Genomic DNA, 112,622 nt, shown 5'->3' with positions numbered 1-112,622 from the left:
CCCGGCGCGGTGGTCAGGGAGAAGTTGCCATGCGTCATCACGCTGGGCACGGGGCAAGGGGCGATCACTTTGGCAGGCAGGCGCTTCGGGGGGTGAGGGCAGCCTCGGCAGGCTCCCGGGGTCAATCCCCAGCACTCCCCGGCCGGCGACCGCGACGACGAAGGCGACGACGGCCTCGCGGCCGACAGGTGCACGACACCAGACTGGCATGGTTCGTTTTCTTGAATCGTTCGTGTTTATGAGGGTAGGTTCGGTGCCATGACCGCATCCCGGAATCCGTCCACCGCCCAGGAGCTGCGCGGTGCCGGCCTGCGGGTGACGGCGGCCCGCGTGGCACTGCTGGAGACCGTCCGCGACGGTGACCACCTCGGTGTCGAGGCGATCGCCTCCGGTGTGCGCGACCGCGTGGGTCACATATCACTTCAAGCCGTGTACGACGCCCTCCACGCGCTCACCGCGGCGGGACTCATACGCCGCATCGAGCCGGCCGGGAGTCCGGCCCGCTTCGAGGGACGTGTGGGGGACAACCACCACCACGTCGTGTGCCGCTCGTGCGGTGCGGTCGCCGACGTCGACTGCGCGGTCCGTGAGGCTCCGTGCCTCACCGCGTCCGAAGACCACGGCTTCGCGATCGACGAGGCCGAGGTCATCTACTGGGGCCTGTGCTCCGCCTGTTCTGCCGCTGCCTAGTAACCGATTAGTTCCTGAACAACGTGATCCGCCCAGCCCGGAAGGATTCCCATGTCTGAGAACCATGACGCAATCGTCACTGACGCGAAATCGGAGGGCGAGGGCGGCTGCCCGGTCGCGCACGGCCGTGCCGCGCACCCGACCCAGGGCGGCGGGAACCGCCAGTGGTGGCCGGATCGGCTCAACCTGAAGATTCTTGCCAAGAACCCCGCCGTGGCCAACCCGCTCGGCGAGGAGTTCGACTACGCCGAGGCGTTCAACGGCCTCGACCTCGCCGCCGTGAAGCAGGACATCGCCGAGGTCCTCACCGATTCCCAGGACTGGTGGCCCGCCGACTTCGGCAACTACGGCCCGCTGATGATCCGTATGGCCTGGCACAGCGCGGGCACCTACCGCATCAGCGACGGCCGCGGCGGCGCCGGCGCCGGCCAGCAGCGCTTCGCCCCGCTCAACAGCTGGCCGGACAACGGCAACCTGGACAAGGCCCGCCGCCTGCTGTGGCCGGTCAAGAAGAAGTACGGCAAGAGCCTGTCCTGGGCCGACCTGATGGTCCTCACGGGCAATGTCGCGCTGGAGACGATGGGCTTCACGACCTTCGGCTTCGGCGGCGGCCGCGCCGACGTGTGGGAGGCCGAGGAGGACGTCTACTGGGGTCCCGAGACCACCTGGCTCGACGACCAGCGCTACACCGGCGACCGCGAGCTGGAGAACCCGCTCGGCGCGGTCCAGATGGGCCTGATCTACGTCAACCCGGAGGGCCCGAACGGCAACCCGGACCCGATCGCCGCGGCCCGCGACATCCGTGAGACGTTCCGCCGGATGGCGATGAACGACGAGGAGACCGTCGCCCTCATCGCCGGTGGTCACACCTTCGGCAAGACCCACGGCGCCGGCCCGGCGGACAACGTCGGCGCCGACCCCGAGGCCGCCCCGATCGAGGCGCAGGGCCTCGGCTGGGCCAGCACCTACGGCACCGGCAAGGGCGGCGACGCGATCACGTCCGGCCTGGAGGTCACCTGGACCACCACGCCGACCCAGTGGAGCAACGGGTTCTTCAAGAACCTGTTCGAGTACGAGTACGAGCTCAGCCAGAGCCCGGCCGGTGCCCACCAGTGGGTGGCGAAGGACGCCGCGGAGATCATCCCCGACGCGCACGACTCGTCGAAGAAGCACCTCCCGACGATGCTCACCACCGACCTGTCGCTGCGCCTCGACCCGATCTACGAGCCGATCTCGCGCCGGTTCTACGAGAACCCGGAGGAGTTCGCGGACGCCTTCGCCCGCGCCTGGTACAAGCTGACCCACCGCGACATGGGCCCGAAGTCGCTGTACCTCGGCCCGGAGGTCCCCGAGGAGACCCTGCTGTGGCAGGACCCGCTGCCGCAGGCCGAGGGCGAGGCCATCGACGCCGCCGACATCGCGGCCCTGAAGGCCAAGCTCCTCGACTCGGGCCTGACCGTCTCGCAGCTGGTCTCGACCGCGTGGGCGTCGGCCTCCACCTTCCGCGGCAGCGACAAGCGCGGCGGTGCCAACGGCGCGCGCATCCGCCTGGAGCCGCAGCGCGGCTGGGAGGCCAACGACCCCGACCAGCTCGCCTCGGTGCTGCGCACCCTGGAGGGCATCCAGCGCGAGTTCAACTCCGGTGCCAAGAAGGTCTCCCTGGCCGACCTGATCGTGCTCGGCGGCTCCGCCGCCGTGGAGAAGGCCGCCAAGGACGCCGGCATCACCATCGAGGTCCCGTTCGCCGCGGGCCGTGTCGACGCGACCGACGAGCACACCGACGCGGAGTCCTTCGCCGCGCTGGAGCCGACCTCCGACGGGTTCCGCAACTACCTCGGCAAGGGCAACCGCCTGCCGGCCGAGTACCTGCTGCTGGACCGCGCGAACCTGCTCACCCTCAGCGCCCCCGAGCTGACGGTCCTGGTCGGTGGCCTGCGTGTCCTGGGCGCCAACCACCAGCAGTCGAAGCACGGTGTCCTCACCGAGACGCCGGGCGTCCTGACCAACGACTTCTTCGTCAACCTGCTCGACCTGGGCACGACGTGGAAGTCGACCTCCGAGGACCAGACCACGTTCGAGGGCCGTGACGCCTCCGGCGCGGTCAAGTGGACCGGCACCCGTGCCGACCTCGTGTTCGGCTCGAACTCCGAGCTGCGCGCGCTCGCCGAGGTCTACGCGAGTGACGACGCGAAGGAGAAGTTCGTGAACGACTTCGTCGCCGCGTGGGCGAAGGTCATGGACCTGGACCGGTTCGACCTGGTCTGACGGCACCAGGTGTCCGGGCCGGCCCACGGGCCGGCCCGGACACCCCCGTCCCGCAGGTCTCGGCACCGTCCTTTCGGCGCGATGTCTCCAGGACGCGATGTCTCCAGGAGAAGGAGCCATGACCGCACTGCGCACCGCCGAGTCCGTCCGCACCACCCCGGAGGGCCTGCTCTGGGAGCCCAGCGAACGCTGGGTGCGCGGCCGCACGGGCGACGTCACCGTCGTCGACAGCCGCCACCCCGTCCTCGTCTGGGAACCAGGAGTGCCCGTACCGCTGTACGCCTTCCCGCGCGCGGAGGTCCGCGAGGACCTGCTCCGCCCGGCCCAGAACCCGCGGACCGGCACCCACACCGGATCGCGGATCTTCTACGACCTGGAGACCGACGGCGCCCTGCTGGAGAACGCCGCCTGGACCTTCCCCGCCGACGATCTGGCCGGTCACATCGCCTTCGAGTGGTCCCGGCGCACGGGCCGCGGCCTCGACCACTGGTACGAGGAGGAGGAAGAGATCTTCATCCATCCCCGTGACCCGCACAAACGGGTCGACGCCCTGCCCAGCAGCCGCCACGTCCAGGTCGAGATCGACGGCACCCTCGTCGCCGACACCCGACGCCCGGTCCTGCTCTTCGAGACCGGCCTGCCGACCCGCTACTACATCCCCCGCGAGGACGTCCGCCTCGACCTGCTCACGCCCACGGACCACAGCAGCGGCTGCCCCTACAAGGGAACGGCCGAGTACTGGTCGTGGCGCGGCGCGGCCGACGTGCCGCCCGACGTCGTCTGGAGCTACCCGGAGCCGCTGCCCGCGGTGGGCGCCGTCAAGGGACTCCTGGCGTTCTACAACGAAGTCGTCGACATCGTCGTGGACGGTGAACGCCTCGAGCGGCCGTCGACGCCCTTCACACAGACGTTGTCCCGACGGCCGACCGCCTGACCCCCCCGGTTCTGCCCGTCAGCTGTGCGCCCGGGGGCCCTCGATCCTGCGCACGGGATGCTTGCTCATGATCGAGACGCGGTTGAAGGCGTTGATGGTGATCGCCACCCAGATCACCGCGGAGACCTGATCGTCGGTGAGCGCCCGGTGGGCCGCGTCGAGGGCGGATTCCTGCGCCGCCGCGTCCGTGGGATCGGTGGTGGCCTCGGCGAGGGCGAGAGCGGCGCGCTCCTCAGGCGTGAAGAGTTCGGTGTCCCGCCAGGCCGCCAGCACGCCCAGCCGCTGCGTCGACTCGCCCAGGCGCAGGGCCGCCTTGGTGTGCGTGTCGAGGCAGTAGGCGCAGCCGTTGATCTGCGACACCCGGAGGTTGACCAGCTCCACGAGCGTGCGGTCGAGTCCCGCGTCGGCGGCGACCGCGCGCACCGCCTCGGACGTCTGGACCATGGCGTGGTACGCCTTGGGGCTCTGCTTGTCGATGAAGATCCGCCGGGTCGCGGAGTCCGTCGTGGTGCTGGTCAATGTGGCGCTCCTTCGGGGCCGCTCCCCGGCTCCCTTGTCCGTCGTGTACGCGAAGGTGTCGTGGTTCTATGATCAGGCATAGTTGTTGAATGTGAAATCATCATGTGGGTGAAAGGCGGTCCGCGATGAGCAATGTCGAGGCCAAACCCGTGGAAGTGCGCTGTGGGACGACGACGGACGGCGCCCGGCCGACGGATGCGCCGCAGGTCGACGTACTGGCGCCGCGCGACGTGCCGCTGGGCGGCCCGCGGGCGATGACCGTACGCAGGACGCTGCCGCAGCGCGCCAGGACGCTGATCGGAGCCTGGTGCTTCGCCGACCATTACGGCCCCGACGACGTGTCCGCGACCGGCGGCATGGACGTGCCACCGCACCCGCACACCGGGCTCCAGACGGTGAGCTGGCTGTTCAGCGGCGAGATCGAGCACCGCGACAGCCTCGGCAGCCACGCCTTCGTGCGCCCCGGCGAACTGAACCTGATGACCGGCGGGCACGGGATCAGCCACTCCGAGGTGTCCACCGCGCGGACGGCCGTCCTGCACGGCGTCCAGCTCTGGGTGGCGCTGCCCGCCGAGCACCGCGACGCCGAGCGGGACTTCCAGCACCACGCACCCGCCCCCGTACACGTCGCCGGAGCGGAGATCAGGGTCTTCCTCGGCTCCCTCGCCGGCGACGACTCCCCGGTGCGGACCTTCACGCCGCTGCTCGGTGCCGAGATCCTCCTCGAACCCCGGGCGACGCTCACACTCGCCGTGGACCCCGGCTTCGAGCACGGCCTCCTCGTCGACCAGGGCGACGTCCGCATGGCCGACACCCTGCTGCGGCCCGCGGAACTGGGCTACGTCCCCACCGGAACGGACGCCCTCACGCTGACGAACGAGTCGGACGACACAGCCCGCGCGGTCCTGCTCGGCGGAACGCCGTTCGAGGAGGAGATCGTCATGTGGTGGAACTTCATCGGCCGCAGCCACGAGGACATCGTCCGGGCGCGCGAGGAGTGGGAGGCGGCCTCGGACCGCTTCGGCACCGTCGACGGCCACGGCGGGTTCCGGCTGCCCGCGCCCGCGCTGCCGAACGGAGTCCTCTCGCCCCGCGGCAATCCGCCTCGTCACTGACGACCCGTCACTGTTCGCTCCCTCGAAATCGCACCCTCGCTGGGGGCCCGCGTGCTCGTCGGCAGGGCTCTTCCGCGGTGCCCCAGCTTAGTGATCAACGGGGGACGCGGGGGCGGCGACCGGACTGGTCACCGCCCCCGCGGTCATCGCACTCCCTGAGGCATCGCCGGGAGGGGCGGAAGACGGGGCATCAGGCGTCCGCGGGCGCCGCCGTGAGCGGTGCCGAGGCGGACGAGCCGCTCCGGCCGGCCCGCCGGGCGAGCGGTACGAGGACGATCGCCACCGCGCCGAGCAGTCCCGCCAGCGCGAAGGTGGTGAAGCCCCAGCCCTCGTTGCCGTTGCCCGCGAGCGTGCCGATCAGCCACGGGCCGACGACGGCGCCGGTACGGCCGATCCCGGTGACCCAGCCCAGGCCCGCGGCGCGCTCGCTGTCGCGGTACACGGTGTTGGCGGCGGCGTACACCATGACCTGCGCGCTGAACAGCCACACGCCGGTGACGGCCACCACCGCGTACGTGACGCCCAGCGAGAGGTGGGACTGGAGCAGCAGCGCCCCGGCGGCGGTGAGCACGAACCAGATCGCCGAGATCCGTACTGGCCCGAACCGGTCGGCGGTGCGGCCGGCGATCAGCAGGCCCACGATGCCGCCCGCATTGATCACGAGCAGGAAGCTGACGGACGAGCTCAGGCCGTAACCCGAGGCCCGCATCATCTGCGGCAGCCAGGTGCTCACGCCGTACACGAGCAGCAGTCCGCAGAACGAGGCCAGCCACAGCAGCGGAGTCGCCCAGCGCGCTTCGGGGCGGAACAGCCCCTGCACCGCCGCCAGTCGGCCCTTGGCGCCGGCGGCCGGGGCGGCGACGGCCGTCGGCCGTGGCAGCCCGTAGCGGTCGGCGACGGCGTCGGCCCGGTCGCGCAGGCCGCGGGCCAGCAGCACGCCGGGCGATTCCGGCAGGAGCGTCAGCAGCAGCGGTACGGCGACGAGGGCCGGCAGTACGCCCGCCCAGAACACCCAGCGCCAGCCCGCGGCCGGTGCGAGGGACAGCCCGAGCCCCGTCGCCGCCATGCCGCCCGCGTGGTACGAGGTCATCAGCAGACCGGTGGTCAGGGCGGCCCTGCGGGGCGGGGCGAACTCCATCACCATGGCCAGGCACAGCGGCATCAGGCCGCCCAGGCCGAGGCCCGAGACGAACCGGCCGGTGCCGAACAGGCCGATGCCCCCGGCCAGCGCACAGATGGCCGAGCCGATGGAGAACAGGGTCACGCTGGACACCAGCATCAGCCGGCGCCCGAGCCAGTCGGTGAGATTTCCGGCGGTGAGCGCGCCGATGAGCATGCCGAAGGTGGTCCAACTGCCGATGGTGCCCGCTGTGGACGGGGTCAGCCCCAGTCCCGGGTCGTCGAGCATGTGGGGCATGACGGCGCCGTAGATGTTGACGTCCATGCCGTCGAAGAAGACGGCCAGCCAGCACAGGGCCAGGACCGGGAACACGGTGCGGAAGGTGTGCGGGGGACGGGGTGCGGCGGGGGAGCGGTTCATCTTCGTCCTTGGAGATGAGGGAGGCCCAGGAACAGGAGCGGTCCGTTCGCGATGGGTCGGTTGTTCACTTGTTCGTCTAGTGAAAAACAGTTCACAATTGGCTGGGCATGAGTCTCGGGTCGGGGCGCGCGGGTGTCAATGGGTTGCGTTTGGCGATTCCGCGGCGTCGGGGCGTCGTGGCTCCGCCCCGGGGTGAGCGGTGCTCACACCGGGTGGTCGGAGTCCGGGCTCACCTGGGGCCGTCGTGGGCCTGGCTCAGTTGTTCCAGCTCTCGTCGTACGGGTCCCGCGGCGTCTGGACCGGCTTCGCACTGCTGACGTCGAGGAACGGGATGACGCCCCCGTCGGGCGCGCGAGGAGTGGGAGGCGGCCTCGGACCGCTTCGGCACCGTCGACGGACACGGAGGGCTCCGACTGCCCGCGCCGGTCCTGCCGAACGGAGTCCTCTCGCCCCGCGGCAATCCGCCCTGTCACTGTCAGCCCGTCGCTGTTCGCTCCCCGAAATCGCACCCACGCCGGGAGCTCGCGTGCTCACCGGCAGGACCCCTCCGCGGTGACCCAGCTTGGTGATCAACAGAAGGTGCGGGGGCGGCGACCGGCATGGTCACCGCCCCCGCGGTCATCGCACCCTCTGCGGCATCGCCGGGAGGGGCGGAAGACGGGGCGCGTCAGGGCGGCGGCCGAGGCGTCATGCCGTCAGGAATCGGCAGTGTCGCGGAATCTGATGGTTGCCGGATCCCAGACGTAGTACCGACTGAAGGAGATGAGGGCTTGCCACTCAGGTTCGTAGAACCGTGGTTGCACCCAGGCGACGGACCGACCGCCCGGACCGTTGAAGTGAGCCCGTAGTCCGCCCTCGTGCCAGCGGCCACCCACGCGCACCTCGACCGCGCGGTGCGGCCAGTAGGAGACGGGCCTGTCGTTGAAGCAGTCGAGCATGTCGTCGCCCGCGAGCGCCACGTCGCCGTCCTGCCGTTCGGCCTCGGCCGCCGCGGGGACATGGTGTTCGGCGTACAGCAGGGTCATGCGGTGAGGGTCCCAGAGGACCCAGGTCATACGGATGGTGGGCCGGGGCCAGTCGAGAACGACGAGCAGGGCACGACGGCCGTCGGGCTGGTCGCGGTAGGCCAGTACCTGCGTCTTCTGCCGTCGGCCGGCCCTGTGGAGCGTGAGCGTGAGTCCCGTTCGGGCAAATTCGGTGTCCCGCCAGTCCGGCACCTGGTCCGGCACCGGGAGGGCAGCCTCTTCCGCATCACGCCATTCGGTCATACGTTCGAATGTAGCGGGATGTGTGTGACGGCACGAGACCTCATACGGGTGAAGGCGCCGCCGAGTCGACCCGGCAGTGGCCCTTGGTGCTGTGAGAGGGGTCCTCTGCGTTGCCTGGGGAGCTGCGGGAAGTGGTGGATCGGGGAGCGTGAGCGCTGATGCAGCTCGCTTTCGGCTGTGGGGGTGACGCCGATCGCCCGGTAAAGCGCGCGCCCGGGAGGGGGCAGCATGTCGGAGAACGCAAGTCGTCGGCGCACACCGCAGCTCTGGATCGGGCTGGGCGGAATTGCTCTGTTGTCCGCCGTAGTTCTCAAGGGCGTGATCGAGGGAAACAGGAACGCTCAGGTTGAAGGCGTCGTACTCCTGGTGATCTGGTCATTCCTTGCCGGCCTGGTGGTCGGTCATCGCTCGGGCGCGCGGCACAAGCTCCAGAGTGCGCCGCCAGTCAAGGAGAACCCCGAGCTCGCACGCTGAGTTTCCGTTGGCTTCTCACCAGGCACCTTGCCGGCCGCCAAGGAGGTGTGGCGAGCCCTGGACAGGCGTGGGCGGTCGGTGTTGGGTGCGCTTCGTGAAGACTGAGGGTGAAGGTGCCAGGGCCGGAGCACCGCTTGTACGGATCGTCCCTGCTGAGCTGGGAGAGGGCTGGGCTGGACTCCTGGCGGGGATCGCCGCCGACGTGCTGATTTTTCTGACCATGGACGACCTGAGGCTCTCGGGCACCGCTGGACGCCTTCAAATCTCCGGAGTCGTCGTACTGACGCTGCTCTGGGCGGCCAATCTCTTGATGTACCGGCCGCGTCAACTGCGTGCCTTCGGCTCCGCCGTGGCGATCGAACAGTCGCCTGCGCGGGGACAGCGCGGGGAGCAGACTCGCCACCTCCAGCTCGGTCGCCTTCGTGTGGCAGCGTTTGTCCTCCTGGTGACGCTGGGAGGCGCGTATGTCGCCCATGCGCCGCTTGTCGGCCTGGGCTTTCAGCTGATTCTGGTCCTCGGTCTCGTGCACACCTGGCGGACTGCGATCTGGTGGGAGCGTCGACACGGCGTCCATCTATGGAAGCCGGCGCTGTCGGCCGTGGGCCGTGAGCACTGGCGTCGCTCCCCGTATTACGCGACATCAGCAAAGGCGGTCGACTCCCTTACACACAAAGGTCGATCGGAGTAAGCGCGCCGACACAGAGCGCCGCGCCTGGCTGCGACGGCCAGGTGGTCGCTCCACTCGCCGCGGTGATCGACGCGGGGCAGCGTCCCGTCATCAGGTGGAATGCGTGCCCCACACACCGACTGCCCTTCGCCGCGTGCTATGCCTGCTTCAGCTCATGAAAAACGGGTGGAGGGGGCGGCGACGGCAGAGCGGGCGTGGGCCACGGCGGGCAAGAGGGACAGTCCGGACCGGAAGGCGGCGGGCCGGGCGCGGCTCACGGGCGTGGCGCTGATCGTGCTGTCTCTGATGGGGACGGTGCTGAGCTACCTGGCGTTCACGGTGTGGGTGCCAGGTCAACAGGACCGCTACGAGCACTACCGGGCAGCCGAGCCGTGCCCGACGCGGGCGACCCCGCGGGAGGTGGCTGCGAGGGACTGCCTCATCACCTGGCACTTCACCGTCACGAAGGCTGAGTCCACGTTCACTGGAAAGGTCACGGCCTACAAGGCGACGCTCAAGGACAGGGGCGACGACTCCTGGCAGAGGGTCGTGCGGTTCAGCGACTCCGGGCCGCTCTTCGACAAACTGCATCGGGGCGACGAGGTCACCGCGACCGGTTGGCGCCACGACATCGTCGCCCTCAGCAAGGACGGCGTCCGCCAGAACACCTCCGACGCCCCCCGCGACGAGCACCAGGGGAACGCCGCCATGGGCGTCCTGCTCGTCCTCCTCGCGGCCCAGTCGCTGGTATTCGGCATGGCCCGTCTGGCCAGGCCGACCGCCTACGCGCCCTTCGTCTGGGAGCCGTACGGCAGGTGGCTGGCCTTCAGCAACATCTGCGTCGGCGTGGGTGTGGGGGCCGCATCTGTGTGGCTCGGCATCCCGTGGTGGACCGTGCTCGTGACCGTCCCGGTCGTAGTGAGCACAGTGATGGTGCTACTTCTGCGCCGGGAGCGGCGCGCGGCGGCGGGCGGGGCGAAGGTGAGGCGGCAACAGGGCTCGCGAGTGAGTTCGCGATAGTTCAGAAATACCCTCATGCCCCAACCACGCCAGATCCGGCGGGGACGGTCGGGGGACGCGGCTGCTGGCGCTGGCCGAACTGACGAGTCGCCCCGCCATTCTTCCGCATGTCCTGTGCCAGTGAACCTTGAACGCGGACCTGCGACGCTTGATCATCCCTGGACTCCTACCAGCCCATGTCCTTGGCCACCTCTTCCTGAGCTGCAGCGATCTCGTCCTCGGTGGACTCGATGACATCCACCTCTTCCAAGCGCGCCAGCAGGTCTGCGAGAGCTTGCTTCTGAGCCGGATGCGTGATCGGTACGGCGTTCAGGTCGGTGCTCATCAGCCAGTCGAACAGCACGATGGCATCGGAGCGCCACAGGCGGAGATCGACGGTTGGTGTGGACCCCCATGGAAAACCAATGTCCATGGAGGCATCTTGCCAGGTCATCGGCATGCGCCAGAGGCACCCCTCGCGGCGCCGTCCGTCATGCACGCACGCGCGCAAGGAGATCGCCCCGAGGGCGCGTCAGGCGAGGCTGTAGGTGACCACGGCGCGGGCCGGGAAGCGGAAGTCGTCGGGAAGCGTGGGAGAGACCTCGACCATCACGTCGACGCTCGAACCGGTGGCGCTTGTGGAGTGGTAGATCCAGACGGGGCCCCGCAGAGGCGACCCGCACAGACCCTGGGGGAGCTCGATCTCGTCATCGGCGACCCCCTTGCTGCCGTACTTCTCGTCGAACAGGGGCTTGCCTTCCGGGAGGATGCCCGCGCGGTGGAGGTAGTCCGGTATCTGGTTGCTCTCGAAGGTGACTTGAGCGCTGCCGTTCCTGGTGAAGTAGTGGATGTCGGAGGCACCGGTGGGAATCGGTGCACCCCCGGCGCGGATCACGCCTGGCAATTGCATGTCGCTGCCCTCACAAGCTCGGGCGTCCCCGAACGGATGGAACAACTCGTCCCGGAACAGCCAGACCAGGCCGCCCGCCACCAGGGCGAGGACCGCCACCACGACCCCCAGACAGGACAGACGCCGCCGCCATGCGGAGCCGCCGCGCTCCGTATCGTCCACGTCATCCAGGTACGAAGCCTCGTTCGCCCCGTCCGAAACGGCTCGACCGCTCGTCGCTCGTTCAGCACCCATGACACGCCCCCTCAGGTTTCCCGCCCATGATCGGCGGCAGCATATGCCCGATCGACGGTATGGGTACGGTCCCCGTTGTGCCTGGCCCGGTCGGGAGTGGGCTCGACATGTCACAGCCCTCCACCAACAGCTCTTCTCCGGTGGGATGTCACGGAGGAAGTCAGCTCGGCCTGCTCGATGACAATCAACTCGCCGCGGTCCAGGGCGCCGTAGCTCTGCCCCGGGGTGAGCGGTGCTCACCCCGGGGGGGCGGGGCCGGACGAGGGCGGCCGGGGCTCTGCCCCTTCCGGGTGGCCGCGGGCAGGACCAAGGGAGGTCGTGGGCCGGGCTCACCCGGGGCCTTCGTGAGCCCGGCTCAGTTGTTCCAGCTCTCGTCGTACGGGTCCCGCGGCGACTGGACCGGCTTCGCGCTGCTGACGTCGAGGAACGGGATGACGCCGCCGTTGACGGGGTCCTTGCTCCGCCTGCCGGTGTACGTGCCGGTCACTTCGAGCCAGCCGTCCGGCCGCAGCACCGGCGGGATCCGGCCGGTGAGGCCGATCTTGACGGGCTGGGCGTCGGCGGCGCAGCAGTTGAGAGCCATGCGTACCAGGTACGGCGTCCCGGCGTGGTCCAGGGCGACGAAGCCCGTGATCCTGATGTGCCGGCCGGTGAGGGAACGGCCGTGGTCGTAGGCGGCGCGGCCCGCGTAGTCGACCAGGCTCATCGGGAGCGGGTCGCGATGGCCCAGCGGCGGGTAGGCGAGCGGCTTCTGCAGGGCCGTACCGGTGCGCAGGGCGCTGTAGGAGCCGAGGGCGGGCGGGGCGACCAGGATCAGGGCGAGCAAGGGGAGGACGAGAAGCCAGGAGACGAGCGGCTCGCGGTGGGAATGGCCGTGTCCGTCCGCGTGCCCGTTCGAGTCCTGGGCTGTCTGCCCGTTCCCGTTCCCGTGCCCGTGGCCGTCCGCGTCCGCGTCGATGGCGGTGCGCTCGTGCCGGCTCCCGCCCCCGTCCGCGTCGGCGGCGGTGCGCCCGTGCCGGCTCCCGTCCCGGTCCGCGTCGGCGGCGGCGCGCTCCTGCCCGCTCTCGGCGTGCCCCGCCTCGTGGACGTACCCCGCCCCGTGGGCGGCCCGCGCGCCCTTCCGCCACGGGGCGCCCCGCCCGCGCATCTCGTACCAGACCGTGGCGACCGCCGCCGCGATCAGTACGACGCCGGCCCCCAGCAGCATGGGGCGCAACCCGGCCTTGACGTACCGGAGATAGAGGTCGGTGGCGCCCGCGTGGAGGACCGCCGCGCCGACGAGGAAGAGGACGGCCGCCTGTGCCTGACGGTTCACAGCAGCACCGTCCCGACCAGGACCGACACGGTGATCGCCAGGGCGAACGTGGCCGGGGCGAACCGTAGGGCGAACCCGCGGCCGAACGTGCCGACCTGCATGGCGAACAGCTTGAGGTCGATCATCGGCCCGACGACCAGGAACGCCAGCCGCGCGGTGAGCGAGAACTGCGACAGCGACGCGACCACGAACGCGTCGGCCTCGGAACAGATCGACAGCAGCACGGCGAGCACCGCTAGGGCGAGGACCGACACCACGGGGTTGCCGGCCGCCGCCTGCAGCCAGCTCGCCGGGACGACGGCCTTGAGCGTGGCCGCCGCCATCGCGCCGACCACCAGGAAGCCTCCCGCGTGCATCACGTCGTGCCGCACCGAACCCCAGAACGCGGCCCCCTTGCCGAGGCCTTCGTGCGCCGGACGGGACGGCGGGCGCAGCCAATCGGTGCGGCCGAGCCGCTGCCACAGCCAGCCCATCGCGCACGCCACGAGCAGACTCGCCACGAACCGGGCGACCACCATCCGCGGATCGTTCGGAAAGGCCACCGCGGTCGCGGTCAGCACGATCGGGTTGATCGCGGGAGCGGACAGCAGGAACGCAAGCGCCGCCGCCGGAGTGACACCGCGTCGCACCAGCGCCCCGGCCACCGGCACCGAGGCGCACTCGCAGCCGGGCAGCACGGCACCGGCCATCCCCGCGACGGGCACCGCGAGGGCGGGCCGCTTCGGCAGCGCGCGGGCGAAGAACGTCGGCGGCACGAACACCGCGATCACCGCCGAGAGCAGCACACCGAGCACGAGGAAGGGCAGCGCCTGGACCACCACCGCGACGAACACGGTCATCCAGCTCTGCATCACCGGCGCGGACAACGCCTGCCGCACCGGTCCCTGCGCCGCCACCACGAGGAGCAGCACCATCGTCAGGACGAGGGGAGAGTTGAACTGCCAGCCCCGCGCGCCCTGTCGGTCGTCCGCGTCGCCGCGGTCGACCGGAGGCGGGGCTGCCTTCGTGATGGTCACGGGTGAGGTACCTCCGGTAGGGAAGGGCTCGGTGGCTCGCTGCCCCTCGACCTTCAGTACGCCGGTTCGGGCACAGCTTCTCATCGTGGGGCACGGAGATTACCGGCCGGTCCGGGCCACCGGCTCGTTCATCAGGCTCTCTTGACGGTCCGGGAGCGTCGACCTAGCCTCGCGCCGACACGTCCAGAGGGGGAGGTCCACGATGGCCGGCTTCACGGACGCCGCCGGCGGCAGGTCCGCGGGCGGGCCGCTCCAGGTGGAGGCGCACGGTCTCGACGTGATCCGCGACAGCGAGCGCAAGGGCACTCCGCGCACACTGTTCTGGCCTTGGTTCGGTGCCAATGTGTCGATTCTGGGCCTCAGTTACGGTGCTTTCGCGCTCGGCTTCGGCATTTCCTTCTGGCAGGCGCTGGTCGCCGGAATGATCGGTATCGTCTTCTCCTTCCTGCTGTGCGGTTTCGTCGCGGTCGCGGGGAAGCGGGGTTCCGCGCCGACCATGGTGCTCGGCCGGGCCGCGTACGGAGTGCGGGGCAGCCGCCTGCCGGCGGTGATCTCGTGGATGCTCACCGTCGGCTGGGAGACCGTGCTCACGGCGCTCGCGACCATGGCCACCGCGACCGTCTTCGAGCGGCTCGGGCACGGCGGCGGCACCGGGACCCAGGTGGTCGCGCTGATCGTCGTCGGCGCGCTGACGGTCGTCGGCGGTGTGATGGGCTTCGACCTGATCATGCGTCTGCAGACCGTGATCACCGTCGTCACCGGCGTGCTGACCGTCGTCTACATCGGGCTGGTCGCCGACCACATCCACTGGCGCACGGTGAGCGCCGTACCGGCCGGGTCCGCGCAGGAGTTCATCGGCGCGCTGGTGTTCATGATGACCGGGTTCGGCCTGGGCTGGGTCAACGCCGCCGCCGACTACTCGCGCTATCTGCCGCGTTCCTCGTCCGGCCGGGGCGTGATCGGCTGGACCACTTTCGGAGCCTCGGTGGCGCCGCTGCTCCTGCTCGTCTTCGGCCTCCTCCTCGCGGGCTCCTCCGACGACCTGAGCAAGGCCGTGGCCCTCGACCCGATCGGCGCGCTCACCACGATCCTGCCCACCTGGTTCCTGGTTCCCTTCGCGGTCGTCGCCGTGCTCGGCCTGGTCGGCGGCGCCGTCCTGGACATCTACTCCTCCGGGCTCGCGCTGCTGTCCGCGGGGCTGCGCGTACCGCGCTATCTGGCGGCGCTCGTCGACGGCGTGCTGATGATGGCGGGCTCCGTGTACATCGTGTTCTTCGCGGACGACTTCCTGGGCCAGTTCATCGGGTTCCTCACCACCCTGGGCGTCCCGGTGGCCGCCTGGTGCGGGGTCATGCTGGCCGACCTGGCGATGCGCCGCCGCGACTACGACGAGGGCGACCTGTTCCGCAGAAGGGGCCGGTACGGCGACGTGCCGCTCCAGCCACTGCTGCTCACCCTCGTCGCCACCGCACTGGGCTGGGGTCTGGTCACCAACTCCGCGGCCGGCTGGCTGGAATGGCAGGGCTACTTCCTCGGCCCGTTCGGCCTGGGCGGCAGGAACGGCGACTGGGCCTACGCCAATCTGGGCGTTCTGGTCGCGCTGACCCTGGGCTTCCTCGGCACCCTGGCCTTCGGGGTCGGCCGCGTGAAGGCCCAGGAACGACTGGACCCGAGCCCGGCCGCCGGAGCGGAGGCCGTCCGCGCGTGAACAGCGGTCCGCGGGGACGGGACGGTCACCGCGTGGGCGACGGTCGCACCGGGGGAGAGGTGACGGGCGGCGCGCGGCGCGGGCTGCTCGCCGTCATCGACATGCAGCGTGTCTTCGCCGAGCCCGACAGCCCGTGGGCCACGCCCCGCTTCGACGAGGCCGCCGACGGCGTACGCCGCCTGCTGCCGGCCTTCGGCGACCGGGTCGTCTTCACCCGCTTCGTCGCGCCCGAGGAGCCGGCCGGTGCCTGGCGGGCGTACTACGACCAGTGGCCTTTCGCGCTCCAGCCACCGCAGTCCCCGCTGTGGGACCTGGTGGACGGGCTCATGGTGCGGGCCGCGCCGCAGGTGGATGCCGCGACCTTCGGCAAGTGGACGCCGGAACTGGCCGGGTACCTCGGCATCGGGGGACCGCTGGTCCTGGCCGGTGTCAGCACGGACTGCTGCGTCCTGTCCACCGCGCTCGCGGCCGCCGACGCGGGAGTCGAGGTCCTCGTGGTGGCCGACGCCTGCGCGGGTGCCGACGACACCGCGCACGCCAGGGCACTGCAGGTGATGGACCTGTACCGGCCGTTGATCCAGGTCGTCACCGTTGCCGAGGTGCTCGCCGCCGATCAGTTGTGACCATGGTGCTCACCGCCGAACCGCCGGTGACCGCGGTGCTCTGCGGAGACCTGCCGTGACCGCGGCGTTCGCCGCCGATCTGTCCTGACCGAGTCGCTCCCCGCCCACCCGCCGTGACCGTGGGTGGGGCCTGGGTGCCGGCGTCGGCACCCGAGCCCGCGGATCACCGGCCCGCCTTCGACCCGGCGACGCCCTCGGCCGAGCCCACGTCAGCTCTCGCGCCTGGCCACTCGCCATTGGCTCCCCCAACGGGCGGGGCAAGACGGTCTCACTCAACATGCCCATTCCAGTGGCTGACATCTGATGCTCACAAGTCCGGCGGCCAGATCGCCGGTACGGATGTCCGCAACCAGTCATCTCAATACGACTCCAGATAGGTGGCTCTGGAGGACCTCCCCGAGTCCGCTCCGACCACCGCCCCAATAACGCTCCGCGCATCGTCGAGCAGAGGCACCGGATCGAAGCAGAGGTCCACGGTGGAAGGTTGGCCACGTCCGAACGATGCACCGGTCACGGCCTAGTTCGGACGAGTCACCAGACCGAAGCTGATGGCTCCTGACCAGATCGCTCGGGGCATGGGGAACCTCCGCGAAAGCCCCGAGCACCATCAGCTGTGGGATCTCAAATGCCGTGGCCGAATCTCAGGGGGAAATGGCCAGTCGGTGGCCGAACGGCCACGGATGTGAGACTCCCTGGTCAGCCTGTTCACTCTTTGGGAGTGCGTCAGACGTGACCGAGACCTTCTATGGACAGTCTGCTAGCAGCACGGTCGAACAGCATCCGGCCCGCGCTGGGGACGCGATGGACAATGTTGCAGTCCCTCTCAGCATTCGCCGTCGTGAGTGCGACTTCCGCTCCTGAACGGCATCCCCCGTCGTCCGGCCGTTTCGCCGCCGGGCCGTCCGCGGAGAAGAGTCCGCAGGTGATCTGCCGGGCCCAACCCGACAGAGAGCAGCACGGGCACCTCCCCGGGGGCTGAGGCGGTTTGGCATTCACTGGTGACCTGACGTGGTGAGCTCCTCGGTCTGTCCAGTGGCGGCGGGGATGTGCTGCGCGACGATGTGCGAGCTGCGCGGCCTCGTGTGCACGGCGAGGGCGGCGAGCGGCAGCACCGTGCATGCTGCGATGACGGCGCCGACCACCGGAGGGCCGGCCGGTCCTGCAGAGTCGAGGGCCATGCCGGCGACGGCGGATCCGACGGCTATGCCGACATTGAAGGCGGAGGTGGTCAGGCCGGACGTGAGGGTGGGTGCGTCGCCGGCGAAGCGGACGGCGAGCGCAGTGACAACGGGGTTGACGGTGAATCCGGTCCAGCCCATGAGCAGGACGAGTGCGGTGGCCGTGACCGCGTTGGTGGACAGCGGGATCATCAGCAGCAGTACGAGTGCGGTGAGCGCGGCGGCGGTGATGGTGGTGCCCATCGGGCGGCGTTCGCCGAGTCGGCCGCCAGTGGCGGTGCCGGCCAGCGCACCGACACCGAAGGCGATAAGGACGAAGGGCACGGCGCCCCCTGGGATCCCGGCGCGCTCGGTGAGCAGAGGAGTGATGTAGGTGTAGGTGGCCATGACGCCGCCCATGATCAGCATGGCGGAGCTCAGCGCGAGCCACAGGCGGCCCTGGCGCAGGGCGTTGAACTCGGCGCGCAGGGAGACGGTCGCGCGCTGTTCCTGGGAGGGGATGAAGCGGCCGATGAAGACGGCGGCGAGGGCCGACAGGATCGCGAGGGCCCAGATGGGGCCGCGCCAGCCGATGTACTGGCCGACGAAGGATCCGACGGGGACGCCGATGACGTTGGCGAGGGTCAGTCCACCGATCATGAGTCCGGTGGCGCGGGTGGCCGCGGAGGGTCCGGCGGCGGCGTTGGCGATGACCATGCCGATGGCCCAGAAGGCGCCGGTGGCCAGCGCGGTGACGACGCGGGCGACGAGAACGATCGTGAAGGAGGTGCTGAGGGCGGCGGCGACGTGCCCGAGGCTGAAGACCGCGAGCGCCAGGACCAGGGTCTGGCGCTGAGGCAGACGGAGGGTGGCCATCGCCATCGTCGGAGAACCGATGATCATACCGAGGGCGAACGCGGTGATCAGGAGTCCGGCGTGGGAGACGCTGACGTCGAAGTCGCCGGCGATCTCGGGCAGCAGCCCGGCAACGACAAACTCGGTCGTCCCCATCAGGAACGTGCCGACGGCGAGTACCCAGACGACGAACGGGAGCGTGCCGGTCCGCGAGGCGGACGAGGTGTAAGGCATGGAGCGGGATCTTTTCCTTGCAGCAGGTGTGAGGCGGTGGGGCGCGCTTGGGCAGCCCGGGTGTTTCAGAGCTGGGCGGGGGCGTCCTGCGGGACGATCTCGTCCTCACGGTCCGGGGGGCCCTGCTGGGCGACGTCGCGTGCGTCGGTGCGGGTGCCGCGTAGGGCGAGCGCGATCAGGGGCAGGAGGGTGAGGGCGGCGAAGACGGCGCCGACCAGGGCGGGTCCGGTCAGGCCGACGGAGGTGCTGAGGGCCATGCCGGCGAGGGCCGAGCCGGCTGCGACGCCGGTCTCGTAGGCGGAGGTGGTCAGCGCGGCGGTGAGGGTGGGGGCGTCGCCGGCGAAGCGGACGGCCAGGGAGGTGACGATGGGGTTCAGGGTGAAGCCGGTCATCGCGATGAGGGCCACCAGGACGATGGTGGGCGCCGCGCTGGTGGACAGGGGGATCAGCAGGGCGAGGGCCAGGGCGGTGGTGGCGGCGCCGGTGATCGTGGTGGTCATGGGGCGCCGGTCGCCCATGCGTCCGCCAATGGTCGTGCCGGCCACGGCGCCGAGTCCGTAGGCGACCAGGACCAGCGGGACTGCGTTCGCCGGGATGCCGGCGCGGTCGGTCAGCAGCGGGGTGATGTAGGTGTAGGCGGCCAGGACACCGCCCATGATCATGACGGCTGCGGTGAGCGCGAGCCAGAGTCGGGTGTTGCGCAGGGCGCGTATCTCCGCCCGCATCGAGACCTGGGGGCCGTGTGCGGTGGCGGGCAGGAAGCGGCCGATGACCGCGGCGGCGAGGGCGGCCAGGGCGGCCAGGGCCCAGAAGGGGCCGCGCCAGCCGATGAGCTGGCCTGCGAACGAGCCGATCGGCACACCGATCACGTTGGACAGGGTCAGGCCGCCCATGATCATGCCGACGGCTCGGGTGGAGCGCTCGGGGCCTGCGGCGGCGGTGGCGAGGACGAAGCCGACCGCGTAGAACGCGCCCGTGGCCAGTGCGGTCACGAAGCGGGCGGCGAGGATGACGGTGAAGGAGCTGCTGGCGGCTTCGACGACGTGCCCGGCCGCGAAGGCCCCGAGGGACAGGATCACGGTCATGCGCTGCGGCAGGCGCAGCGTGGCCAGCGCCATGAGGGGCCCGCCGATGATCATGCCGATCGCGAAGACGGTGATCATGAGTCCGGTGCGGGAGGTGCTGACGTCGAGGTCGGCGGCCATGTCCGGCAGCAGACCGGCGATGACGAACTCGGTGGTTCCCATCAGGAACGCAGCGGCGGCGAGCACCCAGACGACGACGGGCATCCTGCCCCGAGCGGTCGTGGAGGCGGAGGGCATGCGGGGAGATCTCTTTCGGACGTGACGTGCAGGGCGCGGGACTTGAGGAGGCGGGGGTCAGGCGGAGGCTTCGATGCGGATGCGCTCCGCTGTGGCGAGCCGGTCGGTGTCGCCGGGGTCGGTGAGGCGGCCGAGGATGACCAGGTCCGGGGAGTGATCGCCGTCGCGGTAGAAGAAGGCCAGGTTGCCCCAGGGCGCGTAGTAAGCGAGGTCGCCTGCCTTCGGGTTCGAGGCCGCGGGGGCGCCCGTGGTGTCGAGTTTGCGGGGCGGGTAGGCGATCCGCTCGGTCCGGTGGAAGTCCTCCATGTCCAGGGTGAGCGGCAGGAGTTCGGCCAGGTCATGGGCGGCTGCGCTGTCGTTGAGGGTGGCGTCGGACTGGTGGCCGTCGAGCGTCAGGCGGAGGTTCATGGGGGTGCTCCCGTCGGAAGGTTCGGACGTTGCCTCACTGGCCGGTGCCGGGTGGCGCGCGGTGGAGGCGGGCGGAAGGGAGGGCTCGGACGGCGTCGCGGGCCGGCTCGTGGTGCACGCGGACGCAGCCAGAGCCAGGATCAGGGCGGGGGCCATGCGGGCGACGGCGCGGAACACTGTCTGTCTCCTCGGAGCGGTGGGGTCGGCGGTCACGGCGGGTACTGCGGATGCCGCTTCATCCAGGAAACCGGCCCGGCGCGGAGAGAACGAGTCACGGATGAGGGGTGTACTGGCAGTGCATCCCTGACGCGCCCGCACGGCCGTAGCGTCGGACTCAATGGGAAGCGCGGATCGCGTGCTCCTGACGTCGACGTGGAGGACGGCGCGGTCATGAGACGGATCCTGGTGACGGGTTCCGCCGACGGGCTCGGACGTGCGGCAGCAGATGCCCTGCTGTCCCGCGGCCACCAGGTGGTGGTGCACGCCCGCAACCGTCAACGGGCAGAAGAACTGGACGGATTGGTGGCTCGCGGGGCTGAGCTGGTGGTGGCCGACTTCACCGACCGCGATGCCGTACGGCGCATGGCCGCCGAACTCAGCGAGGCCGCACCGCTCGATGCGGTCATCCACAACGCCGGCGTGTGGAGCGGGCCGGCTGTCATGCCCGTCAACGTCATCGCCCCGTACCTGCTCACGGCCCTGATGCCCACGCCTGGTCGGCTGGTGTACCTGAGCAGCAGCTCGCACTTCAGCGGACGGCCTGTCCTCGACGGAGTCGACTGGCAGGGGCGCAGCCGGGGCTCGTACGCGGACAGCAAGCTGTTCGTGACCGCCCTCGCGGCCGGGGTGGCGCGGCTGCGGCCCGGCACGCCGAGCAATGCCGTGGACCCGGGCTGGGTGCCGACGAAGATGGGCGGCCCGAGCGCGCCCGACGATCTGGAACTCGGTCATCAGACCCAGGAATGGCTCGCGGCCAGCGATTCCCTGGAGGCCCTGACGACGGGTGGCTACTGGTATCACCGCCAGCGGCAACAGCCCCATGCGGCAGTGCACGACGAGGCGTTCGAGAACCGCCTCCTGCAGGTGCTCGCCGAGGAAACCGGCGCCGAGATCCGCTGAACCGGGCCGGCGCGCACGCCGACACAGGGACAGTCGTTCCCACCGGCCTGCGGACCAGCGGGAGCGACTGTCCGCGCGGTCTACCAGGCGTACGCCTCGGGGGCTTCGCCGCCGGGGCCGGGCCAGATCTGGTCCAGCCGCTTGAGAGTGTCGTCCGACAGGTGCACGTCGAGTGCCTTCAGGCCGGCCGTGAGCTGTTCGGGGGTGCGCGGGCCGGTGATCACGGACGTGAGGACCGGGTTGTGCAGCAGCCAGGCCAGCGCCACGTCGGCGGGCTCTTCGCCGATCTCGGCGCACAGTGCCTCGTACGCCTCCAGCTGGGGCCGGTAGCGCTCGATGGTCTGCTGCATCTGCGCGGAGGCGCGGCGGCCGTTCTCGATCTTCTTCAGGACGCCGCCGAGCAGGCCGCCGCCCAGCGGGCTCCAGGGGATGAGTCCGACGCCGTAGTGGCGCAGGGCCGGGATGACCTCGAGTTCGATGGTGCGGGCGGTGAGGTTGTACAGGGACTGCTCACTGACCAGGCCCATGAAGTGGCGGGCGCGGGCCTCGCTCTGGGCGGTGGCGATCTGCCAGCCGGCGAAGTTGCTGCTGCCCACATAGGTGATTTTGCCCTCGCGGACCAGCTGCTCCATCGCCTGCCAGATCTCCTCCCACGGAGTCGACCGGTCGATGTGGTGCATCTGGTACAGGTCGATGTGGTCGGTCTGCAGGCGCCGCAGGCTCGCCTCGGCGGCGCGGCGGATCTTGTGCGCGGACAGGTACTTGTCGTTCGGGCCGAGCCCCATCGGCTGGTACAGCTTCGTGGCGAGCACGACCTTGTCGCGGCGTCCGGCGCCCTGGGCGAGCCAGCGGCCGATGATCTCCTCGGACAGGCCGTAGCCCTGCGGCATGTCGGGCCACTGCGGGCCGCCGTAGACGTCCGCGGTGTCGAACAGGTTGATGCCCGCGTCCACCGCTGCATCCATGATCGTGAAGCTGGTGGCCTCGTCGGTGGCGTCGCCGAAGTTCATGGTGCCCAGCGCGAGCCGGCTGACCCGCAGACCGCTGCGGCCGAGATGGGTGTACTGCATGGGATGTGTCCTTCGTTGGCGGCGCCGAACCCGTACTGACAGGTGCGGCGCAGCAGGGGGGAGTCAGGAGGATGTCGCCGAACGCGAAACTTGCCGCCTCGGGCGGACACCACCCCGTGCCGGCGAGGCCGGGGTGGTGTGGCGGGTCAGGCGAGGGTGGCGGTGTCGATGACGAAGCGGTAGCGGACGTCGGAGGCCAGCACCCGCTCGTACGCCTCGTTGATCTGGTCGGCGGAGATCACTTCGATGTCGGAGCCGATGTTGTGTTCGGCGCAGAAGTCGAGCATTTCCTGGGTCTGGGCGATGCCGCCGATCATCGAGCCGGTGAGGACGCGCCGGGAGCTGAGGAGGAAACCGTTGGCGGACAGGGGGCTGGGGGCGGCGCCGACGTTGACCATGGCACCGTCGACCGTCAGCAGGCCGAGGTAGGCGTTGATGTCGAGGTCGGCGCTGACGGTGTTGATGATGAGGTCGAAGCGTCCGGCGAGGGCTGTGAAGGTGTCCGGGTCGGAGGTGGCGTGGTAGTGGTCGGCACCGAGGCGCAGGCCGTCCTCCTGCTTCTTCAGCGACTGCGACAGCACGGTGACCTCGGCGCCCATGGCGTGGGCAAGCTTGACGGCCATGTGGCCGAGGCCACCTAGGCCGACGACCGCGACCTTCTTGCCAGGACCGGCACCCCAGCGGCGCAGCGGGGCGTAGGTGGTGATGCCCGCGCAGAGCAGTGGTGCCGCGGCGGCCGGGTCGAGGGATTCGGGCACGGAGAGGACGAAGCCGGCGTCGACGACGACGTGGGTGGAGTAGCCACCCTGGGTGTGGGTGCCGTCGCGGTCGGGGCTGGCATAGGTGAAGACGGTGCCGTCGAGGCAGTGCTGCTCGTCGCCGTTTCGGCAGTTGGCGCACTCGCCGCAGGAGTTGACCATGCAGCCGACGCCGACGCGATCGCCCACGCGATGCGTGGTGACCTCGCTGCCTATCTCGGCGACGGTGCCGATGATCTCGTGGCCGGGGACGACGGGGAAGGGCTGGGGGCCCCAGTCGCCGTTGACGGTGTGGATGTCGGAGTGGCAGACGCCGGCGTACTCGATGGCGATGAGGACGTCGTCCGGGCCGACGTTTCGGCGCTCGATCGTGGTGGGAGCGAGCGGCTGGCCTGCGGCGGGGGCTGCGTAGGCGTTGACGCGCATGATGCGTGTTCCTTGTTCACAGGGAGTGGCGGGGCGGGTCAGTCGGTGGCGGGGGCGGCCGCGTACTCCTCGTCGGTGACGGGGGTCAGCCAGTGCACGACGTCGTGGTCGGCGTCCGCTTCGTTGATGGCCAGGTGGACCATGAGGCGGTTCGGTGCGGCGCCGTGCCAGTGCTCCTCGTCGGCTTCGAACAGGACGCGGTCGCCGGGCCGGATGACCTCGATCGGTCCGCCGCGGCGCTGGCACAGGCCGACGCCCTCAGTGACGAAGACGGTCTGGCTCAGCGGGTGGCGGTGCCAGTGTGTCCGGGCGCCGGGCATGAAGTGCACGAGGTTGGCGCTGACGCGGGAGGGCTCCGGGGCCGCGGCGACGGCGTCGATGTAGACGTCGCCGGTGAACCGGTCCGCGGGGCCCTTGACGGTGTTGATCGAGCTTCGGGTGATCTGCACGGTCGGTTTCTCTTCTTCCGTGGATTCGGGGGTTCTGCGGGCGGGGGCCGGACGGGGCTGGTGGCTTGCCTCTGAAATGTGCGGGTGGGTGTGTGTCAGGGCGTGAGGAGGGTCTTGATGGCGCGGCGTTCGTCCATGGCCTTGTAGCCCTCGGCGACCTGATCGAGGGGGAGGGTGAGGTCGAAGACTTTGCCGGGGTCGATGGCGCCGGTCAGAACGCGGTCGACGAGGTCGGGCAGGTAGCGGCGCACGGGGGCGGGGCCGCCGCGCAGTCCGACGTGGGAGAAGAACAGTTCCTGCCCGTCGACGGCGACCTCGTGCGGCACGCCGACGAAGCCGACATTGCCGCCGGGCCGGGCCGAGTGCAGCGCCTGGCTCATGGCCTGCGCCGTGCCGACACACTCCAGGACGGAGTCGGCGCCGATTCCGCCGGTCAGCTCCCTGACCCGGGCCACACCCTCCTCGCCACGCTCCGTGACGACGTCCGTCGCGCCGAACTCGCGCGCCAGCTTCTGCCGGGATTCATGACGGGACATGGCGATGATTCGCTCGGCGCCCATCGCCTTGGCCGCGATCACCGCACACAGGCCGACCGCGCCGTCGCCGACGACGACCGCGGTCGAGCCTGCCTTTACCTCGGCGGCGTCCGCCGCCCACCAGCCCGTGCCCATGACGTCCGAGACGGCCAGCAGTCCGGGCCAGAACTTCTCGTCCGGCACGCCGTCCGTGGCGACCAGGGTGCCCTGCGCGTTGGGGATGCGGACGTAGTCGGCCTGGCAGGTCGACATGAACTCACGGTTCAGGCAGCTGGACTGGAAACCATTGCGGCAGTTGGCACAGGTGTTGTCCGAGGTGGCGAACGATCCGACGACGAACTGCCCCGGCTTCATCGAGGTCACCTCGGACCCGACCTCCTCGACGAATCCGACGTACTCGTGTCCCATCGGGTGGGCCTGCTCGGTCGGCTCCGCGCCCCGGTAGGGCCACAGATCCGAACCGCACACACAGGTAACAGCGGTCCGGATGACCGCGTCAGTGGGCTTGAGGATCTTCGGATCGTCGAGGGTCTCGAAGCGGATGTCACCGGGGGCGTGGATCACTGCGCCGCGCATCAGAGTGGCTCCTTACATGCCGTACTCACAGACAGGGGGGTGTGGCCCGCGCGGCCGTCCGGTCGCCGCAGGCCAGGGCATACAGCCGCCGGGACAGGCGGTGCGGTCCCCAGGTGGCGTGTCCGCCGCCCCCGGGGATTGCCTGATGTCCAGGAAACCGCCCTTCCCCGTGCGCAGCGAGTTACCAGTGAGGGGTGTACTGGCAGTGCATCCCTTTCACGTCGGTCGGGCCGTACCGTCGAAGGCATGGACAACCGTGAGGAGGTCCGCGAGTTCCTCACCTCGCGGCGAGCGAAGATCAGCCCCGAGCAGGCCGGCCTGCCCTCGGGCTCCCGACGGCGCGTGCCCGGGTTGCGCCGCAGTGAGGTCGCCGCCCTGGCCGACATGAGCGTCGAGTACTACGCCAAGCTGGAGCGCGGCAATCTTGCCGGTGTCTCCCCCGCCGTCCTCGAAGCCGTCGCCCGCGTGCTGCAGCTGGACGACGCCGAGCGCGCCCACCTGCTGAACCTGGCCCACGCCGCCGACGGCACCGACGTCCTCACCCGCCCCCGGCGCCGCCGCGGCCAGAGCCACCCAGAGGTCCACCGAAGCCTTCAGTGGACGCTCGACGCGATCACCGCCGGGCCCGCGGTCGTGTGCAACGGCCGACTGGACATCCTCGCCTCCAACGCACTGGCCCGCGCCTTCTACACCGACCTGTTCGCGAACCCGGCCAACCAGCAGAACCTGGCCCACTTCCAGTTCCTCGACCCGGCCGCGCGCCGCTTCTACCCGGACTGGGACCTGTTCGCCGACATGGCCGTGGCCAACCTCCACGCTCAGGCCGGCCGCAACCCGTACGACAAGGACCTGCACGACCTCGTCGGCGAACTGTCCACCCGCAGCGAGGAATTCCGCACCCGCTGGGGCGCACACAACGTCCGCCGCCATGGCACCGGCACCAAGCGCTTCCAGCACCCTGCCATCGGCGAACTCACCCTCGCCTACGAATCCCTCGACCTCGCCGCCGACCCCGGCCTCCACATGACCATCTACACCGCCGAACCCGGAACCCCCTCAGAAGAAGGCCTCCGCCTGCTCGCCTCCCTCGCCGCCACCGAGGACAGCACCCCCGCCACGCCGCGCCACGCCGGCTGACCCCTACGCAAGAGATTCAAGGCACTGCACCTTCCGAAGGAAGGGGCCTCATCCTTGAGACAGATCCCACGGTGGCCACATGTGAGATACCCGAAAGTGGCAGGTCAGAGAGCCCGAAGGTGCAACGGTTACTGAGATCCCACACCAGGTGTGGGATCTCAGATCCCGTGGCCGATTCTCGGGGCAAATGGCCAATCGGTGGCCAAACGGCCACGGATGTGAGACCGCCTGGTCAGCCCGTTCACTCTTTGGAGTGGTTCAGACGCAGCTGAGGTGGCCCGGTGGCTTACCGAACGGGTGACGGTCAGCGGACGGGCCCTGTATCCCGGTGCTGTCGCCCTGTTGGGCGGCGGATTGTCCCCGGGACTCCACGCGGCGCTGCGCTGCAGCAGAGAGACGAAGGTGATGCCAGTAGCGCGCCTGCGGCACCGCACCGCCGCCGCCTCCACCCGCTCCCCGAGCAACCAGGACGCCCGGGCCCGGATGTTGCCGACCGCCCTGTGGCCGGCGTGGGCTCTGCGTCTAACGCCGTGGCACGCCAGCGGCAAGCCCGTGGCACGACGCGCCGATGAACTGCTCGCCGTCGCCTGCCTATTGGCTGGCAACACCACCTCGATCCGGGCCGCGGCTCTCCTGACGGGCACCACGGTCAGCAGCCACAACGTATCGTCGCTGCTCGCCGAACTCACCCGCCGCCCCGACTGTACCGACGTCCTGCACGCCCTGATCTTGCTCGCCGATCACCTCGACCAGCACGGCAGCCCCATCGACTACGCACGGCGCCGCGCCCTGTTCACCACCCGCTCCAGCTTCATCGCGCCGCTGGACTGGCGGGACCTGCAGCGTCGGCTGCGCTCCAACCACCTGCCCGACGCCGCACATGCCCAGCGCTGGATCTTCCACACGCTCACCGGCTCACCCCCGCGACTGGCGCACCCGGCCATCGCCTCCGCGACGCCCTCGCAACGCGGGCAGTACCTCCGCTTTCGCTGGCGAATCCTGCCCGCCGAAGTCGATCTACTGCTCCATACCGCGCGGACGATCCTCGACGAGCACGGCATCGACGAGCCCGTCCAGTGGATCCCACACCTCGACGACGCCACCGTGCGCGCCCTCCGGCTGCCCGGACCCGACCCGAACAGCATCTCGGCGGCCGAGCTTCACCGAGCCGTCCCCGGCGGCGACTTCTCCATCGCCCGCCTCGCGCACGTCCTGAACACCACCACGGCCCACGCGATTTACCTGCTCTCACAGCACCTGGTCGACTGGAGCCCGCCGCGGTTTCGCCACATTCACTACATCGCCACCCGCATTGCTCAGTGGCGCACCTGGTACGAAGACGATCACTACTCCCTCCAGGACATCGCGGATCTCGAAGACACGAGCCTGGCCACGGTGCGCCTCGCGTTGCTTAAGTACGGCTTCCCGCTGCGAACCGCCGTGCCTCGACCAGGCCGCCCGAGCAGGAGGGGGCGACGCCGGGCAGACTGCTAGGGCACATCCCGCGACAGAACAGCGCAAGGCTGATAGACCCGGCCCTACTTGTGCGCCGCGCGTTCACGTGGACGTGATGTCGGTGTCCTGCTCCTGACCGGCGGTGGCGGACCAGCTTGCGAGAAGTTTGAGGGCGTCTTCGGCGGCGGTGTTCGGGGGCGCGCTGTAGACAACGACGCTGAGCCCGTCTTCGAGCTGCATGCTTTCGTGGTCGAGTTCCAGGTCGCCGACGACGGGGTGGCGCAGGCGTTTGGTGCCCTCGCGGAAAACGTGGACGTCGTGGGAGCCCCACATGGTGCGGAAGATGTCGCTGCGGGTGCACAGCTCGCCGATGAGGTTCGACAGTTCCTTGTCGTAAGGGTTCTTGCCGGCGGCCACGCGCAGGACGCCGACGGACTCGTGGGTGACCCGCTCCCAGTCGGTGTAGAACGTGCGGGCGGCGGGGCTGAGGAACGCGAACCGGGCGCTGTTGGCGCCGGTGGTGGGGTCGGCGTACATCGGCGCGAACAGGGCCCGGCCCAGCGCGTTGGTGGCAAGGGTGTCGAGGCGTTCGTTCTTCACGAACGCCGGCAGATGCGGCATGCCCTCGATGATCCGCGTGACGCTCGGCCGCACCACCGGGCGGGACTCGCGGCGCTTGGCCTGCGCCCTGGGGGCGGGCCCGGCGGCGCGGGCGAGGTCGTACAGGTGCATGCGCTCGGTGTCGTCCAGGCGCAGCGCCTTGGCCAGGGCGTCCAGGACGCTGTCGGAGACGCCCTTGAGGTTGCCGCGCTCAAGGCGGGTGTAGTACTCGACGCTGACTCCGGCGAGCATCGCGACCTCGCCGCGGCGCAGTCCGGGCACCCGCCGCTGGCCGTACCCCGGCAGTCCCGCCTGCTCGGGGGTGATCTTGCCGCGGCGGGAGCGGAGGAACGCGCTCACTTCATCCCGGTTGTCCATATCGCCAGGGTAGGCAGCGCCTGCGGCGGGTGGGGGTCCCTGTCATTACCCCTCACAGCGCGGACTCCCACCCTGCGGTCGGAATCGGTTGACTCGATGATGCCGACGGATGCGTATCGAGCCGTACGCCGTAGATCATCGTGAATGGAGCCTTCCATGAAAGCCGTAGGACTGACTGAGTTCGGCAGCCCGGAGGTACTGCGGATGCTGGACCTGCCGGTGCCCGAGGTCGGACCGGGACAGATCCGCATCCGGGTGCGCGCGGCGGCCGTCAACCCGGTTGACGCCCTGGTGCGCCGGGGTATCGCGCATGTGGCCGGCATCGAGCCGCCCTACGTGCCCGGTATGGACGCGGCCGGCGTGGTCGGGGAGATCGGTCAGGGAACCGACACCGACCTGCAGGTCGGCGACCGCGTGATGGCGATCGTGGTCGTCTCCGGCACCCACGGCGCCTACGCGGAGCACATCGTCGTCCCCGCCGAGTCCGTCGTGCGTATCCCGGAGGGCCTGAGCGACGCCGAGGCCGCGACGCTGCCGATGAACAGCCTGACCGCGCGCATGGCACTGGACCTGCTCGATCTGCCCGCGGGCGCGACCGTGGCCGTCACCGGTGCCGCCGGCGCGGTCGGCGGCTCGGCGGTCCAGCTGGCCAAGGCCGACGGGTACCGGGTGATCGCGGATGCGGCATCGAAGGACGAGCAGCTGGTCCAGGACCTCGGTGCCGACGTCGTCCTGCCGCGCGGGGCCGAGTTCCCGGACCTGGTGCGCCAGGAGGAGCCGGACGGCGTCGACGGCCTGATCGACACGGCGGGCATCGCCGAGCAGGCGCTGCGTGCGGTGCGCGACGGCGGCCGGGCCGCGTCCTCGTCCATCGCCAGTGCGAACACCGGTGAACGCGGCATCGCCACGCAGAACACCTTCGTCCCGCACTACGCCCGCGAGCACGCCAAGCTCGTCCGCATCCAGCAGCTCGCGGACGAGGGACGGCTCGTCCCGCGCGTGGCGAAGACCCTGCCCGCCGAGGAAGCCGTCGAGGCGCACCGGCTGCTGGAGGCCGGCGGCCTGCGCGGGCGCGTCGTCCTCACCTTCTGAACCCCACGGCGGCGCCGTCGCCCGCACGCGCTGCGACCAGCACGTTTCCGCCCGCACCCGCCCTGTCCCTGCTCGCCTTTAGCCATACGAAAGAACACAGACATGCGTACCGCGCTCATCACCGGATCCGGCCGACGCGAAGGGCTGGGCTTCGAGACCGCCCGGCAGCTGGCCGCCGAGGGCTTCCACGTCATCCTCACCGCCCGAACGCTCGACCAGGTAGAGCCTCTCGCCGTAGAGCTCGCCCAGGAGGGCTTCGACGCTTCCGCTCTCGAGCTGGACCTCCTCGACCGTGCCAGCGTGGCAGCGGCCGCCCGGCAGGTCGAGGAGCGGCTTGGCCGCCTCGACGTCCTGATCAACAACGCGGCCGTGATGGTGGCCTCCCCGACCGTCGCGGACAAGGACCTGGACGAGCTGATGCTCGAGTTCCAGACCAACGTCGTGGGCACCTGGAGCGTCACCCAGCAGATGCTGCCACTCCTCGTCGCCGCCGGTCACGGCCGGATCGTGAACGTGTCCAGCGGTGCCGGGTCGTTCTGGGACCCCGACTACGGGCTGGTCAACTACCCCGGCTTCGAGATGGACCGATTCGGCGAGATGCCGATCACGGCCTACGCCCTGACCAAGACCGCACTCAACGGGCTCACGATCAAAACGGCGAAGGAGCTCAAGGACGCGAACGTCCTCGTGAACGCCGTGTGCCCCGGAGTCACCGCTACCCGCCCGGGCTCCGAGGGATGGGCTCGCCCTGTCGCCGACGGCGCCAAGGGCGTCGTCTGGGCCGCCACCCTGCCCGACGACGGCCCCACCGGTCTCTTCTTCCGGGACGGCAAGCAGCTGCCCTGGTGACAGCAAGCCGCCCCGCACGCATCCCCCTGAACCCCTACCTGGAGTAAAACCCCATGTCATCCCCCCTCCGCCCCACTGTCGCCATAGCGTTCCATTCGTCCAACGGCCACACCGCTGCCCTGGCCGAGGCGGTAGCACGCGGTGCTGCCGAAGCCGGTGCCGAAGTGGTGTCCGTCACCGTGGACACGATCACGGACGCGCAGTGGGCGCAGCTGGACGCCGCCGACGCGATCATCTTCGGTTCCCCTACCTACATGGGCACCGCCTCCGCCGCGTTCCACGCCTTCGCCGAAGCGGGCAGCAAGCGCTATATCAGCCGGACGTGGTCCGACAAGTACGCTGCTGGTTTCACCATCTCCGGCGGTTTGAGCGGCGATAAGTCCTCCACCCTGGGCTACTTCGTCACTCTGGCTGCCCAGCACGGCATGCACTGGATCAGCCTTGGCCAGCTGCCGGGCTTCGGGGACGCCAACTCGGAGAGCCAGCCGAACCGCCTGGGCTACTACGTGGGCGCCGGCTCCCAGAGCCGGTACGACGCCGGCGCGGACGCGATCCCGAAGTCGGACATCGTCACCGCCGAACGCCTTGGCGCCCGCGTGACCGAGCAGGCCGCGATCTACATCGCCGGGCGTGCCGCCCTCGCATCCTGACGGCCCAACGCTGACACCGGCGCGCAACGCGACCTTGCCGCAGAGCAGGCTGGACACCTACCGCTGCGGGTCAGACTCCGCCGACCACGGCCCAGGGTGACCGCACGTACCCATGCCGCACAGGCTCTCAGCCCCGGCGCCGTACAGGGTTGCCTTGCTTCGCGGGCTGATCGGGCCTCATCGCGATCTCCTGCGGCCCGTCAGCCATAGCCATCTCCAAGCCCTCAAGAGCTTCTCGGACTCGCGCCGCACCTGGTTGATAGATCGGGTGCGGCGCTCGGCGTTCAACAGCCCCTCGGACAGGGCCGAAGCGACCGACAAAACATGCTGTGCCCCCAGGGGGAGCACCGTCCGGGCACCGCCTCGCGGTCGCGAGGGACACACCTCACCGCCGGATCCTGCCCGTGTGCCGGCCCCCTTGGCGCCTGTATCCCGGGGGGACTAGCGCCGGAATGGACACCGTGGGGGTCTCTGCCAGTACCCCTCACAGCGCAGGCTCCCTCGTCACGGCCGTCTCCCGTTGCATAGAACGTGCCCCGCCTTTTCGGGGTCCGGCCGCGGGCCTTCCGCCCCGGCAGGCCGGTCATCTGTGTGAAACCGTTCGAGGAGAACCTCATGAAGATCGCTGTTCTGGGCACCGGCATGGTCGGCCGTGCTCTCGCGGGCAAGCTCACCACGCTCGGCCACGACGTGGTGATCGGCACCCGCGATGTGGAGCAGACCCTGGCGCGCACCGAGCCCGACGCGATGGGCAACGTGCCTTTCGGCCAGTGGCAGGGCGAGCACCCGGCAGTGCGGCTGCTGCCGTTCGCGGACGCGGCCGTACACGGTGACCTGGTCGTCAACGCCAGCCCGGGCGCCATCTCGCTGACCGTGCTGGAGGCGGCCGGCGCCGCGAACCTGTCCGGCAAGGTGCTCTGGGACATCGCGCTGCCGCTGGACCTGTCGCAGGGCCTGCCGCCGACGCTGACGGTCGCCAACACCGACAGCCTGGGCGAGCAGATCCAGCGCGCCTACCCCGACGCCCGCGTCGTGAAGGCCCTGACCACGGTGTTCGCCGAGGTCATGGTCCACCCGGAGCGCGTGCCGGGCGAGCACAACATCTTCGTCGCGGGCGAGGACGCCGACGCCAAGGCGACCGTCACGGAACTGATCGGGCAGTTCGGCTGGCCGGCCAAGGCCGTCGTCGACCTCGGCGGCATCCGCGGCGCACGCGGTGTGGAGATGTACGGGCCGTTCTACTTCGCCATGTCGGCCGCGCTGGGCACGTTCGACTTCAACATCGCCATCGTCCGCGCCTGACACCAGGCAGCAGACAGCTGCGCCCCCACCTCCTTCACGACGTGACCCCGGCCGGACACCGGCCCCTGGCCTGCCCCGGCCGGCGTAACCCCGCCCTCTTACGGGCGGCCACGAAAGCTGAGGAACTGATGGAGTCCATCACTTTGAACAACGGTGTGAAGATGCCCAAGCTCGGGCTCGGCGTCTTCCAGATGAGCGACGCGGAGGTCACCGAGGCCGTCACCGCCGCCCTCGAAGCCGGCTACCGGCTCATCGACACCGCGTCCCGCTACTACAACGAGAAGGCCCTCGGCGCCGTGCTGAAGAGTGCCGGTGTCCCGCGCGAGGACTTGTTCATCACGACGAAGCTGTGGTTCAAGGACCACGGTTACGAGAAGACGAAGCAGGCGTTCAAGGTCTCGCTCGACAACCTGGGCCTGGACTACCTCGACCTCTACCTCATCCACCAGCCGTTCGGTGACTACTACGGCGCATGGCGGGCGATGGAGGAGCTGTACGACGAGGGCCTGATCCGGGCGATCGGTGTGTCGAACTTCTACCCCGACCGCTACGCCGACCTGATCACCCACAACCGCGTCGTGCCCGCGGTCAACCAGCGCGAGACCCACCCGTTCAACCAGCAGACCGACATGCAGGCCCTGCTGGACCAGCACGGAACGATCCTGCAGGCGTGGTCACCGCTCGCGCAGGGCAACCCCGACGTGCTCACCCACCCGGTGCTGGAGCGCATCGCCGCCCGCCACGGCAAGACGGTCCCGCAGGTCATCCTGCGCTGGCTGACCCAGCGCGACATCGCCCTCGTGGTCAAGAGCACCCGCGCCGAGCGGCTGCGCGCAAACCTCGACGTGTTCGACTTCCAGCTGAGCGGCGAGGAGATGGCCGCGATCGCCGAACTCGACCGCGGGCAGCCCGGGGTGGGATTCACCCACCAGGACCCGCGCATGCTCGAACTCCTCCGCACCTTCAAGTAGGCGCCGCACCGGCGGCCCGCCTCACCTGCTGGTGCAGCTGCAAGTCCCCTCCTGCAGCCGCCCCTCCCACGGGACGCCGTCGACCGCCTTCCCCCTCCCTCGCGCCCAGCAGCGCCCCAGTTCCCTGGAAAGGACCACTCGCATGAAAGGGCCGACCACCGGCTCCGTGCCCGACCGCCGGATGACCCCGGCCCGCACGCTCGTCTTCGCGATCGCCGCCGGCATGGCCGTCGGCAACCTCTACTGGGCCCAGCCCCTGATCGAGGTCATCGCCTCGTCGCTCGGCGTCTCCTCATCGAGCGCCGCCACCCTCGTGACCGTCACCCAGGTCGGATACGCGCTCGGCATCTTCCTCATCGTGCCGCTCGGCGACGTCCTCAACCGGCGCCGCCTCATCCCCCTCATCCTCGCCCTGTCCGCGGCCACCCTCCTCGGCGCCGCACTGGCACCCTCGTTCGCGGTGCTCCTCACCGCACTCGGCGGCGTCGGACTGACCACCGTCGGCGCGCAGTTGCTGACCCCGCTGGCCAGCGAACTCGCCGAGCCCGAACGCCGCGGACGAGTCGTCGGCGCCGTCGCCTCCGGTTCCCTGATCGGCATCCTGCTCTCGCGCACCATCAGCGGATTCATCGCCGACCTGCTCGGCTGGCGGGCCATCTACGTGATCGCCGCCGCCATCACGCTTCTCCTCGCCGGTGTCCTGCGCACGGTGATCCCGCCGCTCGCACCCCGCGAGCCGGTCCCCTACCCGCGCCTGCTCGCCTCGGTGTTCACCACCGTCGCCCACCACCGCGCGGCCGCACCGACCCTGGCAATCTGCGCAGCGAGCTTCGCCGTGTTCTCCATGTTCTGGACGTCAATGACCTACCTGCTGACCGCGCCGCCGTTCTCGTTCTCCGTCAGCCAGATCGGACTGCTCGGACTGGCCGGCCTCGCCGGCGCCCTCGCCGCCCGCCGCGCCGGCGCCCTGCACGACCGCGGCTGGTCGGTCCCCGCCACCGGACTCGCCCTAGCCCTGCTGGGCCTGTCCCTGGCCGCTGCCTTGGCCGGCCGCAACTCAGTCGTCGCGCTCGTCGTGGTCGTCATCGCCCTCGACATCGCCGCCCAGTCCATCCTCGTCCTCGGGCAGACCCGGCTGTTCGCCCTGCCCGGCTCCGCCCGCAGCCGCCTCAACACGGCCTTCGTCGTCAGCAACTTCCTCGGCGGAGCACTCGGTTCGGCGATCGCCGGCCCCCTGTGGTCGGCCGGCGGCTGGACCGCGATCATGACCGCCTCCCTGGCCATCACCCTCGCCGGACTCACCGTGTGGACGCTGACCCGCCGCCGCCTCGCCCACACCACTCCCACACCCGCTCGCCCCGCCGACGCGCCGGTCGAGGCACCGGCCGCTGCCCGCTGACCCACAAGGAGCCTCCCGCCATGAACACCACCCCCACCCTCACTCTGAACAACGGCCTCGTGATGCCGGCCCTCGGCTTCGGTGTCTTCCAGTCGCCCCCCGAACAGACCGCCGCCGCCGTCGAGACCGCACTGCACACCGGCTACCGGCACATCGACACCGCAGCCGTGTACGGCAACGAGCGCGAGGTCGGCCAGGGCATCCGCCGCTTTGGCCTGGACCGCTCGGACGTCTTCATCGAGACCAAGGTCTGGGTCAGCGACTACGGCTACGACCAGACCCAGCACGCCTTCGACAAGGCAGCCGGCAAGCTCGGCGTCGAGCAGATCGACCTGCTGATCCTTCACCAGCCCGCACCGGCACGCTTCGAGCAGACCATCGCGGCCTACCGCGGACTGGAGAAGCTGCTCGCCGACGGCAAGGTCCGGGCCATCGGCGTCAGCAACTTCATGCCCCAGCACCTGGACGCCCTGATCGCGAGCACCGACGTCGTCCCCGCCATCAACCAGGTCGAGCTGCATCCCTACTTCACCCAGCCCGGCGTGCAGGACAGCGACCGCGTGCACGGCGTCCTCACCCAGGCGTGGTCGCCGATCGGCGGGATCACCTTCTACCCCGGCTGGGGCGAGAACCGCACCAGCACCCTGACCGAACCGACCCTCGCCAAGATCGCCGGCGCGCACGGCAAGACGCCGGCCCAGGTCATGCTCCGCTGGCACCTCCAGCAGGACCGATCCGCGATCCCGAAGTCGACCGACCCGGCCCGCATCGCCGAGAACTTCGACGTCTTCGACTTCACCCTCACCGCGGACGAACTCGGCGCCATCGACGCGCTCGACACCGGCGTCCGGCACGGCCCCGACCCCGACGAACGCGACCCCCACAGCCTGGGCCTCGTCATCGACGAAGCCTGACCAACCCTGCAACGCTTCACATCCAAGGAACAGCCATGAACCAGAAGATCATTCTCCTCACCGGCGGCGGATCCGGCATCGGGCAGGTCACCGCGCAGACGCTCGCCCGTGACGGCCACCACGTCATCATCGTGGGCCGCAACGAGGACGCCCTCGCCGCCACCGCGCAGGGCATCGACTCCCTCGAATACGTCGTCGCCGACATCACCAACAGCGCCGACATCGCGGCGCGGCGGCCGGCCACCGAAGTTCGACCCGGTCGACTACCGTGAGCGCCACGCTGTCGAATGCGGCATCAACCGCCTCAAGAGGCACCAGGCCGTGGCCACGAGGTACGACAAGCTTGGTGTGCGCTACGCGGCGACCGTGCTGGTGGCTGCGATCAACGAGTGGCTGTGACCTGACGGCGTCAGGTCAGGCTGCGGCGTGCCAGGGCGAGAAACTCCGCCTTGAACGGCTCCAGGCGCTCGGCCAGGTTCCCCTCGTCACGCTCCTGCCAGACCGCTTGATTCAGGGCGCGGGCGTAGGCGGTCGTCGGTGAGTGAAGGCCAGGGGCACACAGCAACTCGATGCTCTTCTCGGCTATTCGAAGACCGTCCATCGCCGGCCTGGCCGTCACATACCAGTCATCACCGACCTCCCATCGGGGCGGCCTCGCATGCGCCACGCCCTCAGCCTCCAGCGCGCACCGGATGAACTCCAGCACGGTCCTGATCTGCTCAGCACGTCGCTCCTCCGCCCGCGCCGCAGCCCGCCTTTGTCCGTCAGCCCGGTCAGCTGCCCGCTGCGTCGTGCGCTGGGTCAGATACGTCAACGCACCACCTACAGCCACACCGACCATCGAAATCACTGGGCTCCACAAGTCTCCTGCCACAGCCGACTACTACCAGTACCTGCCCATCGACCGCTGACGATCTTGCGAGACAAGCTTGTATGCCCAGATACCAAGCCGCTCCAAGACCCACTTCCGATACGCGCCCTAGAAGCACGAAGCACGAAGCACGAAGCACGAAGCACGAAGCAGGCAGCGGCTACGGCGTTCGCGCGCCGCCGAGGGCGGCAGGACGGCACCGCGTACCGGGCGCTGCGGGATCTCTTTACGTCTCTGTCATGTCCCTGTAGCTTCCGCCTGCAAGGGCTTTCAGGAACTTTCCGGTTCTTCTTGCAGAGCAACTCCCCGCTCCCCGGCTCCCGTTGGAGACCCGCGATGAGACGTAGACCCCCACCCCTGCTGCTGCGCCCGGTCCTCGCCTTCGTGACGGCGCTCGGACTGTTCGGGCTGGTCCCGCCCGGCGACGACCCTGCCCCCATGACGCCCACCGCTGCCGCGTCGAACAGCGCGACCGTCTTCTACTACACGAAGACCAAGAACTGGCCGGCCACCTATCTGCACTACGCGCCCGACGGAGGCTCCTGGACCACCGTCCCCGGCGTGCGGATGGAGACCGCCTGCACCGACTGGGTCAAGACAACCGTCGACCTCGGATCGGCCGGCGGACTCCAGGCGACCTTCAACAACGGGAGCGGCACCTGGGACAACAACGGCGGGAGCAACTACGCCCTGGGCACGGGCGACATCACCGTCAAGGACGGGGTGATCGCGCACAGCGACCCGTGCGCCGACGGCGGCACCGGGAGCGGCAACCAGGCCACCGTCTACTACTCGACCGCCACCTCCGGCTGGACCACGGCCAACATCCACTACGCGCCCGCCGGCGGCTCCTGGACGACCGTCCCCGGCCTCGGCATGGAAGCGGCCTGCACCGGCTGGTGGAAGAAGACCCTCGACATCGGGACGGCCACCTCGCTGAAGGCCGCGTTCAACAACGGCAACGGCGTCTGGGACAACAACAACAGCGCCGACTACACCATCGCCACCGGCACGACGACCGTGCAGAACCAGAAGGCCACCGCCGGCGCCGAGGACCCGTGCGCCGCCGAGGAACCCGACACCGAGGCCCCGACCGCGCCCACCGAGGTCACCGCGAACGCCACCGGCACCTCGGTGGTGGTGAGTTGGGACCCGGCCACCGACAACAGGGCGGTGACGAAGTACCAAGTGACCCGCACTGGCGGCACCCAGGGCACCCTCGTCGCCGACGTCGGCTCGACGGTGTGGTCCGACACCGGCCTGGAGGAGAAGACGAGTTACACGTACACCGTGAAGGCCGTCGACGCGGCGGGCAACACGTCGCCCGCCTCGGCCGAGGCCACCGTGACGACCGGCGAGAAGGCCCCCGAACCCGCGGCCGGCACCCCTTTGGGCACCGATCCGCGCAAGGACCCCGTCTACTTCGTCCTCACCGCCCGCTTCTACGACGGCGACAGCTCCAACAACCGTGGCGGCAGCCAGCACGTGAAGTCCGGCAACGCGGCCAACGAAGACCCCATGTTCCGCGGGGACTTCAAGGGCCTGGTCGACAAGCTCGACTACATCAAGGCCCTCGGGTTCTCCGCGGTCTGGATCACCCCCGTGGTCCTCAACCGCTCGGACTACGACTACCACGGCTATCACGGCTACGACTTCTACAAGGTCGACCCGCGACTGGAGTCGGCCGGCGCCTCCTACCAGGACCTGATCAACGCGGCCCACGCCAAGGGCATGAAGATCTACCAGGACGTCGTCTACAACCACAGCTCCCGGTGGGGTGCCAAGGGCCTGTTCACCCCGACGGTGTACGGAGTGCGCGACTCCCAGTGGAGCTGGTACTACGACGAGAAGAACGACGGTTTCGAATACGACGGGCTCACCGTCGAGCCCAAGTCCGGGAAGTCGTACTACAACGGCGACCTGTGGTCGACGGCCGAACCCTCCGGCAACACCTGCGTCAACTGGGGCAAGCCCACCGGAGGCAAGAGCGCCGAGGGCTACACCCTGTACAACTGCCAGTGGCCGAGCCCCACCTCGGGCATGTTCCCGAAGGCGTACTACCACCAGTGCTGGATCGGCAACTGGGAGGGAGAGGACTCCCGTTCCTGCTGGCTGCACGAGGATCTCGCCGACTTCAACACCGAGTCGGCACCCGTGCAGAACTACCTGATCGGCGCCTACGACAAGTACATCGACATGGGCGTGGACGGATTCCGCGTCGACACCGCCGTACACATCCCGCGCGTCACCTGGAACCGCCGCTTCCTGCCCGCCATCCAGGAGCGCGTCACCCAGAAGTTCGGAGCGGAGGCGGCACAGAACTTCTTCGTCTTCGGCGAGGTCGGCGCGTTCGTCAACGACAAGTGGAACCGCGGTTCCGTGAACCACTCGGCACAGTTCTTCACGTGGAAGGAGCGCAAGGAGTACAGCGCCGACGACACGACCGCGGCCATCGAGCAGTACGACTACGAGGAGCAGCTCGGCACCGGCAACCAGCCCACGTCCACCAACGCCTTTCTCAGCGGCAACAGTTACCACGCGCCGGACCACAGCCGGTTCAGCGGAATGAACATCATCGACATGCGCATGCACATGAACTTCAGCGACGCGCAGAACGCCTACAACAACGGCAAGGACTCGGACGACTCCGTCAACGACGCCACCTACAACGTCGTCTACGTCGACAGCCACGACTACGGCCCCAACAAGTCGAGCACCCGCTACAGCGGAGGCACCGACGCCTGGGCCGAGAACATGTCGTTGATGTGGACCTTCCGCGGCATCCCGACCCTCTACTACGGCTCGGAGATCGAGTTCCAGAAGGGCAAGCAGATCGACTGCGGGCCCACGTGTCCGCTCGCGAGCACCGGCCGGGCCTACTACGGCGACCACCTCGCCGGGTCCGTGACGGCGTCCGAGTTCGGCAAGGCCGACTCGGCGAGCGGCGAGGTCGCCACGACCTTGGACCAGCCGTTGGTCAAGCACCTCCAGCGGCTGAACCGGATCCGCCGCGCGATCCCGGCGCTCCAGTCGGGCCAGTACTCCACCGAAGGCATCACCGGCTCGATGGCGTTCAAGCGCCGCTACACCAGCGGGTCCACCGACAGTTTCGCCCTCGTCACCGTCACCGGGGACGCCACCTACACCGGCATCCCGAACGGCACCTACCGGGACGCCGTCACGGGTGACGTGAAGACCGTCTCCAACGGCACGCTCACGGTGCCGGCACCGGGGAAGGGCAACCTCCGGGTCTATGTGCTCGGCGGTCCCGGCAAGATCGGGAGCGACGGCCCGTACCTGAAGTGACCGTCCCTGTTCGGTGCGACGGAAAGCGCGGTACCGAAAGCGAACCCGCACCGCGCCGCGGCGGACGTGCCGAGCCCGGGCCCCGAGGGCCTGGACCCGGCACCCCGCACGGGCCGCGACCGGCTCGGACCGCCGTCCGAGGGCATGCCGCTCCGGCCCGGAAGGGATCACGAGGGTTGCCGCGTACGAGGGTGGGTACGCGTCGGGCGTTGCGCCCGGGAACGACCGTGTCCCGGGTGTCCCGTCCGCGACTATCCGGGATCTGCCATGGACACACCCTCGAACAACCACGACCGGCCCAAGGCCGCCCCGACACCGGCCCAGGAGGCCCTGAACGCCCTCGCCGAGAACAACGAGGACACGTCGGCTCTGGACACGCTCGCGGGCAGCGACGTGCTGGTCCCCGTGCCCGACGACGCCGTCGAAGAGGGCATGGCCGACCCCTCGGCCGTGGCGCTGCCCGTCCTGGACCAGCCGGGCGGCGCCCAGGTGGTGCCGGTGTTCACCTCCGAACTGGAGATGGCCGAGCTGCTGCCGTTCGTCTCGCGCTACCGGCTGGTGCCGCTCCGGGCGCTCGCTTCCCAGTGGCCCTCGGGCGACCTGGCGCTCACCATCGACGCCAGTTCGTCGCACGGTCTGACGCTCACCTCGGAAGGCGTCCGCACCCTGCTGGCCCGGCCGGCGGACTGAGCCCGCCGACGCGAGACCTTGCCGGGACCCGGGATTCCGCGGAATCCACGAGCCCGGCGGCCCGCGCCACCGGGCGCGGGTCGCCGGGCTCACGTCGTGGCCTGCCACGGGGTCGAGGCCGTCGGGAGTCGCACATTGCCGTCGCGGGGCCGACCGCCGTCCGTGCCCCCCGGTGAACTGGTCCTAGTCGTGCAGCATCCGGGCGAGGACCGCCCGCTGCAGCGGGAGCACCTCGGAGTGCAGGTCGCGTCCTTGCCGGGTGAGCGCCACCCACACGCCGCGCCGGTCCTCCTGGCAGACGGTGCGCTCCACCAGGCCCTCCTTCTCCAGCCTGCCGATCAGCCGGGACAGGGCGCTCTGGCTCAGGTGGACCTGGCCCGCGATGTTCTGGACGCGGCACAGTTCGCCGGGCTCCGCGACGCGCGAGGCGAGGATGTCGAGGACCTCGAAATCGCTCGCGCCGAGACCGTGAGGATGCAGCGCGCGGTCGATCTCACACATCGTGCGCGCGTGGACCGCGAGGATGTCCCGCCACTGGTCTTCCAGCCGGGCGTCGGACGTTTCCGTTGCCATAACTGAACGGTAACAGAGATCCGGCCATTCATTGACCGTGCAACTAGTGCCGATGCATTCAAACGGGGATCCCGTGCACGGCCTTCTTCACCCGCGCTCCGGGCGCCCGGCGGCCGACGGTCAGGCGGCCGGATCCTGCACGAGCCCGACCAGGTTGCCGTCCGCGTCCTTCACGGAGGCGATGAGCTTGCCGCCGCCCACGTCCTGGACGTCCTGAAGGGTCTCCGCACCGGCGTCGAGCAGCCCCTTCAGCGTCGCCCTGAGGTCGGAGACGTGCCAGTACGGAACCGGCCCCGTCATGCCCTTCGCGTGGCCGTTGGGATCGAGGCCGACCTCCTGCCCCGCGGTCCGGAAGCCCACGTAGTAGGCCTCGTCGGCGTAGGGCTCCACGCCGAGCAGTGCGGTGAACAGCGCCTTGGACTGCGTGAGGTCCTTGACGGGATAGACGATGGTCTTGAGACCGTCGGTCATGACGACTCCTTCGTGGTACGTGTCCTGCGTGCGGTGCCCGTCGCGTACGGGGGCGCTCCGAGCGCCGGCGGTGCTCCCGCCGACGCCTTCACGCTAGATCGCCGCAGTCCCGGGCGGCTTCTCGAATCCTGACCGGTCGCACCGGGGCCGCGGGGCCGTCCCCGGCGCGACCGCCGGCCGCCGGCGTCAGGTCGACTCGCGCCGCACCAGCTCCGTCGGCAGGATCACCGCCGCGGGGTCCTCGCCCCCTATCTCGGCCAGCAGCACCCGTACCATCTCGGCGCTGATGCGGTCCCAGGGCTGGCGGATCGTGGTGAGGGCCGGGCTGGACGCGGTGGCGGCGGGGGAGTCGTCGAAGCCGCCCACGGCCACGTCCTCCGGCACCCGGCGGCCCGCCCGGTGCAGGGCGGTCAGCACACCCTGTGCCATCAGGTCCGAGGCGACGAACACCGCGTCCACGTCGGGTGCCTGCTCCAGGAGCCGCTCGGCCGCCGCCTCGCCGCTGGCCCGGCTGTAGTCGCCGGAGACGACGAGACGGTCGTCGGCCTCGACGCCCGCCTCGGAGAGCACCTCCCGGTAGCCGGCCAGACGCTCGACGCCGCCCGGTGTGTCGAGCGGACCCGTGACGGTGCCGACCCGGCGCCGCCCGAGCGACAGCAGATGAGCGACCATGTCGCGGGCGCCGTCCCGGTCGTCGGCGGCGACATAGCTCACCCTGGACCCCAGACCGATCGGCTTGCCGCAGGCGACCAGTGGCACCCCCGCCTCACGGAGCTCCTCGGCGACCGGGTCGCCGGAGTGGCTGGAGACCAGCAGCACCCCGTCGACATGTCCGGCGGTGATGTACCGCGTGATGCGGCGCCGCTCGTCCTCGGTGCCCGCGAGCATCAGCAGCAGGGGCACGTCGTGCGCGGCGAGCGCCTGGGTGCAGCCGCGCAGCAGGACGTTGAAGTTGGGGTCCTCGAAGAACCGCTCCTGCGGTTCGGTCAGCAGGAAGCCGATCGAGTCGGAGCGTCCGGTGATGAGGGAGCGGGCGTGCCGGTTCACGACGTAACCCGTCCTGCGGATGGCGGCGTTGACCGCCTCTTGCGCCGAGGGGCTGACGTAGTGCCCGCCGTTGAGCACCCGTGACACCGTGCCCCGCGACACCCCTGCCTCGCGGGCGACGTCATGGATCGTCGGCGGCTTGCGCCGGCCCCCCGTGTTGCTCATGGTCACGACTTTACGGCTCCTGACAGCAGATCGAGGCTCCAGAAGCGCTGGATGATCAGGAAGAGCGCGATCAGCGGGATGACGGCGAGCATCGCTCCGGTGATCACGAGGGTGTACAGCGCCGGGGTGTTGGAGCCCTGTTCCAGGAGCGTGAACAGTCCGAGCGTGATCGGGAACTTCTCGTCGTCGCTGAGCATGATGTAGGGGAGCAGGAAGTTGTTCCACACGGCCACGAACTGGAACAGGAACACCGTCACCAGCCCCGGCACCATCATCGGCAGCGCGACACGGGTGAAGATCCGCCACTCGCTCGCGCCGTCCATCCGCCCGGCCTCGACCACGTCACCGGGCACGGCCGCGGTGGCGTAGATCCGGGCCAGATAGATCCCGTACGGGGACAGGACGAGGGGGAGCAGGACGGAGGCGTACGAGTCGGTCAGGTCCGCCTTCGCCAGCAGCAGGTACTGGGGGATGGCGAGGATCACCGGAGGCATCAGCACGCCCGCCATCAGGACGCCGAACACGGTTTCGCGGCCGCGGAAGCGGTAGATCGCGAGCCCGTACCCGCTGAGCGCGGAGACGGCCGTCGACAGCAGGGCGCCGAGACCGGCGTACAGGGCGGAGTTGCCCATCCACTTCCAGTAGATGCCGTCGCGGTAGGCGTCGAGGTCCCGCAGGTTCTGGGTGAAACCGGTGCCGGGCAGGAACGTGAAGGTCGAGAACAGCTCACGGCCGGACTTGGTGGAGGCGATCACCACCCAGGCCACGGGCAGCAGACAGTAGAGGGCGCCGAGCAGCAGCGTCAGTGTCGGCACCAGGGCGATCCGGCGGCGCAGCGGCGGCCCCTGGGCGGTCCCCGGTGTCGTACCGGCGGCCGGTGCGGCCTTGCGGACGGCGAGAGAACTCATCGTGCTTCCCCCTGCTTGGTACGGGAGTTGGCGGCGCGCAGGAAGCCGAACGACAGGACCAGGGTGACCAGGGCGATGATCACGGCCTCGGCGGCCGCCGCGTGGATGTCGCCCGCGCCGAACGCGTCCCGGTACACCTTCATCAGCGGACTCCAGGTCGTGGAGACGGAGTTGGTGAGCGGCTTGAGGGTGGTGGGCTCGCTGAACACCTGGAGCGTCGCGATGATCGAGAAGAAGAAGGTGAGGATCAGCGAGGGCGCCACCATCGGAATCTTGATCCGCAGCGCGATCTGCAGCGGCGAGGCGCCGTCCAGCTTCGCCGCCTCGTACACCTCGGCCGGGATGGCCCGCAGCGAGGTGTAGATGACGATCATGTTGAAACCGGTGCCGCCCCAGACGGCGATGTTGGACAGGGCCAGGTACAGCGGCCCGCCGTCCAGAAGGTTCGGCTGCGGCATGCCCAGCTTGTCCAGGACGAAGTAGAAGGGGCTGACGTCCGGGAGGTACAGGAAGCCCCACAGCAGCGCGGCGACGACGCCCGGAATGGCGTACGGCAGGAAGGTCGCGAGCCGGGTGACCGGGGCGAGCCGTACCTTGTCCGTGTCGAGCATCAGCGCGAAGAGCAGGGCGAGGCCGAGCATCACCGGGATCACGAGGGCGCCGTAGCCGAGGACGCGCAGCGCCCCGTCGAGCAGCTCGCTGTCGGTGAGGGCGTCGGTGTAGTTCTCCAGGCCCGCCCAGATCTCGGTGCGGGCGCCGGAGCCCAGCCCGAGCCCCTTGACCTGGACCTTGTGCAGGCTCAGCCAGATCGCGTAGCCGATGGGCAGGGCGAAGAACAGGACGAAGAGGACCGTCGCGGGGAGCAGGAAGAAGTAGGGGGCGGAGCGCGCTCGTTCGCGGGCGGCGGTGCGGGGAGGGAGGGCGTACGGGGCCCCCTCGGCCCCGTACGGCTCCCGGTGTGCCGTGGTCACTGAGCGACCCCGAAGCCCTGCTTCTTGAGGTCGGCGACCGTGGTGTCCTGCATCCTCGTCAGGGCGGCGCCGAAGTCGGACTTGTTCTTGGCGGCGGCGCCGAAGGCGTCGTTGAAGGATGTGTAGGCGACGTTCACGTTGGGGCCCCACGCGGACGGCGCGGTGGTCTTCGCGATCTGGGAGGCCTTGGTGTAGAAGTCCGGCTGGTTGGAGAAGAAGGCCGGCGGCTGGGTGAACGCGTCGCTGAGCTGCGCGCTGGTGGAGGCGGGGTAGATGCCGCCCTCCTTGGCCATCGCGGCCACCGCCTTCGGATCGGTGTTCAGCCACGCGGCGAACTTCGCGGCGGCGGCCCGGTGCTTGGAGTCCGTGGTGACGGCCGTCGAGGAGCCGCCCCAACTGCCGGTGACGTCGTCGCTGTCCGACCACTGCGGCAGTGGTGCCATCGCCCACTTGCCCTTGGTGTCGGGAGCCGCGGTGGTCAGGGTGCCCGGTGCCCACACCGCGCTCACCCAGGCGATCTGCTTGCCGGTGTTCAGGGCCTTGTTCCAGGCCGGCTGGTACATCGGCTGGTTGTCGATCACGCCCTCCTTGACCAGCCCGCCCCAGAAGTCGGCGACCTTCCGGGTCGCCGCGTCGTCGATGCCGACCTTCCACTTGTCGCCCGAGGTGGTCCACCACTTCGCTCCCGCCTGCTGGGCGAGTCCCGCGAACAGGCCGGAGTCGTTGGCGGAGAAGGTGGTCAGGGCCTTGTCCGGTGCCTTCTTCTTCAGCGCGCGCGCCGTCTCGGCGAACTGCTCCCAGGTCGTGGGGACGGTCAGGCCGTACTTCTTGAAGAGGTCCTCGCGGTAGTAGAACATCATCGGGCCGATGTCCTGCGGGATCGCATACACCGCGTCCGAACCCAGGGTGGTCTGCTGCCAGACGCCGTCGGCGAACTTGCTCTTCGCGCCGTCCACGTCACCCGATATGTCGGCGAGGGCGTCATTGCTGACGAGGGTCGGCAGCGTCTGGTACTCGGCCTGGACCAGGTCGGGGGCCTTGTGCGCCTTGTGCGCGGTGAGGATCTTGGTGACGAGCGTGTCGCCCGACGCCTGCTTCTTCACCGTGACGGTGATCTGCTGCTCCTTGCCGGGCCCCTTGTTCCAGAGGTCCACGACCTTGTCCATGCCCGGGGCCCAGGTCCAGTACGTCAGCGACGCGGGCCCGGACTCGGCTTGGCTGTCCTTCGCGTCCTCCGACCCGCATGCGGCGAGCGTGGTGGCGCCGAGTACGGCGGCGACGGTGGTGGCACCCCATCGACGGAGCCGGCTGTGCTTCGTGTCGGGCATGGATCGTTCTCCCCTGACCTGGGTCTACGCCTGCTGCGGAGACCTGCGGTGTTCCCTGGCCGCTCGCCGCCCGGGCGCTTGGGCCGGTGGTCGAAAGGTGCGGCCGCGCCCGGCCCTCGGGGCCTGCGCGCGCTCACACCGACGACACCGGCACGGCCGTCGGCTCGTGTGCGGCGCTTCTGTGAGCGTTCACAGTAGAGAAACATCCTCGACACTTGTCAATGGTTGTTGCTGTGCGGTTATGTTGGCCTCGCGCCACTCAGCATGTGTGTGCACGTTCCCAATTGATCGACACATCGGGAGAGATCCATGCCGGAGACCACCCCCAAGGGCCTCACCGGGCTCGCCTTCGGTGGGGACTACAACCCCGAGCAGTGGCCGGAAGACGTACGCCACGAGGACGTCCGTCTGATGCGCGAGGCGGGTGTCACGATGGTGAGCGTCGGGATCTTCTCCTGGGCCCTGCTCGAACCGGCTCCGGGCACCTACGAATTCGGCTGGCTCGACCGCCTGCTCGACCTGCTCCACGACAACGGCATCCGCGCCGACCTGGGCACACCCACCGTCGCGCCCCCCGCCTGGTTCTACCGGGAGCACCCCGACGCGCTGCCCGTGGCCGCCGACGGCACCCGCTACGCGTTCGGTTCACGCGGCGCCATCTGCCACAGCAACACCCACTACCGGGCCGCCGCCGCGAACATCACCACCCGGCTCGCCACCCGCTACGCCGACCACCCCGCACTCGCGCTGTGGCACGTCCACAACGAATACGGCGTCCCCGTCTCGGCCTGCTACTGCGAGTCCTGCGCAGCGCACTTCCGGCGCTGGCTCACCCGCACCTACGGCACCGTCGATGCACTCAACGAGGCCTGGGGGACCGCCTTCTGGGGACAGCGCTACGCGGACTTCGGCCAGATCGACCCGCCGCGCGTCACCCCGACGGTCGGCAACCCGGCCCAGGCCCTCGACCACCGCCGGTTCGCCGACGAGACCATGCGCGAGAACTTCGTCGCCGAGCGCGACATCCTGCACCGCCTCGCACCGGGCATCCCCGTCACCACCAACTTCATGACCGCGCTGAGCCAGTGCGACTCCGTCGACTACTGGGCCTGGGGCCGCGAGGTCGACCTCGTCACCAACGACCACTACCTGATCACCGACGGCCGACGCACCCACGTGAACCTCGCGATGGCGGCCGACCTCACCCGCTCGGTCGCCGGCGGCGCACCCTGGCTGCTGCTCGAACACTCCACGTCCGGCGTCAACTGGCAGCCCCGCAACCCCGCCAAAGCCCCCGGCCAGATGGCCCGCAACTCCCTCGCGCACGTGGCACGCGGCTCCGAGGGCGCCATGTTCTTCCAGTGGCGACAGTCCCGGCGCGGCGCCGAGAAGTTCCACTCGTCGATGCTGCCGCACGCGGGCATCGACTCCCGGGTGTGGCGCGAGGTCGCCGAACTCGGCGCGTCCGTCGAGGCGCTGGCCCCGCTCAAGGGCACCCGCACCGTCGCCGACGTCGCCGTGCTCTGGGACTGGCACTCCTGGTGGGCACAGGACCTCCAGTGGCGCCCCAGCGAGGACCACGACGCCCGCGAGCGCGCCGACGCCTTCTACGAGGCGCTCTACGACCGCCACCTCACGGTCGACTTCGCCCACCCGGAAGCCGACTTGTCGGCCTATCCCCTTGTCGTCGTCCCCGCTCTCTACCTGATGACGGAAGCGGCCGGGAACAACCTCAGGGAGTACGTCGAGAGCGGCGGCACCCTCGTCGTCTCGTACTTCTCCGGCATCGTCGACGAACACGACGCCGTGCACGCGGGCCCCTACCCGGGCGCCCTGCGCGACGTACTGGGCCTGACGGTCGAGGAGTTCTCGCCCCTCCTCGCGGGGGAGCGCACCCGGATCACCGGCCCCGACGGCTCCGAACTCACCGGTGACGTGTGGACCGAGTTCGTCGTGCCGCGCGGCGCCGAGACCGTCTGGACGTACGCCGACGGACTCACCGCGGGCCAGCCGGCCGTCACCCGGAACCGCCTCGGCAAGGGTGCTGCCTGGTACGTGTCCACGCGCCTCGGCGCCCAGGGCCTGGACGCCCTGCTCGGCTGGGCCACCGACGACGCGCGCATCGCGCCCAGCGCCGAGCTGCCCCGTGACGTCGAAGTGGTGCGCCGCACGGGCGAGTCGGGCACCTATCTCTTCGCCGTCAACCACACGTCCACCGATGCCAAGGTGCCGTTGGACGCGCACGGCACGGAGCTGCTGACCGGCGAACGCGCCGCGGGCCGGCTCGCGGTTCCCGCGGGCGCCGTCCGGGTCGTCCGGCTCGACGGCTGAGCCCGACCGCCGTCCGGGCCCGCGGTCCGTTCGCCGGGCGCGACCGCGGACCGGGTCCGCGGCCCGAGGGCCGGGCAGCACCGCCGCACTGCCGCTAGCGCCCGAAGTGCGGGGCACCGGCCTCGACAAGGTCGAGGCCGGCGGACACCGGGCTCAACTCGAGCCGATCGCTTGCGCGTAGTCGAAGAAGCCGGTCGGGTCGTACTTCCGCTTCACCTTGACCAGGCGGGGGTAGTTCGCGCCGTAGTAGGCCTCCCGCCAGTTCTTCAGCGTCGGGTCGGGGAAGTTCTGGTACGCCTGGTCGGGCGCCTTGCGGGGGAAGATGTCGTCGTAGAACTGCTTGAGCCAGTGCAGGTTGGCCTCGGCGACGTCGGGGCGGTCGTAGTCCGCCCACGAGGTCTCGGCGGCGAAGACGAAGAGGTCGTTTCGGTGCACGAACGCGGTCGCGCTCGGCGCCACCTCGTTGATCTCACCACCGAGGGCGAACATGGCGAACCCGGCTCCGTCCTCGTTGTGGCTGCCGGGCCAGTCCAGCAGGCGCTCGGCTGCCGCGCCGACCTGCTCATCGGTCAAGAGGGTGCGGGAGTCCAGGATCGCCGACTTGGTGGCAAAGCGGTCGATCGGTGTGGTGGCGCTCAGCAGTTCGCTCGCCTCACCGGGCGTGACCTGACGAACGGAAGCGCTGTTGCGGTCGCGTTCCTCGGTCGTGCCGATCTTGAGCAACGGGTCGAGGATGGCGCGCAGTTCCTGGACGGTGCCGTAGAACTGGCCGATGGCGTTGACGTTGGCGTTCGCATGGATCTGCGTCCGGGTCGTCCCGCTCGTGCCGATGCCCAGCCGCAGATGGAAACGCCTGTCGCCCGCGGTGTCCTGGGCGATGCGCTGCGCGGCGGCGATCACCGGCAGTACGGAGTCCAGGCTCCAGCGGAGCTGGTAGAAGCCCACGGTGCCCTCGAACTGCTCGTACTGGAAGGTGAACGAGGTGTGGACACCGAAGTTGTTGCCGGCTCCGCCGCGGCAGGCCCAGAACAGGTCGGGGTGCGCATCCTTGTCGGCCTTGACCGTGTGTCCGTCGGCGAGCACGACGGTGGTGGCGACGAGTCGGTCGCAGGTCAGCCCGAACATCTTGTCGCTGAAGCCGATACCGCCGCCCAGCACCAGCCCCGCGACCCCGACGCTGGGGCAACGACCGGTCGGCACGAACATGCCCTGGTTCTCCAGCAGTGGATGCAGGTCGCCATTGGTGACGCCGGCCCCCACGGTGACGGTACCGGCGTCGTGCACGACCTTCATCGGCCCATAGACCCGAGAACGGGCACCGCCCGGTGCCGGAGTGGAGACGATGCTCTTCATACGGGCCATGTTCAGGAGCAGGCCCGTGGTCGTCGAATACCCGGCGTAGTTGTGTCCCAGCCCGGTGCGCGGCACGGCGGGCAGCCCCACGGAGCGAGCCCAGCGGATCGATGCGGACACGTCCTCGGTGGTCGCGCAGGCGACGATGCCGGCAGGTCGAATTCCGGCGTACCTGTGGTTGAACGGCAAGGCCAGCGACTCGTATTCAGAGCCCTGCGGCCGGTAGAGCGTGGCCCCGGGGGACAGCGCATGGGCCAACCGCTTCCAGTCCCGGGCGCCGACCGGCCCTGCCGCCTCAGCTGCCGCAGCCGAACTTTCCGGTGCCTGCAGACCCAGCGCCCCACCGACGCCGCCCAGCACCCCTGCCCGCAGCACGTCTCGCCTGTCGATCACAGTGACCTACCCTCACGCACCGGTCGCAGGCTCGTCCTGCGATTCCGGCGGCCAGTTCACTGGTCGTCGACCGGTGCCATCCCCGTCTGTCGTCCACTCGCCAGACCCACCACGCGAAAGGACGAGAGACGCACCGCCAAACAGCTCAGACACAGGTGCCGCCGGACCGTCGAACGCACCATGGGCCGGCTCGCCGGGTGCCGACGTCTACACCGCCGCTACGAACGTGCCGTCGGCGCCTTGCCACGCGGTACTGGGCAAGGCGCCGACGGCCTTCCGTACGTCCGGAGGACGGGTGTCGTTTCAGTACCCCTGCGGCTGGTCCCGTCGTGTCGGCTGCAGCGCGTTGGCGAACACGTAGTCGCCGACGTTGGTGCCGATCTCCCTGCCGTCCTCGGCGTCCCAGCGGAAGTGCACGCCCAGATAGAGGCGGCTGAACTCGCCCTCCTCGGCGACCTGGCTGAAGCTGTTGATCCGGCGGTACGCCTCGAGGGTGTGCGGGTCCTCGGAGTGCGCGGTGAACGAGACGTCGTCACGGTCGAAGAAGTGCTGCATCGCGGTTGCCCACGCGCCCGTGAAGTTGGCGTGCCCGGAGGTCCAGGCGACGAAGCACGGGGTGAACGGTGCCCCTGAGCGGTCCGCGCTGAGAGGCTGCCAGTCAGCGTTCGGGCCGCCCGTCGCCTGGATCGCGGACACCGGGCGCCACTCGTTGATCGGGGAGTCGAACTTGCTGTCCCAGGCCGCGATTCCGGCATCCGCCAACGACAGCGCCGACAGCGCGAACAAGTGGGTGGTCTCGTACGTGTCGAGCTTGAACTTCTTGGCGACGGTCCCGGTCAGTTCGAGCAGTTGTCCCGGGGGGTGGAAGGTGCCGTTGAGGTCATGGTCCCAGAACCAGCCGATGACGGTCTGTTCGTGGGTGCGCTCGGTGGAGTCGACGGCACCGAGCCGGCGTACCTCGTCGCGCTGGGCCGCGTACTCCGGGCTGGCCACCAGATCGGCGTAGGAAGTGAAGCCGCGCAGGGTGGGAGGCCGGAACTGCGAGCCGGAGCGGAGCACGAACGGCTTCACCTTGCCCCAGTTCGGGGTCACCGCGTCGCTCGGCTGCTTGCAGGCCCCTTCGTCAGCCGTCGCCTCCTCACCCGTCGGCCGCCAGGCTCCAGGTGTGGTGGTGTCGCCGCTGTAGACGTCCGGGTTGTCCGAACCGTCGCCCGCCCGGGCCTTGTTGATCTGCTTCACCACCTGGTCGACCACCAGGCGGTCGAGGGGATCGTAGGAGTGGGGGGAGCGGCCGGTCCGGGCCCTGTACTGGGCGTCGATGTAGGCCTGATCGCCCGGGTACAGCTGCGAGATGATCCGGTACGCCGTGCGGTCGATCAGCCGCTCCTCCTCGTCCGGAGCTGGTCGCGAGTGTTTGCCGGCGTACTTCAGCGGCCGGTTGAGGTATGGCTCGTACTTCAGGGTTCCGTACGTGTACTGATAGGCGCTCTCGGCGTTGTAGATCGCCGCGAAGACGATCGCCCCGGACCGGGAGAGTTTGCCGGGCGAGGCGTCCCAGCCCCGCGCATTGCGGAACGTCTGGAGCAGGACCTTGTTCCAGTACTGCGTCGGATCGTCCTTGTGCCCTGTCGCGGCGGCGGCCGGTGGCGCACCGGCCGCCACCGGACTCAGCCCGGCGAGCAGGGCACCGGCCAGGACGGCGGCCCGTAGGCGTCCCGGGCGCCCGCCGACACGGGACTTCGAGCGCGATAGCGCAGACTTCACGGCCGACCGACGGCCTTGGTGGGGATTGAGAGGCACGGCATTCCTTTCGATGTCGCCGATGAACAGCGGCAGCGTAATATCAGATATCTCGAAATTAAGATCAACCACGCCGATATGCCGTGCATCTCGTGTGACTTTAGAATTTACGCGGAAATGCCCATCCAGTCATGATTGACAGCCGAACCGAGTTGCGATCGCCCAGACGTGGAGATTTCACTCGTCCGAGCGATTTCCGGATCCACGGAAGAGCGGCCGCCCGACGCCGACTCCATGGAGAAGGCGCGCCCACCCGGCACGTCAGCCGACCCTGCGCCCGATCTGCGGCTGGAATATTAGTCGGGATGGGTATCGCTGGATCCTCTGACGTATCCGCCGACAAGGCAGTATTTTGTCACCTTGTATCCGGAAATGTATTTCTCCCGCTCCGCCACGTATTCCTGAACGTAAGGCGCGTTGCTGTGGAAGGTGAATGCCGCCTCGTCGCGATAGAGTTCGTATTGGACTCGATCGATTCCGCCGCCGACGGGCTGATTCTCCGTGTATACCAAGGTGTTGGGCTCGTTGGCTTGAATTTTGGGGACCGTGCGCGCCACGAGCTTGTCGTACGCGCGGGCCGCCACGGCGTCCTTGAGATAGAGATCGACCACCAGCGCGAACCCCGAGGACTTCGCGCACTCATCCGCGGCGTGGGCACTCTTGGATGTGGCACGTGTTGAACGGTCGGCTCTCTCATCGGCGTACGCCGCCGACGACTGTGCGAGCAGTGTTCCTGCGAGGACGCCGACAGCGGTGACGGCGGCGAGAACCCTCGAACGGGCCCTCGCGCCATAAGGCGCAGCCGTACGAATATGCTTTACCGGGGTGGAATTATTCCTAAGCACATTATCTCCTCTTTGCGGCGCGATAATGATGTTTACCTTTCAAGGCGTCAGGAGTGGGGAATGACGGCTGCGCGAGTGCATCGATTCCCGAAGTAAGACATCGCGGTAACACGATGACGTAAGGGATCACCCGCGCAGCCGACCTGCGCGGGGTCTTGGCCCGTGGCTCCAGCACCGTCTACTGGTCGTCCGTCGGACCTCCGCGCGCCACAAGTCGGCCCGGTTTGCCGCCGCGCTGACGGTTCGTCCGGGCGAGGCTGACGCGAGAGGCGGCTTCAGGCGTCTTGGTGCTGGTTGCGAGCGTGTCGAGCCGATTCCCCGCGTTCGGCATTGCTACCGTCCACTTCGCCTAAATCATCCATAAAGAACCGATTCGCGCGTTCTTGTGGTCGAGAGGACACGAACCATGAACGACTTTTCCCGTCGCGGACTGCTCAAAGCAACGGCGGTCGCCGGTGCCGGTGCGGTCGTCGTGCCGGGCGCCGCGGCCGCCGCAGCCCCCGGCGCGAGCGCCGTGACCGGCGCATCCGGGGGCGATGGGTACGGGGCCGAGTGCCCTCCGGCGAAGCTGACCGGCCGGATCGTCCGCCCCGAGGACTCGGGATACACGGACGCGCGCCTCGGCTGGGACCAACTCTTCTCCCACTATCCGCTGGTCATCGTCTTCGCCCAGAACACCCAGGACGTGGTCAACGCCCTGACGTGGGCGCGGCAGAACGACGTGGCGGTGCGGGTGCGCAGCGGCCGCCACCAACTCGAGGGCTGGTCGAACGTGGACAACGGCCTCGTGATCGACATCAGCGAGTTGAAGTCGGTCGACATCGACGCCAAGTCGCGTATCGCGAAGGTCGGCGCCGGGCTCAACCAGGAGGAAGCGGTCACCACGCTCGCGAAGCGGGACTTCGCGGTGACGACAGGCACCGAAGGCAGCGTGGGCCTGTCCGGTGCGACGCTCGGTGGCGGATTCGGCTTCCTCACCCGCTGGCTCGGCATGGCCTGCGACAGCCTGGTGGGGGCCGAGATCGTCGTCCCGTCGGGCAAGGAGTGCGCCAAGGCGATCAAGGTGGACCTGGACCACCACTCGGACCTGCTCTGGGCTCTGCGCGGCGCGGGGAACGGCAACTACGGCATCGTCACGTCACTGACCTACAAAGTGGCTCCGCTGAGGAGCGTCACCTATCTCCAGGCGACGTGGCAGGACATCGACAACCTCCGCCCCATCTTCGAGGCATACCAGCGTACGGCGCCGACCACCGACGCCCGCCTCGGAACCCAGCTCGAGATCCACCGGAACCAGATCTTCCTGTTCGGGGTTCTTCCCGAAGGAACGCCGGACGAGACGAAGAAGCTGCTGGACCCGATCCTGTCGATCGACAGCCCGACGGTCACTACGCAGGTCGGCAACTGGGGCGACGTGTACTCGGGATTCCAGATTCCGATCGAGCTCGAACCGGCGAACTGGAAGTTCCACTCGCAGTTCACCAGAAAGCCGTTCCCGAAGGACGCGATCGACATCGTCGACTCGTTCATCAAGAGCGCCCCGACGGACGACAGCAACTTCTTCGTCCAGGCTTTCGGCGGGAACGTCAGGAAGAGCCCTCGCGGCGGCACCGCCTTCCCGCACCGCGACGCGCTCTTCTACTCCGAACCCGGCGTCGGCTGGGGCAAGCGCAGTGACCAGCCGGGCGTCTGTGACCCGCTCACCTCGCAGTGCCAGGCCTGGATCGCCGAGTTCAGCCAGGCCCTGCGGACCTACGTGGACGGCGCCTACGTCAACGTGCCGAACATCGCGCAGCAGGACTGGGAAACCGCCTACTGGCGGAACAACTTCGACCGGCTCCGCAAGATCAAGGCGAAGTACGACCCCGACAACGTCTTCCAGTACGAGCAGAGCGTCCCGCCCGCGGTCTGCTGACCGATCACGGCCCGAGCCCCCTCCCGACAGGTGAGGGGGCTCAGCCGTGCCTGGCCCCCTGATCCATGCGGGGGCCAGGCACGGCGATGTTCGGCCACCGCTGCCGTCACGGCCCGGCCACCGTGCGCGCCGGCCGGGCCGTGACGGCAGCGCAATGCGTCCGCCCGCGCCGTCCGCCCGATCGACCCCGGCCAGAGAAGCGGAACGCCGTGCGTGCCGCCCCTGGCTGCGGGACAGTAGCGGGAGACCGTCGTGACGGAGGGGGACGAGATGCTGAGGGCTCCCGTCGGTGGACAACGCCTGGACATACTGGAGTGGTTGCGGGACCCCGTCGCGCACTTCCCGGTACAACGCCACGGCGACCTCGTCGAGGACGGCGTCAGCCCGGAGGCCCTGGCCGCCAAGCTGGGCGTCAGCCGAGCGGTGGCGCGCACCCACCTCGATCTGCTCACCGGCGTCGGACTGCTGCGGGCGAAACGCGTCAGACGGCGCACCTTCTACAGCCGTGACGAGTACCGCATCGCCGAGGTCGGTCATTTCTTCGAGAAGGGTTGGTAGTGGCGTGGGCGCGAAGTCGCGGCGGACGCAGGTGGCATGGCCGGAGGAGTCCCGTCTGGTGCCGCGGCGTCTCGTGCCGCTCGGCGGCCGAGGGCCGGAGGACGTGGTCGGCGACTCGCGGGGCCGGGTGCTCACCGGTCTGGAGGACGGCCGCATCGTCCGCGTCGAAGGGCTCGCGGACTCCGGCAGCGCCCGCGTCCAGGTGCTGGCGGAGACGGGCGGCAGGCCGCTGGGCCTCGAACTCGTCGCCGACGACGACCTGTTGGTGTGCGACGCCGAGCGGGGACTGCTGCGCGTCGCCCTCGACGACGGCACCGTACGCGTCCTCGCCGACAGCGTGGCGGGCGAACCCCTGCGCTTCTGCAGCAACGTGACCGCGCTCTCCGACGGCACCGTCTGCTTCACCGTCTCCAGCCGCACCCACCCGCTGGAACAGTGGATCGGCGACCTCGTTGAGCACACCGGAACGGGCCGGCTGCTGCGCCTGGCGCCGGGGGAGAAGGAGCCGGAAGTGCTCCTGGAGGGCCTCCAGTTCGCCAACGGGCTCGTCGCCGCGGACGACGAGACCTTCCTCGTCCTCGCGCAGACCGGGGCACGGCGCCTCACCCGCTACTGGCTCGGCGGTCCACGGCAGGGCAGCGCCGAGACCCTCGTCGACGATCTGCCGGGCCAGCCCGACAACCTCTGGCGCGCCCCCGGCGGTCCGATCTGGGTGGCGCTCGCCGGACCCCGCGTCGCTCCGCTGGAACTGTTGCACCGGACGGGTCCCGCCGTGCGGCGCGCGGCCGCACGGATCGCGGTCCGCGCGCCGTTCCGTCCGCCGGGCACCATCGGCGCCCTCGCGGTGGACGAACAGGGTGACGTGCTGCACCACTTGACGCGTCGCCGCTCCCGGTTCCGCATGGTCACCAGTGCCTGCGAGGCCGACGGGCGGCTGATCCTCGGGAGCCTGTGGGAGCGGGGGCTCGGCGTCTGCGACCTGCCCGCCGCGACGGAGTGATCCGCCGAAGCCCGGCGGCCGGGGCGGTGCCTGCCACGACGGGGGTGATCCGTCGAGGCCCGGCGGCCGGGGCCGAGCACGCCGTCACGGGGTGATCCGTCGGGTCCCGGCGGATGGCAGGGCCTGCCATCCGCCACGAGGTGATCCGTGGGGCCCCGACGGCCGCCGACGTGCCCGGCGGGAGGGAACGATCCCTCGGCTCCGGAGGCCCGGAGCCCTGCCGGGCGGTCATGGACCGGGCCGCGTGTGCGTGCACCGTCCTCCCGGCGTTAGGCTGTGCGCCGACCGCGATCTTGCGCCGCGGCGCGGCGGTGGGGCCCGCCGTACCCGAACCGCGGCACCGCTGCCGCCAACGGTCCCTACTTGCGACGAAGTGCGCCCGGAGCCGTCCGGGCCCGGCGAGTAGGAGAAGTGCGCCCATGACAGCCCCACGTCCCGAACGAGTCGAGGAGCCCGGCGCTCCCGTGCGCATGCCCGTGCCGACGGCGTCCCTCCGGCAGGGCCAGGGGCCGGTCGTCGCGATGGTCGCCCTCGGTGGCGCGATGGGCGCGACCGCGCGCTACGGCGCCGCGCGACTGTGGCCCGCCGAGACGGCCGGGTTCCCCTGGACCACGTTCTGGGTGAACGTCCTCGGCTGTGCCGTGATGGGCGTCTTCATGGTCCTCATCACCGACGTGTGGGCCGCCCACCGGCTGGTGCGGCCCTTCATCGGCACCGGGGTGCTCGGCGGATTCACCACCTTCTCGACGTATGTCGTCGACATCCGGAGACTGGTCGACGAGGGACGCCCCTGGACCGGGTTCGGCTACCTCGTCGCGACGCTGATCGCGGCGCTCGCCGCGGTCTGGCTCGCCGGGGCGGCGACCCGCCGCGCCGTGGCAGGGAAGCGGCGATGACGGGGCGGACGGCCGGCGCCCCGCGCGTGACGGTCCTCACCGGCGAGCACGACACCCACCACCACGAGCCGCTGTTCCCGCCGCGGCTCGAAGAGAGCCTCACCGGCGGACCGATCGTCCGCGACGACCGCGAGATCGTCCTTCCCGAGGGCGGGGAAGGTGAGAAGTCGTTGTGAACTGGCTGCTGGTGATCATGGGAGCCGCTGTCGGCGCTCCCTTGCGCCATCTGACCGACCGGGCGGTCCAGGCGAAGCACGACTCGGCCTTCCCGTGGGGCACCCTCGCCGTCAACCTGACGGGCTCCCTCATCCTGGGGCTGCTGACCGGCGCGGCCGCCGCGGGGCACGCCTCGCCGCACCTGCAACTGCTGATCGGCACGGGCCTGTGCGGGGCGCTGACCACCTACTCGACGTTCTCGTACGAGACGGTGCGGCTGACGGTGACGGGGGCGGGGTTCTACGCTGCGGCCAACGTGATCGTGAGCGTGACGGCCGGCCTGGGCGCGGCGTTCGCCGGGGTCTCGTTTGCGCAAGCTTTGTGGACGTAGGTGCCGGGCGTCGCCGCGGATAGGTCAGACTGGCCCGTGTACCGTCTACAGCACTGTCGACCAACTCCTCAGAACTGGATTCCATGAGCGTCATCAACGTCGGTCAGGCCGTCGTCCTCGGAGCCATCGAGGGGGTAACCGAGTTCCTCCCCGTCTCCTCGACCGGTCATCTCAAGATCACCGAAGGGCTGATGGGCATCCCCGTCGACGACGACGCCGTCGTCGGGTTCTCCGCGGTCATCCAGGTCGGCGCGATCGCCGCCGTGCTCGTGTACTTCTTCAAGGACATCGTGCGGATCGTCTCCGCCTGGGGGCGCGGCCTGCGGAACAAGGAGGAGCGTCAGCACCACGACTACAAGTTCGCCTGGTGGGTCATCTACGCGACCATCCCGATCGTCGTCGTGGGCCTCGCCGCCAAGCCGCTGATCGAGGGCCCGCTCGCATCGCTCTGGGTCGTGGCGGGCTCGCTGATCGTCGGCAGCGGTGTGATGTGGGCTGCGGACCAGATGGGGCGGCACAAGCGGGGTGAGGACGACACCTCGTTCAAGGACGCCATGCTGGTCGGCAGCTCGCAGATCCTCGCCCTGCTCTTCCCGGGCTTCTCCCGCTCGGGCGCCACGATGTCCACGGCGCTCATCCTGGACCTGGACCGGGTGGCGGCCACCCGCCTCTCCTTCTTCCTCGGCATCCCGGCCCTGACCGGTGCCGGCCTGTACGAGCTCAAGGACGCCCTGGGCGCGGGCGTCGGCGCCGCCCCGCTGGCCGTCGGCACCGTCGTGTCCTTCGTGGTCGCCTACGCCTCGATCGCCTGGCTGCTGAAGTTCGTCGCCAAGCACTCGTTCAACGCGTTCGTGATCTACCGGCTCGTCATCGGCGTGCTGCTGTTCGGGCTGCTGACCACCGGGGCTCTCGACAGCTGAGTCCACAGTCCGCCGGATCAGGGGGTGTGAAGCCGGTTCTCCGGCCTTCACACCCCCTGATCCGTTTCCCCTCCCGCAGGTCTCCCGCCGTCCTCGCCCCTCCCGCCGCTTGACAGCGCGCCTCCGTCCCACGGATTATCGCCACCGTGAACCTGTCAGACAGCCAGACAGGTGGCTCGGTACCGCGGCGCGTCAGCGCCATGGAAGCGGTGCTCACCCACCTCCGCGACGCCATCGAGCGCGGCGACTACGCCATCGGCGACAAACTCCCCTCCGAGGCGGAGCTGTGCCGCCGCCTCGAAGTCAGCCGACCCGTGCTGCGCGAAGCCCTGAGGGCCCTCCAGGTCATGGGCCTGACCGTGTCGCGCACCGGCAAGGGCACCTTCGTCGTCGCGAGCGCGGTCGAGGACCCGACCTTCGGCGACTACGCGGCGAGCGACCTGCTCGAAGTGCGCCGGCACGTCGAGATCCCCGTCGCCGGATACGCGGCCGTCCGACGCACCCCGGAGAACCTCGACCACCTCGCCCACCTCCTCGACCGGATGGAACGGGAGACCGACACCACCGCGTGGGTCGCGATGGACACGATCTTCCACATCGCCATCGCCGAGGCGTCGCAGAACCCGGTCTTCCGCCGGGTCATCGAGGAGATCAGGGACGCTCTGGCCCGCCAGTCGGCGTTCCTGAACGAACTCGGCGGCCGGCGCGAGCAGTCCAACCGCGAGCACCGCGCGATCGTCGAGGCGCTGATCGACGGCTGCGAGCACGACGCCGTCCAGGCCATGTCCCACCACCTCGACCGCGTCGAGACCACCCTCACCTCCATCGTGCGCCCCGAGGCCACGGACCCGGCCACGGAAGGCGGACCCCGGACGTGAGCGAGCAGGACCCGCGAGCAGTACCGCAGCACGGCGCCCCCGCCCCGACGGCGCGGCCCGCCGCGATACGCGAAGGAGGCGACGCGTGAACCCGGCCGTGACCCACCCCGCCCGCCCCGCCGAGGCCCCCTCCGTGCGCGAACCGCTGCACGCCCCCGTCGCCCACCTCGTACGCGGCGGCGTGATCGAGGGCATCCACTACGGGTCCGTGGTCGTCCTCGCCGCCGACGGCGGCGTGGAACTCCAGATCGGCGACATCGAGGCCGCCTTCTACCCCCGGTCGGCGCTCAAGCCCGTCCAGGCCGTGGCCATGCTGCGGGCCGGACTGCCCCTGGACGGCGAACTGCTCTCGCTGGCCGCCGCCAGCCACTCCGGCGAAGAACGCCACCTCGCCGGGACCCGGCGCATCCTGGACCTCGCCGGACTGCCCGAGGACCGGCTGCGCAACGTCCCCGACCTGCCCTTCGACCCCGTCGTACGGGAAACCTGGGTGCGCGACGGGCGCCTGCCCTCGCGGCTCGCCCAGAACTGCTCGGGCAAGCACGCGGCCATGCTCTACACCGCCCGCCTCAACGGCTGGCCGCTCGACGACTACCTCGACCCCGCGCACCCGCTCCAGCGGACGATCGCGGAGACCGTCGAGGACCTCACCGGCCAGGCCGTCGCCCGCACCACCGTCGACGGCTGCGGCGCGCCCCTGTTCTCCGTCTCGCTGCACGGGCTGGCCCGCGCCGCCGCCCGGATGACCACCGCGGCGCCCGGCACCCCCGAGGCCAGGGTCGCCGACGCCATGCGCGAGCACGCCGAGATGGCCTCCGGGGCCGGGCGCGACGTCGCCGCGCTGATGCGCGCCGTGCCGGGCCTGCTCGCCAAGGACGGCTTCGAAGGCGTACAGGTCGCCGCGCTGCCCGACGGCCGGGCCGTCGCCGTGAAGATCGCCGACGGTGCCGACCGGGCGCGCGTTCCGGTGACCGCCGCCGCCCTGGCGCGCTGCGGGGTCGACCCCGCAGCGCTCACCGAGTTCGCGGGCGCGCCGCTCCTCGGCGGGGGCGAGGTGGTCGGGAGCGTCCGGCCGGCCCGCGCCCTCGACCCGCTCACGCACCCCACGTACGCCTGAACCGCCCCTCCCGGAAGAGGACCGCACACCCATGACCGGTGCAGCCCACCGCAGCGAACACGACCTGCTCGGAGACCGTGACGTCCCCGCCGACGCGTACTGGGGCATCCACACCCTGCGCGCCACGGAGAACTTCCCCGTCACCGGCACCCCGATCTCCGCCCACCCGCACCTGATCGACGCCCTCGCCGCCGTCAAGGAGGCCGCCGCCCGCGCCAACGAGGAACTCGGGCTGCTGGAACCGCGCAAGGCGGCGGCCGTCGTCGCCGCCTGCCGCGAGATCCGGGACGGCGAGCTGCACGACCAGTTCGTCGTCGACGTCATCCAGGGCGGCGCCGGCACCTCGACCAACATGAACGCCAACGAGGTCGTCGCCAACCGGGCCCTCGAACTGCTCGGACACGCCAAGGGCGAGTACGCGCACCTCCACCCCAACGAGGACGTCAACCTCGGCCAGTCGACCAACGACGTCTACCCGACCGCCGTCAAGATCGCGACCGTGTTCGCGGTGCGCGGGCTGCTCAAGGCGATGGCCGTCCTCCAGGACACCTTCGCGGCCAAGGCCGTCGAGTTCCGCGACGTGCTGAAGATGGGGCGGACCCAGCTCCAGGACGCGGTGCCCATGACGCTGGGCCAGGAGTTCTCGGCGTACGCGGTGATGATCGAGGAGGACCGGGGCCGGCTCGCCGAGGCCGTCGAGCTGATCCACGAGATCAACCTCGGTGCCACCGCCATCGGGACCGGCCTCAACGCCCCCGCCGGATACGCCGAGTCGGCGCGCCGCCATCTCTCGGACATCACCGGACTGCCGCTGGTCACCGCGGCCAACCTGGTCGAGGCGACCCAGGACTGCGGTGCTTTCGTGCAGATGTCGGGCGTCCTCAAGAGGATCGCCGTCAAGCTCTCCAAGAGCTGCAACGATCTGCGCCTGCTGTCGTCCGGGCCGCGGGCCGGCTTCGGCGAGATCAACCTGCCGCCGGTACAGGCGGGTTCGAGCATCATGCCCGGCAAGGTCAACCCGGTGATCCCCGAGGTCGTCAACCAGGTCGCCTTCGAGGTGATCGGCAACGACGTGACCATCACCATGGCCGCGGAGGCCGGACAGCTCCAGCTGAACGCCTTCGAGCCGGTCATCCTGCACGCGCTGTCGCAGAGCATCACCCATCTGCGGGCCGCCTGCCTCACCCTCGCCGAGCGGTGCGTCGCCGGGATCACCGCGAACACCGAGGTGCTGCGCGCGGCGGTGGAGAACTCCATCGGCCTGGTCACGGCGCTCAACCCGTACATCGGGTACACCGCGGCCACCGACATCGCCAAGGAAGCCCTCGCCACCGGACGCGGCGTGGCTGAACTCGTCCTGGAGAAGGGGCTGTTGCCCGCCGAACGACTGGAGGCCCTGCTGCGCCCCGAGGTCGTCGCCGGCAGCGCCGCCCCAGCCGCCTGACCCCGGCAAAGAGCGCCGGGACCGGACCGGAGGCACAATGGCGATCATGAGCTCGCCCCTGACGTTCCAGCCGGTGCTGGAACGGATCGCCGAGGACATCGAGCGGACCCCCGGCCGCGGCCGGCCCGCCGACTACATCCCGGCCCTCGCCGCCTGCGACCCGCGCCGCTTCGGCATGGCCGTCGCGGAGCTCGACGGCACGGTGTACGGCGTGGGGGACTGGCGGCAGCCGTTCTCCACGCAGTCCATCACCAAGGTCTTCACCCTGGCGCTCGACCTGGCCCGGGAGGGCGACGCCCTGTGGGAGCACGTCGGCCGCGAGCCCTCCGGCAACCCGTTCAACTCCCTGGTCCAACTGGAGTACGAGAACGGCATACCGCGCAACCCGTTCATCAACGCGGGCGCCCTCGTCGTCACGGACCGGCTGCAGACCCAGACGGGCGACGCCGCCGCCGCGCTGCTCGACTTCCTGCGCGCGGAGAGCGGCAACGCGGACCTCACCTTCGACCGGGAGGTCGCCTCCTCGGAAGCCGCGCACGGCGACCGCAACGCCGCCCTCGGCCACTTCATGGCGTCCTACGGCAACATCGACAACCCGGTGCCGGTGCTGCTGAAGCAGTACTTCCAGCAGTGCTCGATCGAGGCGTCCTGCGCCGACCTCGCGCTGGCCACCGGCTTCCTCGCCCGGCACGGCATCCGCGCCGACGGCACCCGGCTGCTCACCCGCAGCCAGGCCAAGCAGGTCAACGCGGTGATGCTGACCTGCGGCACGTACGACGCGGCGGGCGACTTCGCCTACCGGGTCGGCCTGCCGGGCAAGAGCGGCGTCGGCGGCGGCATCATCGCGGTGGTGCCGGGCCGGTGCACGCTCTGCGTCTGGAGCCCGGGACTGGACGAGCGGGGCAACTCGGTGGCGGGCGTCGCGGCACTGGACCGCTTCACGACGCTGACGGGGCTCTCGGTGTTCTGAGACGTCCGCCGTCGCGGGAACCACGCGTGGTTACGGCGCGGTGTCCACGTACGGTTTCCGTTGGGGCGTCCGTCCGTGGTTTCCGGTCGGGTGTCCGCGCGTGGCGCCGGGTGAGGCGTCCGCGCGCGGCGTGCGGCGACCACGCGGCGGTCACGCACCGGCCCCCGCCCGGAAGGCGTCACGTCGCTCCCCGGCCACCTCGCGTTGCCACGCTTCCCGAGTGCTGGCCATGGCTTTTCCCGTCGATCTCCGTCGCTGTCAGGCCCTCGGCCTGGCCGGTTCCGCCTTCCTCGCGCTGGGCGGTGAGACGGCCGGGGCACTTCGCGCGCGGGACCTGCTCGCCCCCGAGTCCGCGCGTGCCGTACTGGGTCTGGTCGGCGTCTACTTCGGAGTCGTCCTGCTGATCGCCGCCTGGGTGCTGCTCGGCACCGTCGTACGCGGTCCACGCCCGCCGACTCCCCGCTCCCTGCTGCTGGTGCTGGCGGTGTGGGCGGCACCGTTGCTGCTGGCGCCACCGCTGTTCAGCAGGGACGTGTACAGCTATCTCGCGCAGGGCGCCATGGTCGACGCGCACATCGACGTCTACGCGCACGGGCCCGCCCAGCTCGGTGGCCCGCTCGCCGACGAGGTGGCACCGCTGTGGCAGCAGACCACCACCCCGTACGGCCCGGTCTTCCTCGCGGTCGCCTCCGCCCTGTCCGGGCTGACCCGCGGTGAGGTGCCGGCAGGGCTGCTCGGCATGCGGCTGGTCGCCCTGCTCGGCGTGGCCCTGATGGCGGCGGCGCTGCCCCGCCTCGCCCGGCACAGCGGCGCCGACCCGGCCGCGGCTCTGTGGCTGGGGGCGCTCAACCCGCTCGTCCTGCTCCACCTGGTGGCCGGTGCGCACAACGACGCCATCATGCTGGGCCTGCTCGGCATGGGGCTGGTCGCCGCGCGCGGCCGGTGGCACGTCCTCGGCGTCGTCCTGGTCACCCTGGCGGCGCTGGTGAAGGCGCCCGCCGCACTCGGCCTGCTGGCCGTCGTCGCACTGCGCGGACGGCGGGGTGTGGCGCGGTCGGCGTTGACCACGGCCGCCGTCGCCCTGGCCACGACGGTCGCGGCGACCGCGGTGGCCGGTACGGGCTACGGCTGGATAGCGGCGCTGAAGACCCCCGTCTCCCCGCACAACTGGGCGCTCACCAGCGTCCTCGGCCGCGCCACCGGTGCTGTGCTGCGGCAGCTGGGCAGCGGACTCGCCCCGCTCGCGCTGCCCGTCTGGCACGCGGCCGGCCTCGCGGTGACCGTGCTGGTGGTGCTGTTCATATGGCTGAGGCTGCGCCCCGGCCCGGTCTACGCGCTGGGGCTGAGCCTGGCGGCGGTGGCCGTGTTCGGGCCGGCCGTCCGGCCCTGGTACGCGCTGTGGGGCCTGTTCCTCATCTCCGCGGCGGCGCCGGACGGTTCGGTGCGCACGCGGGTCGCGGCCGCCAGCGCGGTGCTGGCGCTGGCGGTGCTGCCGAGCGGGGGCCCGCCCGACACCGCCCAGGTCGTCCTGGCCTTCTCCGGCGGCGCACTCGCCCTGGTGGTGCTCTGGCAGGCACACCAGGCGACACAGGTACGGACACCGGTACTGGAGCGGACGGCATGAGAGCACCGGCCACCGACCGCGGGCGGCTGCTGTGCCTGCTCGCACTCGCCGTCGCCGTCGGCGTGTTCACCGCCACGGTGCCGCTCCTGCGCGGCTGGTTCGACCTGCGCGTCTACTACGGGACGGTCGACACCTGGGTCCACCACGGCGGCCGGATCTACGACTACCGGGTGCCGGGGACGGCGTACGGCTTCACGTACCCGCCGTTCGCCGCGGTCGGCATGCTGCCGATGGCGCTGGTGGGGCTGCCCACCGCGATCGTCGTGGGCTTCGCCCTCAACCTGGCGGCGCTGGCCTTCGTGGTGTGGGTGCTGGTCGGGCCCGCGCTGCGCCGCTACGGCTGGTTCGGCTTCGCGGTGGCGGGCTGCCTGCTGGCCCTGTTCGAACCGGTCCGCGACACGTTCAGCTTCGGCCAGGTCAATCTCCTGCTCCTCGCCCTCGTCCTGAACGACGCCTGGCTGCTGTCCACCGGCCGGGGCCGCCGGGCGGGCGTCGGCATCGGTCTGGCCGCGGCGGTCAAGCTCACTCCTGCACTCTTCATCGGCCTGCTGCTGCTCGCCCGCCGCCCGCGCGCCGCCGGGGTGGCCACGGCGGTCGCCGCGGCGGCCACCGCCCTGGCGGCCTGGATCGCACCGGACGCCTCGCGCTTCTACTGGACCGACGCGCTGTGGGACACGGACCGCATCGGCCGTCTCGGCTATGTCTCCAACCAGTCGTTGCAGGGCGTCCTGGCCCGCCTGGTCGCGCCGGACGAGCCGAGCAGGGCCCTCTGGGCGACACTCGCCCTGCTGGTGATGTGCGTGTGGGTGTGGCGGACCACCCGCGCCCTGGCCGAGAGCGATTGGACGGCCGCGTTCGCTCTCACCGGGCTCACCGCGTGCCTCGTCAGCCCGATCACCTGGGTGCACCATCTCGTCTGGCTGCTCCCGTCCTTCGCCGTACTCCTGCACCGGCGCCGCCTGCGCGTCGCGGGTGCGCTCTACGCGGTGCTGTGCAGCAGCGTGGTGTGGCTGTGGTTCGACGACGCCTCGGGTCTCGACGGGTTCCTCGGCAGCAACACGTACACGTGGATCACCCTCGGGCTGCTGCTGTGGCTGCCCGTCGGTCAGCCGCGGGCCGAACGTGCGGCCTTGAGCCGCAGGGCCAGGGCCACGCCCCCGGCGCCGATCCCGGCCGCCCCGGCGATCCCGGCGGCGTCCGGCCAGCTCGTTCCGTCGTCCTGCGGCGACGCCGGAGCGGCCGGCCGTGCGGAGGGTCCCGCCGCGGGCACACCCCGCGTGTCGAGCAGCGAACCCACCGGGTCGACGTGCCCGGACGCCTTGAACCCCCAGTCGAGCAGCGAGCGCGCCTCCTCGTACACGGCGAACCCGTCGCCCTCCTGAGGGTTCATCACGGTGACGATGAGGGTGCGATCGCCGTGCCGCGCGGCGGCGATGAGGGTGTTGCCCGCGTTGGAGGTGTAGCCGTTCTTGATGCCGATCAGGCCCGGGTACGGGTCGACCCCGTCGGCGCCGGTCAGCAGGCGGTTGGTGTTCTCGATCCGGTACGGGTAGCCGTCCCCGGGGAACATGGCCTGCGCGGTGGAGCAGTACCGCGCGAAGTCCGCGTTGCGCAGTCCGGCCCGTCCGAAGACCGCGAGGTCGTAGGCGGAGGAGACCTGGCCCGGCGCGTCGTACCCGTCGGGCGAGACGACACGGGTGTCGAGCGCGCCGAGGGCCTTGGCCTTGGCCTGCATCCGGGCCGCCGTCGCCCGCCATCCACCGGTCATCGAGGCCAGCACGTGCACGGCGTCGTTCCCGGAGTTGAGGAAGACGCCGCGCCACAGGTCGGCCACCTTGTACGTGTGGCCGGCGTCGACACCCACCAGGCTGCTGCCCTCGCCGACGTCCGCCAGCTCCGCTTCCTTGACGGTGTGCCGGATGCCGCTGGGCAGCGCCGGCATGACGGTGAGGGCGAACAGCGTCTTCAGGGTGCTGGCGGGCGGCAGCCTGCGGTGGGCGTTGTGCGCGGCGAGGACGTCGCCGGTGCGGGCGTCGGCCACCAGCCACGACAGCGCGGAGACGTCCTCGGGGACCTCGGGCGCACCTGCCTGTGGCCGTACGTGCGTCCCGGACCGGTACAGGGGCGGTGGCGACGCCGTCGGCCGTGCCGCGCCCGGGTCCGTGCCGATCCGGGCCTCGGCCGGACTCGGCGCGAGGGCCAGTGCTCCGACCACGCAGACGACGGAGCAGGAGACGGCGGCGCGGCAGGCGGCGGCCCGCGAGGCGGCGAGTCGGGATGAGAATCCGATGGTCATACTGATCAACGTAGGAACCGAGCGGCCCTGGACCCGGACGCCAGGCCCGAACGGCGGCAGCGAGTACCCGGATGGCACACGTCAGGCGGGCAGTGTGGGCTGGACCCGCCGCAGGAAGGCCGCGTTGTCCGGGGTGGCGCGCAGCCGCTCCAGGAGGGTTTCGAGCCCGGCCTGGCCGTCGCGTGTGGCCAGGGCACGACGCAGGCCGCGTACGGCCGCCAATTCGGCGGCGGGGACGAGGAGTTCCTCGCGGCGGGTGCCGGACGGGGTGATGTCGACGGCCGGGAAGACACGCCGGGACGCCAGGTCGCGGTCGAGGCGGAGTTCCATGTTGCCGGTGCTCTTGAGCTCCTCGAAGAAGTAGCCGTCGGCGCGCGAGCCGGTGTCCACCAGGGCGGTGGCGAGGACGGTGAGCGAGCCGCCCTCCTCGGCGAGGCGTGCCGCGCCGAAGAACCGCTTGGGGCCGAGCACGGCGGCCGCGTCGACGCCGCCGCTGAGGGTGCGGCCGCCGGAGGCGGCGGCGTTGTTGTGCGCCCGGCACAGCCGGGTGAGGGAGTCCATCAGGACGACGACGTCCTCGCCCTGCTCGACCAGCCGCTTGGCGCGTTCCATCACGAGTTCGGCGAGCGCGATGTGCTGCTTGGGGGTCTTGTCGAAGGTGGAGGCGTAGACCTCGCCGCGGACCGAGCGCCGCATGTCGGTCACTTCCTCGGGGCGTTCGTCGAGCAGCAGCACCATCAGCCGGCATTCGGGATGGTTGCCTGCGATCGCGGCGGCGATCTGCTGGAGCAGCACGGTCTTGCCGGTCTTGGGCGGCGCGACGATCAGGCCGCGCTGGCCCTTGCCGACCGGTGCGACGAGGTCCATGACGCGTCCGGCCAGGCCGCTCGCCGGGTGTTCCAGACGGAGCCGGTCGCGCGGGTGCAGCGGGGTGAGGTCGCGGAAGTGGGGGCGGCGGCGCAGCTCCTGGGGCGTACGGCCGTTGACGCGCTCGACCTCGGTGAGCGCGCGGGCCGCGCCGCGTACGCCTTCGATCGTGTCACCCCTGCGCAGGCCGTGACGGCTGATCAGGGCGGGGGAGACCTGGAGGTCGGCGTTCGAGGGCAGGCAGTCCCTGGCGCGCAGGTGCCCCTTCCCGCTGCCGTCGATGTCGAGGACACCGGTGACGGCCTGCGGCCGGGGCTGCTGCACAGGGGGGCGTTCGAGTGTGGTGGTCATGAGAGGTCCTTTCACGGACGAGGTGCACGGGACATGCGGGAAGGGGTGAGAGGCCGCGGAGGAAGGCCGAGGGCCGGTGACGGCGCGCCTCGGCGCGGCGGGAACATCACCTCGCGGGCCGCGGCACGGAACAGTCCGTGACCGCTGTCAGGAGGTGGTGCCGAGAAGCTGATCGGCCGGTCGTTCGTCGACGGGCGCGACAGCGGAGAAGAAGAAACTGACACCGGCGATCCGAAGGGGATCGCACATGGGTGCTGTTTCGGAGAGTACCACGCCTTGCGCGGGTGCGGTCGGGACGCGGTGCGCGGGGCCGGTACGGGCGGGCTTCGGCGGGAAGAACGCCGGAGCGGCGGGAGTTGGTGTACGGCGAGTCGTCGACAGCGGGAGAAGGTACCTCTCATGCGCGCACTGATCGTTGACCCCGCGGCACCCGCCAGGCTGCGCCTGGGCGAGGCCCCGGACCCCGTGCCCGGTCCCGCACAGGTGCTCGTGGAGGTCCGGCACACCTCCCTGAACGCCGCCGAACTGTTCTTCGCGGAGCGGGCCGATCCGGGCGAGGTCATCGGCTTCGACGCGGCCGGGATCGTGGTGGCGGCCGCCGCGGACGGAAGCGGACCCTCCGTCGGCAGCCGGGTGGTGGGCTTCGCCGAGGGCGGCGGCTTCGGCGCCCTGCGGGCCATGGACGCCGTGGACGTGGCCGAGGTACCCGAGGGCGTCGACCTGGGAGAGGCGGCCACCTTGCCGGTGGCCGCGGGCACGGCCCTGCGGGCGCTGGAGCAGGCGGGGCCGTTGCTCGGCCGCAGGGTCCTGGTGACGGGCGCGTCCGGAGGTGTGGGCGGGTTCGCGGTGCAGCTCGCGGCCCTCGCCGGCGCGTACGTCATCGCGGTCGCCGGTTCGCAGGCGAGCGCCGAGGGGCCGGCCGCACTCGGCGCGCACGAGGTAGTGATCGGCCTCGGGGGTGTCAAGGAGTCGGTCGACGTCGTGATCGACACGGTCGGCGGAGACCAACTGGTCGCGGCCTACGCACTGCTGGCGCCGGGCGGCACGCTCCAGAGCGTCGGCTGGGCCTCCGGCCGCGAGGCGTCCCTGCCCGTCGGTTCGACCTTGGGCAGCCCGGTCCCCAAGACCGTCGTCTCGGTGTACAACGGGGCGGGCCTGACGGACCGTCGGGCGCAGCTGACCAGGCTCCTCGGGCTCGTGGAGGCGGGCAGGCTGCGGGTGCCCGTCGGCTGGCGCGGGCCGTGGGACCGGATCGCGGAGGCGGTGGACGCGCTGGGCAACCGGCGGCTGCGGGGCAAGGCGGTGCTGGACGTCGGTTGAGCCGGTGGCCTGCGGCGCGGGCGGTGAGCCGGTGGCCTGCGGGCACGGGCCGGGGCGCCGTCTCAGCGCAGGCGGCCGAGCACCTTGGGCGAGAGGCGTTCCGCCAGTTGTTCCAGGAGAGCGACCGTCTCCGCGACGGCCGTGGGGTCGTCGGTGCCGAGCGCGGCGCCGAGCGCCTCGTCGACCGGGGCCGCCGCGACCTCGGCCCGGCGGCCGGTGATCTCCGGGTTCTGCCGCAGCAGTGAGCGTCGGCGGTCGGCGGGGTCGGTCGTCGTGAGCACCGATCCCGCCTCCCTGAGCCGCGCGACGCAGGCGGACACGGCGCTCTGGGGCAGCCCCGTGCGCGCGGCGACCTCGCCGACCGTCGTGTCCGGGTGTGCGTACACGTCGAGCATCACGATCAGCATGGACCGGGTGCTCGTGGACCGTCGGCCGACCCCCTCGGTGGGGATGGCCTCCTCGCCGATCTTCATCAAGGTCCGGCCCAGGAGGAAGAGTTCCGCTCCGTTCATGACCGTCAGGTTACATCAAGAGTGATGCATCAAAATAGATTCATCACTCTTGATGCATCAGAAATGATGGATTAGCTTGGTGGAGCGCCACGGAACGGTGACGCACCCACCCCGACAGGAGCCCGCCATGAACGCCACGTCCGGAAAGCTTCAGGTCCCCGGTGCCACGCTCCACTACCAAGTGCGCGGCCAGGGGCCGCTGTTGCTCGTCTCGCAGAGCGGCGAGGGCGATGCCGACCGCAGCGAGGCCATGGTCGGCCACCTCACCGACACCTACACCGTCGTGACCTACGACCGCCGGGGGCTGTCCCGCAGTGTCATCGACGATCCGGCCCGCGGAGCCACGCTCGACGAGCACGTCGACGACGTGAACCGGCTGCTGGCCGAACTCACCGACGAGCCCGCGCGCATGCTCGGCTGCAGCATGGGCGCCGTGATCGGACTGCGCCTCGCGCAGCGCCATCCCGGCCGACTCGGCGTTCTCGTCGCCCACGAGCCGGCCATACCGGGCCTGCTGCCCGAGGACGAACGCCTGCGCGCGCAGCGGGAACTGGACGACATGTGCACCGTCTTCCGCCGGGACGGCTGGATCGCCGGAGTACGCAGGATCGGCGAGATCCTCGGCATCGACCCCGCCCGGCAGGAGACCGAACCGGGCGTCAGGACCGCCCCGTTGGACGCCTCCCGCGAGCCGAACTTCACCTTCTTCGTCGCGCACGACGCGCCCACGATGACCCGGGCCGAGCTCCACCCGCACGAGATCCGCGCGCTCGCGGCCGGCCCGGTCCGCATCGTGCCCGCCGCCGGACACACCACCCCGCGGGCCGTGTTCGACTACCGGTGCGCGGAAGAACTGGCGGCCGGGCTCGGCGCGGAGCTCGTCCACTTCCCGGGCGGCCACAACGGCAACCTCACCCATCCCCAGGGCTTCGCGGAGCGGCTGCGCGCACTGCTGTGAGCAGGCAGAATCGAGGACCGTGCCGCCCCGGCGGCGCCGAACGGCCTCCAACTCGACGTCCCACAAGGAGAATCCGGTGGACACCTCGTCCGGCACGCCCCATCGCCTGGATCCCGCGGGCGGTTGCCCGCACGCCGACAACGCGCGGCTCCTCGCGCGCGGCGGCGTCGCGCCGGTCGTGCTGCCCGGAGACGTGGAGGGCATGGCGGTGCTCGGGCACGACGCGCTCAAGGAGTTCCTCGCGCACCCCGACGTCGCCAAGGGAGCCCGGCACTTCACGGCACTGCGCGAGGGCCGCATCACCCCCGGGTGGCCGCTGATGACCTTCGCCACCGTGCGGGGGATGACGACGGCCGACGGCGACGACCACCGGCGGCTGCGGTCACTGGTCAGCAAGGCCTTCACCGCCCGCCGTGTGGAGCGCATGCGCCCCTGGATCGAGGAGCTGACGGAAGGACTGCTCGACGACCTGGAGCGCGCGGCCCGAGACCGTGGGGGAGTCGCGGATCTGCGCCGGCACTTCGCGCTGCCGCTGCCGATGGGAGTCATCGGCGAACTGCTCGGTGTCGACGCCGAGTACCGGGACCGGCTGCACCATCTCTCCAACCAGGTGGTCGCCACCGACATCGCACCCGAGCAGGCCCTGGCCGCGAACCGGGAACTGGTCGGCGTACTGGCGTCGGTGGCCGAGGCGCGCGCCCAGCGGCCGGGCGACGACCTCACCAGCGCACTCATCGCCGCCCGGGACGAGGAGGGGGACCGGCTGGGTCACGAGGAACTCATCGGCACCCTGGTCCTGATGATCATCGCCGGGCACGAGACCACACTGAACCTCATCACCAACGCCGTACGGGCGTTGTGCGGACACCGCGACCAACTGAACTTGGTGGCACGCGGCGAGGCGGGCTGGGCCGACGTCGTCGAGGAGACCCTCCGCTGGGACGCCCCGGTCAGCTACTTCCCCTTCCGGTACGCCGTGCGGGACATGACGCTCGACGGCACCGTGATCCCCGCGGGCACCCCGGTCCTCGCCGGATACTCGGCCGCCGGGCGCGACCGCGACGCGCACGGACCGGACGCCGACCGGTTCGACGTCACCCGTCCCGGACGCGCGGACGCCGCCCGGCACCTCTCCCTCGGGTACGGCACCCACTACTGCCTCGGCGCCCCGCTCGCACGTATGGAGGCGACCATCGCCCTGGAGCGGCTGTTCGCCCGCTTCCCCGGCCTCGACCTCGCCGTCCGAGAGGACGAACTCTCCCGCCACGCGAGCTTCGTGGGCAACAGTGTGCGAGAGCTGCCGGTGCGGCTCGAACCACCCTCCACCACGGCGTGACCGCCGAGCACGGTGTGCACACCCGGACCGCCGAAGCGGCCCGGGCGAGAGGACCGGCACGGGGCCCGCGACACAAGGTCGGCAAAATTCTCGCGCGGACGTTGTCGATGCGACGCGTTCCCGTTCGTCGGTGGGATGCAAGAAGCTCACGAACACCGGGAGGAACCATGAAGTACATGCTGCTGGTCTGCGGCGACGACACCGCCGACGCCTCCGACATGGCACCCGTCGAACCCTGGGTGGAGGAACTGGGCGTCGAGCGCGGCGTGCGCCGGCACGGCCACCGGCTGAGCCAGCCGGCGGAAGCCGTCACCGTACGCGTCCGCGACGGCGAAGTCCTGCGCACCGACGGCCCGTTCGCCGAGACCAAGGAGTACGTCGCCGGATACGACATCCTCGAATGCGACACCATGGAGCAGGCGGTCCAGGCCGCCGCCAGGCACCCCGTGGCCACGATCGGCGCCATGGAGGTGCGCGCGTTCTGGGAGGACGAGGACCCCGAGGGCGAGATCCGGCGGCTCGACGCGGAACTCACCGCCGCCGCGCGCGAGCGGGACTTCGACCGGGCCATGGCCTGCTACGCGCCGGACGTCGAGGTCTTCCACCCCGTGACCGGTCTGGAACAGCACGGGATCGAGGCTCTGCGCAAGGCCGAGGAACTCTGGTTCTCGACGCTGGCCGGACCGGTGGAGCGCGAGGTCCTCGACTTCCGGGTACGGGTCGACGAGAGCATCGCCTTCAGCCACGCCCTCGTGCGGATGCGCGCCGAACTGGTCACCGGCGACACGCTGGACACCACCGCCCGCGTCACCACCGGCTACCGCGCGGCCGGCGACCGCTGGCAGATCGTCCACCAGCACACCTCGGTCCCGTTCGACTCCCCGGTCACGCAGGACCGGCCGTGAAGTACGTACTGTTCGCCTGCACGCCGGTCGACGGCGAGGCGCAGGGCCCCGCCGAGGCCGCCCGCGACCCCCGCTTCACCGCCTACGCCGACGAGATGCGCGGGCACGGCGTCCCACGCAGCGGCGCGCGCCTGCGACCGCCCGCCGACGCCACCACCGTCCGCGTCCGGGGCGACGAAGTGCTGCTCGACGACGGGCCGTTCACCCGGTCCGAGCAGTACGTCGCGGGCTTCGACATCGTCGAGGCCGCCGACCTCGACGAGGCGATCGCGCTCGCCTCCCGGCACCCGGCCGCGCTGGACGGCGGCTCGGTCGAAGTGCGGCCGGTCTGGGAGTGAGCACGAACCCGCGGGCGCGAGACGTCGAAACGGCGGTCGCGGACGCCTTCCGCGAGGAGTGGGGCCAGGTCGTCGCCACCCTGATCCGGGTGACCGGCGACTGGGACCTCGCCGAGGAATGCGCCCAGGACGCCTTCGCCCAGGCCCTCGACCGGTGGCGGCGCGACGGCGTGCCGCGCCGCCCCGGCGCCTGGCTGACCACGACCGCACGCCACCGCGCCCTGGACGTGCTGCGCCGGGAGGCGACCGGGGCACGGAAGCTGCGGGAGGTGGCCGTGCTGGCACGCGACGACGGGCCCCACGACCCGGAGTTCGAGGACGGGAGCGAAGTCGGCGACGACCGGCTGCGGCTGATCTTCACCTGCTGCCACCCGGCGCTGCCCATCGAAGCCCGGGTGGCGCTGACCCTGCGCACCCTCGCGGGTCTGACCACGCCCGAGATCGCCCGCGCCTTCCTCGTGCCCGAGGCGACGATGGCGCAGCGGCTGGTCCGCGCCAAACGGAAGATCCGCAACGCGGGCATCCCCTACCGCGTACCGCCCGCGCACCTCCTGCCCGAACGCATCACCGGCGTCCTCGGCGTGCTCTACCTCCTCTTCAACGAGGGCTACGTCGCCGGCGCAGGCGACGATCTGGTGCGCAGGGATCTCTGCGCGGAGGCGATCCGGCTGGCCCGCGTACTGGCCCGGCTGATGCCCGACGAACCCGAAGTGCTCGGCCTGCTCGCGCTGTTGCTGCTGCACGACGCGCGGCGGGACACACGCGTCGACGCGGCGGGCGACCTGGTGACGCTGGAGGACCAGGACCGGTCGGCCTGGGACCGGGCGGCGGCCGACGAGGGCGCGGCCCTGCTGGAGTCCGCGCTGCGCCGCGGGCGTCCGGGTGCCTACCAGATCCAGGCCGCCGTCGCCGCCTGCCACACCACGGCGGCCACCGCCGAGGACACGGACTGGGCCGACATCGCGGCGCTCTACGGCGAGCTGCGGCGGTTCGTGCCGTCCGCCGTGGTCCGGCTCAACCGTGCGGTGGCCGTGGGCATGGCCGAGGGCCCCGAAGCTGGGCTCGCCCTGGTGGCCGAACTGGAGGAGCAAGGAGAGCTTGCGGACTACCACCTGCTGCCCGCCACCAGGGCGGACCTGCTGCGTCGTGCGGGCCGCCGCGCCGAGGCCGCGGACGCCTACGCCAAGGCGCTGGAACTGGTGGAGAACGACGCCGAGCGGCGCTTCTTGACGAAGCGGCTCGCGGAGTGTCGATCGGCGTAGGCGCCGTTCGTCGGTGGGGTGACAGCACTCGATGACGACGACGGAGGACCCGATGACCACCGCGGCGACCACCACCACTACCACTCCGGCCGGCTTCGTGTCCGCCACCGACGGCGCGGCCGCCGACCCGTCCGCCCTCACCGCGACGGCGCCCCCGCCCCACTTCCTCGGAGCCCTGGCCGGGCGGCTGCTCCCCGCCCGCCGCACTCACCCGGGGACGCCCGCCCCCTTCCTGCGGGGGGACTCCGCCGGACCGGGACAGGACGGCCCCGACGTCTGGCTCGCGTTCCTGCGGCTGCGCGCCTGACGGGTCCCGCCAGCCGTCCTCAGTCCGGGGGCGCGTCGTCCCGCGGCGCCGCGGCGAGCTCGATGCCGCGGACACGGCGCAACCAGCGCACCAGGACGTAGAGGGCGCCGCCCACGATCGCGCAGGGCTCCCACACGTCCGTGACGAGGGCCGGAAGGCCCCCGTGGCCGACGATCCAGACCGCCTGGGCACCCACCACGGCGGCGATGAAGCCGTTCGTGCGGGACTCCACGGCGAGCGTCCAGTCGACCGGAACCCACAGGGGAGCGGCGAGGTCCCGGACGCGTAGCCGGACGGCCGCCCACAGGAAGCCGAGGGCGTAGCGCATCCTGGTGCGCGGGGACAGCACGATCCCGTGCTCGGGATCCCCGGCCAGGACGGCCGCCCACTCCTCGCGCAGATGGGTGCGGCGCCGCCCGGCAACGAACGAGGCGATCCCCAGGGTGCCGTTGCCCCTGCGGCTCTGCCGCTGCCGGGCGGCGGACGGGGTCCCGGTGCCCGGCTCCTGGGCGGCCTCACTGCCCGCGCGTAGAGCCGTGACCAGGAGGGCGACCGCGGCGATCAGGATGGATGCCGCGGTGACGGCTCCGAAGATCCAGCCGTTGGTGATCAAGAAAGCGGAGAACGTGGAGCCGGGGCTCACCGTCTTCACGGCGTAGCCGATCAGCAGAAAGAGGACGGCCGCCGTCCCGGCCAGTACGGGCGCAAGGACCGCCACGATCGCGACGGGGCCGGCGCCGAAGGGGATCTCGTCGCCCCGCCGGTCCGTACTCACGCCGCACCCCCGTCGCCGGCCGGGCGCAGCCCGAAGAGCCGTGGCTTGCGCTCCCGGGCCTCGCGGGTGGCGAGCCGGCCCGCGGCGGTCAGTTCGTAGTAGTAGCGCTTCGGGCGGCCGGGGTGCTCGCCGGTCTCGGCCCGGCGGACCGCCCATCCGGCGTCGACGAGCCGTTCGAGAATGGGATACACGGTGCCGGAGCCGAGATCGGCCTCCTCGCAGATCCGCAGCCCCCACGCCGGGTCGTCCGGCGTGGCGGCCAGCAGCACCTTGAGGACCTCAAGTGTCGGTCGTGTCAGGCGAATTGATGCCATATCAAGAGTGAAGCAGGCCTCACGGCGTATGTCGAGAACGACAGTCGCACCGCTCTCCGCCGGGATCCCGCTAACCGTTCAGGCGGTAGACGCCGTACCCGAATCCCTGCGCGTCGATCGTGCCGTCGTCGGTGATGCGGACGCCGGAGGATTCCAGGGGTTCGGCGCCACGCACGCGGGCGGAGGTGCAACCGGCCGCGCCCTGCTGCGGGTTGATGACGACGAGATGGCGGTCCCCGCGGACGTACACGAAGGGATAGCCCGGGTGGAGGACTTCCACCGGACTCCGGGCTCCGAGGTCCGGTGTGCCGGCGCGGAGGGCCACGAGGCGGCGCACCAGGTGGAGGAGCGAGGTCTCGTCGGCGAGTTGGGCGGCGACCGTGGGGCGGGCGGGGGAGGGGTCCATCGGGAGGTAGAGGGCGTCGGCGGGGGCGGACGAGAAGCCGGCGTTCGGGCCGTCGTCCCACTGCATCGGGGTACGCGAACCCGCGCGGTTGTAACGGGGGCCCAGCACGCTGCCCTCCTTGTCGGGCAGCCCCGGGATGTAGCGCATGCCGATCTCGTCGCCGTAGTAGATCGCCGGCAGGGTCGGCCAGGTGAGCTGGAAGGCGAAGGCCGCGGGAAGCTGATCGGCCGTGCGGGGGCCGCAGTTGAGGCGGGAGAAGTCGTGGTTGGCGGTGGGCAGGGAGATGAACCCGCTGTCGCCGAGGGCGGTGACCGCCCGGTGCCAGGCCTCCACGAACGGGCGGGGCGAGCCCTTGCCGCTCGGGTCGAAGAAGCAGTCGAGCGGGTCCCAGGCCTCGTTGACCGTGCCCTCGGAGTTGCTCCACAGCGACCGCAGCGCCAGGCCGTCGGTGGGCCCGCCGAACTGGAGGAAGAAGTCGGTGTGGAAGCCCGCGGGCACCGACACCTCCGGCTCGCCCCACTCGGACAGCAGCGCCGCGTCCGGGTGCGCGCCGTCCAGCCAGTGCCGCAGCTCCGTCCAGATCCGGGCCGTCTCGGTCCTGCCGGGATCGTCCTTCACGAGTGAGGCGGCCATGTCGACCCGGAAGCCCGACACGCCGAGCCCCAGCCAGTGGTCCATGATCCCGCGCAGGGCCGCGCGGTTGGCGCGGGGACCGTCGGCGTCCACCGGGCTGCGCCAGGGTTCTGCCGGATCGGCGCGCGCGTAGCCGAAGTTGAGGGCGGGCTGGCAGGCGAAGAAGTTCGGCAGATAGGCGCCCGGCCGGGTCCCGGGAGAGGCGACGAAGCCGTCGGGGAGCCCGTCGGGTGTCCAGATGTACCGGTCGTCGGCCGGATCGTCCGCGGCTGCCTCGAACCACGGGTGCTCGTCGGAGGTGTGGCCCGCGACGAGGTCCAGCAGGACCCGGATGCCGAGGCGGCGCGCCTCGTCGACCAGCGCGGCGAGGTCGTCGTTCGAGCCGTAACGAGGGGCGGTGTTCAGGTAGTCGGAGACGTCGTATCCGGCGTCCCGGAACGGGGAGGAGAAGCAGGGGTTGAGCCACACGGTGTTCACGCCCAGCCACGCGAGGTGGTCGAGGCGCTCGGCGACACCGCCGAAGTCGCCGATGCCGTCGCCGTTCGAGTCGGCGAACGACTGCGGGTAGATCTGGTAGAAGACGGCGTCGGCCAGCCATGCGGGGGCAGGACGGAACGAAGTCATGCCGGCGACCATAGATCAGCCCGCACGGCGCGCGCTGCCCCTAAGCTGAAGGCGATGTTCACCCCGCAAGGTCCCAGCCTCCGCGAACTCGCCGTCCAGGCCCTGTCCTCCGTCGAGCACGGCTACGACCTGCTCGCGCCCAAGTTCGACCACACGCCGTTCCGGACGCCGGACTCGATTCTCGACGCGGTCGGGCAGGCGCTGCGGCCCCTGGGGCCGTTCCGGGCGGGCCTGGACCTGTGCTGCGGAACCGGCGCGGGCATGGACGTCCTGCGGGGGCTGTGCCGGGACTCGGTCACCGGGATCGACATCAGCGCGGGGATGCTGACCGTCGGACGCGCGGGGCACCGGGCCGGCACGGAGCCGTCCATGGCCTGGGTGCGGGGCGATGCTCGCGCGCTGCCCTTCGGTCCCGCGTTCGACCTGGTCGTCAGCTTCGGGGCGTTCGGGCACTTCCTGCCGCGGGAGCTTCCGGGGCTGTTCGCCGGGGTGCACGCGGTCCTGCGGCCTGGCGGGCGGTTCGCGTTCCCCGTCATGGCTCCGCCCCGCCCGAGCTCGCCCTGGTTCTGGGCCCTGCTGGGCTTCGACGCGGTGATGCGGGTGCGCAACGCCGTGTGGCGTCCGCCGTTCGTCATGTACTACCGGTCCTTCCGCCTGGGTGAGGTGCGGCGGGAGCTGGTTTCGGCCGGTTTCGACGTGGAGCTTCACGCGCTGCCCGAGTTCGGCACACGGCCCGACGGCAGCCCGCGGTGCCGCATGGTCGTGGCGACCCGGACCCCGGACGCGGCCTCCCGCTGAACCCTCAGGCCCGCCTGTCGTGGCCGAAGCATGTCCTTGGGTGCGTTTGTTTTCCAAACTTGCCGGGCTATAGTAAGTCTGTTTTTCAAACTAACTATCTCATGCCCGTCCTCAGGACCGACTGTGCGAGGAAACGCGATGAAGATCCCCCTGTCCGTCGGCGCACCCGCGCCGGACAACGCCGTTGCCGGCATCGACCTCCGCACAGGCGCCCCCGACGGGGTGCACGATGGCATCTGATCTGCGCGCCGCGGCGACCGCACCGCGCACGGCTCCCGGCGCGAGCCCGCTGCCGGTCCTCGTCGCCGCCTGCCTCGGCCTGTTCACCGTCTTCCTCCAGACCACACAGACCATCGGCACCCTCAGCGCGGTCCAGGACGACCTGGGTCTCGGCCCGGCCGACCTCGTCTGGGTGCCCAGCACGTACACGCTCGTGGTGGCCGCGTGCGTGCTGGGCGCCGGAGCGCTCGCCGACCGGTGGGGCCGGCGGAGTGTCTTCCTCGCCGGAGCCGTCACCATGGCGGTCGGCGGAGTCGTCCTGGTCCTCGCAGGCAACCTGGCCACCGTGCTCGCCGGGCAGGCGGTCGCGGGCCTGGGCGGCGCCCTCATCACGCCCAGCTCGCTCGCGCTCGTCACCCACGCGGTCCCCGACCCCAAGCGCCGAGCGGGCGCGATCGCCGCCTGGGCCGCCACCTCGGGCCTCGGTCTGGCGATCGGCCCCGTCACGGCCGGCCTCGCCCTGCGCTGGTGGACCTGGCACAGCGCGTTCTGGCTGAACGCGGCGGTCGCCGTCCTTGCCGCCGTGGTCGCCCTGCGGTTCGTCCCGGAGTCCCGGAACCCGTCCCAGCGCCTGGACTGGCCAGGCCAGGTGACGGCCATGGCCGGGCTGGGACTGATGGTCTTCTGGCTCATCGACGGCGGGCACCACGGTTACGGCTCGGCGCGCGCGGTCGCGGCCGTCGCCGCCTCGGTCGCGCTGCTCGCCGCGTTCGTCCTGATCGAACTGCGGCGCACGGCGCCCATGGTCGACCTGCGACTGCTGCGCGACCCCTCCTACGGCGCCTCGCTGGTGCTCGCCGCGACCGTGCTGTTCGGCTTCGTCGGCCTCTCGCTCCTCCAGGTGCTGTGGCTGCAGCGGGTCCGGGGACTGAGCGCCCTGGAGGTCGGTGCCCAACTCCTCGCACAGTTCGGCACGTTCATCGCCGCCTCCGTCCTCGCGGGCGTGCTCGTACGGCGACTGGGCCCGCGTACCCTGATCACCGCGGGGCTGCTGTTCGCGGCCGCCGGAGCCGCGCTCTTCGCGCAGGTCGGACCCGGCACCTCGTTCACCGGATACGTGGCCGCCTTCGTCCTGTTCGGACTGGGCAGCGGCCTCGCCAACGCGCCGTCCACCGCGCTCGCGGTCGGCCATGTGCCGCGCGGACGCGAGGGCGAGGCGGGCGGCACGGTGAACGCGGCCCGCCAGATCGGCGCCGTCCTCGGCACCAGTGTCCTCGGCACGCTCATGACCTCGCGCTTCGAGGACCGGGTCACCCAGGTCCGCGATCCGCGTGCCGCCTTCACCGACGCCGTCGGCTCCACCGTGTGGGTCGTCGTGGCGGTGCTCCTGGCCGGAGCGGCCGTCGCGCTCGCCCTCTCGGCGTGGACGCGGCGCACGACACCCGCCCGCAACGGCTGAGGGGTTCGCCCCGCCTCGGCGCCGAAGCCCGCGCATGCCCGGGGCCCCGAAACGGGGACCCGGGCATGCCGCACCCGATCCGGAAACCCGGCCCGCCGTAGGGGAAGCCGGGCCCCGGGGCGCTGCCGTCACGGCAGCCCCTGTCCGGTCAGCTACGGATGAATTCCAGCAGGTCGGCGTTGAAGGCCTGCTCGAACTCGCCCACCAGGCCGTGCGGTGCGCCCGGGTACACCTTGAGCGTCGCGTCCTTGACCAGCTCGGCCGTCTTCAGCGCGGCGGCCGCGATCGGCACGATCTGGTCGTCGTCGCCGTGCGCGACGAGCGTCGGCACGTCGATGCGGGCCAGGTCCTCGGTGAAGTCGGTCTCGGAGAACTGCCGGATGCAGTCGTACGCCGCCTTCAGACCGGCCTGCATGCTCTGCAGCCAGAACTCGTCGCGCTTGCCCTGCGACACGGCCGAACCCTCACGGTTGGCGCCGAAGAACGGCACGCTCAGCTCCTGGTAGAACTGCGAACGGTCCGCCGCCACACCGGCCCTGATCCCGTCGAAGGCGTCGAGGGGCGTGCCCTCCGGGTTCGCGTCCGTCTTCAGCATCAGCGGCGGAACGGCGCCCAGCAGCACCGCCTTGGCCACCCGCGCGCTGCCGTGCCGGCCGATGTAGCGGGCGACCTCGCCGCCGCCGGTCGAGTGCCCCACCAGGATCACGTCGGTGAGGTCCAGCTTCTCGATCAGTTCGGCCAGGTCGTCGGCGTACTGGTCCATGTGGTTGCCCTGCCACGGCTGCGCGGAGCGGCCGTGTCCGCGGCGGTCGTGGGCGACGGCGCGGAAGCCGTTCTCCGCGACGAGCCGCATCTGCCCGTCCCACGCGTCCGCGTTCAGCGGCCAGCCGTGGCTGAAGACGACGGGCTGCCCGCTGCCCCAGTCCTTGTAGAAGATGTCGGTGCCGTCGGACGTCGTGAACGTGCTCATGAGTGTTCCCTTTCGAATGGTGGTGCGCGGTGCGCGTGGTGGTGCGAAGTGGCGTGCGGGCGCCGTACGGCCGGCGGTCGCGCGCGGCCGGTCACACGGAACGGCGGACGAAGTCCGGCCCCGTGTCGGCTGCTTCCGGCCGGCCGTGGTCGATGGTCAGCGCATGCCCCGGTCCTTGATCTCGGTGATCTCGGAGGCGCAGGGGTTGTGCGGCGGCTTCTTGTGCGAGGGACGGGCGATGTGGGCCACGGCACCGCGTGGTCCTCCCGCCCGGGACGATCAGCGGCGGGCCGCCGTCGGGGTTCTCGGTACCGGTCTTGAGGGGGCCGCCGCAGGAGTGGCCGACGACGGGAAGCCGACCGGAAGGCGGTCCGCGCCGTCGGCCCGATCGGTCCGTTGTGCGTCGTTGGTGGTCACGTCGTCGACGCTAGACGTGATCGGCGCTCCTGGGATCGGTCACGTGACTGTCATCGGGTACCGGACACCGATCCGACCAGGTCGCGGCCCCGGCCGGCCCCCCGGCCGTGTCCTCGGGTTCCGCACCGGGGCGCAGTGCCGGCGGAGGCCGGTCCTCCTCGCGTAGCCCGGCCGGCGTCCCGGTACGGTCAGCCGGCCGCCGGGAGCGTGAACTCGTACACCAGGGCGTCCTGCCGGGCGTCGACGACGAGGTCGGTGATCTCCAGTGGGCGGTCGTACTGGTCGTGCACGCGACGGGTGACCCTGACGGACTCGGGGAGGCGGGTGATCGCGTCCCGGTGGTGCAGGGTCAGCCCCGCCTTGCGCATCCAGTCGTAGGCCCTGCGCAGTTGGGCCGACGCGGTGCCGTCGGCGCGGTCCCGGTAGCGGGCCAGCTCCTCGACCTCGGTGACCGCCACCGCGGAGAAGGACGTCACGGCCGTCCGCAGCCCCGTGCCGTCCGCCGCGGTCGACTCGTAGCGGTGGACGAGGGTCGGCCGGCGCGGAGCGAGGCCGAGGGCCTCCGCGTGTTCCGGCGGGGGTGTCTCCCAGGTCACGGTGGTCCGCTGGAGCGTGGGCGGTTCGGGGCTGAGCGCCCCGACCGGGAAGTCCAGGGAGGGGACGTGCTCGGCGGTGGTGCCGGGCAGCGTGGCGTGGCTGCCGCGCCGGTCCGTGGAGACCGTGCCCTCGCGGCGCAGCAGCTGCAGCGCCTGCCGCACCGTCTCGCGGCTCACGCCGAATCGTGCGGCCAACTCCCTTTCTGCCGGGAGACGTTCACCGGGTGCCACGGTTCCGTCGCGCAGCTCGCCGAGCAACTGCGTGGCGATCCTGGCGTAGAGCGGCTCGTGGTCGGTTGACTGGGTGGTGCGGGCCATGTCCGCGCCTCCTGCGTGGTGACAAGGCGTAGCCGTGCGGGCTCATTGCGCCACCACATCTAGCATTGGTCTAAACCACCAGGAAAGAGCAGCCGGGCAGTTCGGCCGATTTCAGTCCGCGCTCCCCGGCGGGCGTGGACCCTCTCAGAGCGTGCTGTACAGCGCGTCGACGAGCGCCGTCTTCCTTGGGTCGTCGGCGATGTGCGGGCCCATGCGGTTCATGACGTACCCCAGGGACACCCCCGTCTCCGGGTCGGCGAGACCGCAGGAGCCGCCGAACCCGTCATGACCGAAAGCCCTCGGGTTGGGCCCGTACGAGCCGTTGGCACCGCTCAGCCACAGCCCGAGCCCGATCTCCGTCTCGTTCTCGAACCCGGCACCGAGGACGAGGTCGCGGCAGCTGCCCTGCCCTTCGCGCACCCGCTCGGCGGCCCCCGGCGACAGCAGCTTCCGGGAGCCGTACGTACCCCGGCCGGCGAAGATCCCGTACAGCGCGGCGACCGCGCGCGCCGTTCCGTGGCCGTTGGCCGCGGGGATCTCGGCCGCCCGCCACCGGGCGGTGTTGGCTTCCCCGGCGCCGACCGCCGGATTGGTCAGCGCGGCCAGTGCGGCGGGCGCCAACTGGGCGAAGACGGCGGCCTGTTCGCTGGTCGTGGCGGCCGGCGGGTGCACCAGCTCGGCCGCCCGCTCCGCGTCCTTCTCCGGCAGCCCGATGGTGAAGTCGATGCCGAGCGGGCCGGTCACCTCGTGCTCCAGGAACGCGCCCGGCAGCAGCCCCGAGACCCGCCGCACCACCTCGCCGACCAGATGGCCGAAGGTGAGCGCGTGATAGCCGGACCGCGTTCCCGGCTCCCACCAGGGCTCCTGAGCGGCCAGCCGCTGCACGGTCAACTCCCAGTCGCAGAGCTGGGCGAACGAGTGCGGCTCACGCAGTCCGGACAGTCCCGCCCGGTGCGACAGCAGATGTCGTACCAGGACGTTCTCCTTGCCGGCCGCCGCGAACTCCGGCCAGTACTCGGCCACGGGGGCGTCGAAGTCGAGCAGCCCCCGGTCGGCCAGAATGTGGGCGCACAGGGCCGTCGGCCCCTTCGACGTCGACCACACGTTCACCAGGGTGTCCTGTTCCCAGGGCCGGGTGCGCGCCGCGTCGGCCCAGCCGCCCCACAGGTCGACGACCGTCTCCCCGTGCAGCGTGACCGCCACGGCCGCGCCCAGCTCCTCGCGGTCGCGGAAGTTCTCCTCGAACGCGGTGCGGACCGCCGCGAATCGCTCGTCGCAGTGGCCTTGGACGTCTTGGACGTCGGACGGGTGCTGGGACATGGGACCTCCGTCGTGCGAGCGCGGGCGTCCCCGGACGAACCCCGGGTCCGCCTGAACGTACCGACTGGTCGGACTGGAGGGAAGTGTGGTGGCCGGATCCACCCCGGAGGGCGGGCGCCCCGCCGACAGGCCCGGCGCCCCACCAGGTGCTCCCGGCCCGGGTCCAGCGCACCCGGGCCGGTCCGCACGACACCCCCTAGGTCAGGAAGCGCGAACCGGCCGGTTCCTGATGGCCCTCCAGCGTGTGCCAGTAGTCACGTGTCTCCACGGCCAGCCCGTCCGCGCCGAAGCGCACGAAGACGCAGCCCGCCAGTGTCGTCGGCTGCCCGTCCTCCTCGGCGAGGACGCGGAACTCGGCCACCGCGAGACCGTCCTGTCCGACGACCGGTTCGGAGAACCGAACATCGATCGTGCGCTCGGCCGCGAAGGACCACCGCACATACGCGGCGAGTTCGTCCCGCCCCCGGTGCGGTTCGCGGAAGGGCATCGACCGGTGGACGCAGTCCGCCGCGTACAGCTCCAGGATCGCGTCGACGTCGTGGTCCGCCCAGGCCCGCTCCCACACCCGGACGAAGTGCCGCGCCGCCCGCGCCGTGTCCATCGCGGCCCTCAGACGTGTGCGGGCAGCCAGTGCAACTGGGCCGCCTGCTGGTAGGGTCCGCCGCCTTCGTGGTCGTTGAAGTCGTACACCTCGATCTTCTTCCCCTCGTGCGCCCAGGCGTTGTACGCCGCGAACACCGTCGACGGCGGGCAGGTCTGGTCCTCCAACGCCGCCGAGAACAGGGCCGGCACCCGTCCGCGCGCGGCGAAGTGCACACCGTCGAAGTACGAGAGCGTGCGCAGCACCTGATCGGTGCGGCCGCGGTGGGTCTTGAGGTAGTTGCCGATCTCGCGGTAGGGGGCGCGGTCGGTGAGCACGGTGGCGCGCGGGAAGTCGCACAGGAACGGCACGTCGGGCGCGATCGCGGCCAGATCCGGCACCAGGCCGCCCACCGCGATGGTGATGCCACCGCCCTGGCTGCCGCCGAGGGCCGCGGTGCGGGCCGCGTCGACCAGCGGGTGCGAGCGCGCCGCCTCCACGGCGCGCACCGCGTCCGTGAACAGCCGCCGGTAGTAGTAGGTCTCGGGGTCCTCGACCCCGCGCGTCATGAAGCCCGGGAACGCGGGAGCGCTGCCCACCGGGTCCGGGGTCTCGCCGCCGCCCCACGCACTGGCCTGGCCGCGCGTGTCCATCACGAAGTGCGCGAAGCCCGCCGAGGCCCACAGCAGATGGGTGTGCGCGAGTCCGCGTCCGCCGCCGTACCCGATGTACTCGACGACCGTGGGCAGCGGCGCGTCCGCTCCGGCGGGCACCGTCAGCCAGCCCTTGACCGGGTGCCCGCCGAAGCCGGCGAACGTGACGTCGTAGGTGTCGACGGTCTTCAGGGGGGTCGCGAACGGTTCGAACCGGGCGGCGAGATCGTACTCGCGGGCCTCCTGGAGCGTCTTGGCCCAGAAGGCGTCGAAGTCCTCGGGCTCGGTGGACGAGCTGCGATAGTCGCGGAGTTCGTCAAGAGGGAGGTCGAACAGGGCCATGGAGGACCGCCTTTGGCATCGAAGGAGCGGATGATCACACCGTACGTGTGCGGTCAGGGGGCCGCCAGAGCCCGCCGCGCGCCGCCCGGCGTCACGCGGACGGGCTCGGCCGAACGGCTCGATCCTTGACGCGACGGCCCCGGCCGAATCGCCCGCCGAGCACCGGCGCCAGGCCTCGGCCGAACCGCCCGTCAAGGAAGAGCCGGTCTCAGCCGAACCGCCCGCCAAGGACGAGGCGCCCGGCCTCAGCCGAACCGCTCGATGCGGATGCGGTCCACCGGCTGGCCCGCCTCCACCAGCAATCGCGAGGCGTGCTCCGCGAAGGCGTTGGAGCCGCACACGTAGGCCTCCCAGCCACCGGGCGGCCGTTCGTCCAGGAGCGGGGCCACCTGTGCGGCCGTCATCCGGCCCACCGGTAGGCCCTCCGGCGCGCGGCGCGTGAAGACCGGCGTGGTCTCGGCGCCGAACTCGTCCGCGTAGATGAGCTCTTCGGGACCGCGTGCGGAGACGAGCAGCCGCAACGGTACGTCGAGCCCGCGCGCACGGTGGTGCCGCAGCATCGACATCAGGGGGACAACGCCCGAACCGGCGCCGATCAGCAGCGCGGGCCGGTCGCCGGGCCAGGCGAAGAAGCCGCTCAGCGGGCCGCGTACCTCCACCTGGTCACCGGGTGCGGCCACGGTGTGGAACCAGCCGGAGACCTCGCCGCCGTCGACGTGATCGAGGGTCAGCTCGATGTGGCCTTCGTCGTCGGGTGGTGACGCGAGGGAGTAGTGGCGCTGTGCCACGTACCCGTCCCCGGCCGTCAGACGCAGCAGCAGATGCTGTCCGGGCAGGTGCCCCGCCCAGTGCGGCACGGCGAACCGGAACGTGGAGGCGTGTGCCGTCTCCCGGCGGATCTCGGTCAGCGTGGCCGTCTGCCACGCCGCCGCGGCGCTCTCGCTCACGGCGATGCGGCCGGGCACGGCGAAGCGCGTCGGGGGCACGAAGGGCACGGTCGTCGTCTCAGTCACCGGAGTAGCGCTGCTCTTCCCAGGGGTTGCCGCGTGCGTGATAGCCGTTCTGCTCCCAGAAGCCCGGCTCGTCGTGGTCGAGGATCCGCAGCCCCTCGATCCACTTGGCGCTCTTCCAGAAGTACAGGTGCGGCACGATCAGCCGCGCGGGTCCGCCGTGCTCGGCCGGGAGCGGCCGCCCCTCGTACTCCCAGACGATCCAGGCGCGGCCGCCGGTGAGGTCGGCGAGCGGAAGGTTCGCGGTGTACCCGGTGTGCGCGTACGCGACCGCGTGGGTGGCGGCCGGGTCCGGGCGCACGGCCGCCAGGAACGCGTCCAGGGACACACCGCCGAAGCGCACCCCGAACTTGGACCAGCTCGTCACGCAGTGGATGTCGCCCTCGTACGCCGAGGCCGGCAGCGCGTGCGCCTCGTCCCAGTTCCACGAGCGCGGCTCGGCCACCAGGCCGTCGATCCGGAAGCTCCAGTCGGCGGGGGACAGGTCCGGGGTGACCTCGGCGGAGAGTACGGGCCAGTCGTCGCCCGCGTCGTACTGGCCGGGCGGCAGCCCGGCGTTGTGGACGCGCGGGCGTCCGGTGAAGCCTCGGGTGACATTCATGCGGCTGGTGCCTCCAGGCCGTCCGGGACGGCCCGCGGGTCGAGCGTGATCGGTACGCACGTGTGCGCGATGCGGACACGTGCTCAATGGTTACGCATTCAACCGTACGTGGCCGTGGGCGGTGCCGTGGGCCACGGCGGGCCGCCGTTCATTGCGGGCGCATGAACTCTCCGCGGGCCCGGGAATAGCCGCGCCGGGTTCCTCCTTGCTGCTGGAGCCGAGTCCGGTGGCCTGTACAACTACACCCGGTGTCCGGCCGCCACGACCGGTGACAGCGAGGGAGAGTGAGGGAGCAGATGCCCAAGGCGTACGTCTTCACGCGATACGGCGGCCCGGAGACGGAGGCGCTGGTGGAGCGGGACCGTCCGAGTCCCGGGCCCGGCCAGGTCCTCGTCGCGGTGCGCACGGCGGGGGTGAACCCCGTCGACTGGAAGCAGCGCTCGGGGTACCGGCGCCCGGGCGAGGCCGACCGCGAACTGCCCGTGGTGTTCGGCAACGAGGTCGCCGGGGTCGTCCTGGAGATCGGCGCGGACGTGACCGGGTTCGCCGTCGGGGACGAGGTCTTCGGCAGCCCGGTGGCGGGCGGATACGCCGAGTACACCCTGCTTCCCGTCGCCGTCACGGCGCACAAGCCCGCCGCGGTGTCGTTCCCGGACGCGGCGACGCTGCCCGTCGCGGCCGCGACCGCCTACGACGGCCTCCGCCAGCTCGCCCTGCCCGCGGGCGCGACCGTACTCGTCACCGGCGCGGGCGGCGGGGTCGGCGTGGCGGCCCTGCAGATCGCGCGCGCCTTCGGACTGCACGCGGTCGGCGTGGCCGCCGAGGCCAAGAGGGACCTGATGGAGTCGCTCGGGGCCGCGCACGTGGCGTCGGGGCCCGACCTCGCCGCACGGGTGCGCGCGGCGGCGCCGGACGGCGTGGACGCCGTCTTCGACCTGGTCGGGGGAGAGGTCCTGGAGGCCGAGGCGACGCTGCTGGCGGACCGAACGAAGCTGATCACCGGCGCCGACCGGCCGACGGTCGCCCGGCTCGGCGGCGCACCCGTCGAGCGGGCCCGTACCGCCGCCGTGCTCGACGAGGTGGCGCGGCTCGTCGTCGAGGGACGGCTGCGGCCCTTCGTCACGCTCACCGTGCCGCTCGACCGGGCCGGGGAGGCCCTGCGCACCATCGAGGAAGGCCACACCCGCGGCAAGATCGTGATCGAGGTGTCGGCATGAGCACGCGCCCCCCGAAGGACCGCGAGCCCGCGCTGCGCGCGGCCGGTGACCACGATGCGCTCCCGCACCCGGCCGGCAGACCGGAACCCGCCGCGCACCCCCTCGACAACCCCGCCCTCGGCTCGCTGACCGGCCCGCACGCGCACTTCGCGGAGCGTCGCGGGCGCGTCCTGCGCTATCCCGTGGACGTGTCGCCGTGGCTGGCGCTGCCCGACGAGCCGGACGCCGACGACTGGGCGGACCTGGCCGCACTGGCGGGCCCCGGAGCCGAAGCCCCGCTGGCGGGCTTCACGGGGCGGCTCCCGGACGGCTGGGAGGTGACGTTCGACATCGGCGGCGTCCAGCTGGTCGACGACGGGATCGCGGCGGCACCGGACGCCGAATCCGTACGGCTCGGTCATGCCGACGTGCCCGAGATGCTGGACCTGGTCGCCCGTACCCGGCCCGGCCCCTTCCTGCCGCGTACCGTCGAACTGGGCACCTATCTGGGGATCCGCCGTGACGGGGCGCTGATCGCGATGGCGGGGGAGCGGCTCCATCCGCCGGGCTGGACCGAGATCAGCGCGGTGTGCACCGACCCCGCCTTCCGGGGCGAGGGCCTCGCCACGCGGCTGATCCTGGCGGTCGCGCACGGCATCCGCGAGCGCGGCGAGACGCCGTTCCTGCACACCGCGGCGGGCAACACCAACGCCATCCGGCTCTACGAGTCGCTCGGCTTCCGCTTGCGCCGCACCACGCGCTTCCTGGCGGCCCGCGCGCCCGAGCGCCTGGGGGACGAACGGCCCGTAGGGGTCGGCTGACCCGCCGACGTGGCGGTGCGACGTACGTGTGTGGCGGTGCCACGCACGTGCGTGAGGCACCCGGCCCGTCCCGGGGTCAGCCCCCGGCGGGCCGTCCGGGCCGCGGTGCCTGCTCGACGGCCGCCGCGTTGTAGCGCAGCAGATAGGACGCGAAGCGCGCGAGGTCGTCCTCGGACCAGCCGGCGAGCCGCTCGCGGAACGCGCCGCGCCGGCTGCGGGTGACCTGGGCGAGGACGTCGCGGCCCGCGTCCGTGAGGTGCAGGACCTGGACGCGGTGGTCCTCGGGGTCGACCCGCCGCTCGATGAGTCCGTCGCGCTCCAGGGCGCCCACCTGGCGGCTCACGGTGGACTTGTCCAGCGCGTAGTGCGAGGCCAGGTCCGTGGCGCGGCAGCCCCCGCTCTCCTCCAGGTGACCGAGCAGGGTGTAGGAGACGAGGGACAGCTCGGGGTGCATGCGTCCCGCCGAGGCCCGCGCCCGCCGCGCGAAGGCGGTCATCTCGCGCTGGATGGTCTCGACGGCCGCGTCGACCGCGGGTGTGCCGGGGGTGACAACGGTCTCATCGGACCTCTCGGATGCCTTCACGGCACCTCCCTCCACTCTTCTGGTTGTATAGTACAACTTGATAGAGAGTTGTATATGCCAACCAATGGAGGATGAGGCTCGTGGCCACCGGTCTGCGTTCCCCGGCCCTGCGCCATGTGCTCACGCACCTGGTCACCCCGCTGCTGATGTGCCTCGGCATGGGCCTGGCCTACATGGGTGCGTTCGTGACACCGGAGCCGCACCACCTGCCCGTCGCCGTCGTCGGCAGCGGTCCCGAGGCGAAGGTCTTCGCCCAGACGGTCAAGGACACGGCGGGGGACGCGCTCGACGTCCGGACCGTCGCGAGCCGGTCCGATGCGGTGCATCTCCTCAAGTCCCGCGCCATCACCGGCGCCTACGTGCCGAGCGCCAAGTCCCCCGAGGTGGTCGTCGCCACCGCCGCGTCCGACATGGGTGCCATGGCCGTCGAGAAGGTCTTCAGGCCCGTCGCCGCGCACCAGGGCAAGCCTCTGAAGGTCACCGACGTCGCCGCGCCGGTCGACGACGACCCCACCGGCCAGGGCCTGTTCTTCCTGCTGATCGCGATCAGCATCGGCTCGTACGCCTCCGTCGCCGCGCTCGGCGCCGCCGGCGCCGGTCTGCCCATGCGGACACGGGCACTGCTGGCGGTGGGCGTGTCCGGCGTCGTCGGCGTCATCGGCGCGGCGCTCGCCGGGCCCGTCTTCCACCTCGCCCACCACGACCTCGCGAGCGTGTGGGCGATGAGCTGGCTCTACTCCGCCGGCATCCTGTTCATCGGCGTCGGGCTGCACACCTTCCTCAAGCGGTGGACCACGCTCGCGATGATGGTGCTGTTCGTGATGCTCAACTTCACCAGTTCCGGCGGCCTGTTCCGGCCCGAGCTCCAGAACGGCTTCTTCGGCGCCCTGCACGCCTTCTGGAACGGAGCCGGATTCGTCGAGGGCGTCCGCAGTCTCCTCTACTTCGACCACGACGGTCTGTCCGGCGACGTGGGCACGCTGGTCGCCTGGCTGGTGGTCGGACTGGGCGTCACGATGGTCGCCGGCGCCGTCGAGCGCGCCCGCGCCCGTGCGGCCGTACCGCAGAAGCCGGCCGCCCGACCCGCGCCCGAGCGCGCCCGGGAGACGGCGAACACGGCCGACGGGCAAGCGGCGGAGGAGGAGCTGGAGGAGTCGGTCGCCGTGTGAGCGGTCCTGCTAGGGTGGCGGTCCCGGCTGCGGACCGCCACAGCCGATGAGTTGCCGAGGAGGTGGGACCCATCACCGCAGTGACAGGTCGGGTGCTCTCACCTCGAGGCAGCGCGGCTCACCGGCGATAGGTGACCGCGAGAGCGCCCTTCGACTCATCGGAAGGCTCTCGGCTTCATGCCCCCTCTCTCCCCTGATTCCGTCGACTCCGTCGTGTCCGCGCTCCGCTCCGCCGGCTGCGTGTTCGCCGAGGACGAGGCGGAGTTGATCCTCTCCACGGCGCGCACCCCCGACGAGGTCGCCGTGATGGTGGACCGCCGCGTCGCGGGACTGCCCCTCGAACACGTCGTCGGCTGGGCCCGGTTCCACGGACTGCGCGTCCATGTGGAGCCCGGCGTCTTCGTACCGCGCCGCCGCACCGAGTTCCTCGTCGACCGGGCCGTCGCCCTCGCGCCCGGCGCACGGGTCGTGGTCGACCTGTGCTGCGGTTCGGGCGCGGTGGGTGCCGCCCTGGCCGCCGCTCTCGGCGCACCGGAACTGCACGCCGCCGACATCGACCCGGCCGCGGTGCGCTGTGCCCGGCGCAACGTGGCCCCCTACTCCGGCCGGGTCCACGAGGGCGACCTGTTCGCGGCCCTGCCCGAGGCGTTGCGCGGCCGCGTGGACGTCCTGGCCGCGAACGTGCCCTACGTCCCCTCCGAGGAGGTCGGTCTGCTGCCCTCGGAGGCCCGCGACCACGAACCCCTGGTCGCGCTCGACGGGGGAGCGGACGGGCTGGACCTCGTGCGCCGTGTCGCCGGCGACGCCTCCTCCTGGCTGGCCCCCGGCGGTTGCCTGCTGGTCGAGACGAGCGAACGCCAGGCACGGTCCGCCGTCGAGGCCTTCACGCGCGCCGGCCTCGAAGCCCGGCTCGCCGTGAGCGAGGAGATGTACGCCCACGTCGTGATCGGCTTCCGGCACTGAGGAGCGGGCGGTGCCGTGTCCGGCCGATGCGTTTCCGTGTCGGCCGGAGCGGGCCCGGTCGAGTGATCGATGTCGGCCGGAGCGGGCCCGGCCGAGTGACCCTCCTCATTGTGCAACTAGTTGCAAAAGGCGTGGCGCGTCCTCTACAACAGACTCACCACACCGTTTCCGGAGGGCCGCCCGATGAGCCGTTACCCGCACCTGCTGAACCCGCTCGACCTGGGCTTCACCACCCTGCCCAACCGTGTGCTCATGGGCTCCATGCACGTGGGCCTGGAGGAGGCCGAGCGCGGTTTCGAGCGGATGGCGGAGTTCTACGCCGAGCGGGCCCGCGGCGGTGTCGGGCTGATCGTGACCGGCGGCATCGCGCCGAACGACGCCGGTCGGCCGTACGAGGGCGGCGCCAAGCTCACCACCGAGGCGGAGGCCGACCAGCACGCCGAGATCACCGCGGCGGTGCACCGCGAGGGCGGCAGGATCGCGATGCAGATCCTGCACTTCGGCCGGTACGCCTACCACCAGGACCTCGTCGCGCCGAGCGCCCTCCAGGCGCCGATCAGCCCCTTCCCGCCGCACGCGCTCACCGACGCCGAGGTCGAGCAGACCATCGACGACTACGCGCGCGCCGCCCGGCTCGCCCGGCGCGCCGGATACGACGGTGTCGAGATCATGGGCTCCGAGGGCTACCTCATCAACGAGTTCATCGCCGCCGGCACCAACCGGCGCGAGGACCGCTGGGGCGGTTCGTACGAGAACCGGATGCGGTTCCCCGTCGAGATCGTCCGCCGTGTGCGGGAAGCCGTCGGCGAGGACTTCATCATCATCTACCGGCTGTCGATGCTCGACCTGGTGCCCGGCGGCTCCTCCCTCGACGAGGTCATCACGCTCGCCAAGGCGATCGAGGCCGCCGGAGCCACGATCATCAACACCGGCATCGGCTGGCACGAGGCCCGGATCCCCACCATCGCGACGTCGGTGCCGCGCGGCGCGTACGCCTGGGTGACCAAGAAGGTCATGGGCGCCGTGTCGGTCCCGCTGGTCACCACCAACCGCATCAACACCCCCGAACTGGCCGAGCAGTTGCTCGCCGAGGGGCACGCCGACATGGTGTCCCTCGCCCGCCCGATGCTCGCCGACCCGGACTTCGTCGCCAAGGCGCGGGACGGGCGGCCGGAGGCCATCAACACCTGCATCGGCTGCAACCAGGCCTGCCTCGACCACACCTTCAGCGGCAAGATCACTTCCTGCCTGGTCAACCCGCGTGCCTGCCACGAGACCGAGCTCGTCCTCGCGCCCACCCGGCTGCGCAAGCGCGTCGCCGTGGTCGGTGCCGGGCCCGCCGGACTCGCCTGCGCGGTCAACGCGGCCGAGCGCGGCCACGAGGTCACCCTCTTCGACGCCGCCCACGAGATCGGCGGACAGCTCAACGTGGCCCGCAAGGTCCCCGGCAAGCAGGAGTTCGACGAGACGATCCGCTACTTCCGTCACCAGCTCGAACTGCACGGTGTGGACGTCCGGTTGAACACCCCCGTCACCGCCGACGGGCTGGACGGATACGACGAGGTCGTCGTCGCCACGGGCGTCAGCCCCCGTATCCCGGAGATCCCCGGCGTCGACCACCCCAGTGTCGTCGGCTACCTCGACGTCCTGCGCGACGGAGCCGCGGTCGGCGAGCGTGTCGCCGTCCTCGGCGCCGGCGGCATCGGGTTCGACGTGGCCGAGTACCTGACCGACAGCGGCGACAAGGCGAGCGAGGACCCCGAGACGTACTTCCGCAACTGGGGCGTCGACATGTCCTACGGGACACCTGGCGGCCTCGCCGCGCCGGAGCGCCCCGCCCCGCCGCGCACCGTGCACCTCCTCCAGCGCAAGACCACCAAGGTCGGCGCCGGCCTCGGCAAGACCACCGGCTGGATCCACCGCGCCGAACTCAAGCACCGCGGCGTCACGATGGTTCCGGGCGTCCAGTACGACCGCATCGACGACGCCGGACTGCACGTCACCGTCGACGGCGACAGCCAGGTCCTGGAGGTCGACACCATCGTGCTGTGCACCGGTCAGGAACCGCGCCGTGACCTCTACGAGGAGCTGCTCGCCGCCGGCCGCAGCGTGCACCTCATCGGCGGCGCCGACGTGGCCGCCGAGCTGGACGCCAAGCGCGCGATCAAGCAGGGCACCGAGCTGGCGGCGGCCCTGTAGGCACCGAAGGCACGAGGGCCGTCCCGGGACCGACCCGGCGGCGGCCCTCCCTAGGATGAGGCCCATGTCACTGCCGCACGCGATCCTCACCGCCCTGCTGGAGAAGCCGTCGTCGGGCCTTGAGCTGACCCGGCGGTTCGACAAGTCGATCGGCTACTTCTGGTCGGCGACGCATCAGCAGATCTATCGCGAGCTGGGCAAGCTGGAGGCGGAGGGCTACATCCGCGCGCTGCCCTCCGAACATCCCGCCCGAGGACAGAAGAAGAGCTACGAAGTGCTCCCGGCGGGCCGCGCCGAACTCGCCCGCTGGACCGCGGCCGCCCAGGACCCGAAGCCGCTGCGCGACACGCTGCTGCTGCGGCTGCGCGCCTCGGCCGTCGTCGGCACCGAAGGTGTCGAGGCGGACCTGCGCCGCCATCTCGAACTGCACCGCAGGCAGTTGGCCGAGTACGAGGAGATCCAGCAGCGGGACTTCCCGCCGGGCAAGGACGCCACGCAGGACCGGCTGCGCCATCTCGTGCTGCGCGCCGGCATCGACCTGGAGACGTTCTGGACGCAGTGGCTCGCCCACGCGCTGGAGGAGTTCGAGCAGTTCGGCGACCGGCCGTCCGGGGCCGGACCGCAGGCACTCGAAGGCGCCGCACGCGAGGGTGCGTCCGGGGCGGACGCGGGACGCGCGGACAGCGCGCGCGACGAGACGCCGGGGGAGTAGACGCCCCGCGGGCGGGGGACCGGAGCGGGCGCCCGGAGAGGATGGCCGGCGGCCGTCCGTGGTGTCGGCCCGGTCGAGTGGGCGGCCGTCCGTGGCGCCGACCCGGTCGAGTGGGCGGCCGTCCGTGGCGCCGAGCCGGTCGAGTGGGCGGCCGTCCTTAGTGCCGACCCGGTCGGTTGGACGGCCGCGGGTGAGGCGGGCCCCGGCATCGGGGTCCAGGGCACCGGGGGGCCGGGGCCCGGGATCAGAGGCGGTGAGGCTTGGACCGGCGACGCAGGAACCAGGCCGCCGCCACACTGCCGGTGGCGACCAGTGCGGCGCCGCCCACGACGGTGATCGTCCCGTAGTCCTCGACGGCTCCGCCGAAACCGCCCATGACGCCTCGCGACGGTGCGGCCGAGCTCGTCGCGGAAATCGTGGGCGTGGAGGGGGCCGAGACGATGATGGACTGGGTGCCCGCGGTCGACCCGCTCTGGCACACCACGATGACGGTGTAGGTACCGGGGCTCACCCCGGTCCAGGACGCCGACTGGCTGGTGCTGGTGCCGGTCAGCGGCATCTGGCGCCCCTGGGCGAAGTTCGCCTGCCCGCTGGAGAGCAGCGAGGCGATGCCGAAGCTGCTGCCGTTGCTGGGGCAGGCACTCGTGGTGACCGTGACGGCGCTGCCGCTGGTACTCACGGAGATCCCGGACGCCCGCGCGACGGCCGACGGGGCGGCCAGGGTGAGCGGAAGCGCAGCGGCGGCGGCCACGGTCAGGCCGGAACGGAGAAATATCTGAGTCTTACGCATAGGAACTGCCCTCCAGCGGCACGGTTGGCGGTACATCCCATGCGCCGCCGAGGATTGGAAAGGCCCGTGCTGCCTCAGGGCGAGCCAACGTGTACCTGGCCCGACCCGCATGCGGACGGGGACCGGGCAGGTGAACAATTCCTTCGTCCGGCGGACGCCGGGTGGCCCGTCACGCGCGTCCGGCGGACGGCCCGGGGCTCGTCACGCGCGTTCCGCGGACGGGCGGTTGCTCCTGACTCGCGTACCGCGGACGGCCGGTGGCTCCTCACGCGCGGGCGGACCGTCCGTTCCGCGGCGTGGGCCGGCCGGTCGTCACCAGGTGCGGCCGGCCTGGAGCAGCCGCTCGCGGACGAGGGCCACGTGCGGATTGTCCGAGGCGCCGGGCCGCTGGGTGAGATATCCGGTGTTGATCGGCGGGTCCTCGGGGGTCAGCAGCGGGACCAGGGCGCCGGTGGCCAGCTCGTCGAGGCACAGATAGCGGGGGAGCACGGAGATCCCCGCGCCGGCGACGACCGCGGCGAGGACGCCACGCAGATCGGGCACCGTGATCGCGGCCTGCCCGGTCAGCCGCGTCCCGAAGACGTGCCGCCAGTAGCGGCGGGCGATGGGCAGGTCCTCCGCGTACGTCACCAGGGGCACCCCGTGGAGCGCGGCGGGTCCCTCCGCCGCGACCCGTTCCGGGCCGATCCGCTCGGCCCAGGCGGGGGCGGCCACGAGCACGAACTCCTCGTCCATCAGAGGAACGGACGTCAGGGTCCGCCCACGTGGCCGGATCGTGGCGATCACCAGGTCGAAGCGGCCACCGCGCAGGCCTTCCAGGAGTTCGTCGGTGAGGCCAGTGCTGATCCGGAGCCGGACGCCCTGCCGGGTGAGCGGTGCCAGCGCCGGCAGCGCCCTCACGCACAGCAGTTCGGCGGGGCCCGCCACATGGACGGGGTCCGGCGGCTGGTCCGCACCGAGGCCGCCGCGGTCCGCGACCGCCGCCAGCGCGTCCAGCGGGGCCGCCACCTGGGCGGCCAGTTCGTCCGCCACCGACGTGGGCACCACACCCCGCGGCCGCCGCTCGAACAGTTCTCTGCCGAGCTGCTCCTCCAGGGACCGCATCTGTGTCGTCACGGTCGGCTGGGACAGGCCGAGCAGCCGCCCGGCCGCCGTGAAGGACCCGCTCCGGTGCACCGCGAGGAAGGTGCGCAGCAGGGAGAGATCGAGCTGTGCCGCGACATTGGGTTCCCTATGGGCCATGCGGGCAAGCCTAGGTCGTACCTATCACTCAGCTCCCTCAGGGGCCGGGTCCCGTTCCGGTCGACTCCCGGCCCCGTGGGTCAGTTCGTCTCCCGGCCCCTGGATCAGTTCGTCTCCTGGTCCGTGGAGCCGGTCGTCACCGAGCGTTCCGCCGACAGGCCGCCCCAGGTCCCGTCCGGCAGCTTCGCCCGGATCCGCACCCGGTGCGCGACCCCGGCCTCCCGGCCCACGTAGAAGCTGTACGTCGACCTCCCGCTGGGCGGGGTGCCGCCCCACACCAGCGAGGTCACCGGAGCCCCGTCGAGGTGGATCTGATACTCCGTGATCACGCCGTCCACCTCGGGCGGGACCCACGACAGGTCGATGTAGTAGGCGCCGTCCGCGCGGTGCGTCGCGGCGCGGAAGTCCGTCGGGGCCGTGCCCCTGTTGTCGGCGGCACCCCGCGCGGTGGTGACCGGGACCGTCGCGCTGGGGGCGGAGAGGTTGTCCGCCGCGTCGCGCGCCCGCACCGTGAAGCGGTAGTGCGTGCCCGGCCTCAGCCCGGTGACCACGGTCGCCGTCTGCCCGCCCCCGACGCTGTGGATCTTCGAGGTGCCCTGGTAGACGTCGTACGAGGTCACGCCCCGGTCGTCCGTCGACCGCTCCCAGGACAGCTGCACCGCCCGGCTCCCGACCGCCTTGCCGTGCGGCGTGCCGGGGCGGGTGGGGGCCGTGCCGTCGGCCGCTGCCTGGGCCGGCGTGGTGGCGCGCACCGGCTTGCTGGGCGGCCCCGCGTCCCCGGCGGCGTTCCGCGCCCGGACCGTGAAGACGTACGTGGTGGCAGGTTCGAGTCTGGAGACGTCCACCATGTGCTCGGCGCCGGAGACCTCCTCGACCTTCGTGGTGCCGCGATAGATCTCGTAGCGGGTGATCTTCGGGTCGGCGGACGCCACGTTCCACATGACGTGCACGCTGGTGGCGCTGCCCGCCGCGGCGGTGACCCCCAGGGGCGCCGAGGGCAGCCGTTCGCCCGGGTTCTGGTCGCCCCCGCCCCAGGCGCAGGACGTCAGGACGAGCAGCGAACCGCACAGCGGTCCGCACATCAACGCAAGGGGAACGCGTCGCACGGCACTGCCCTCCCTCGACGGGATTGGTCTGTACCTATAAGACAACGGTTGGCGTGGTCGCTTCAAGAGGGAGGGTCGCCGTTCGTCGGGCGGTCGCGCGGTACGTATGCTGATCCCTGACGCGGCGTGAACTCACGCTTGTCCCAACGGAGTTCATGTCCACGGCGCGGACCGCTGTCGTCGCTGATCCCGCGCCGGCGAGAGCGGCCGGGCGGCCCGAGCCGGGGTCGGCTCCGGCCGCCCGGCCGCACGGCGCCCGAGCGTATCTCCCCTGCCCAGTCCGGCCCCGCCCGGCGGTGTCCGAGTGGACGCACCGTCAGATGCCCACCAGGCTTCCGGGGCGGGTGGGCCCGTGTCGTCGGCCGCCGCCTGGACCGGCGTGGCCACGCCGTCCCTGACGGGCGGTCGCCGACGGCCGGAGCACCGGGCGGTCAGGACCGAGCGTGCGACGATTCCGCCGCTCAGGTCTTCCGGTAGCTGTACGCCTCCGCGGCAGCCGCCTCGACCGCGTCCAGATCCGCGCCCGCCGACGCCGTGACGACCGCGGCGACCGCGCCCTCGACGAAGGGGGCGTCGACGAGACGCGCCCCGTCGGGGAGCTCGTCGCCCTCGGCGAGCAGGGCCTTGACGGTGAGGACCGCACTGCCGAGGTCGGTGAGGACGGCGATCCCCGCGCCTTGGTCCACGGCGGCGGCAGCGGCGGCGATCAGTTCCGCACTCGTGCCGAGACCCCCGTCGGGGGTGCCGCCGGCAGGGGCGACGGGAGCGGTCGTGCCGCCGCCCGCGAGCCCCTTCGCCAGCTCGGCGACGGACGCGGCGACGGCCGCGCTGTGGGAGACCAGCACGATGCCTACGAGCTTCTCCGTCGTGTCACTCACCGGCCGCCTCCACGAGTGCCCCGATCAGCAGTGCCGAGGACGTGGCGCCCGGGTCCTGGTGCCCGATGCTGCGCTCGCCCAGATAGCTCGCCCGGCCCTTGCGTGCCTGCAAGGGTGTGGTCGCGACCGCGCCCTCGTCGGCGGCGGCCTTCGCCGCGGCGAACGACTCGGAGAGCGCGTCGACCGCCGGCACCAGCGCGTCGATCATGGTCTTGTCGCCGGGCGAGGCGCCGCCCAGCGCCATGACCGCGTCGACGCCGGCCCGCAACGCCAGGGCCAGCTGCTCCTCGGTGACCTCGGCGGCGTCCCCCAGCTCCTTGCCGGTCTTGCGCAGCAGACTGCCGTACAGCGGCCCGCTGGCTCCGCCGACCGTCGAGATGAGCTGCCGTCCCGCGAGTACGAGGACGGCGCCGGGCGTGGCCGGCGCCTCCTTCTCCAGTGCGGCTCTCACGGAGTTGAACCCGCGCTGGAGATTGCTGCCGTGGTCGGCGTCACCGATCGGGGAGTCCAGGTCGGTGAGCCGCTGCGCCTCGCGGTCCACCGACACGGCGGTCGCCGTCATCCAACGGCGGAAGAAATCGACGTCGAGCACGGAGTCTCCTTGCCTGGTACGTACATTGACTGCGCCGATGTAGACGGGTGCGGGTGCGGGTGCCGCTGCCGGAGCGGGGTGGCGCGGTGGCTCCCTGGCCGGGCGTCGACCGTGTGATGCGGCGGCCCGTAGGTGGCCAGACCCCGACGGCGCTTCGGCTGTGAATCGAGCTCACAACGTCCCGTCGTCCCGATCATCCCGCCCCCTCCGCCTGGCTCCTCGTGAACCGAGCTCACAAGGCATCGGCGGCTCCCTCCGGCCAGCCGCCGACCGCTGCTGACCGGGTTCACCTGACCACCCCGCCTCCACCCGACTGCCTGTTGACCGGGTTCACACGCCCCAGCGCAGTCCGGGCGTATTCACCGGTGCGTCCCACAGCCGCAGCAGCTCCTCGTCGACCTGGCACAGCGTCACTGAAGCGCCGGCCATGTCCAGTGAGGTGACGTAGTTGCCGACCAGTGTGCGCGCGACGGGCACGCCTCGCTCGCTCAGCACCCGCTGCACCTCCGCGTTGAAGCCGTACAGCTCGATCAGCGGGGTCGCGCCCATGCCGTTCACCAGGACCAGGACGGGGTTGCGCGGTTCGAGGTCCTCCAGGATCGCGTGCACCGAGAAGTCGGCGATCTCCCGCGAGGTCATCATCGCCCGCCGTTCCCGGCCCGGCTCGCCGTGGATGCCCACGCCCAGCTCCAGCTCCCCGGGCGGCAGGTCGAAGGTGGGACTGCCCTTGGCCGGGGTCGTGCAGGCGCTGAGGGCCACGCCGAAGCTGCGCGAGTTCTCGTTGACCTGCCGGGCGATCGACTGGACGCGTTCCAGCGGCGCGCCCTCGTCGGCCGCGGCGCCCGCGATCTTCTCCACGAAGAGGGTCGCCCCGGTACCGCGTCGTCCGGCGGTGTAGAGGCTGTCGGTGACCGCGACGTCGTCGTTGACGAGGACCTTCGCGACTTGGATGCCCTCGTCCTCGGCGAGCTCCGCCGCCATGTCGAAGTTGAGGACGTCGCCCGTGTAGTTCTTGACGATGAACAGCACGCCGGCGCCGCTGTCCACGGCCGCCGCGGCACGCACCATCTGATCCGGCACCGGCGAGGTGAAGACCTCGCCCGGACAGGCCGCCGAGAGCATCCCGGGACCCACGAAACCACCATGGAGCGGCTCGTGCCCCGAGCCGCCGCCGGAGACGAGGCCCACCTTGCCGGCCACGGGGGCGTCCCGCCGTACGATCACCCGGTTCTCGACGTCCACCGTCAGCTCCGGGTGCGCTGCCGCCATGCCCCGCAGCGCGTCCGCGACCACCGTCTCGGCCACGTTGATGAGCATCTTCATGGAAACCTCCTGGTGGGCCTGGCAGCTGTGCCTCCGACGGGTGTCCGCCCAGGTCGGAGGAGCTGGAGGTGGTGTGTGGTCTGGGTGCTCCGGGGCGTCGGGAAGCGGACCGCGGCGGGGTTGACGCCGATCCGTCGACGGCGGCGGTGCACGGCCGTCGGACGGGGGAGCGCTGAGGACGGGCTGAATCGACAGTCCATGGTCAATCGGCAGTCCATAGTCAGAAGTATCGGCGCTCGCCAGGTGATGGTCACGTGGGCGGACGCTTCCGGCGCCGACGAGTCGTGTTCGACCCCCGCCGGATGCGTGCGCGAGGCGGGGACGGAGCGCCGGTGTCCCCGGGGCCGCCCGCAGGCGCGGACAAACGGCCGGGGGCACCGCGCCGCGCACGCCCGATCCGCCCGGTGCCCGGGCGGCGCCCCCCGGTACCGCGACCGGTGAGCGGCGCCCCCGCTACCGTGACCGGTGAGCGGCGCCCCCGGCACCGCGACCGGTCTCCGGAAGCGGGAAGGCCGCGGGAACCGGCGGGGCGGCACCGCCGGGTGGACGGCCGCCGGTTCAGCGGTACAGCGCGGGCCGGTCGATCAGCTCGACCTCCGTGCGGCAGCCCTCCGCCTGGGCACGCACCCCCGCCTCGCAGACGGCGGCCGCCGCGTAGCCGTCCCAGCTGCTGGGGCCGGTGACCTCGCCGCGCAGAGTGGCGTCGACCCAGGCCTGCACCTCACGGTCGTAGGCGTCCACGAAGCGCTCCACGAAGTCGGGGGCGATGGAACCGCCCCACCGTCCGGCCGTGTTGACCATCATGCCGTGGGCCTCGCCGATGCGTGCCGTGCCGTTCTCGCAGACCGCCTCGGCCTGCACCTGGTAGCCGAAGCGGCAGTTCGCGTAGATCTCCACGTCGACCAGGACGCCCCCGTCCGTCTCGAACACGACGAACTGCGGGTCGGACAGACCCTCGGGCGCGTTGCCCGAGGGCCTCGGCTTCATCACCGTGATCGCGGTGATCTCCTGGTCCAGCAGCCAGCGGGCGACGTCCATCTCGTGCACGACGGAGTCGTTGATGAGCATCTGCTCGGTGAAGTACGGCAGGACGTCGGCGTTGCGGTGCCGGTTGTGCAGCATCAGCGGCCGGCCCAGCTGACCGCTGTCCAGCAGCGCCTTGAGCCGCAGGTACTCGGCGTCGTAGCGCCGCATGAACCCGACCTGGACCCGCCGGTGGCCGAGCCGCTGTTCGGCCTCCATGACCCGCAGCGCCGACGCCGCGTCCGGGGTGAGCGGCTTCTCGCACAGCACCGGCAGGTCGTGTTCGAAGGCGGTGAGGAGCGCCGCCTCGTGCGCGGGTCCGGGGGAGGCGACGATCACGGCGTCGACGTCGTCCGCGGCCAGCGCGGCGGCCGGGTCCGTGTACGCGGTGCAGCCGCCGATGCCGTCGGCGAGCTGCTTGGCCCGCTCGGCGTCGATGTCCACGACGGCGCTCACCCGCGCCCCGCTGGTCACCTCGGAGATGCGACGCACATGGTCGGCGCCCATCCGGCCGGTGCCGATGACGGCGACCCCGAGGGTTGCGTGCTGGGTCATGGTGGTCGGTGGTCCCTTCGGGTGGTCAGGCGCCGCAGGAGCGGAGGAACGCGCGGGTGCGGACGGCGATGGGCAGCGGCTTGTCCGGCTCGCAGGGGTACATGTCCTGCTCGACGATGCCGAACAGGTCGACGCCCAGTCGCTGGGCGGCGGCCAGCACCGGCTCCAGATCCGGTACGCCCGTGGGGGGTTCGCACATCACACCGCGCTGCACGGCGGGACCGAACGGCACCTCGTTCTCGACGACGTCGGCGAGGACGGCCGGGTCCACCTGCTTGAGGTGGAGGTAGCCGATGCGTTCGCCGTAGGTCTCGATGAGCTTGACGCTGTCGCCGCCGCAGTAGGCGTAGTGCCCGGTGTCCAGGCACAGGTTGACGAGGTCGGAGTCGGTGGAGTCGAGGAAGCGTTCGACGTGGTCCTCGGTGTCGATGTGGGTGTCCGCGTGCGGGTGGACGACGATGTCGAGACCGTACGTCTCCCTGACCTCGTGACCGAGCCGTTCCATGCCCTTGGTCAGATGGGCCCACTGCTCGGCGGTCAGCTCCCGCGGTTCGAGGAGCTCGGCGGTCTTGTCGTCGCGCCAGAAGGAGGGGATGACCACCAGGTGCCGGGCGCCCATGGCGCGGGTGAGCGCGGCGACCTGGCCGACGTGCTCCCAGGTCGCGTCCCACACGGCCGGCCCGTGGTGCAGGGAGGTGAAGACCGTCCCGGCCGACACCCGCAGGTCGCGCGCGGCCACCTCGTCGGCGAGCCGGGCCGGGTCGGTCGGCAGATAGCCGTACGGGCCGAGCTCGATCCAGGAGTAGCCCGCCTCGGCGACCTCGTCCAGGAAGCGTTCCCAGGGCACCTGGTGCGGGTCGTCGCGGAACCAGACGCCCCAGGAGTCCGGGGCCGAGCCGACCCGGATGCGGTCCAGGGCTTGGGTCATGTCAGGGGGTCCCTTCCGGAGTGGCCGATACGGGGGCGGTGGCCTGGAGGTCCTCGGCTTCCGGGAGCCCCTCGACGTCGACGCCGCGCACCTGCGCCAGTTCGTGCTTGAGCGCGGCGAGTTCGGCGCCGCCTGCCATGTGGTTGGTGAGCTCCTCCAGGCCCACCTCGTCGCGGTCCGCGCTGAGCTCCATGGTGCCGAGCCGCAGGACGCTGAAGTGGTCACCGACCATGTAGGCGTGGTGCGGGTTGTGGGTGATGAAGATGACGCCGAGTCCGCGGTCGCGGGCGGCGGCGATGTACTTGAGGACGACGCCGGACTGCTTGACGCCGAGCGCCGCGGTCGGCTCGTCGAGGATGAGCACGCGGGCGCCGAAGTAGACGGCGCGGGCGATGGCCACGGACTGGCGCTGGCCGCCGGACAGGGTGCCGATGGGCTGGTCCAGGTCGTCCAGGACGATGCCCATGTTGCGCAGTTCCTGGTCGGCGGTCCGCTTCATCCGCGCGATGTCGAGGCGCCGTACCGGCCAGGGGCCGCGGGTCATCTCGGAGCCCAGGAAGAAGTTCCGCCAGACCGGCATCAGCGGGACGGTGGCGAGATCCTGGTACACGGTGGCGATGCCGGCGTCGAGGGCCTCGCGCGGGCTGCCGAAGCGGACCGGCCGCCCGTCGACGAGGAACTCGCCCTCGGTGTGCTGGTGCAGCCCGGAGATGATCTTGATGAGGGTGGACTTGCCGGCACCGTTGTCGCCGAGGACACAGGTGACCTGGCCCGGGCGGACGGTGAGGGAGACGCCGTGCAGGGCGCGGATGTTGCCGTACGACTTGCCGGCGGCGCGGAGTTCGACGATCGGGGCGGTACCGTCGTCGGGCGGGGTGTCCTGGAGTACGGCGCCGGAGGGGCCGGAACCCTTGCTGGTCATGAGTCGGTTCACCTCCGGGTCGCCGTGCGGCGGACCCACAGATTGATGAGCGTGGCGCCGAGCAGCATCACGCCGAGGAAGGCCTTGAACCAGTCGGGGTTCCAACCGGCGTAGACGATGCCCTGGTTCACCATGCCGAACATGAAGGCGCCGAAGACCGGGCCGATCGCGGAGCCGTAGCCGCCGGTGAGCAGGCAGCCGCCGATCACCGCGGCGGCGATGTAGATCAGCTCCTGGCCGACGCCCTCGCCCGACTGCACGGTGTTGAAGGAGAACAGCTGGTGCATGCCCACGAACCAGGCGCCGAAGCCCACGGTCATGAACAGCGTGATCTTGGTGAAGGTCACCGGCACGCCGACCGCGCGGGCGCTCTCCTGGTTGCCGCCGACCGCGAAGATCCAGTTGCCGTACTTGGTGCGGAGCAGCACCCAGGTGGCGAGCGCGGCGAAGACCAGCCACCACACGATGGTGATCTTCACCTGGACGCCGCCGACGTCGAAGGACGAGGCGAAGATCTTCCGCGCCTGGCCGAAGCCGTCCATGTTGCTGATGTCGTCGGTGGCCACGTTGCCGGTCACCGATTTGGTGATCGCGAGGTTCACGCCCTGCAGGATCAGGAAGGTGCCGAGGGTGACGAGGAAGCTCGGCAGCCCGGTGCGGACCATCATCCAGCCGTTGAACGCGCCGATCGCCAGGGACACCACGAGGGCGGTGATCACGCCTGCCCAGACGTTCATGGTCAGTTGGTAGCTGAGCATGCTCGCGGTGAGCGCCGAGGTGATCACGGCGACGCCGGAGGACAGGTCGAACTCGCCGCCGATCATCAGCAGGGCCACCGGCAGGGCCATGATGCCGATCGTCGACGACTGGTAGAGCACGGTCGCCATCGAGCTGCCGGAGCGGACCGACGGCGCCGCCGCGAGGAAGAAGACGAACACGGCGACCGCACCGAGGAAGACACCGACCTCGGGGCGGGCGAGCAGTCTGAGCGCCAGGGGGCGTTGCGCCGTCCGCCCGTCGGTCTCCTTGGGGCCGGGGGCCGGCGGTGTGGTCACCGCCGGCTCAGCCTGTTGGGCCATGCTCATCACCGGGTGCCCTTCGAGGCGAACTTGGCGACGGCGTCGACGTTGCTCTTGTCGACGAAGGCCGGGCCGGTCAGGGTCGGCTGCTCACCGCCGCCGCTGTAGTTGCCGTTGTTCTTGTAGAGCCAGAGGGAGTCGACCGCCAGATAGCCCTGGAGGTAGGGCTGCTGGTCGACGGCGAACTGGATGGTGCCCTTGCCGATGGCCGTGGTCAGGTCCTTGTTGAGGTCGAAGGTGGCGATCTTCGCCTTGCTGCCGGCGTCGCCCACCGACTGCACGGCGGTCAGCGCGAAGGGGGCGCCGAGGGCGACGACGTAGTCGATGGCCTTGTCCTGCTTGAGCTTCGCGGTGATCGTCGACTTCACGGACGGCATGTCGGTGCCGTTGACGTAGAGCGTCTCGGTCGAGCCGCTGAACGTCTTCTTCACGCCGTCGCAGCGCTGGGTCAGACCGATGTTGCCCTGCTCCTGGATCACGCAGACGGCCTTCTTGGCGCCTTCCGCGTTGAGCTTGTTGCCGAGCGCCTCACCCGCGACCGTCTCGTCCTGGCCGAAGAACGACATCAGGCCCAGCTTCTTCCAGTCGCTGACACCGGAGTTGAGCCCGACCACGGGTATGCCCGCCGACTTCGCCCTGCCCACGACGTCCTTCATGGCGTCCGGCTTGGCGAGGGTGATGGCGATGCCGTCGACCTTCTGGTCGATCGCGTTCTGGACGAAGTTGGCCTGGGTGCCCGCGTTCGGGTCCGCGGAGTAGACGAGCTTGATGTTGTCCTTGGCGGCCGCGGCCTCCGCACCCTTGCGGACGATGTCCCAGAACGTGTCGCCGGGGGCCTGGTGCGTGACCAGCGCGACCGTCATCCGGGGCGTGTTGGCCTTGCCGGCCGACCCGTCGGCGCTGCTCTCCTCCGCCTTCTTGCCGCCCGAGCTGCTGGAACAGCCGGCGACCAGGAGGGCGGATGCCGCCGCCACCGCTACGAGCGGGGCGATTCTGCGTGAACGGGCGTGAAACGTGCGGTCCATCTTTCCAGCACCTCACTGTGCGACGGGGGAAAGGGAAGGGGACGGCGCGGGGCGCAAGACCCAGCGGGGCCCGGACCGGGGGTCCGGGTCGTGTGGTGGTGCCGCGGCTGCTTCGTTGGGACGGGATACAAGTCCCTGTTGTACCCGCCTGTCAATACTTTGTTAAGACATCATTTCAGGAGCAGGTCCGAATGTCCGTACATACTCTTGACAGGGGAGAACGGAGGGTCCTACACCTAAGAGGCATCGGGCGCCCCATCGGCCCGCATCCCACGCATCAGGAGCGTCACGCATGCCTGAGTCCGCTGATTCCTTCGACCTCATCACCATGGGACGCATAGGCGTCGATCTCTACCCCCTGCAGACGGGTGTTCCACTCGCACAGGTCGAGTCCTTCGGGAAGTTCCTCGGCGGCTCCGCGTCCAACGTCGCGGTCGCCGCCGCACGGCTCGGCCGGAGCACCGCGGTGATCACCCGCACGGGTCGGGACCCCTTCGGCGGCTACCTCCACCAGGCACTCAAGGAGTTCGGCGTCGACGACCGCTGGGTCATACCGGTGGAGGCCTACCCCACACCGGTCACGTTCTGCGAGATCTTCCCGCCCGACGACTTCCCGCTGTACTTCTACCGGCAGCCCAAGGCGCCGGACCTGGAGATCCACACCGACGAACTGGACTTCTTCGCCATCCGCTCGGCACGCGTCTTCTGGATCACCGGCACCGGCCTCAGCGAGGAGCCCAGCCGCTCGGCCACGCTCGCCGCGCTCAAGGCGCGCGGCAGGTCGGGGATCACCGTCTTCGACCTCGACTGGCGCCCCATGTTCTGGAAGGACCCCGAATCCGCGCGCCCGTACTACGCCGAGGCACTGCGCCACGCCACCGTGGCCGTCGGCAATCTCGACGAGTGCGAGATCGCCACCGGCGTCCGCGAACCGCACGCCTGCGCCCAGGCGTTGCTCGACGCGGGCGTCGAACTCGCCGTCGTCAAAAAGGGCCCGGACGGAGTCCTCGCCGTCCACCGCGACGGCACCGTAGCCGAGGTCCCGCCCGTCCCCGTCGAGGTCGTCAACGGCCTCGGCGCGGGAGACGCGTTCGGCGGCTCGCTCTGCCACGGTCTGCTGGCCGGCCTGCCGTTGGAGAAGACCATCCGGTACGCCAACGCGGCCGGGGCGATCGTCGCGTCCCGGCTCGCCTGCTCCTCCGCCATGCCCACCGAGTCCGAGGTCGAGGACCTTCTCGCGCGCGGCTGACCGAGGCCACCCCCGAACGGAGCCCGACTTGAGTATCAGCATCCCCGACCTCGTCACGGTGCGTGCCCGGCACCCGGAGGCCATCGCAGAGGCGGCCGCCCGCCGTGTCCGCCGCCCGTTCGTCGGCGACAGCGGCCGGCTGATGATCGTCGCCGCCGACCACCCCGCCCGCGGCGCGCTCGGCGTCGGCGGTCACCGGCTCGCCATGGCGAACCGCGCGGATCTCCTCGAACGTCTCTGCGTCGCGCTGTCACGGCCCGGCGTGGACGGGGTGCTCGGCACCGCCGACATCCTCGAGGACCTGCTGCTCCTGGGCGTCCTGGAGGGAAAGGTCGTGATGGGCTCCATGAACCGTGGCGGGCTCGCCGGGTCGTCATTCGAGATGGACGACCGCTTCACCGGCCACCGCGCCGAGGACATCGAACGGCTCCGCTTCGACGCCGGCAAGCTCCTGCTGCGCATCGACCACGACGACCCCGGATCACTGGAGACCCTGGAGAGCGCCGCCCGTGCCGTCGACGACATGGCGGCCCGGCGACTCCCGCTGTTCGTCGAGCCGTTCGTCTCGCGCCGGGTGGACGGCACGGTCCGCAACGACCTCGGCGCCGAGGCCGTCACCCGTTCCATCGCCATCGCCTCTGGGCTCGGCGGCACCTCCGCCTACACCTGGCTCAAACTCCCCGTCACCACCGACCCCGACGACATGGCCCAGGTGCTGGAGACCTCCACCCTGCCCGCGGTGCTGCTCGGGGGCGATGTGGCCGGGGACCAGGAGGGCGCCTACGAGAGATGGCGCAAGGCCCTGCGGCTGCCGACCGTCCAGGGCATGGTCGTCGGCCGGTCGCTGCTGTATCCCGCCGAAGGCAGCGTGGAGACCGCGGTGGACACCGCGGTCGGGCTGCTCTGAACCACCGTGCGGGAGCCTCCCGCCGGCCCTGCGCGGCAGCCGCTTGCCCGAACTCCGGGCAGGAGCAACCCGATTGACGCCCTGCGCACGGCCTCCCGCCCGGTCCGGTGGGCGAGCCTCCCGCCCGGTCCGTGGACGAAGCCACTCGCCCGATCTTGTGGACGAGCTTCCCGCTCGGTCCTGTGGACGAGGCACCAGCCCAGTCCCGAGGACTAGGCACCAGCCCGATCGGCGCACGAGCCACCCGTCCGAACCCCCTTGCCCGAGCCACCGCCCGAACCCCATGCACGAATCACCGTCCCAACCCCCTTGCAGGAGCCGCCCGATGACCACCGCGCACCATCTCCCCGCGGGCAAGGCCGCGACCGGCGCCTACGCCGTGGACGTGAACCCCGGGTCGGCGGGCTGGGGCCACTCCAGCCTGCGCGTGCTGGAACTGCCGCCCGGCGGCACGCACGGCCTCGACACCGGCGACAGCGAATGGATCGTGCTTCCGCTGTCCGGCGGATGCGCCGTCTCCGTCGACGGCGAATCGTTCCCCTTGACCGGCCGGGCCGATGTCTTCAGCGGCGTCACCGACTTCGCGTACCTGCCTCGCGACGCCCACGTCTCGATCGTCTCCGAGGGCGGCGGACGGTTCGCGCTCACCGGAGCCCGCTGCACCCGCCGGCTGCCCGCACGCTACGGCCCCGCCTCGAACGTGCCGGTCGAACTGCGCGGCAGCGGCACCTGCTCCCGGCAGGTCAACAACTTCGCCGCCGCGGCCCCCGCCGGAGCCGGCCCGGAGTACGGGTTCGAGTGCGACAGCCTCATCGCCGTCGAGGTGATCACCCCCGGCGGCAACTGGTCCTCCTTCCCTCCGCACAAGCACGACGAGCACCGGCCGGGCACCGAGTCCGAACTGGAGGAGATCTACTACTTCGAGTTCGCCGGCCACCGGGGCACGCCGGGCCTCGGCTACCACCGCGTCTCGCCCTGGGGAGACGGACGCGGCACGGACGTGCTCGCCGAGGTCCGCGACGGGGACGTCGTCCTCGTCCCCGACGGCTGGCACGGACCGTCCATGGCCGTGCCGGGCCACCACATGTACTACCTGAACGTCATGGCGGGACCCGGCACCGAGCGCGCCTGGCTGATCTGCGACCACCCCGACCACGCCTGGATCCGCGACACCTGGGCCGAGCAGCCCGTAGACCCCCGACTGCCCCTCTACACCGCCCCCGAGAGGTCCCGATGAGCCCCACCACGCGCCGCCTGACGACCGCTCAGGCCCTGGTGCGCTTCCTGTCCGTCCAGTACAGCGAGCGCGACGGCGTACGCCACCGGCTGATCGCCGGCACCTGGGGCATCTTCGGACACGGCAACGTGGCCGGCATCGGACAGGCGCTGCTGGAGGCCGGCGAGGACGCCATGCCCTTCCACCAGGGGCGCAACGAACAGGCCATGGTGCACGCGGCCGTCGCCCACGCCCGCCAGCTCGACCGCCTCTCCGCGCAGGCCGTCACCACCTCGATCGGCCCCGGCGCCACCAACCTCGTCACCGGCGCGGCCCTCGCGACGATCAACCGGCTGCCCGTACTGCTCCTGCCGGGCGACTACTTCGCCGCCCGCTCCGCCGATCCACTGCTGCAGCAGCTGGAGCACCCCGTCGAGGCCGACGTCTCCGTCAACGACGCACTGCGCCCGGTCTCCCGCTACTTCGACCGGATCACGCGCCCGGAGGCACTGATCCCGTCCGCGCTGAGCGCCATGCGCGTCCTGACCGACCCTGCCGAGACCGGCGCCGTCACGCTCGCGCTGCCCCAGGACGTACAAGCGGAGGCGTACGACTGGCCCGAGGCGTTCTTCGCGGAACGCGTGTGGCCGGTACGCCGTCCCGCGCCCGACCCGGTCGAACTCGCCGAGGCCGTACGGGCGATCCGCGCCGCCCGGCGCCCTCTCCTCGTCGCGGGCGGGGGAGTGCACCACAGCGAGGCCGAGGACGCCCTCCTGGCGTTCGCCGACGCCACCGGAGTCCCGGTCGCCTCCACCCAGGCCGGCAAGGGATCGCTGCGCCACGACCACCCCGCCGACCTCGGCGGCATCGGCCACACCGGCACCGCCGTCTGCGACGCCGTCGCGCGCACCGCGGACCTGGTCATCGGCGTCGGCACCCGCTACAGCGACTTCACCACCGCGTCCCGGACACTGTTCCAGAATCCCGCCGTCCGCTTCGTCAACCTCAACATCACCGGCCTCGACGCCCACAAGCTCGCCGCCCGGCCCCTGGTGGCGGACGCGCGCACCGGCCTGGAGGCGCTGACCGCGGCCCTCACCGGGCACCGCGTCGACCCCGCGTACGAGGCCGAGTACCGCGAGGGCAAACGCCGTTGGGAGGGGATCGTCGGGGCGGCCTTCCGCGCACCGGACGAGCACGCGGTCCCGACCCAGACGCAGGTCCTCGGCGTCCTGGACTCCGTCGTCGGCGACGACGACGTGATCGTCAACGCGGCCGGATCGCTGCCCGGCGACCTGCACAAACTGTGGCGGGCCCGCGGCCCGCGCCAGTACCACCTGGAGTACGGCTACTCCTGCATGGGCTACGAGATCCCGGCCGCCGTCGGAGTCCAGCAGGCCGCGCCGGACACCCCGGTCTGGGCACTGGTCGGCGACGGTACGTACCTGATGATGCCCACCGAGATCGTCACCGCCGTCCAGGAGCACCTGCCCGTCAACCTGGTGCTGATCCAGAACCACGGTTACGCCTCCATCGGAGGCCTGTCCGAGGAGACCGGCGGCGAACGCTTCGGAACCGCCTACCGCTACCGCGCCCCCGACGGCACCTTCTCCGGCGACCCGCTCCCGGTGGACCTCGCCGCCAACGCCGCCAGCCTCGGCATGGACGTCCTCCGCGCCAAGACCGTGGGCGAACTCCGCCACGCCCTCGCCGAAGCGCGCGGCTCGCAGCGGCCGACCTGCGTGTACGTCGAGACCGACCCGGCGCCCACCGCCCCGGCGGCCGAGGCCTGGTGGGACGTGCCCGTCGCGGAGGTCGCCTCCCGCGAACCCGCCGTACGTGCCCGTGAACGGTACGACCGTCGGGCCGCCGACCGCCGGCACCACCTCTGAACTCCCCGCCGCCCGAGGACCCCCGCACCGGGGGCCCGGTGGACCGACCGTCAGGAGGACACGATGCCAAGGGGGCGAACCCGGCAGGCCGCCGGATCCCCGCGGGCGACGACCGCAGTCCCGCCCGCGGACCTCGACTTCACGCTCGACCGGAACAGTCCCGTGCCGCTCTACTACCAGCTCGCACGGCAGTTGGAGGCAGCGATCCAGCGGGGCACACCCGCCGCCGGAAGCCTGCTCGGGAACGAGGTCGAACTCGCGGGACGCCTCGGCCTGTCCCGCCCCACCGTCCGCCAGGCCATCCAGACCCTGGTCGACAAGGGACTCCTGGTCCGTCGGCGCGGCGTGGGTACGCAGGTCGTGCACAGCCAGGTGAAGCGCCCGCTGGAACTCACCAGCCTCTACGACGACTTGGAGAGCGCGGGCCAGTGCCCCACGACTCTCGTCCTGCACAACGCGGTCGAGCCGGCGGACGCCGAGGTCGCCGCCGCGCTGGGCATCGCGGAGGGCGGCGGAGTCCACCGTCTGGAACGACTGCGCCTCACCCACGGCCGGCCCGTGGCCGTCCTGTGCAATCACATCCCCGAGGGACTCCTGGACCTCGACACCGCCCGGCTGGAGTCGACCGGGCTGTACCGCATGATGCGTGCGGCCGGCATCACCCTGCACAGCGCCCGCCAGTCGGTCGGCGCCCGCTCGGCCGGCGCCGGCGAAGCGGAACGCCTGGACGAACCGGCGGGCGCGGCCCTGCTCACCATGCGACGCACCGCGTACGACGACACCGGCCGCGCGGTCGAGTACGGCACCCACATCTACCGCGCCTCGGGGTACGCCTTCGAGTTCCAACTGCTCGTCCGGCCCTGAGCGCGGAACGCGGGGCCGACCGGACGCGGAGGCGGGTGCCAGGCGG

General features: G+C 71.1%; 105 protein-coding genes and 1 pseudogene. 56 read left to right on the top strand and 50 right to left on the bottom strand.

Translation table 11 applies throughout. From position 1 onward, the window contains the following. The first annotated feature begins 258 nt into the window (after window positions 1-258). From BKI49_RS02440 to BKI49_RS02430, 3 genes are all read left to right on the top strand, one after another. Window positions 259-690 (top strand): Fur family transcriptional regulator, encoded by a 432-nt coding sequence (locus BKI49_RS02440; protein ID WP_095932502.1) that lies wholly within the window; start codon window positions 259-261, stop codon window positions 688-690. Window positions 691-741: 51 nt separating this feature from the next. Continuing rightward, window positions 742-2,955, top strand: coding sequence for a catalase/peroxidase HPI (gene katG / locus BKI49_RS02435; RefSeq protein ID WP_095932501.1), 2,214 nt, complete (start codon window positions 742-744; stop codon window positions 2,953-2,955). A gap of 118 nt (window positions 2,956-3,073) precedes the next feature. Beyond that, complete coding sequence (locus BKI49_RS02430; RefSeq protein WP_095932500.1) at window positions 3,074-3,889, top strand: DUF427 domain-containing protein; 816 nt, start codon at window positions 3,074-3,076, stop codon at window positions 3,887-3,889. A gap of 18 nt (window positions 3,890-3,907) precedes the next feature. On the opposite strand, the gene BKI49_RS02425 is transcribed toward BKI49_RS02430, so the two are convergent. Beyond that, the gene (locus BKI49_RS02425; RefSeq protein WP_095932499.1) at window positions 3,908-4,408 is read right to left on the bottom strand and encodes a carboxymuconolactone decarboxylase family protein; all 501 of its coding nucleotides are present in this window, start codon (window positions 4,406-4,408) and stop codon (window positions 3,908-3,910) included. A gap of 125 nt (window positions 4,409-4,533) precedes the next feature. Here BKI49_RS02425 and BKI49_RS02420 point away from each other — a divergent pair, with 125 nt between their 5' ends. Next, the gene (locus tag BKI49_RS02420; protein ID WP_095932498.1) at window positions 4,534-5,523 is read left to right on the top strand and encodes a pirin family protein; all 990 of its coding nucleotides are present in this window, start codon (window positions 4,534-4,536) and stop codon (window positions 5,521-5,523) included. A 190-nt stretch (window positions 5,524-5,713) separates the two neighbouring features. Here the strand turns inward: BKI49_RS02420 and BKI49_RS02415 are convergent, their stop codons facing one another. Both BKI49_RS02415 and BKI49_RS02405 read right to left on the bottom strand, forming a co-directional pair. After that, window positions 5,714-7,063, bottom strand: a complete 1,350-nt coding sequence (locus BKI49_RS02415) for an MFS transporter (protein ID WP_095932497.1) — start codon at window positions 7,061-7,063, stop codon at window positions 5,714-5,716. A 695-nt stretch (window positions 7,064-7,758) separates the two neighbouring features. Further along, window positions 7,759-8,331 (bottom strand): hypothetical protein, encoded by a 573-nt coding sequence (locus BKI49_RS02405; protein ID WP_143658358.1) that lies wholly within the window; start codon window positions 8,329-8,331, stop codon window positions 7,759-7,761. Window positions 8,332-8,559: 228 nt separating this feature from the next. On the opposite strand from BKI49_RS02405, the gene BKI49_RS34960 reads away from it, so the two are divergent. The 3 genes from BKI49_RS34960 to BKI49_RS02395 all read left to right on the top strand — a co-directional run bounded on the left by BKI49_RS34960 (window position 8,560) and on the right by BKI49_RS02395 (window position 10,492). Next, window positions 8,560-8,805: a hypothetical protein gene (locus tag BKI49_RS34960; RefSeq protein ID WP_143658356.1), complete on the top strand. Its 246-nt coding sequence runs from the start codon at window positions 8,560-8,562 to the stop codon at window positions 8,803-8,805. Between the two features lie 94 nt (window positions 8,806-8,899). Continuing rightward, a complete protein-coding gene (locus BKI49_RS02400; RefSeq protein WP_143658354.1) occupies window positions 8,900-9,493 on the top strand; it encodes a hypothetical protein in 594 nt (197 codons plus the stop codon). 261 nt (window positions 9,494-9,754) lie between these two features. Next, window positions 9,755-10,492 carry a hypothetical protein gene (locus BKI49_RS02395; RefSeq protein ID WP_257004584.1) on the top strand — a complete coding sequence of 246 codons (738 nt, stop codon included), beginning with the start codon at window positions 9,755-9,757 and terminating at the stop codon, window positions 10,490-10,492. A 166-nt stretch (window positions 10,493-10,658) separates the two neighbouring features. Here BKI49_RS02395 and BKI49_RS02390 read toward each other — a convergent pair whose 3' ends face one another. The 4 genes from BKI49_RS02390 to BKI49_RS02375 form a co-directional block, all read right to left on the bottom strand. After that, window positions 10,659-10,931 (bottom strand): hypothetical protein, encoded by a 273-nt coding sequence (locus tag BKI49_RS02390; RefSeq protein WP_257004583.1) that lies wholly within the window; start codon window positions 10,929-10,931, stop codon window positions 10,659-10,661. A 72-nt stretch (window positions 10,932-11,003) separates the two neighbouring features. Further along, on the bottom strand, window positions 11,004-11,543 hold the full coding sequence (locus BKI49_RS02385) for a hypothetical protein (protein WP_257004582.1): 540 nt from the start codon (window positions 11,541-11,543) through the stop codon (window positions 11,004-11,006). 427 nt (window positions 11,544-11,970) lie between these two features. Further along, on the bottom strand, window positions 11,971-12,930 hold the full coding sequence (locus tag BKI49_RS02380; RefSeq protein ID WP_095932493.1) for a TIGR03943 family putative permease subunit: 960 nt from the start codon (window positions 12,928-12,930) through the stop codon (window positions 11,971-11,973). Next, a complete protein-coding gene (locus BKI49_RS02375) occupies window positions 12,927-13,946 on the bottom strand; it encodes a permease (protein WP_257004581.1) in 1,020 nt (339 codons plus the stop codon). Before BKI49_RS02375 ends, BKI49_RS02380 begins: the two co-directional genes overlap by 4 nt. A gap of 202 nt (window positions 13,947-14,148) precedes the next feature. Between BKI49_RS02375 and BKI49_RS02370 the strand changes: the two genes are divergently transcribed. Together BKI49_RS02370 and BKI49_RS02365 are read left to right on the top strand one after the other, a co-directional pair. After that, window positions 14,149-15,654, top strand: a complete 1,506-nt coding sequence (locus tag BKI49_RS02370) for a purine-cytosine permease family protein (RefSeq protein ID WP_095932491.1) — start codon at window positions 14,149-14,151, stop codon at window positions 15,652-15,654. 32 nt (window positions 15,655-15,686) lie between these two features. After that, the gene (locus tag BKI49_RS02365; protein ID WP_257004580.1) at window positions 15,687-16,277 is read left to right on the top strand and encodes a cysteine hydrolase family protein; all 591 of its coding nucleotides are present in this window, start codon (window positions 15,687-15,689) and stop codon (window positions 16,275-16,277) included. Between the two features lie 992 nt (window positions 16,278-17,269). On the opposite strand, the gene BKI49_RS02360 is transcribed toward BKI49_RS02365, so the two are convergent. From BKI49_RS02360 to BKI49_RS02350, 3 genes are all read right to left on the bottom strand, one after another. Then, entirely contained in the window at window positions 17,270-18,523 is a 1,254-nt protein-coding gene (locus BKI49_RS02360) for an MFS transporter (RefSeq protein ID WP_095932490.1), read from the bottom strand. A 65-nt stretch (window positions 18,524-18,588) separates the two neighbouring features. Then, a complete protein-coding gene (locus tag BKI49_RS02355; protein WP_095932489.1) occupies window positions 18,589-19,845 on the bottom strand; it encodes an MFS transporter in 1,257 nt (418 codons plus the stop codon). A 57-nt stretch (window positions 19,846-19,902) separates the two neighbouring features. Further along, window positions 19,903-20,253, bottom strand: coding sequence for a cyclophilin-like fold protein (locus BKI49_RS02350; protein WP_095932607.1), 351 nt, complete (start codon window positions 20,251-20,253; stop codon window positions 19,903-19,905). 390 nt (window positions 20,254-20,643) lie between these two features. On the opposite strand from BKI49_RS02350, the gene BKI49_RS02345 reads away from it, so the two are divergent. Then, window positions 20,644-21,372 carry an SDR family NAD(P)-dependent oxidoreductase gene (locus BKI49_RS02345; protein WP_095932606.1) on the top strand — a complete coding sequence of 243 codons (729 nt, stop codon included), beginning with the start codon at window positions 20,644-20,646 and terminating at the stop codon, window positions 21,370-21,372. An 80-nt stretch (window positions 21,373-21,452) separates the two neighbouring features. On the opposite strand, the gene BKI49_RS02340 is transcribed toward BKI49_RS02345, so the two are convergent. The 4 genes from BKI49_RS02340 to BKI49_RS02325 form a co-directional block, all read right to left on the bottom strand. Further along, the gene (locus tag BKI49_RS02340) at window positions 21,453-22,442 is read right to left on the bottom strand and encodes an aldo/keto reductase (protein WP_095932488.1); all 990 of its coding nucleotides are present in this window, start codon (window positions 22,440-22,442) and stop codon (window positions 21,453-21,455) included. A 146-nt stretch (window positions 22,443-22,588) separates the two neighbouring features. Beyond that, a complete protein-coding gene (locus BKI49_RS02335; RefSeq protein ID WP_306453535.1) occupies window positions 22,589-23,629 on the bottom strand; it encodes an NAD(P)-dependent alcohol dehydrogenase in 1,041 nt (346 codons plus the stop codon). A gap of 35 nt (window positions 23,630-23,664) precedes the next feature. Continuing rightward, window positions 23,665-24,075 carry a (R)-mandelonitrile lyase gene (locus BKI49_RS02330; RefSeq protein ID WP_095932486.1) on the bottom strand — a complete coding sequence of 137 codons (411 nt, stop codon included), beginning with the start codon at window positions 24,073-24,075 and terminating at the stop codon, window positions 23,665-23,667. Between the two features lie 95 nt (window positions 24,076-24,170). Then, window positions 24,171-25,187 carry a zinc-dependent alcohol dehydrogenase family protein gene (locus BKI49_RS02325; RefSeq protein ID WP_095932485.1) on the bottom strand — a complete coding sequence of 339 codons (1,017 nt, stop codon included), beginning with the start codon at window positions 25,185-25,187 and terminating at the stop codon, window positions 24,171-24,173. A gap of 246 nt (window positions 25,188-25,433) precedes the next feature. Here BKI49_RS02325 and BKI49_RS02320 point away from each other — a divergent pair, with 246 nt between their 5' ends. Together BKI49_RS02320 and BKI49_RS02315 are read left to right on the top strand one after the other, a co-directional pair. Further along, window positions 25,434-26,324, top strand: a complete 891-nt coding sequence (locus BKI49_RS02320; protein ID WP_095932484.1) for a helix-turn-helix transcriptional regulator — start codon at window positions 25,434-25,436, stop codon at window positions 26,322-26,324. Window positions 26,325-26,876: 552 nt separating this feature from the next. Further along, the gene (locus BKI49_RS02315) at window positions 26,877-27,818 is read left to right on the top strand and encodes a hypothetical protein (RefSeq protein WP_143658352.1); all 942 of its coding nucleotides are present in this window, start codon (window positions 26,877-26,879) and stop codon (window positions 27,816-27,818) included. Between the two features lie 63 nt (window positions 27,819-27,881). On the opposite strand, the gene BKI49_RS02310 is transcribed toward BKI49_RS02315, so the two are convergent. Next, entirely contained in the window at window positions 27,882-28,757 is an 876-nt protein-coding gene (locus BKI49_RS02310; RefSeq protein ID WP_095932482.1) for a helix-turn-helix transcriptional regulator, read from the bottom strand. A 156-nt stretch (window positions 28,758-28,913) separates the two neighbouring features. On the opposite strand from BKI49_RS02310, the gene BKI49_RS02305 reads away from it, so the two are divergent. The 8 genes from BKI49_RS02305 (at window position 28,914) to BKI49_RS02270 (ending at window position 36,206) form a co-directional block, all read left to right on the top strand. Further along, a complete protein-coding gene (locus BKI49_RS02305) occupies window positions 28,914-29,849 on the top strand; it encodes an NADP-dependent oxidoreductase (RefSeq protein WP_095932481.1) in 936 nt (311 codons plus the stop codon). 102 nt (window positions 29,850-29,951) lie between these two features. Continuing rightward, window positions 29,952-30,698, top strand: coding sequence for an SDR family NAD(P)-dependent oxidoreductase (locus BKI49_RS02300; protein ID WP_095932480.1), 747 nt, complete (start codon window positions 29,952-29,954; stop codon window positions 30,696-30,698). Between the two features lie 53 nt (window positions 30,699-30,751). After that, window positions 30,752-31,348 (top strand): flavodoxin family protein, encoded by a 597-nt coding sequence (locus tag BKI49_RS02295; protein WP_095932479.1) that lies wholly within the window; start codon window positions 30,752-30,754, stop codon window positions 31,346-31,348. Window positions 31,349-31,963: 615 nt separating this feature from the next. Next, window positions 31,964-32,650, top strand: coding sequence for an NADPH-dependent F420 reductase (locus tag BKI49_RS02290; RefSeq protein WP_095932478.1), 687 nt, complete (start codon window positions 31,964-31,966; stop codon window positions 32,648-32,650). A 128-nt stretch (window positions 32,651-32,778) separates the two neighbouring features. Continuing rightward, on the top strand, window positions 32,779-33,621 hold the full coding sequence (locus BKI49_RS02285; RefSeq protein ID WP_095932477.1) for an aldo/keto reductase: 843 nt from the start codon (window positions 32,779-32,781) through the stop codon (window positions 33,619-33,621). 142 nt (window positions 33,622-33,763) lie between these two features. Further along, window positions 33,764-35,020: an MFS transporter gene (locus tag BKI49_RS02280; RefSeq protein WP_095932476.1), complete on the top strand. Its 1,257-nt coding sequence runs from the start codon at window positions 33,764-33,766 to the stop codon at window positions 35,018-35,020. Window positions 35,021-35,040: 20 nt separating this feature from the next. Continuing rightward, a complete protein-coding gene (locus BKI49_RS02275; protein WP_095932475.1) occupies window positions 35,041-35,934 on the top strand; it encodes an aldo/keto reductase in 894 nt (297 codons plus the stop codon). A 35-nt stretch (window positions 35,935-35,969) separates the two neighbouring features. Further along, window positions 35,970-36,206, top strand: coding sequence for an SDR family NAD(P)-dependent oxidoreductase (locus BKI49_RS02270; RefSeq protein ID WP_095932474.1), 237 nt, complete (start codon window positions 35,970-35,972; stop codon window positions 36,204-36,206). A gap of 137 nt (window positions 36,207-36,343) precedes the next feature. Here the strand turns inward: BKI49_RS02270 and BKI49_RS02260 are convergent, their stop codons facing one another. Next, a complete protein-coding gene (locus BKI49_RS02260) occupies window positions 36,344-36,748 on the bottom strand; it encodes a hypothetical protein (protein WP_143658350.1) in 405 nt (134 codons plus the stop codon). Window positions 36,749-37,141: 393 nt separating this feature from the next. Here BKI49_RS02260 and BKI49_RS02255 point away from each other — a divergent pair, with 393 nt between their 5' ends. Both BKI49_RS02255 and BKI49_RS02250 read left to right on the top strand, forming a co-directional pair. Then, window positions 37,142-40,111, top strand: a complete 2,970-nt coding sequence (locus BKI49_RS02255; RefSeq protein WP_095932472.1) for a carbohydrate binding domain-containing protein — start codon at window positions 37,142-37,144, stop codon at window positions 40,109-40,111. A gap of 267 nt (window positions 40,112-40,378) precedes the next feature. Beyond that, a complete protein-coding gene (locus tag BKI49_RS02250; protein ID WP_095932471.1) occupies window positions 40,379-40,801 on the top strand; it encodes an SseB family protein in 423 nt (140 codons plus the stop codon). Window positions 40,802-40,984: 183 nt separating this feature from the next. On the opposite strand, the gene BKI49_RS02245 is transcribed toward BKI49_RS02250, so the two are convergent. The 6 genes from BKI49_RS02245 to BKI49_RS02220 all read right to left on the bottom strand — a co-directional run bounded on the left by BKI49_RS02245 (window position 40,985) and on the right by BKI49_RS02220 (window position 46,264). Beyond that, window positions 40,985-41,374 carry a MarR family winged helix-turn-helix transcriptional regulator gene (locus BKI49_RS02245; protein ID WP_095932470.1) on the bottom strand — a complete coding sequence of 130 codons (390 nt, stop codon included), beginning with the start codon at window positions 41,372-41,374 and terminating at the stop codon, window positions 40,985-40,987. 120 nt (window positions 41,375-41,494) lie between these two features. Then, window positions 41,495-41,845, bottom strand: a complete 351-nt coding sequence (locus BKI49_RS02240; RefSeq protein ID WP_095932469.1) for a VOC family protein — start codon at window positions 41,843-41,845, stop codon at window positions 41,495-41,497. 186 nt (window positions 41,846-42,031) lie between these two features. Continuing rightward, complete coding sequence (locus tag BKI49_RS02235; protein ID WP_095932468.1) at window positions 42,032-43,063, bottom strand: LacI family DNA-binding transcriptional regulator; 1,032 nt, start codon at window positions 43,061-43,063, stop codon at window positions 42,032-42,034. Then, window positions 43,060-43,965 (bottom strand): carbohydrate ABC transporter permease, encoded by a 906-nt coding sequence (locus BKI49_RS02230; protein WP_095932467.1) that lies wholly within the window; start codon window positions 43,963-43,965, stop codon window positions 43,060-43,062. Before BKI49_RS02230 ends, BKI49_RS02235 begins: the two co-directional genes overlap by 4 nt. Then, window positions 43,962-44,936 carry a carbohydrate ABC transporter permease gene (locus tag BKI49_RS02225; RefSeq protein WP_095932466.1) on the bottom strand — a complete coding sequence of 325 codons (975 nt, stop codon included), beginning with the start codon at window positions 44,934-44,936 and terminating at the stop codon, window positions 43,962-43,964. The genes BKI49_RS02230 and BKI49_RS02225 overlap by 4 nt, the downstream gene beginning before the upstream one ends. Further along, the gene (locus BKI49_RS02220) at window positions 44,933-46,264 is read right to left on the bottom strand and encodes an ABC transporter substrate-binding protein (RefSeq protein WP_095932465.1); all 1,332 of its coding nucleotides are present in this window, start codon (window positions 46,262-46,264) and stop codon (window positions 44,933-44,935) included. Before BKI49_RS02220 ends, BKI49_RS02225 begins: the two co-directional genes overlap by 4 nt. Before the next feature lie 309 nt (window positions 46,265-46,573). Here BKI49_RS02220 and BKI49_RS02215 point away from each other — a divergent pair, with 309 nt between their 5' ends. Continuing rightward, window positions 46,574-48,595 (top strand): beta-galactosidase, encoded by a 2,022-nt coding sequence (locus BKI49_RS02215; RefSeq protein WP_095932464.1) that lies wholly within the window; start codon window positions 46,574-46,576, stop codon window positions 48,593-48,595. Between the two features lie 153 nt (window positions 48,596-48,748). Here BKI49_RS02215 and BKI49_RS02210 read toward each other — a convergent pair whose 3' ends face one another. From BKI49_RS02210 to BKI49_RS34955, 3 genes are all read right to left on the bottom strand, one after another. Beyond that, window positions 48,749-50,341, bottom strand: a complete 1,593-nt coding sequence (locus BKI49_RS02210; RefSeq protein ID WP_095932463.1) for an FAD-binding oxidoreductase — start codon at window positions 50,339-50,341, stop codon at window positions 48,749-48,751. Between the two features lie 303 nt (window positions 50,342-50,644). Beyond that, window positions 50,645-52,105 (bottom strand): vanadium-dependent haloperoxidase, encoded by a 1,461-nt coding sequence (locus BKI49_RS02205; RefSeq protein WP_179332301.1) that lies wholly within the window; start codon window positions 52,103-52,105, stop codon window positions 50,645-50,647. A gap of 332 nt (window positions 52,106-52,437) precedes the next feature. Beyond that, on the bottom strand, window positions 52,438-52,986 hold the full coding sequence (locus BKI49_RS34955; RefSeq protein WP_143658348.1) for a putative quinol monooxygenase: 549 nt from the start codon (window positions 52,984-52,986) through the stop codon (window positions 52,438-52,440). A 406-nt stretch (window positions 52,987-53,392) separates the two neighbouring features. Between BKI49_RS34955 and BKI49_RS02195 the strand changes: the two genes are divergently transcribed. From BKI49_RS02195 to BKI49_RS36125, 13 genes are all read left to right on the top strand, one after another. Beyond that, window positions 53,393-54,901: an FAD-binding oxidoreductase gene (locus BKI49_RS02195; RefSeq protein ID WP_095932460.1), complete on the top strand. Its 1,509-nt coding sequence runs from the start codon at window positions 53,393-53,395 to the stop codon at window positions 54,899-54,901. Window positions 54,902-55,171: 270 nt separating this feature from the next. Further along, window positions 55,172-55,459: an ArsR/SmtB family transcription factor gene (locus BKI49_RS02190; RefSeq protein WP_095932605.1), complete on the top strand. Its 288-nt coding sequence runs from the start codon at window positions 55,172-55,174 to the stop codon at window positions 55,457-55,459. Between the two features lie 55 nt (window positions 55,460-55,514). Then, the gene (locus tag BKI49_RS02185; protein ID WP_257004593.1) at window positions 55,515-56,459 is read left to right on the top strand and encodes an SMP-30/gluconolactonase/LRE family protein; all 945 of its coding nucleotides are present in this window, start codon (window positions 55,515-55,517) and stop codon (window positions 56,457-56,459) included. A 419-nt stretch (window positions 56,460-56,878) separates the two neighbouring features. Next, window positions 56,879-57,355 (top strand): fluoride efflux transporter CrcB, encoded by a 477-nt coding sequence (crcB, locus tag BKI49_RS02180; RefSeq protein ID WP_095932459.1) that lies wholly within the window; start codon window positions 56,879-56,881, stop codon window positions 57,353-57,355. Then, the gene (locus BKI49_RS02175; RefSeq protein WP_095932458.1) at window positions 57,352-57,531 is read left to right on the top strand and encodes a hypothetical protein; all 180 of its coding nucleotides are present in this window, start codon (window positions 57,352-57,354) and stop codon (window positions 57,529-57,531) included. Before crcB (BKI49_RS02180) ends, BKI49_RS02175 begins: the two co-directional genes overlap by 4 nt. Further along, window positions 57,528-57,902 (top strand): fluoride efflux transporter CrcB, encoded by a 375-nt coding sequence (gene crcB / locus BKI49_RS02170; RefSeq protein ID WP_095932457.1) that lies wholly within the window; start codon window positions 57,528-57,530, stop codon window positions 57,900-57,902. The genes BKI49_RS02175 and crcB (BKI49_RS02170) overlap by 4 nt, the downstream gene beginning before the upstream one ends. Window positions 57,903-57,985: 83 nt before the next feature. Continuing rightward, on the top strand, window positions 57,986-58,822 hold the full coding sequence (locus BKI49_RS02165; RefSeq protein WP_095932456.1) for an undecaprenyl-diphosphate phosphatase: 837 nt from the start codon (window positions 57,986-57,988) through the stop codon (window positions 58,820-58,822). Window positions 58,823-58,968: 146 nt separating this feature from the next. Next, the gene (locus BKI49_RS02160) at window positions 58,969-59,700 is read left to right on the top strand and encodes a FadR/GntR family transcriptional regulator (RefSeq protein ID WP_095932455.1); all 732 of its coding nucleotides are present in this window, start codon (window positions 58,969-58,971) and stop codon (window positions 59,698-59,700) included. 85 nt (window positions 59,701-59,785) lie between these two features. Further along, entirely contained in the window at window positions 59,786-60,817 is a 1,032-nt protein-coding gene (locus BKI49_RS02155; protein WP_095932454.1) for an asparaginase, read from the top strand. A 31-nt stretch (window positions 60,818-60,848) separates the two neighbouring features. Beyond that, complete coding sequence (aspA, locus tag BKI49_RS02150) at window positions 60,849-62,261, top strand: aspartate ammonia-lyase (protein WP_095932453.1); 1,413 nt, start codon at window positions 60,849-60,851, stop codon at window positions 62,259-62,261. 37 nt (window positions 62,262-62,298) lie between these two features. Continuing rightward, entirely contained in the window at window positions 62,299-63,231 is a 933-nt protein-coding gene (locus tag BKI49_RS02145; protein WP_179332300.1) for a glutaminase, read from the top strand. 229 nt (window positions 63,232-63,460) lie between these two features. Beyond that, the gene (gene mptB, locus BKI49_RS02140) at window positions 63,461-64,855 is read left to right on the top strand and encodes a polyprenol phosphomannose-dependent alpha 1,6 mannosyltransferase MptB (protein WP_095932452.1); all 1,395 of its coding nucleotides are present in this window, start codon (window positions 63,461-63,463) and stop codon (window positions 64,853-64,855) included. After that, the gene (locus tag BKI49_RS36125; RefSeq protein ID WP_095932451.1) at window positions 64,852-66,237 is read left to right on the top strand and encodes a glycosyltransferase 87 family protein; all 1,386 of its coding nucleotides are present in this window, start codon (window positions 64,852-64,854) and stop codon (window positions 66,235-66,237) included. The genes mptB and BKI49_RS36125 overlap by 4 nt, the downstream gene beginning before the upstream one ends. Window positions 66,238-66,296: 59 nt before the next feature. Here the strand turns inward: BKI49_RS36125 and BKI49_RS02130 are convergent. After that, window positions 66,297-67,151: pseudogene (locus BKI49_RS02130) on the bottom strand (D-alanyl-D-alanine carboxypeptidase family protein); the annotation flags it as partial. Window positions 67,152-67,232: 81 nt separating this feature from the next. Continuing rightward, entirely contained in the window at window positions 67,233-68,369 is a 1,137-nt protein-coding gene (rho, locus tag BKI49_RS02125; protein WP_095932449.1) for a transcription termination factor Rho, read from the bottom strand. 399 nt (window positions 68,370-68,768) lie between these two features. Here rho and BKI49_RS02120 point away from each other — a divergent pair, with 399 nt between their 5' ends. Then, window positions 68,769-69,689: a zinc-binding dehydrogenase gene (locus BKI49_RS02120; protein WP_095932448.1), complete on the top strand. Its 921-nt coding sequence runs from the start codon at window positions 68,769-68,771 to the stop codon at window positions 69,687-69,689. Between the two features lie 62 nt (window positions 69,690-69,751). Here BKI49_RS02120 and BKI49_RS02115 read toward each other — a convergent pair whose 3' ends face one another. Further along, the gene (locus tag BKI49_RS02115; protein ID WP_257004579.1) at window positions 69,752-70,201 is read right to left on the bottom strand and encodes a MarR family winged helix-turn-helix transcriptional regulator; all 450 of its coding nucleotides are present in this window, start codon (window positions 70,199-70,201) and stop codon (window positions 69,752-69,754) included. 127 nt (window positions 70,202-70,328) lie between these two features. Between BKI49_RS02115 and BKI49_RS02110 the strand changes: the two genes are divergently transcribed. The 6 genes from BKI49_RS02110 (at window position 70,329) to BKI49_RS02085 (ending at window position 75,307) form a co-directional block, all read left to right on the top strand. After that, entirely contained in the window at window positions 70,329-71,159 is an 831-nt protein-coding gene (locus tag BKI49_RS02110) for an alpha/beta fold hydrolase (RefSeq protein ID WP_095932447.1), read from the top strand. A 76-nt stretch (window positions 71,160-71,235) separates the two neighbouring features. Then, window positions 71,236-72,495, top strand: coding sequence for a cytochrome P450 family protein (locus BKI49_RS02105; RefSeq protein WP_095932446.1), 1,260 nt, complete (start codon window positions 71,236-71,238; stop codon window positions 72,493-72,495). A gap of 167 nt (window positions 72,496-72,662) precedes the next feature. Next, window positions 72,663-73,400 carry a nuclear transport factor 2 family protein gene (locus BKI49_RS02100; RefSeq protein WP_095932445.1) on the top strand — a complete coding sequence of 246 codons (738 nt, stop codon included), beginning with the start codon at window positions 72,663-72,665 and terminating at the stop codon, window positions 73,398-73,400. Beyond that, complete coding sequence (locus BKI49_RS02095; RefSeq protein ID WP_095932444.1) at window positions 73,397-73,738, top strand: YciI family protein; 342 nt, start codon at window positions 73,397-73,399, stop codon at window positions 73,736-73,738. Before BKI49_RS02100 ends, BKI49_RS02095 begins: the two co-directional genes overlap by 4 nt. Then, on the top strand, window positions 73,735-75,000 hold the full coding sequence (locus BKI49_RS02090; RefSeq protein ID WP_095932443.1) for an RNA polymerase sigma factor: 1,266 nt from the start codon (window positions 73,735-73,737) through the stop codon (window positions 74,998-75,000). The genes BKI49_RS02095 and BKI49_RS02090 overlap by 4 nt, the downstream gene beginning before the upstream one ends. Before the next feature lie 31 nt (window positions 75,001-75,031). After that, window positions 75,032-75,307: a hypothetical protein gene (locus tag BKI49_RS02085; RefSeq protein WP_095932442.1), complete on the top strand. Its 276-nt coding sequence runs from the start codon at window positions 75,032-75,034 to the stop codon at window positions 75,305-75,307. A gap of 19 nt (window positions 75,308-75,326) precedes the next feature. Here BKI49_RS02085 and BKI49_RS36260 read toward each other — a convergent pair whose 3' ends face one another. The 3 genes from BKI49_RS36260 to BKI49_RS02070 all read right to left on the bottom strand — a co-directional run bounded on the left by BKI49_RS36260 (window position 75,327) and on the right by BKI49_RS02070 (window position 78,059). Further along, complete coding sequence (locus BKI49_RS36260) at window positions 75,327-76,082, bottom strand: hypothetical protein (RefSeq protein WP_095932441.1); 756 nt, start codon at window positions 76,080-76,082, stop codon at window positions 75,327-75,329. Then, window positions 76,079-76,396 (bottom strand): PadR family transcriptional regulator, encoded by a 318-nt coding sequence (locus BKI49_RS02075; RefSeq protein WP_095932440.1) that lies wholly within the window; start codon window positions 76,394-76,396, stop codon window positions 76,079-76,081. Before BKI49_RS02075 ends, BKI49_RS36260 begins: the two co-directional genes overlap by 4 nt. Before the next feature lie 70 nt (window positions 76,397-76,466). Further along, a complete protein-coding gene (locus BKI49_RS02070) occupies window positions 76,467-78,059 on the bottom strand; it encodes an alpha-amylase family glycosyl hydrolase (protein WP_095932601.1) in 1,593 nt (530 codons plus the stop codon). Between the two features lie 54 nt (window positions 78,060-78,113). Here BKI49_RS02070 and BKI49_RS02065 point away from each other — a divergent pair, with 54 nt between their 5' ends. Further along, complete coding sequence (locus BKI49_RS02065; protein ID WP_095932439.1) at window positions 78,114-78,857, top strand: class I SAM-dependent methyltransferase; 744 nt, start codon at window positions 78,114-78,116, stop codon at window positions 78,855-78,857. A gap of 229 nt (window positions 78,858-79,086) precedes the next feature. Further along, window positions 79,087-80,535 (top strand): MFS transporter, encoded by a 1,449-nt coding sequence (locus tag BKI49_RS02060; protein WP_095932438.1) that lies wholly within the window; start codon window positions 79,087-79,089, stop codon window positions 80,533-80,535. Window positions 80,536-80,683: 148 nt separating this feature from the next. On the opposite strand, the gene BKI49_RS02055 is transcribed toward BKI49_RS02060, so the two are convergent. The 7 genes from BKI49_RS02055 to BKI49_RS02025 all read right to left on the bottom strand — a co-directional run bounded on the left by BKI49_RS02055 (window position 80,684) and on the right by BKI49_RS02025 (window position 87,342). After that, window positions 80,684-81,505: an alpha/beta fold hydrolase gene (locus tag BKI49_RS02055; RefSeq protein ID WP_095932437.1), complete on the bottom strand. Its 822-nt coding sequence runs from the start codon at window positions 81,503-81,505 to the stop codon at window positions 80,684-80,686. Between the two features lie 605 nt (window positions 81,506-82,110). Continuing rightward, window positions 82,111-82,836 carry a GntR family transcriptional regulator gene (locus BKI49_RS02050; RefSeq protein ID WP_095932436.1) on the bottom strand — a complete coding sequence of 242 codons (726 nt, stop codon included), beginning with the start codon at window positions 82,834-82,836 and terminating at the stop codon, window positions 82,111-82,113. A gap of 144 nt (window positions 82,837-82,980) precedes the next feature. Next, window positions 82,981-84,156 carry a serine hydrolase domain-containing protein gene (locus BKI49_RS02045; protein ID WP_095932435.1) on the bottom strand — a complete coding sequence of 392 codons (1,176 nt, stop codon included), beginning with the start codon at window positions 84,154-84,156 and terminating at the stop codon, window positions 82,981-82,983. Window positions 84,157-84,352: 196 nt separating this feature from the next. Then, window positions 84,353-84,757: a nuclear transport factor 2 family protein gene (locus BKI49_RS02040; RefSeq protein WP_095932434.1), complete on the bottom strand. Its 405-nt coding sequence runs from the start codon at window positions 84,755-84,757 to the stop codon at window positions 84,353-84,355. Window positions 84,758-84,765: 8 nt separating this feature from the next. Then, window positions 84,766-85,731: an acetylxylan esterase gene (locus BKI49_RS02035; RefSeq protein WP_095932433.1), complete on the bottom strand. Its 966-nt coding sequence runs from the start codon at window positions 85,729-85,731 to the stop codon at window positions 84,766-84,768. A gap of 245 nt (window positions 85,732-85,976) precedes the next feature. After that, window positions 85,977-86,744 (bottom strand): ferredoxin reductase, encoded by a 768-nt coding sequence (locus BKI49_RS02030; protein WP_095932432.1) that lies wholly within the window; start codon window positions 86,742-86,744, stop codon window positions 85,977-85,979. Then, entirely contained in the window at window positions 86,737-87,342 is a 606-nt protein-coding gene (locus BKI49_RS02025) for a sulfite oxidase-like oxidoreductase (RefSeq protein ID WP_095932431.1), read from the bottom strand. The genes BKI49_RS02030 and BKI49_RS02025 overlap by 8 nt, the downstream gene beginning before the upstream one ends. Window positions 87,343-87,638: 296 nt before the next feature. Between BKI49_RS02025 and BKI49_RS02020 the strand changes: the two genes are divergently transcribed. Beyond that, a complete protein-coding gene (locus BKI49_RS02020; protein ID WP_095932430.1) occupies window positions 87,639-88,559 on the top strand; it encodes an NADP-dependent oxidoreductase in 921 nt (306 codons plus the stop codon). Further along, window positions 88,556-89,359: a GNAT family N-acetyltransferase gene (locus BKI49_RS02015; protein ID WP_095932429.1), complete on the top strand. Its 804-nt coding sequence runs from the start codon at window positions 88,556-88,558 to the stop codon at window positions 89,357-89,359. Before BKI49_RS02020 ends, BKI49_RS02015 begins: the two co-directional genes overlap by 4 nt. A 76-nt stretch (window positions 89,360-89,435) precedes the next feature. Here BKI49_RS02015 and BKI49_RS02010 read toward each other — a convergent pair whose 3' ends face one another. Further along, window positions 89,436-89,855 (bottom strand): MarR family winged helix-turn-helix transcriptional regulator, encoded by a 420-nt coding sequence (locus BKI49_RS02010; protein WP_179332313.1) that lies wholly within the window; start codon window positions 89,853-89,855, stop codon window positions 89,436-89,438. 179 nt (window positions 89,856-90,034) lie between these two features. Here BKI49_RS02010 and BKI49_RS02005 point away from each other — a divergent pair, with 179 nt between their 5' ends. The 4 genes from BKI49_RS02005 to BKI49_RS01990 all read left to right on the top strand — a co-directional run bounded on the left by BKI49_RS02005 (window position 90,035) and on the right by BKI49_RS01990 (window position 94,985). Continuing rightward, window positions 90,035-91,111 carry an ABC-2 transporter permease gene (locus tag BKI49_RS02005; RefSeq protein ID WP_257004591.1) on the top strand — a complete coding sequence of 359 codons (1,077 nt, stop codon included), beginning with the start codon at window positions 90,035-90,037 and terminating at the stop codon, window positions 91,109-91,111. A gap of 177 nt (window positions 91,112-91,288) precedes the next feature. Next, window positions 91,289-92,074 carry a putative protein N(5)-glutamine methyltransferase gene (locus BKI49_RS02000; protein ID WP_095932426.1) on the top strand — a complete coding sequence of 262 codons (786 nt, stop codon included), beginning with the start codon at window positions 91,289-91,291 and terminating at the stop codon, window positions 92,072-92,074. 183 nt (window positions 92,075-92,257) lie between these two features. Then, window positions 92,258-94,273, top strand: coding sequence for an NADPH-dependent 2,4-dienoyl-CoA reductase (locus tag BKI49_RS01995; RefSeq protein ID WP_095932425.1), 2,016 nt, complete (start codon window positions 92,258-92,260; stop codon window positions 94,271-94,273). 64 nt (window positions 94,274-94,337) lie between these two features. Next, the gene (locus tag BKI49_RS01990; protein WP_257004578.1) at window positions 94,338-94,985 is read left to right on the top strand and encodes a PadR family transcriptional regulator; all 648 of its coding nucleotides are present in this window, start codon (window positions 94,338-94,340) and stop codon (window positions 94,983-94,985) included. 244 nt (window positions 94,986-95,229) lie between these two features. Here BKI49_RS01990 and BKI49_RS01985 read toward each other — a convergent pair whose 3' ends face one another. From BKI49_RS01985 to BKI49_RS01935, 11 genes are all read right to left on the bottom strand, one after another. Then, entirely contained in the window at window positions 95,230-95,775 is a 546-nt protein-coding gene (locus BKI49_RS01985; RefSeq protein ID WP_095932424.1) for a hypothetical protein, read from the bottom strand. A 312-nt stretch (window positions 95,776-96,087) separates the two neighbouring features. Then, entirely contained in the window at window positions 96,088-97,017 is a 930-nt protein-coding gene (locus BKI49_RS01980) for a LysR family transcriptional regulator (RefSeq protein WP_095932423.1), read from the bottom strand. Window positions 97,018-97,121: 104 nt separating this feature from the next. After that, window positions 97,122-98,123: a fibronectin type III domain-containing protein gene (locus tag BKI49_RS01975; RefSeq protein ID WP_095932422.1), complete on the bottom strand. Its 1,002-nt coding sequence runs from the start codon at window positions 98,121-98,123 to the stop codon at window positions 97,122-97,124. Window positions 98,124-98,584: 461 nt separating this feature from the next. Next, the gene (locus BKI49_RS01970) at window positions 98,585-99,001 is read right to left on the bottom strand and encodes a PTS-dependent dihydroxyacetone kinase phosphotransferase subunit DhaM (RefSeq protein ID WP_095932421.1); all 417 of its coding nucleotides are present in this window, start codon (window positions 98,999-99,001) and stop codon (window positions 98,585-98,587) included. Further along, window positions 98,994-99,593, bottom strand: coding sequence for a dihydroxyacetone kinase subunit DhaL (gene dhaL, locus BKI49_RS01965; protein WP_095932420.1), 600 nt, complete (start codon window positions 99,591-99,593; stop codon window positions 98,994-98,996). Before dhaL ends, BKI49_RS01970 begins: the two co-directional genes overlap by 8 nt. Window positions 99,594-99,923: 330 nt before the next feature. Continuing rightward, complete coding sequence (gene dhaK / locus BKI49_RS01960; RefSeq protein WP_095932419.1) at window positions 99,924-100,916, bottom strand: dihydroxyacetone kinase subunit DhaK; 993 nt, start codon at window positions 100,914-100,916, stop codon at window positions 99,924-99,926. Window positions 100,917-101,474: 558 nt separating this feature from the next. Further along, window positions 101,475-102,494 (bottom strand): Gfo/Idh/MocA family protein, encoded by a 1,020-nt coding sequence (locus BKI49_RS01955; RefSeq protein ID WP_095932418.1) that lies wholly within the window; start codon window positions 102,492-102,494, stop codon window positions 101,475-101,477. Between the two features lie 25 nt (window positions 102,495-102,519). Further along, window positions 102,520-103,422 carry a sugar phosphate isomerase/epimerase family protein gene (locus BKI49_RS01950; protein ID WP_095932417.1) on the bottom strand — a complete coding sequence of 301 codons (903 nt, stop codon included), beginning with the start codon at window positions 103,420-103,422 and terminating at the stop codon, window positions 102,520-102,522. Window position 103,423: 1 nt separating this feature from the next. After that, on the bottom strand, window positions 103,424-104,344 hold the full coding sequence (locus tag BKI49_RS01945; RefSeq protein ID WP_095932600.1) for an ATP-binding cassette domain-containing protein: 921 nt from the start codon (window positions 104,342-104,344) through the stop codon (window positions 103,424-103,426). An 8-nt stretch (window positions 104,345-104,352) separates the two neighbouring features. Continuing rightward, window positions 104,353-105,429, bottom strand: coding sequence for an ABC transporter permease (locus BKI49_RS01940; RefSeq protein WP_179332299.1), 1,077 nt, complete (start codon window positions 105,427-105,429; stop codon window positions 104,353-104,355). Continuing rightward, window positions 105,429-106,448 (bottom strand): sugar ABC transporter substrate-binding protein, encoded by a 1,020-nt coding sequence (locus tag BKI49_RS01935; protein ID WP_095932415.1) that lies wholly within the window; start codon window positions 106,446-106,448, stop codon window positions 105,429-105,431. The genes BKI49_RS01940 and BKI49_RS01935 overlap by 1 nt, the downstream gene beginning before the upstream one ends. 292 nt (window positions 106,449-106,740) lie before the next feature. On the opposite strand from BKI49_RS01935, the gene iolC reads away from it, so the two are divergent. From iolC to BKI49_RS01910, 5 genes are all read left to right on the top strand, one after another. Continuing rightward, entirely contained in the window at window positions 106,741-107,697 is a 957-nt protein-coding gene (iolC, locus tag BKI49_RS01930) for a 5-dehydro-2-deoxygluconokinase (protein WP_095932414.1), read from the top strand. A 28-nt stretch (window positions 107,698-107,725) separates the two neighbouring features. Next, a complete protein-coding gene (locus tag BKI49_RS01925) occupies window positions 107,726-108,604 on the top strand; it encodes a Cgl0159 family (beta/alpha)8-fold protein (protein WP_095932413.1) in 879 nt (292 codons plus the stop codon). A gap of 325 nt (window positions 108,605-108,929) precedes the next feature. After that, complete coding sequence (gene iolB, locus BKI49_RS01920; protein ID WP_095932412.1) at window positions 108,930-109,841, top strand: 5-deoxy-glucuronate isomerase; 912 nt, start codon at window positions 108,930-108,932, stop codon at window positions 109,839-109,841. Continuing rightward, window positions 109,838-111,712, top strand: a complete 1,875-nt coding sequence (gene iolD, locus BKI49_RS01915) for a 3D-(3,5/4)-trihydroxycyclohexane-1,2-dione acylhydrolase (decyclizing) (protein WP_095932411.1) — start codon at window positions 109,838-109,840, stop codon at window positions 111,710-111,712. The genes iolB and iolD overlap by 4 nt, the downstream gene beginning before the upstream one ends. Window positions 111,713-111,775: 63 nt before the next feature. Further along, window positions 111,776-112,576 (top strand): GntR family transcriptional regulator, encoded by an 801-nt coding sequence (locus BKI49_RS01910; protein ID WP_095932410.1) that lies wholly within the window; start codon window positions 111,776-111,778, stop codon window positions 112,574-112,576. Window positions 112,577-112,622 lie beyond the last annotated feature (46 nt).

Origin of the sequence: Streptomyces sp. Tue6028 (assembly GCF_002300165.1) — a bacterium.
In the GTDB taxonomy this organism is placed as follows: domain Bacteria; phylum Actinomycetota; class Actinomycetes; order Streptomycetales; family Streptomycetaceae; genus Streptomyces; species Streptomyces siamensis.
This window is presented reverse-complemented; position numbering and strand designations above follow the sequence as displayed.

What these genes read in the sequence shown, in the direction of transcription:
- BKI49_RS02440 (WP_095932502.1), top strand. Translation starts at nt 259, where the DNA reads ATGACCGCATCCCGGAATCCGTCCACCGCCCAGGAGCTGCGCGGTGCC.
- katG (WP_095932501.1), top strand. Translation starts at nt 742, where the DNA reads ATGTCTGAGAACCATGACGCAATCGTCACTGACGCGAAATCGGAGGGC.
- BKI49_RS02430 (WP_095932500.1), top strand. Translation starts at nt 3,074, where the DNA reads ATGACCGCACTGCGCACCGCCGAGTCCGTCCGCACCACCCCGGAGGGC.
- BKI49_RS02420 (WP_095932498.1), top strand. Translation starts at nt 4,534, where the DNA reads ATGAGCAATGTCGAGGCCAAACCCGTGGAAGTGCGCTGTGGGACGACG.
- BKI49_RS02415 (WP_095932497.1), bottom strand. Translation starts at nt 7,063, where the DNA reads ATGAACCGCTCCCCCGCCGCACCCCGTCCCCCGCACACCTTCCGCACC.
- BKI49_RS02405 (WP_143658358.1), bottom strand. Translation starts at nt 8,331, where the DNA reads ATGACCGAATGGCGTGATGCGGAAGAGGCTGCCCTCCCGGTGCCGGAC.
- BKI49_RS34960 (WP_143658356.1), top strand. Translation starts at nt 8,560, where the DNA reads ATGTCGGAGAACGCAAGTCGTCGGCGCACACCGCAGCTCTGGATCGGG.
- BKI49_RS02390 (WP_257004583.1), bottom strand. Translation starts at nt 10,931, where the DNA reads ATGCCGATGACCTGGCAAGATGCCTCCATGGACATTGGTTTTCCATGG.
- BKI49_RS02370 (WP_095932491.1), top strand. Translation starts at nt 14,149, where the DNA reads ATGGCCGGCTTCACGGACGCCGCCGGCGGCAGGTCCGCGGGCGGGCCG.
- BKI49_RS02360 (WP_095932490.1), bottom strand. Translation starts at nt 18,523, where the DNA reads ATGCCTTACACCTCGTCCGCCTCGCGGACCGGCACGCTCCCGTTCGTC.
- BKI49_RS02355 (WP_095932489.1), bottom strand. Translation starts at nt 19,845, where the DNA reads ATGCCCTCCGCCTCCACGACCGCTCGGGGCAGGATGCCCGTCGTCGTC.
- BKI49_RS02350 (WP_095932607.1), bottom strand. Translation starts at nt 20,253, where the DNA reads ATGAACCTCCGCCTGACGCTCGACGGCCACCAGTCCGACGCCACCCTC.
- BKI49_RS02345 (WP_095932606.1), top strand. Translation starts at nt 20,644, where the DNA reads ATGAGACGGATCCTGGTGACGGGTTCCGCCGACGGGCTCGGACGTGCG.
- BKI49_RS02340 (WP_095932488.1), bottom strand. Translation starts at nt 22,442, where the DNA reads ATGCAGTACACCCATCTCGGCCGCAGCGGTCTGCGGGTCAGCCGGCTC.
- BKI49_RS02325 (WP_095932485.1), bottom strand. Translation starts at nt 25,187, where the DNA reads ATGCGCGGCGCAGTGATCCACGCCCCCGGTGACATCCGCTTCGAGACC.
- BKI49_RS02320 (WP_095932484.1), top strand. Translation starts at nt 25,434, where the DNA reads ATGGACAACCGTGAGGAGGTCCGCGAGTTCCTCACCTCGCGGCGAGCG.
- BKI49_RS02310 (WP_095932482.1), bottom strand. Translation starts at nt 28,757, where the DNA reads ATGGACAACCGGGATGAAGTGAGCGCGTTCCTCCGCTCCCGCCGCGGC.
- BKI49_RS02305 (WP_095932481.1), top strand. Translation starts at nt 28,914, where the DNA reads ATGAAAGCCGTAGGACTGACTGAGTTCGGCAGCCCGGAGGTACTGCGG.
- BKI49_RS02300 (WP_095932480.1), top strand. Translation starts at nt 29,952, where the DNA reads ATGCGTACCGCGCTCATCACCGGATCCGGCCGACGCGAAGGGCTGGGC.
- BKI49_RS02295 (WP_095932479.1), top strand. Translation starts at nt 30,752, where the DNA reads ATGTCATCCCCCCTCCGCCCCACTGTCGCCATAGCGTTCCATTCGTCC.
- BKI49_RS02290 (WP_095932478.1), top strand. Translation starts at nt 31,964, where the DNA reads ATGAAGATCGCTGTTCTGGGCACCGGCATGGTCGGCCGTGCTCTCGCG.
- BKI49_RS02285 (WP_095932477.1), top strand. Translation starts at nt 32,779, where the DNA reads ATGGAGTCCATCACTTTGAACAACGGTGTGAAGATGCCCAAGCTCGGG.
- BKI49_RS02280 (WP_095932476.1), top strand. Translation starts at nt 33,764, where the DNA reads ATGAAAGGGCCGACCACCGGCTCCGTGCCCGACCGCCGGATGACCCCG.
- BKI49_RS02275 (WP_095932475.1), top strand. Translation starts at nt 35,041, where the DNA reads ATGAACACCACCCCCACCCTCACTCTGAACAACGGCCTCGTGATGCCG.
- BKI49_RS02270 (WP_095932474.1), top strand. Translation starts at nt 35,970, where the DNA reads ATGAACCAGAAGATCATTCTCCTCACCGGCGGCGGATCCGGCATCGGG.
- BKI49_RS02255 (WP_095932472.1), top strand. Translation starts at nt 37,142, where the DNA reads ATGAGACGTAGACCCCCACCCCTGCTGCTGCGCCCGGTCCTCGCCTTC.
- BKI49_RS02250 (WP_095932471.1), top strand. Translation starts at nt 40,379, where the DNA reads ATGGACACACCCTCGAACAACCACGACCGGCCCAAGGCCGCCCCGACA.
- BKI49_RS02245 (WP_095932470.1), bottom strand. Translation starts at nt 41,374, where the DNA reads ATGGCAACGGAAACGTCCGACGCCCGGCTGGAAGACCAGTGGCGGGAC.
- BKI49_RS02240 (WP_095932469.1), bottom strand. Translation starts at nt 41,845, where the DNA reads ATGACCGACGGTCTCAAGACCATCGTCTATCCCGTCAAGGACCTCACG.
- BKI49_RS02230 (WP_095932467.1), bottom strand. Translation starts at nt 43,965, where the DNA reads ATGAGTTCTCTCGCCGTCCGCAAGGCCGCACCGGCCGCCGGTACGACA.
- BKI49_RS02220 (WP_095932465.1), bottom strand. Translation starts at nt 46,264, where the DNA reads ATGCCCGACACGAAGCACAGCCGGCTCCGTCGATGGGGTGCCACCACC.
- BKI49_RS02215 (WP_095932464.1), top strand. Translation starts at nt 46,574, where the DNA reads ATGCCGGAGACCACCCCCAAGGGCCTCACCGGGCTCGCCTTCGGTGGG.
- BKI49_RS02195 (WP_095932460.1), top strand. Translation starts at nt 53,393, where the DNA reads ATGAACGACTTTTCCCGTCGCGGACTGCTCAAAGCAACGGCGGTCGCC.
- BKI49_RS02190 (WP_095932605.1), top strand. Translation starts at nt 55,172, where the DNA reads ATGCTGAGGGCTCCCGTCGGTGGACAACGCCTGGACATACTGGAGTGG.
- crcB (WP_095932459.1), top strand. Translation starts at nt 56,879, where the DNA reads ATGACAGCCCCACGTCCCGAACGAGTCGAGGAGCCCGGCGCTCCCGTG.
- BKI49_RS02175 (WP_095932458.1), top strand. Translation starts at nt 57,352, where the DNA reads ATGACGGGGCGGACGGCCGGCGCCCCGCGCGTGACGGTCCTCACCGGC.
- BKI49_RS02165 (WP_095932456.1), top strand. Translation starts at nt 57,986, where the DNA reads ATGAGCGTCATCAACGTCGGTCAGGCCGTCGTCCTCGGAGCCATCGAG.
- aspA (WP_095932453.1), top strand. Translation starts at nt 60,849, where the DNA reads ATGACCGGTGCAGCCCACCGCAGCGAACACGACCTGCTCGGAGACCGT.
- BKI49_RS02145 (WP_179332300.1), top strand. Translation starts at nt 62,299, where the DNA reads ATGGCGATCATGAGCTCGCCCCTGACGTTCCAGCCGGTGCTGGAACGG.
- mptB (WP_095932452.1), top strand. Translation starts at nt 63,461, where the DNA reads ATGGCTTTTCCCGTCGATCTCCGTCGCTGTCAGGCCCTCGGCCTGGCC.
- BKI49_RS36125 (WP_095932451.1), top strand. Translation starts at nt 64,852, where the DNA reads ATGAGAGCACCGGCCACCGACCGCGGGCGGCTGCTGTGCCTGCTCGCA.
- rho (WP_095932449.1), bottom strand. Translation starts at nt 68,369, where the DNA reads ATGACCACCACACTCGAACGCCCCCCTGTGCAGCAGCCCCGGCCGCAG.
- BKI49_RS02120 (WP_095932448.1), top strand. Translation starts at nt 68,769, where the DNA reads ATGCGCGCACTGATCGTTGACCCCGCGGCACCCGCCAGGCTGCGCCTG.
- BKI49_RS02115 (WP_257004579.1), bottom strand. Translation starts at nt 70,201, where the DNA reads ATGAACGGAGCGGAACTCTTCCTCCTGGGCCGGACCTTGATGAAGATC.
- BKI49_RS02110 (WP_095932447.1), top strand. Translation starts at nt 70,329, where the DNA reads ATGAACGCCACGTCCGGAAAGCTTCAGGTCCCCGGTGCCACGCTCCAC.
- BKI49_RS02100 (WP_095932445.1), top strand. Translation starts at nt 72,663, where the DNA reads ATGAAGTACATGCTGCTGGTCTGCGGCGACGACACCGCCGACGCCTCC.
- BKI49_RS02085 (WP_095932442.1), top strand. Translation starts at nt 75,032, where the DNA reads ATGACGACGACGGAGGACCCGATGACCACCGCGGCGACCACCACCACT.
- BKI49_RS02075 (WP_095932440.1), bottom strand. Translation starts at nt 76,396, where the DNA reads ATGGCATCAATTCGCCTGACACGACCGACACTTGAGGTCCTCAAGGTG.
- BKI49_RS02070 (WP_095932601.1), bottom strand. Translation starts at nt 78,059, where the DNA reads ATGACTTCGTTCCGTCCTGCCCCCGCATGGCTGGCCGACGCCGTCTTC.
- BKI49_RS02065 (WP_095932439.1), top strand. Translation starts at nt 78,114, where the DNA reads ATGTTCACCCCGCAAGGTCCCAGCCTCCGCGAACTCGCCGTCCAGGCC.
- BKI49_RS02060 (WP_095932438.1), top strand. Translation starts at nt 79,087, where the DNA reads ATGGCATCTGATCTGCGCGCCGCGGCGACCGCACCGCGCACGGCTCCC.
- BKI49_RS02055 (WP_095932437.1), bottom strand. Translation starts at nt 81,505, where the DNA reads ATGAGCACGTTCACGACGTCCGACGGCACCGACATCTTCTACAAGGAC.
- BKI49_RS02050 (WP_095932436.1), bottom strand. Translation starts at nt 82,836, where the DNA reads ATGGCCCGCACCACCCAGTCAACCGACCACGAGCCGCTCTACGCCAGG.
- BKI49_RS02045 (WP_095932435.1), bottom strand. Translation starts at nt 84,156, where the DNA reads ATGTCCCAGCACCCGTCCGACGTCCAAGACGTCCAAGGCCACTGCGAC.
- BKI49_RS02040 (WP_095932434.1), bottom strand. Translation starts at nt 84,757, where the DNA reads ATGGACACGGCGCGGGCGGCGCGGCACTTCGTCCGGGTGTGGGAGCGG.
- BKI49_RS02035 (WP_095932433.1), bottom strand. Translation starts at nt 85,731, where the DNA reads ATGGCCCTGTTCGACCTCCCTCTTGACGAACTCCGCGACTATCGCAGC.
- BKI49_RS02025 (WP_095932431.1), bottom strand. Translation starts at nt 87,342, where the DNA reads ATGAATGTCACCCGAGGCTTCACCGGACGCCCGCGCGTCCACAACGCC.
- BKI49_RS02020 (WP_095932430.1), top strand. Translation starts at nt 87,639, where the DNA reads ATGCCCAAGGCGTACGTCTTCACGCGATACGGCGGCCCGGAGACGGAG.
- BKI49_RS02015 (WP_095932429.1), top strand. Translation starts at nt 88,556, where the DNA reads ATGAGCACGCGCCCCCCGAAGGACCGCGAGCCCGCGCTGCGCGCGGCC.
- BKI49_RS02010 (WP_179332313.1), bottom strand. Translation starts at nt 89,855, where the DNA reads ATGACCGCCTTCGCGCGGCGGGCGCGGGCCTCGGCGGGACGCATGCAC.
- BKI49_RS02000 (WP_095932426.1), top strand. Translation starts at nt 91,289, where the DNA reads ATGCCCCCTCTCTCCCCTGATTCCGTCGACTCCGTCGTGTCCGCGCTC.
- BKI49_RS01995 (WP_095932425.1), top strand. Translation starts at nt 92,258, where the DNA reads ATGAGCCGTTACCCGCACCTGCTGAACCCGCTCGACCTGGGCTTCACC.
- BKI49_RS01990 (WP_257004578.1), top strand. Translation starts at nt 94,338, where the DNA reads ATGTCACTGCCGCACGCGATCCTCACCGCCCTGCTGGAGAAGCCGTCG.
- BKI49_RS01985 (WP_095932424.1), bottom strand. Translation starts at nt 95,775, where the DNA reads ATGCGTAAGACTCAGATATTTCTCCGTTCCGGCCTGACCGTGGCCGCC.
- BKI49_RS01980 (WP_095932423.1), bottom strand. Translation starts at nt 97,017, where the DNA reads ATGGCCCATAGGGAACCCAATGTCGCGGCACAGCTCGATCTCTCCCTG.
- dhaK (WP_095932419.1), bottom strand. Translation starts at nt 100,916, where the DNA reads ATGAAGATGCTCATCAACGTGGCCGAGACGGTGGTCGCGGACGCGCTG.
- BKI49_RS01955 (WP_095932418.1), bottom strand. Translation starts at nt 102,494, where the DNA reads ATGACCCAGCACGCAACCCTCGGGGTCGCCGTCATCGGCACCGGCCGG.
- BKI49_RS01950 (WP_095932417.1), bottom strand. Translation starts at nt 103,422, where the DNA reads ATGACCCAAGCCCTGGACCGCATCCGGGTCGGCTCGGCCCCGGACTCC.
- BKI49_RS01945 (WP_095932600.1), bottom strand. Translation starts at nt 104,344, where the DNA reads ATGACCAGCAAGGGTTCCGGCCCCTCCGGCGCCGTACTCCAGGACACC.
- BKI49_RS01940 (WP_179332299.1), bottom strand. Translation starts at nt 105,429, where the DNA reads ATGAGCATGGCCCAACAGGCTGAGCCGGCGGTGACCACACCGCCGGCC.
- BKI49_RS01935 (WP_095932415.1), bottom strand. Translation starts at nt 106,448, where the DNA reads ATGGACCGCACGTTTCACGCCCGTTCACGCAGAATCGCCCCGCTCGTA.
- iolC (WP_095932414.1), top strand. Translation starts at nt 106,741, where the DNA reads ATGCCTGAGTCCGCTGATTCCTTCGACCTCATCACCATGGGACGCATA.
- iolB (WP_095932412.1), top strand. Translation starts at nt 108,930, where the DNA reads ATGACCACCGCGCACCATCTCCCCGCGGGCAAGGCCGCGACCGGCGCC.
- iolD (WP_095932411.1), top strand. Translation starts at nt 109,838, where the DNA reads ATGAGCCCCACCACGCGCCGCCTGACGACCGCTCAGGCCCTGGTGCGC.
- BKI49_RS01910 (WP_095932410.1), top strand. Translation starts at nt 111,776, where the DNA reads ATGCCAAGGGGGCGAACCCGGCAGGCCGCCGGATCCCCGCGGGCGACG.